The 113,270-nt window shown below is 65.1% G+C and carries 96 protein-coding genes and 6 pseudogenes (1 of these 102 running past the window's edge); 58 read left to right on the forward strand and 44 right to left on the reverse strand.

Going from position 1 to position 113,270, the window contains the following annotated elements:
• Positions 1 to 656: 656 nt before the first annotated feature.
• Complete coding sequence (locus tag AB3X98_RS34070) at positions 657 to 1,841, reverse strand: acyltransferase family protein (RefSeq protein WP_368604744.1); 1,185 nt, start codon at positions 1,839 to 1,841, stop codon at positions 657 to 659.
• 199 nt (positions 1,842 to 2,040) lie between these two features.
• Here AB3X98_RS34070 and AB3X98_RS34075 point away from each other — a divergent pair, with 199 nt between their 5' ends.
• The 4 genes from AB3X98_RS34075 (at position 2,041) to AB3X98_RS34090 (ending at position 7,153) form a co-directional block, all read left to right on the forward strand.
• A complete protein-coding gene (locus tag AB3X98_RS34075) occupies positions 2,041 to 2,184 on the forward strand; it encodes a hypothetical protein (protein ID WP_165979327.1) in 144 nt (47 codons plus the stop codon).
• Between the two features lie 267 nt (positions 2,185 to 2,451).
• Complete coding sequence (gene galU, locus AB3X98_RS34080) at positions 2,452 to 3,342, forward strand: UTP--glucose-1-phosphate uridylyltransferase GalU (RefSeq protein WP_069266176.1); 891 nt, start codon at positions 2,452 to 2,454, stop codon at positions 3,340 to 3,342.
• A gap of 363 nt (positions 3,343 to 3,705) precedes the next feature.
• Positions 3,706 to 5,343: a protease pro-enzyme activation domain-containing protein gene (locus tag AB3X98_RS34085; protein ID WP_069266036.1), complete on the forward strand. Its 1,638-nt coding sequence runs from the start codon at positions 3,706 to 3,708 to the stop codon at positions 5,341 to 5,343.
• Between the two features lie 136 nt (positions 5,344 to 5,479).
• A complete protein-coding gene (locus tag AB3X98_RS34090; protein WP_368604745.1) occupies positions 5,480 to 7,153 on the forward strand; it encodes a S10 family peptidase in 1,674 nt (557 codons plus the stop codon).
• 37 nt (positions 7,154 to 7,190) lie between these two features.
• Here the strand turns inward: AB3X98_RS34090 and AB3X98_RS34095 are convergent, their stop codons facing one another.
• Positions 7,191 to 7,715, reverse strand: a complete 525-nt coding sequence (locus tag AB3X98_RS34095; RefSeq protein WP_069266034.1) for a nucleoside 2-deoxyribosyltransferase — start codon at positions 7,713 to 7,715, stop codon at positions 7,191 to 7,193.
• A 283-nt stretch (positions 7,716 to 7,998) separates the two neighbouring features.
• Between AB3X98_RS34095 and AB3X98_RS34100 the strand changes: the two genes are divergently transcribed.
• From AB3X98_RS34100 to recD, 8 genes are all read left to right on the forward strand, one after another.
• Positions 7,999 to 8,907 (forward strand): glutamate/aspartate ABC transporter substrate-binding protein, encoded by a 909-nt coding sequence (locus AB3X98_RS34100; protein ID WP_368604746.1) that lies wholly within the window; start codon positions 7,999 to 8,001, stop codon positions 8,905 to 8,907.
• Between the two features lie 164 nt (positions 8,908 to 9,071).
• Positions 9,072 to 10,313, forward strand: coding sequence for an NAD(P)/FAD-dependent oxidoreductase (locus AB3X98_RS34105; RefSeq protein WP_368604747.1), 1,242 nt, complete (start codon positions 9,072 to 9,074; stop codon positions 10,311 to 10,313).
• A 370-nt stretch (positions 10,314 to 10,683) separates the two neighbouring features.
• Positions 10,684 to 11,565, forward strand: coding sequence for a sn-glycerol-3-phosphate ABC transporter permease UgpA (gene ugpA, locus AB3X98_RS34110; protein ID WP_368604748.1), 882 nt, complete (start codon positions 10,684 to 10,686; stop codon positions 11,563 to 11,565).
• Positions 11,565 to 12,410: a sn-glycerol-3-phosphate ABC transporter permease UgpE gene (gene ugpE, locus AB3X98_RS34115; protein ID WP_069266032.1), complete on the forward strand. Its 846-nt coding sequence runs from the start codon at positions 11,565 to 11,567 to the stop codon at positions 12,408 to 12,410. Before ugpA ends, ugpE begins: the two co-directional genes overlap by 1 nt.
• Positions 12,411 to 12,435: 25 nt before the next feature.
• Positions 12,436 to 13,512, forward strand: coding sequence for a sn-glycerol-3-phosphate import ATP-binding protein UgpC (locus AB3X98_RS34120; protein ID WP_342950187.1), 1,077 nt, complete (start codon positions 12,436 to 12,438; stop codon positions 13,510 to 13,512).
• Between the two features lie 264 nt (positions 13,513 to 13,776).
• A complete protein-coding gene (recC, locus tag AB3X98_RS34125; RefSeq protein WP_368604749.1) occupies positions 13,777 to 17,361 on the forward strand; it encodes an exodeoxyribonuclease V subunit gamma in 3,585 nt (1,194 codons plus the stop codon).
• Positions 17,358 to 21,194, forward strand: coding sequence for an exodeoxyribonuclease V subunit beta (recB, locus tag AB3X98_RS34130; RefSeq protein ID WP_368604750.1), 3,837 nt, complete (start codon positions 17,358 to 17,360; stop codon positions 21,192 to 21,194). The genes recC and recB overlap by 4 nt, the downstream gene beginning before the upstream one ends.
• Entirely contained in the window at positions 21,191 to 23,401 is a 2,211-nt protein-coding gene (gene recD / locus AB3X98_RS34135; protein ID WP_368604751.1) for an exodeoxyribonuclease V subunit alpha, read from the forward strand. Before recB ends, recD begins: the two co-directional genes overlap by 4 nt.
• Before the next feature lie 77 nt (positions 23,402 to 23,478).
• Here the strand turns inward: recD and AB3X98_RS34140 are convergent, their stop codons facing one another.
• The 4 genes from AB3X98_RS34140 to AB3X98_RS34155 form a co-directional block, all read right to left on the reverse strand.
• Complete coding sequence (locus tag AB3X98_RS34140; protein ID WP_069266029.1) at positions 23,479 to 23,904, reverse strand: organic hydroperoxide resistance protein; 426 nt, start codon at positions 23,902 to 23,904, stop codon at positions 23,479 to 23,481.
• A 279-nt stretch (positions 23,905 to 24,183) separates the two neighbouring features.
• Positions 24,184 to 24,750, reverse strand: coding sequence for a TetR/AcrR family transcriptional regulator (locus AB3X98_RS34145; RefSeq protein WP_069266028.1), 567 nt, complete (start codon positions 24,748 to 24,750; stop codon positions 24,184 to 24,186).
• 101 nt (positions 24,751 to 24,851) lie between these two features.
• The gene (locus tag AB3X98_RS34150; RefSeq protein ID WP_069266027.1) at positions 24,852 to 25,487 is read right to left on the reverse strand and encodes a LysE family translocator; all 636 of its coding nucleotides are present in this window, start codon (positions 25,485 to 25,487) and stop codon (positions 24,852 to 24,854) included.
• Positions 25,488 to 25,599: 112 nt separating this feature from the next.
• Entirely contained in the window at positions 25,600 to 26,322 is a 723-nt protein-coding gene (locus tag AB3X98_RS34155) for a CerR family C-terminal domain-containing protein (protein WP_368604752.1), read from the reverse strand.
• Positions 26,323 to 26,417: 95 nt separating this feature from the next.
• Between AB3X98_RS34155 and AB3X98_RS34160 the strand changes: the two genes are divergently transcribed.
• Genes AB3X98_RS34160 through AB3X98_RS34170 form a run of 3 tightly spaced genes read left to right on the forward strand, consistent with a single transcriptional unit; the run spans position 26,418 to position 30,661 of the window.
• Positions 26,418 to 27,554 (forward strand): HlyD family secretion protein, encoded by a 1,137-nt coding sequence (locus tag AB3X98_RS34160; protein ID WP_368604753.1) that lies wholly within the window; start codon positions 26,418 to 26,420, stop codon positions 27,552 to 27,554.
• Positions 27,490 to 29,136: an MDR family MFS transporter gene (locus AB3X98_RS34165; RefSeq protein WP_368604754.1), complete on the forward strand. Its 1,647-nt coding sequence runs from the start codon at positions 27,490 to 27,492 to the stop codon at positions 29,134 to 29,136. Before AB3X98_RS34160 ends, AB3X98_RS34165 begins: the two co-directional genes overlap by 65 nt.
• A gap of 16 nt (positions 29,137 to 29,152) precedes the next feature.
• Positions 29,153 to 30,661: an efflux transporter outer membrane subunit gene (locus AB3X98_RS34170; RefSeq protein WP_368604755.1), complete on the forward strand. Its 1,509-nt coding sequence runs from the start codon at positions 29,153 to 29,155 to the stop codon at positions 30,659 to 30,661.
• Here AB3X98_RS34170 and AB3X98_RS34175 read toward each other — a convergent pair.
• Positions 30,658 to 30,813 (reverse strand): annotated as a pseudogene (locus tag AB3X98_RS34175) (DNA-binding transcriptional regulator KdgR); the annotation flags it as partial. The gene AB3X98_RS34170 and the pseudogene AB3X98_RS34175 overlap by 4 nt on opposite strands.
• Between AB3X98_RS34175 and AB3X98_RS34180 the strand changes: the two are divergent.
• Positions 30,814 to 30,987: pseudogene (locus AB3X98_RS34180) on the forward strand (2-keto-3-deoxygluconate permease); the annotation flags it as partial.
• 3 nt (positions 30,988 to 30,990) lie between these two features.
• Here AB3X98_RS34180 and AB3X98_RS34185 read toward each other — a convergent pair.
• Both AB3X98_RS34185 and AB3X98_RS34190 read right to left on the reverse strand, forming a co-directional pair.
• Complete coding sequence (locus AB3X98_RS34185) at positions 30,991 to 31,536, reverse strand: cytochrome b (protein ID WP_069266022.1); 546 nt, start codon at positions 31,534 to 31,536, stop codon at positions 30,991 to 30,993.
• The gene (locus tag AB3X98_RS34190) at positions 31,533 to 32,591 is read right to left on the reverse strand and encodes a catalase family peroxidase (protein ID WP_368604756.1); all 1,059 of its coding nucleotides are present in this window, start codon (positions 32,589 to 32,591) and stop codon (positions 31,533 to 31,535) included. Before AB3X98_RS34190 ends, AB3X98_RS34185 begins: the two co-directional genes overlap by 4 nt.
• 223 nt (positions 32,592 to 32,814) lie before the next feature.
• Here AB3X98_RS34190 and AB3X98_RS34195 point away from each other — a divergent pair, with 223 nt between their 5' ends.
• Positions 32,815 to 33,213 (forward strand): GFA family protein, encoded by a 399-nt coding sequence (locus AB3X98_RS34195; RefSeq protein WP_069266020.1) that lies wholly within the window; start codon positions 32,815 to 32,817, stop codon positions 33,211 to 33,213.
• A gap of 33 nt (positions 33,214 to 33,246) precedes the next feature.
• Here the strand turns inward: AB3X98_RS34195 and AB3X98_RS34200 are convergent, their stop codons facing one another.
• From AB3X98_RS34200 to AB3X98_RS34215, 4 genes are all read right to left on the reverse strand, one after another.
• Complete coding sequence (locus tag AB3X98_RS34200; protein WP_069266019.1) at positions 33,247 to 34,689, reverse strand: NAD-dependent succinate-semialdehyde dehydrogenase; 1,443 nt, start codon at positions 34,687 to 34,689, stop codon at positions 33,247 to 33,249.
• A 273-nt stretch (positions 34,690 to 34,962) separates the two neighbouring features.
• Positions 34,963 to 37,092 carry a phosphocholine-specific phospholipase C gene (locus tag AB3X98_RS34205; protein WP_368604757.1) on the reverse strand — a complete coding sequence of 710 codons (2,130 nt, stop codon included), beginning with the start codon at positions 37,090 to 37,092 and terminating at the stop codon, positions 34,963 to 34,965.
• A gap of 78 nt (positions 37,093 to 37,170) precedes the next feature.
• On the reverse strand, positions 37,171 to 37,629 hold the full coding sequence (locus AB3X98_RS34210) for a hypothetical protein (protein WP_368604758.1): 459 nt from the start codon (positions 37,627 to 37,629) through the stop codon (positions 37,171 to 37,173).
• A 157-nt stretch (positions 37,630 to 37,786) separates the two neighbouring features.
• Positions 37,787 to 38,134 carry a DUF1330 domain-containing protein gene (locus tag AB3X98_RS34215; RefSeq protein WP_368604759.1) on the reverse strand — a complete coding sequence of 116 codons (348 nt, stop codon included), beginning with the start codon at positions 38,132 to 38,134 and terminating at the stop codon, positions 37,787 to 37,789.
• Positions 38,135 to 38,446: 312 nt separating this feature from the next.
• On the opposite strand from AB3X98_RS34215, the gene AB3X98_RS34220 reads away from it, so the two are divergent.
• The 4 genes from AB3X98_RS34220 to AB3X98_RS34235 all read left to right on the forward strand — a co-directional run bounded on the left by AB3X98_RS34220 (position 38,447) and on the right by AB3X98_RS34235 (position 40,135).
• Positions 38,447 to 38,929 (forward strand): type VI secretion system tube protein TssD, encoded by a 483-nt coding sequence (locus tag AB3X98_RS34220; protein WP_133180138.1) that lies wholly within the window; start codon positions 38,447 to 38,449, stop codon positions 38,927 to 38,929.
• A gap of 19 nt (positions 38,930 to 38,948) precedes the next feature.
• Entirely contained in the window at positions 38,949 to 39,467 is a 519-nt protein-coding gene (locus tag AB3X98_RS34225; RefSeq protein WP_342950174.1) for a DUF2778 domain-containing protein, read from the forward strand.
• Positions 39,448 to 39,729 (forward strand): hypothetical protein, encoded by a 282-nt coding sequence (locus tag AB3X98_RS34230; protein WP_368604760.1) that lies wholly within the window; start codon positions 39,448 to 39,450, stop codon positions 39,727 to 39,729. Before AB3X98_RS34225 ends, AB3X98_RS34230 begins: the two co-directional genes overlap by 20 nt.
• Before the next feature lie 187 nt (positions 39,730 to 39,916).
• Positions 39,917 to 40,135 carry a hypothetical protein gene (locus tag AB3X98_RS34235; protein ID WP_028206128.1) on the forward strand — a complete coding sequence of 73 codons (219 nt, stop codon included), beginning with the start codon at positions 39,917 to 39,919 and terminating at the stop codon, positions 40,133 to 40,135.
• A 43-nt stretch (positions 40,136 to 40,178) separates the two neighbouring features.
• Here the strand turns inward: AB3X98_RS34235 and AB3X98_RS34240 are convergent, their stop codons facing one another.
• On the reverse strand, positions 40,179 to 42,308 hold the full coding sequence (locus AB3X98_RS34240; protein WP_368604761.1) for a tetratricopeptide repeat protein: 2,130 nt from the start codon (positions 42,306 to 42,308) through the stop codon (positions 40,179 to 40,181).
• A 332-nt stretch (positions 42,309 to 42,640) separates the two neighbouring features.
• Positions 42,641 to 43,705, reverse strand: coding sequence for an alcohol dehydrogenase (locus tag AB3X98_RS34245; RefSeq protein WP_368604833.1), 1,065 nt, complete (start codon positions 43,703 to 43,705; stop codon positions 42,641 to 42,643).
• A 205-nt stretch (positions 43,706 to 43,910) separates the two neighbouring features.
• Here AB3X98_RS34245 and AB3X98_RS34250 point away from each other — a divergent pair, with 205 nt between their 5' ends.
• On the forward strand, positions 43,911 to 44,327 hold the full coding sequence (locus AB3X98_RS34250; protein WP_368604762.1) for a MarR family winged helix-turn-helix transcriptional regulator: 417 nt from the start codon (positions 43,911 to 43,913) through the stop codon (positions 44,325 to 44,327).
• Between the two features lie 81 nt (positions 44,328 to 44,408).
• Positions 44,409 to 44,558, forward strand: a complete 150-nt coding sequence (locus AB3X98_RS34255) for a hypothetical protein (RefSeq protein WP_176732918.1) — start codon at positions 44,409 to 44,411, stop codon at positions 44,556 to 44,558.
• Positions 44,559 to 44,609: 51 nt separating this feature from the next.
• On the opposite strand, the gene zwf is transcribed toward AB3X98_RS34255, so the two are convergent.
• Together zwf and AB3X98_RS34265 are read right to left on the reverse strand one after the other, a co-directional pair.
• Positions 44,610 to 46,085, reverse strand: coding sequence for a glucose-6-phosphate dehydrogenase (gene zwf / locus AB3X98_RS34260; RefSeq protein ID WP_069266013.1), 1,476 nt, complete (start codon positions 46,083 to 46,085; stop codon positions 44,610 to 44,612).
• Between the two features lie 228 nt (positions 46,086 to 46,313).
• Positions 46,314 to 47,639, reverse strand: a complete 1,326-nt coding sequence (locus AB3X98_RS34265; protein ID WP_342950170.1) for an Nramp family divalent metal transporter — start codon at positions 47,637 to 47,639, stop codon at positions 46,314 to 46,316.
• Positions 47,640 to 47,876: 237 nt separating this feature from the next.
• On the opposite strand from AB3X98_RS34265, the gene AB3X98_RS34270 reads away from it, so the two are divergent.
• The 3 genes from AB3X98_RS34270 (at position 47,877) to AB3X98_RS34280 (ending at position 51,183) form a co-directional block, all read left to right on the forward strand.
• Entirely contained in the window at positions 47,877 to 48,863 is a 987-nt protein-coding gene (locus tag AB3X98_RS34270) for a beta-propeller fold lactonase family protein (RefSeq protein ID WP_069266011.1), read from the forward strand.
• 13 nt (positions 48,864 to 48,876) lie between these two features.
• On the forward strand, positions 48,877 to 49,884 hold the full coding sequence (locus AB3X98_RS34275; RefSeq protein WP_342950168.1) for a sterol desaturase family protein: 1,008 nt from the start codon (positions 48,877 to 48,879) through the stop codon (positions 49,882 to 49,884).
• Positions 49,885 to 50,061: 177 nt separating this feature from the next.
• A complete protein-coding gene (locus tag AB3X98_RS34280; RefSeq protein ID WP_368604763.1) occupies positions 50,062 to 51,183 on the forward strand; it encodes a 3-deoxy-7-phosphoheptulonate synthase in 1,122 nt (373 codons plus the stop codon).
• 5 nt (positions 51,184 to 51,188) lie between these two features.
• Here AB3X98_RS34280 and AB3X98_RS34285 read toward each other — a convergent pair whose 3' ends face one another.
• The 6 genes from AB3X98_RS34285 to dbpA all read right to left on the reverse strand — a co-directional run bounded on the left by AB3X98_RS34285 (position 51,189) and on the right by dbpA (position 58,138).
• Positions 51,189 to 51,836 carry a DUF2894 domain-containing protein gene (locus AB3X98_RS34285; RefSeq protein WP_368604764.1) on the reverse strand — a complete coding sequence of 216 codons (648 nt, stop codon included), beginning with the start codon at positions 51,834 to 51,836 and terminating at the stop codon, positions 51,189 to 51,191.
• A complete protein-coding gene (locus AB3X98_RS34290) occupies positions 51,826 to 52,473 on the reverse strand; it encodes an OmpA family protein (protein ID WP_069266008.1) in 648 nt (215 codons plus the stop codon). The genes AB3X98_RS34285 and AB3X98_RS34290 overlap by 11 nt, the downstream gene beginning before the upstream one ends.
• A complete protein-coding gene (locus tag AB3X98_RS34295; RefSeq protein ID WP_368604765.1) occupies positions 52,470 to 55,088 on the reverse strand; it encodes a DUF802 domain-containing protein in 2,619 nt (872 codons plus the stop codon). Before AB3X98_RS34295 ends, AB3X98_RS34290 begins: the two co-directional genes overlap by 4 nt.
• 22 nt (positions 55,089 to 55,110) lie before the next feature.
• Complete coding sequence (locus tag AB3X98_RS34300; RefSeq protein ID WP_368604766.1) at positions 55,111 to 55,821, reverse strand: DUF3348 domain-containing protein; 711 nt, start codon at positions 55,819 to 55,821, stop codon at positions 55,111 to 55,113.
• A gap of 164 nt (positions 55,822 to 55,985) precedes the next feature.
• Positions 55,986 to 56,636: a DsbA family oxidoreductase gene (locus tag AB3X98_RS34305; RefSeq protein ID WP_069266005.1), complete on the reverse strand. Its 651-nt coding sequence runs from the start codon at positions 56,634 to 56,636 to the stop codon at positions 55,986 to 55,988.
• 95 nt (positions 56,637 to 56,731) lie between these two features.
• On the reverse strand, positions 56,732 to 58,138 hold the full coding sequence (gene dbpA, locus AB3X98_RS34310) for an ATP-dependent RNA helicase DbpA (protein WP_069266004.1): 1,407 nt from the start codon (positions 58,136 to 58,138) through the stop codon (positions 56,732 to 56,734).
• Between the two features lie 595 nt (positions 58,139 to 58,733).
• On the opposite strand from dbpA, the gene AB3X98_RS34315 reads away from it, so the two are divergent.
• Positions 58,734 to 59,888: a porin gene (locus AB3X98_RS34315; protein ID WP_069266003.1), complete on the forward strand. Its 1,155-nt coding sequence runs from the start codon at positions 58,734 to 58,736 to the stop codon at positions 59,886 to 59,888.
• 194 nt (positions 59,889 to 60,082) lie between these two features.
• Here AB3X98_RS34315 and AB3X98_RS34320 read toward each other — a convergent pair whose 3' ends face one another.
• From AB3X98_RS34320 to AB3X98_RS34330, 3 genes are all read right to left on the reverse strand, one after another.
• The gene (locus tag AB3X98_RS34320) at positions 60,083 to 61,354 is read right to left on the reverse strand and encodes an MFS transporter (protein WP_368604767.1); all 1,272 of its coding nucleotides are present in this window, start codon (positions 61,352 to 61,354) and stop codon (positions 60,083 to 60,085) included.
• A gap of 61 nt (positions 61,355 to 61,415) precedes the next feature.
• Positions 61,416 to 62,225: a siderophore-interacting protein gene (locus AB3X98_RS34325; RefSeq protein ID WP_368604768.1), complete on the reverse strand. Its 810-nt coding sequence runs from the start codon at positions 62,223 to 62,225 to the stop codon at positions 61,416 to 61,418.
• A 46-nt stretch (positions 62,226 to 62,271) separates the two neighbouring features.
• On the reverse strand, positions 62,272 to 62,916 hold the full coding sequence (locus AB3X98_RS34330) for a helix-turn-helix transcriptional regulator (RefSeq protein WP_368604834.1): 645 nt from the start codon (positions 62,914 to 62,916) through the stop codon (positions 62,272 to 62,274).
• Between the two features lie 259 nt (positions 62,917 to 63,175).
• On the opposite strand from AB3X98_RS34330, the gene AB3X98_RS34335 reads away from it, so the two are divergent.
• Both AB3X98_RS34335 and AB3X98_RS34340 read left to right on the forward strand, forming a co-directional pair.
• Entirely contained in the window at positions 63,176 to 63,490 is a 315-nt protein-coding gene (locus tag AB3X98_RS34335) for a metalloregulator ArsR/SmtB family transcription factor (protein ID WP_368604769.1), read from the forward strand.
• The gene (locus tag AB3X98_RS34340) at positions 63,487 to 63,891 is read left to right on the forward strand and encodes an SRPBCC domain-containing protein (protein WP_368604770.1); all 405 of its coding nucleotides are present in this window, start codon (positions 63,487 to 63,489) and stop codon (positions 63,889 to 63,891) included. The genes AB3X98_RS34335 and AB3X98_RS34340 overlap by 4 nt, the downstream gene beginning before the upstream one ends.
• A 139-nt stretch (positions 63,892 to 64,030) precedes the next feature.
• On the opposite strand, the gene AB3X98_RS34345 is transcribed toward AB3X98_RS34340, so the two are convergent.
• Positions 64,031 to 64,375, reverse strand: a complete 345-nt coding sequence (locus AB3X98_RS34345) for a cupin domain-containing protein (RefSeq protein ID WP_069262400.1) — start codon at positions 64,373 to 64,375, stop codon at positions 64,031 to 64,033.
• Positions 64,376 to 64,740: 365 nt separating this feature from the next.
• Here AB3X98_RS34345 and AB3X98_RS34350 point away from each other — a divergent pair, with 365 nt between their 5' ends.
• From AB3X98_RS34350 to AB3X98_RS34360, 3 genes and pseudogenes are all read left to right on the forward strand, one after another.
• Entirely contained in the window at positions 64,741 to 67,680 is a 2,940-nt protein-coding gene (locus AB3X98_RS34350; RefSeq protein WP_368604771.1) for a GH92 family glycosyl hydrolase, read from the forward strand.
• Between the two features lie 71 nt (positions 67,681 to 67,751).
• Positions 67,752 to 67,886 (forward strand): annotated as a pseudogene (locus AB3X98_RS34355) (RidA family protein); the annotation flags it as partial.
• Between the two features lie 37 nt (positions 67,887 to 67,923).
• Positions 67,924 to 68,061: pseudogene (locus tag AB3X98_RS34360) on the forward strand (GNAT family N-acetyltransferase); the annotation flags it as partial.
• Position 68,062: 1 nt separating this feature from the next.
• Here AB3X98_RS34360 and AB3X98_RS34365 read toward each other — a convergent pair.
• The gene (locus AB3X98_RS34365) at positions 68,063 to 68,350 is read right to left on the reverse strand and encodes a DUF1330 domain-containing protein (RefSeq protein WP_368604772.1); all 288 of its coding nucleotides are present in this window, start codon (positions 68,348 to 68,350) and stop codon (positions 68,063 to 68,065) included.
• A 141-nt stretch (positions 68,351 to 68,491) separates the two neighbouring features.
• The gene (locus AB3X98_RS34370; RefSeq protein ID WP_368604773.1) at positions 68,492 to 69,397 is read right to left on the reverse strand and encodes a LysR family transcriptional regulator; all 906 of its coding nucleotides are present in this window, start codon (positions 69,395 to 69,397) and stop codon (positions 68,492 to 68,494) included.
• 106 nt (positions 69,398 to 69,503) lie between these two features.
• On the opposite strand from AB3X98_RS34370, the gene AB3X98_RS34375 reads away from it, so the two are divergent.
• Genes AB3X98_RS34375 through aroE form a run of 5 tightly spaced genes read left to right on the forward strand, consistent with a single transcriptional unit; the run spans position 69,504 to position 73,358 of the window.
• Positions 69,504 to 70,454, forward strand: coding sequence for a ketopantoate reductase family protein (locus AB3X98_RS34375; RefSeq protein WP_368604774.1), 951 nt, complete (start codon positions 69,504 to 69,506; stop codon positions 70,452 to 70,454).
• The gene (locus AB3X98_RS34380; protein WP_368604775.1) at positions 70,451 to 70,843 is read left to right on the forward strand and encodes a VOC family protein; all 393 of its coding nucleotides are present in this window, start codon (positions 70,451 to 70,453) and stop codon (positions 70,841 to 70,843) included. Before AB3X98_RS34375 ends, AB3X98_RS34380 begins: the two co-directional genes overlap by 4 nt.
• Positions 70,844 to 70,845: 2 nt before the next feature.
• Entirely contained in the window at positions 70,846 to 71,304 is a 459-nt protein-coding gene (locus tag AB3X98_RS34385; RefSeq protein WP_368604776.1) for a MaoC family dehydratase, read from the forward strand.
• The gene (locus AB3X98_RS34390; protein WP_368604777.1) at positions 71,304 to 72,515 is read left to right on the forward strand and encodes a CaiB/BaiF CoA transferase family protein; all 1,212 of its coding nucleotides are present in this window, start codon (positions 71,304 to 71,306) and stop codon (positions 72,513 to 72,515) included. Before AB3X98_RS34385 ends, AB3X98_RS34390 begins: the two co-directional genes overlap by 1 nt.
• Positions 72,516 to 72,521: 6 nt before the next feature.
• Positions 72,522 to 73,358, forward strand: a complete 837-nt coding sequence (aroE, locus tag AB3X98_RS34395) for a shikimate dehydrogenase (RefSeq protein WP_069262029.1) — start codon at positions 72,522 to 72,524, stop codon at positions 73,356 to 73,358.
• 242 nt (positions 73,359 to 73,600) lie between these two features.
• Here the strand turns inward: aroE and AB3X98_RS34400 are convergent, their stop codons facing one another.
• From AB3X98_RS34400 to AB3X98_RS34410, 3 genes are all read right to left on the reverse strand, one after another.
• The gene (locus tag AB3X98_RS34400) at positions 73,601 to 74,422 is read right to left on the reverse strand and encodes a DUF4377 domain-containing protein (RefSeq protein WP_368604778.1); all 822 of its coding nucleotides are present in this window, start codon (positions 74,420 to 74,422) and stop codon (positions 73,601 to 73,603) included.
• A 232-nt stretch (positions 74,423 to 74,654) separates the two neighbouring features.
• Positions 74,655 to 74,882: a hypothetical protein gene (locus AB3X98_RS34405; RefSeq protein ID WP_069262027.1), complete on the reverse strand. Its 228-nt coding sequence runs from the start codon at positions 74,880 to 74,882 to the stop codon at positions 74,655 to 74,657.
• A gap of 237 nt (positions 74,883 to 75,119) precedes the next feature.
• Complete coding sequence (locus tag AB3X98_RS34410; protein ID WP_069262399.1) at positions 75,120 to 75,626, reverse strand: GNAT family N-acetyltransferase; 507 nt, start codon at positions 75,624 to 75,626, stop codon at positions 75,120 to 75,122.
• Between the two features lie 262 nt (positions 75,627 to 75,888).
• Here AB3X98_RS34410 and AB3X98_RS34415 point away from each other — a divergent pair.
• From AB3X98_RS34415 to AB3X98_RS34450, 8 genes and pseudogenes are all read left to right on the forward strand, one after another.
• Positions 75,889 to 76,032 (forward strand): annotated as a pseudogene (locus AB3X98_RS34415) (YdeI/OmpD-associated family protein); the annotation flags it as partial.
• Between the two features lie 29 nt (positions 76,033 to 76,061).
• A complete protein-coding gene (locus tag AB3X98_RS34420) occupies positions 76,062 to 76,514 on the forward strand; it encodes an SgcJ/EcaC family oxidoreductase (protein WP_368604779.1) in 453 nt (150 codons plus the stop codon).
• A gap of 696 nt (positions 76,515 to 77,210) precedes the next feature.
• Entirely contained in the window at positions 77,211 to 77,735 is a 525-nt protein-coding gene (locus tag AB3X98_RS34425; protein WP_368604780.1) for an AAA family ATPase, read from the forward strand.
• A gap of 281 nt (positions 77,736 to 78,016) precedes the next feature.
• Entirely contained in the window at positions 78,017 to 79,105 is a 1,089-nt protein-coding gene (locus AB3X98_RS34430) for an asparaginase (protein ID WP_368604781.1), read from the forward strand.
• 308 nt (positions 79,106 to 79,413) lie between these two features.
• Positions 79,414 to 80,775 (forward strand): MFS transporter, encoded by a 1,362-nt coding sequence (locus tag AB3X98_RS34435; RefSeq protein ID WP_368604835.1) that lies wholly within the window; start codon positions 79,414 to 79,416, stop codon positions 80,773 to 80,775.
• Positions 80,776 to 80,851: 76 nt separating this feature from the next.
• The gene (locus AB3X98_RS34440) at positions 80,852 to 81,853 is read left to right on the forward strand and encodes a LysR family transcriptional regulator (RefSeq protein ID WP_368604782.1); all 1,002 of its coding nucleotides are present in this window, start codon (positions 80,852 to 80,854) and stop codon (positions 81,851 to 81,853) included.
• On the forward strand, positions 81,831 to 83,246 hold the full coding sequence (locus tag AB3X98_RS34445) for an aspartate ammonia-lyase (protein ID WP_368604783.1): 1,416 nt from the start codon (positions 81,831 to 81,833) through the stop codon (positions 83,244 to 83,246). Before AB3X98_RS34440 ends, AB3X98_RS34445 begins: the two co-directional genes overlap by 23 nt.
• Before the next feature lie 190 nt (positions 83,247 to 83,436).
• Positions 83,437 to 84,222 (forward strand): DUF899 domain-containing protein, encoded by a 786-nt coding sequence (locus tag AB3X98_RS34450; protein WP_368604784.1) that lies wholly within the window; start codon positions 83,437 to 83,439, stop codon positions 84,220 to 84,222.
• A gap of 37 nt (positions 84,223 to 84,259) precedes the next feature.
• Here AB3X98_RS34450 and AB3X98_RS34455 read toward each other — a convergent pair whose 3' ends face one another.
• Complete coding sequence (locus AB3X98_RS34455) at positions 84,260 to 87,574, reverse strand: adenylate/guanylate cyclase domain-containing protein (RefSeq protein WP_368604785.1); 3,315 nt, start codon at positions 87,572 to 87,574, stop codon at positions 84,260 to 84,262.
• A 187-nt stretch (positions 87,575 to 87,761) separates the two neighbouring features.
• Between AB3X98_RS34455 and AB3X98_RS34460 the strand changes: the two genes are divergently transcribed.
• Positions 87,762 to 89,990, forward strand: a complete 2,229-nt coding sequence (locus AB3X98_RS34460; protein ID WP_368604786.1) for a SulP family inorganic anion transporter — start codon at positions 87,762 to 87,764, stop codon at positions 89,988 to 89,990.
• Between the two features lie 17 nt (positions 89,991 to 90,007).
• On the opposite strand, the gene AB3X98_RS34465 is transcribed toward AB3X98_RS34460, so the two are convergent.
• Together AB3X98_RS34465 and AB3X98_RS34470 are read right to left on the reverse strand one after the other, a co-directional pair.
• The gene (locus AB3X98_RS34465) at positions 90,008 to 91,369 is read right to left on the reverse strand and encodes an MFS transporter (RefSeq protein ID WP_368604787.1); all 1,362 of its coding nucleotides are present in this window, start codon (positions 91,367 to 91,369) and stop codon (positions 90,008 to 90,010) included.
• Positions 91,370 to 91,853: 484 nt separating this feature from the next.
• Entirely contained in the window at positions 91,854 to 92,396 is a 543-nt protein-coding gene (locus AB3X98_RS34470) for a hypothetical protein (protein ID WP_069262016.1), read from the reverse strand.
• Positions 92,397 to 92,723: 327 nt separating this feature from the next.
• Between AB3X98_RS34470 and AB3X98_RS34475 the strand changes: the two genes are divergently transcribed.
• On the forward strand, positions 92,724 to 93,755 hold the full coding sequence (locus tag AB3X98_RS34475; RefSeq protein WP_368604788.1) for an alpha/beta fold hydrolase: 1,032 nt from the start codon (positions 92,724 to 92,726) through the stop codon (positions 93,753 to 93,755).
• Positions 93,756 to 93,779: 24 nt separating this feature from the next.
• On the opposite strand, the gene AB3X98_RS34480 is transcribed toward AB3X98_RS34475, so the two are convergent.
• Complete coding sequence (locus AB3X98_RS34480; protein ID WP_028203473.1) at positions 93,780 to 93,968, reverse strand: hypothetical protein; 189 nt, start codon at positions 93,966 to 93,968, stop codon at positions 93,780 to 93,782.
• A 249-nt stretch (positions 93,969 to 94,217) separates the two neighbouring features.
• On the opposite strand from AB3X98_RS34480, the gene AB3X98_RS34485 reads away from it, so the two are divergent.
• Positions 94,218 to 94,517, forward strand: coding sequence for a hypothetical protein (locus AB3X98_RS34485; RefSeq protein WP_069262014.1), 300 nt, complete (start codon positions 94,218 to 94,220; stop codon positions 94,515 to 94,517).
• Positions 94,518 to 94,720: 203 nt separating this feature from the next.
• On the forward strand, positions 94,721 to 95,350 hold the full coding sequence (locus tag AB3X98_RS34490) for a glycine zipper 2TM domain-containing protein (RefSeq protein WP_141710563.1): 630 nt from the start codon (positions 94,721 to 94,723) through the stop codon (positions 95,348 to 95,350).
• A 185-nt stretch (positions 95,351 to 95,535) separates the two neighbouring features.
• On the opposite strand, the gene AB3X98_RS34495 is transcribed toward AB3X98_RS34490, so the two are convergent.
• Positions 95,536 to 96,468, reverse strand: a complete 933-nt coding sequence (locus AB3X98_RS34495) for a hypothetical protein (protein WP_368604789.1) — start codon at positions 96,466 to 96,468, stop codon at positions 95,536 to 95,538.
• Positions 96,469 to 96,630: 162 nt separating this feature from the next.
• Between AB3X98_RS34495 and AB3X98_RS34500 the strand changes: the two genes are divergently transcribed.
• Together AB3X98_RS34500 and AB3X98_RS34505 are read left to right on the forward strand one after the other, a co-directional pair.
• The gene (locus tag AB3X98_RS34500) at positions 96,631 to 97,536 is read left to right on the forward strand and encodes a S1C family serine protease (RefSeq protein ID WP_368604836.1); all 906 of its coding nucleotides are present in this window, start codon (positions 96,631 to 96,633) and stop codon (positions 97,534 to 97,536) included.
• A gap of 42 nt (positions 97,537 to 97,578) precedes the next feature.
• The gene (locus AB3X98_RS34505; RefSeq protein ID WP_141710586.1) at positions 97,579 to 98,223 is read left to right on the forward strand and encodes a response regulator transcription factor; all 645 of its coding nucleotides are present in this window, start codon (positions 97,579 to 97,581) and stop codon (positions 98,221 to 98,223) included.
• A 177-nt stretch (positions 98,224 to 98,400) separates the two neighbouring features.
• Here the strand turns inward: AB3X98_RS34505 and AB3X98_RS34510 are convergent, their stop codons facing one another.
• On the reverse strand, positions 98,401 to 98,658 hold the full coding sequence (locus AB3X98_RS34510; RefSeq protein WP_368604790.1) for a hypothetical protein: 258 nt from the start codon (positions 98,656 to 98,658) through the stop codon (positions 98,401 to 98,403).
• On the opposite strand from AB3X98_RS34510, the gene AB3X98_RS34515 reads away from it, so the two are divergent.
• The gene (locus AB3X98_RS34515; protein ID WP_069262009.1) at positions 98,645 to 98,914 is read left to right on the forward strand and encodes a hypothetical protein; all 270 of its coding nucleotides are present in this window, start codon (positions 98,645 to 98,647) and stop codon (positions 98,912 to 98,914) included. The genes AB3X98_RS34510 and AB3X98_RS34515 overlap by 14 nt on opposite strands.
• A 92-nt stretch (positions 98,915 to 99,006) precedes the next feature.
• Positions 99,007 to 99,639: a glutathione transferase gene (gene yfcF / locus AB3X98_RS34520; RefSeq protein ID WP_368604791.1), complete on the forward strand. Its 633-nt coding sequence runs from the start codon at positions 99,007 to 99,009 to the stop codon at positions 99,637 to 99,639.
• A gap of 56 nt (positions 99,640 to 99,695) precedes the next feature.
• Here yfcF and AB3X98_RS34525 read toward each other — a convergent pair whose 3' ends face one another.
• Both AB3X98_RS34525 and AB3X98_RS34530 read right to left on the reverse strand, forming a co-directional pair.
• Positions 99,696 to 100,622 carry a glutaminase gene (locus AB3X98_RS34525; protein WP_368604792.1) on the reverse strand — a complete coding sequence of 309 codons (927 nt, stop codon included), beginning with the start codon at positions 100,620 to 100,622 and terminating at the stop codon, positions 99,696 to 99,698.
• Positions 100,623 to 100,729: 107 nt separating this feature from the next.
• Entirely contained in the window at positions 100,730 to 102,298 is a 1,569-nt protein-coding gene (locus tag AB3X98_RS34530) for a DHA2 family efflux MFS transporter permease subunit (RefSeq protein ID WP_368604793.1), read from the reverse strand.
• Between the two features lie 276 nt (positions 102,299 to 102,574).
• Between AB3X98_RS34530 and AB3X98_RS34535 the strand changes: the two genes are divergently transcribed.
• The 3 genes from AB3X98_RS34535 (at position 102,575) to AB3X98_RS34545 (ending at position 105,653) form a co-directional block, all read left to right on the forward strand.
• The gene (locus AB3X98_RS34535) at positions 102,575 to 103,225 is read left to right on the forward strand and encodes an alpha/beta hydrolase (RefSeq protein ID WP_069262006.1); all 651 of its coding nucleotides are present in this window, start codon (positions 102,575 to 102,577) and stop codon (positions 103,223 to 103,225) included.
• 351 nt (positions 103,226 to 103,576) lie between these two features.
• Positions 103,577 to 104,632: a rod shape-determining protein gene (locus tag AB3X98_RS34540; protein ID WP_069262005.1), complete on the forward strand. Its 1,056-nt coding sequence runs from the start codon at positions 103,577 to 103,579 to the stop codon at positions 104,630 to 104,632.
• Between the two features lie 235 nt (positions 104,633 to 104,867).
• Positions 104,868 to 105,653, forward strand: a complete 786-nt coding sequence (locus AB3X98_RS34545; protein ID WP_368604837.1) for an alpha/beta fold hydrolase — start codon at positions 104,868 to 104,870, stop codon at positions 105,651 to 105,653.
• 98 nt (positions 105,654 to 105,751) lie between these two features.
• Here the strand turns inward: AB3X98_RS34545 and AB3X98_RS34550 are convergent, their stop codons facing one another.
• Positions 105,752 to 106,153 carry a hypothetical protein gene (locus tag AB3X98_RS34550; protein WP_028203504.1) on the reverse strand — a complete coding sequence of 134 codons (402 nt, stop codon included), beginning with the start codon at positions 106,151 to 106,153 and terminating at the stop codon, positions 105,752 to 105,754.
• Positions 106,154 to 106,525: 372 nt separating this feature from the next.
• Here AB3X98_RS34550 and gltA point away from each other — a divergent pair, with 372 nt between their 5' ends.
• Together gltA and AB3X98_RS34560 are read left to right on the forward strand one after the other, a co-directional pair.
• Positions 106,526 to 107,827, forward strand: a complete 1,302-nt coding sequence (gene gltA, locus AB3X98_RS34555) for a citrate synthase (protein ID WP_069262004.1) — start codon at positions 106,526 to 106,528, stop codon at positions 107,825 to 107,827.
• 249 nt (positions 107,828 to 108,076) lie between these two features.
• Positions 108,077 to 110,356 carry a glycogen debranching N-terminal domain-containing protein gene (locus AB3X98_RS34560; RefSeq protein WP_368604794.1) on the forward strand — a complete coding sequence of 760 codons (2,280 nt, stop codon included), beginning with the start codon at positions 108,077 to 108,079 and terminating at the stop codon, positions 110,354 to 110,356.
• A 45-nt stretch (positions 110,357 to 110,401) separates the two neighbouring features.
• On the opposite strand, the pseudogene AB3X98_RS34565 reads toward AB3X98_RS34560, so the two are convergent.
• The 3 genes and pseudogenes from AB3X98_RS34565 to AB3X98_RS34575 form a co-directional block, all read right to left on the reverse strand.
• Positions 110,402 to 111,481: pseudogene (locus tag AB3X98_RS34565) on the reverse strand (asparaginase).
• A gap of 74 nt (positions 111,482 to 111,555) precedes the next feature.
• Positions 111,556 to 112,464, reverse strand: a complete 909-nt coding sequence (lhpI, locus tag AB3X98_RS34570) for a bifunctional Delta(1)-pyrroline-2-carboxylate/Delta(1)-piperideine-2-carboxylate reductase (RefSeq protein ID WP_368604795.1) — start codon at positions 112,462 to 112,464, stop codon at positions 111,556 to 111,558.
• 61 nt (positions 112,465 to 112,525) lie between these two features.
• Positions 112,526 to 113,270, reverse strand: partial view of an NAD(P)/FAD-dependent oxidoreductase gene (locus AB3X98_RS34575; protein WP_368604796.1) — the 3' portion only. 497 nt of this gene lie beyond the right edge of the window; the window shows 745 of its 1,242 coding nt (coding positions 498-1,242); its start codon lies off the right edge, out of view; the stop codon is at positions 112,526 to 112,528.

The raw sequence follows: 113,270 nt of genomic DNA on the forward strand, positions 1-113,270 counted from the left end.
CAACCGCTATGACCTGTTTTTCCTGCATCATCATTTCGGAACCATCAACCTGGACCATCCCGAATGAGCGGATCATGTGTTACCCATGTCCCCGCACACCTGTTACCCATGTCTCCGGTCCATACACGGCGGCAAAGAAAGTAGGCAAAGAAAGCCGCTCAAACCGCCAGCGCCCGCCACAGTTCACATCGCACCACTAATGGTTAATGGCTCCGGAGCGTCTGTCGCCTCGCACCACCCAACTCAGTGACAAGGCAGTCATTCATCCCGCTGCTCGCTACGCGCGCTGCGGTCGGGTCTGCATGGGAAACCGCGGGGGCATTGTCAGGCTTCGCGAGAATGCGCGCGCACCAACTGCTTTGAGTTATGCCCCACGGCGCGCGGAGCGCCGCCGGATGTATGAGCGCCTTGTCACTACCTTTGAAGGTGCGAGGTGACAGACGCTCCGGAGCCATTCACCATTTACGGCGAGATGTGAACTGTGGCAGGCGCTGGCGGTTTGAGCGGCTTTCTTTGCCTACTTTCTTTGCCGCCGCAAAGAAAGTAGGTGCCGCCCCGCACAGGGGCAACGCCTGCATACCGACGCGAAAACAAGGAAAGGCCAAAGTGGCCAAAGCGGCCAAAGTGGCCAAAGCGGCCAAAGTGGCCAAAGAGCATCAAGCGACGAGCCGCTTCCGAAGCCGAGCAGCAGCATGAAGCGCGGGCTTTTCGAAGATCCGATAGAACACCCAGGCAACGGGAATCACGGCTAGCGTGAAGCCGAACGAAGGCCATATCGAAGTCTGCAGCTCCGAGCGGAACAATAGCGAGCCGAGCAATACGAAGAGCGGCAAGTGAATGAGATAGAGCGAGTAGCTGAAATCGCCGATCCTGGAGAACAGCGACTGCAGAAAGCCAGGGGAAGCGGGCGCAGGCCGCGCAAGCGCTTTGACGAGATAGCAGGCGAAAGCGCTGGCCCAAAGCTGAAACGCCCCAAATTGCCCGAAGTGAAACGCCACGCAACCGGCGACAGCAAAGAGCGCCGCAGCAGGATAGGCGAACCGAAAGCCAGAAGACCCGCGCAAACGCACTTCGGCGATCCACGCACCGAGCATCCACGAGAACCAGTACGAAGTGAAAACGATGATGTCATGCCGCTCGAGCGTCAACGCGGAAACGACGTTGATGAGGGCCACGGCAGCGAGCACGACATTCAACCCAAACCGGCGGCGCGCAGCAAAGAGCAGCGGATACAGCAGATAGAACTGCACCTCGAGCGAAAGAGTCCAGAGCGCGCCATTCGAGCCATACGTCTTACCAGCCACGCCTTGCAGCGAGAACAGGTTCACGAAGAAATCACGCACCCCGATCTCATTGATCTTGTGGCTCACAGGAAGCAGCGAGAGGCTGACCGAATCCACAGCCAGCGTGAGCAGCAACGCGGCGAGCAGCACCGGATAGATGCGCACGAAGCGGCGCAACCAGAACTGCCGCGCGTCGAGCCGGAAATCGGGGTTCGAGAAGAGCCGCGCGGCGCCGCTGCGGTGAATGCAATAGCCGCTGATAACGAAAAAAATCGGCACGCCCGCCGATCCCCACGCAATCGGGAACGTCAGCCACGCGGCCAGCGTCCCGGGGCTCGCGAGGCTGGCGTGCAGCTGGTGGAACGCGCCCATGCCGATCCAGGTGACCTGGCGGCAATGGAAATAGGCCACCAGCAAGGCCGCAAAGCCGCGCAGGGCTTCGATCAGATGCTCGCCGGCAAGCTCGCGGGCCGCAGCCACCGGCCGCGCTGCAGGAGCAGCAGCGGCGGGCAGGGCGGATGCAGGCGGCATGGCGGTTTGGAGTACGGGATCGCTCATCGGTGTCGGCCGGTCCTTGGGGAGAGTATCCGCCGATCTTAGGGGCGCGCGCGCGAGGGAAGTAAGCAAAAGATTTTCAAAATGTATTCATACGGAAACGATAAATGGAGAAATAAATGGATTGAAAAACAAAGCGGTTTATTTATCGAATTTGGAATGCTAGTTTGAGCGTGATCGACTATGGTCGCTGGAGAATCCGATGAACCTGCACTTGCTGGCCGGCGTGGCCGTGCTGTTGATACTCGTGGGGGTGTCCGCGTATCGCGAGGCGTTGCGCAACGAGCCCATCCGGCGCGCACGCACGCGCTCCGGCGCATTGCCGCCCGTTGACGAAGCGGAATAGCCTGCGCCCCGAACAAGACGCGTCATTGACAGAAGGCCCGAGCAGGAAATTCATGCCGATCTGCCTGGAATTATCCAGGATGAATGGTAATAATTTCCGGTGTTATGCTGGAATCGCGTAATCCGAATTTATTGGCCTTTTTTTATTCCTTAAAAGGCGCTAAACAATCTTATTCAATACAAGAATCTGCCACGGCAGAACCTCGGGGAAGTCGGCTTGCCTCGCTGCGAGACCGAGACTCAAACGAACGATCTGGGAATGGACATCATGCTGAAAGTAACCAAAGCGGTATTTCCTGTTGCAGGCCTTGGGACGCGCTTCTTGCCCGCCACCAAGGCGAGCCCGAAGGAAATGCTGCCGATCGTCGACAAGCCGCTCATTCAGTACGCGGTGGAAGAGGCGATCGCTGCGGGGATTACCGAAATGATCTTCGTGACCGGCCGCAGCAAGCGCGCGATCGAAGACCATTTCGACAAGTCGTACGAGATCGAATGCGAACTCGAAGCCCGCAACAAGCAAAAGCTGCTCGACGTCGTTCGCAGCATCAAGCCAGCCAATGTGGACTGCTTCTACGTGCGCCAGGCCGAGGCGCTCGGTCTCGGCCACGCCGTGCTGTGCGCGGAAAAGCTCGTGGGCGGCGCGCCGTTCGCCGTGATTCTCGCGGACGACCTGCTCTACAGCCACACGCCGGTCATGAAGCAGCTCGTGAACACGTTCAATCACTATCACAGCTCGGTGGTGGGCGTCGAATCGATCGCGCGTGAAGACAGCGCGTCGTACGGCATCGTCGACGGCCGCGAGTGGGAAGAGGATGTGTTCAAGCTGTCGGGCATCGTCGAAAAGCCGGCGCCGGAAGTCGCGCCGTCGAATCTCGGCGTGGTGGGCCGCTACGTGCTGATGCCCACGATCTTCGAACATCTGCGCGCACTGAAGCCGGGCGCAGGCGGCGAGCTTCAACTCACCGATGGCTTGCAGTCGCTGCTCACCGAAGAACAGGTGCTCGCATACCGCTATATGGGCACGCGTTTCGACTGTGGCAGCAAGCTCGGCTACCTGAAGGCGACGGTGGAGTTCGCGCTGCGCCATCCGGAAGTCAAGGACGAGTTCGAAGCGTATCTGCAAGCGCATCTGCCGGCGGCGCTGCCCGCGGCGGCATAAAACTCCCGCGGCACAACCTCGCTACGGGGTACTTCATGCGCGCGGGCTCGACACCCGCGCGCGTTTCGCCCATCTCGCATTACCTCCCCAACATTCCTCCGCGACCTGGCCTTGCCGCGTCGCCGTGACAACTTTGCAATCGTCACCGGTGTATAACGGTTCTGGCGGGCATGCCGAATGCGTGCAACGCGTCGTTTGCGTTCGTGCCGCGTGGTGGGCCGCTCGTGCGGCGGCCATGCTGCGTGAATATTCCAACGATTTTGTACGGCATTCCGGGCCGGTTTGGCGCGCGGAACTCCCGTCATTCAACGCGTGTCCGAAGACCAGAATCCAGGCACGCGCTTCAAGGAGGAGCAACCGGCCATGACCAGGCACCTACCCGTGGCAGGCAGTGAACATCCCGCGCCCGCCGGCGCGCAGTGCGTCGGCGCTTGCGACCCGGCGGAGCGCTTCAGGGTCGTGCTGATCCTGCGGCGTCAGGCGTCGGCAGAATTTCACGAGCTGGTGGACCGGCTCGCCGCGAACGACCCCGCCGCGCAGCCGGTTTCGCGCGAGGAATACGAGCGGCGCTTTGGCGCGAGCGCCGCCGACATCGAGCGCGTCAAGCAGTTCGCGAGCGCGCATGGACTCAGCGTGGATCAGGCCGACGCCTCGGCGCGCCGCGTCGTGCTCTCGGGCACGGTGCAGCAGTACAACGCCGCCTTCGGCATCGACCTGCAGCGTTTCGAGCATCAGGTCGGCAAAACCACCCATCACTTTCACCAGCCGAGCGGCCCCCTGCATTTGCCGGAAGACATGCATGAGGTCGTCACCGCGGTGGTGGGGCTCGACAATCGTGCGAAGGCGCAGCCGCACTTTCGCATCATGCCGACGAGTCTGACCAACGCGCCGGCAGACGCGCCGGGCGCACCGGGTGCCTCTATCCGCCCGCCAATCCGCGCCGCGCGAGCGGTGACCAGATCGTTCACGCCGTTGCAGCTCGCGGAGCTATACAGCTTTCCCGCGGGCGACGGCGGCGGCCAATGCATTGCCCTGATCGAAATGGGCGGCGGCTATGACACGGCGGACCTTAGCGCCTATTTCAGCGAGCTGGGCGTGAGCGCGCCGCGCGTGGAAGACGTGTCCGTCGATCAGGCGACGAACGCGCCGACCGGCGACCCCAACGGCCCCGACGCCGAAGTCACGCTCGATGTGGAGATCGCCGGTGCGCTGGCACCCGGGGCGCTCATCGCCGTCTATTTCGCGCCGAACAGCGAGGCGGGCTTCGTCGATGCGGTGAGCGCCGCGCTGCACGACAGCCAGCGTAAGCCTTCAGTCATCTCGATCAGCTGGGGCGCGCCGGAGTCGGCGTGGTCGCAGCAAACGCTCGGCGCGCTGAACGACGCGTTGCAAACGGCCGTCGCCCTCGGCGTGACCGTGTGCACGGCTTCGGGCGACAGCGGCTCGTCGGACGGCGTGAGCGACGGCGCCGATCATGTGGACTTCCCCGCGTCGAGCCCTTACGCACTCGGTTGCGGCGGCACGCACATCGCGGCGTCGAACGGACGTATCTCGCAGGAAACCGTGTGGAGCGAAGGTGATAACGGCGCGACCGGCGGCGGCGTGAGCGCGACGTTCGCGTTGCCGGACTGGCAAAAGGGCCTGCGCGTCGTGCGTGGCAGCGGCGGGGCGGGGGCGCTGGTGCGGCGCGGCGTGCCCGACGTCTCAGCCGACGCCGATCCCGCCACGGGTTACGAAGTGCGCGTGGCGGGCGCGGATACGGTGGTGGGCGGCACGAGCGCCGTCGCGCCGCTGTGGGCGGCGCTGATCGCGCGCATCAACGCGGCGCGCGGCACGCCCGTCGGTTTCGCGAACGCGAAGCTCTATGCGCAGCCCGGCGCCTTCAACGACGTGACGAGCGGCAGCAATGGCGACTTCTCGGCGGCGCCGGGCTGGGACGCCTGCACGGGCCTCGGCACGCCGGTGGGCAGCAAGGTGGCAACCGCGCTCGGCTCGGCGTAGGATGAGCGCGGCACGCCGCCGCGACGCGCGCTGAGCACGAGAGGCAAGCGGCTGGCGCGATGCGGGTTGCATGAGAGGTTGCATTCGAAGTTGCATTCACTGTCTCGAACGCGAACACACAGAATGTGGAGACGACATGAACGACGAAGCGCAGTCCACCAAGGGCAACGGCGGCGCTCAAGGGGCCAGCCCCGCGAGCGGCAACGGCAAGCATCGCTCCCAGGCCGATCAGCCTTGCTTCGATCCCACCGCTTACGGCAACGGTCCCGACGACTTCGTCACCGACATGACCGAGAACGCCGCGATCACGCATCACGCGATCCAGATCGGCAAGGAAGTCATCGCCTATACGGCCACGGCGGGTCACCTCGTGACGGTCAATCCGAGCAGTTCGCAGCCCGACGCCAAGATCTTCTACGTGGCGTTCACGAAGGACGGCGTGCAGGCGCAGGACCGTCCCGTCACGTTCTTCTACAACGGCGGGCCGGGCTCCTCTTCCGTGTTCGTGCTGCTCGGCTCGTTCGCGCCCAAGCGCATCAAGACCTCGATGCCGGGCTTCACGCCGCCCGCGCCCTATACGCTCGAAGACAATCCGGACAGCCTGCTCGACAAGAGCGACCTCATCTTCATCAATCCGGTGGGCACGGGCTATTCGGCCGCGATCGCGCCGCATCACAACCGCGACTTCTGGGGCGTGGATCAGGATGCGGATTCGCTCAAGCAGTTCATCAAGCGCTACCTCACGGCGAACGATCGCTGGAATTCGCCGAAGTTTCTCTATGGCGAGTCGTATGGCACGGCGCGCAGTTGCGTGCTGGCCTACCGGCTGCACGAGGACGGCGTGGATCTGAACGGCATCACGCTGCAGTCGTCGATTCTCGATTACACGCAAGCCGGCAATCCGGTGGGCGCGCTGCCCACGGCGGCCGCCGACGCGTGGTACCACAAGCGCCTCGGCGTGACGCCCGCGCCGAAGGACTTGCAGGCGTTCGCCGCGCAAGTCGCGCAATTCGCGCGCACCGATTACCTGCAGGCGCTGTCGAAGTTTCCCGATCCGAACGACAAGAGCATTCCGGCCACGCTCAAGACCTTGTCGCAATACACGGGCATCGACACGCAAACGCTGGAGTCGTGGAATCTCGACATCGCCTCGTACGACAGCCATGGCAATTCGCTTTTTCTGATCTCCCTCCTGAAGGACAAGGGCGTGGCGCTCGGCTCGTACGACGGCCGCGTGACCGCCATCGACACGGGCATTGCCGGCAACATCGACCCCAACTCGGGCGGCAACGATCCCACCATGACGGCGGTGAGCGGCGTCTATACGGCGATGTGGAACAGCTATCTGAACGAGCAGCTCAAGTTCCGCACGAACTCGTCGTTCACGGACCTGAACGACCAGGCATTCAAGAACTGGAACTTCGGCCATATCGACCCGACGGGTGCGCAAAAGGGCGTGGACGCGCAGGGCAATATCGTGCTGTACACGGCCGGCGATCTCGCGGCGGTGATGGCGCTGAATCCGGATTTGCGCGTGCTTTCCGCGAACGGCTACTACGACTTCGTCACGCCGTTCTACCAGACCGTGATCGACCTGCAGAAGATGCCGCTGCTCGACCAGAAGGTGCGCGATAACCTGAGCGCGCGTTTCTATCCATCGGGGCACATGGTGTATCTCGACGCCGGCTCACGCACGGCGCTCAAGGCCGATGTCGCGAAGCTCTATCAAGTCGCCGTGACGGACCGCCCCGCGGTGGCGCGCATTCGCGCGCTCCAGCGCATGAGCACGATGAGCACCATGCATCATTGAATTTTTTGCCGGCGCCGGCGCACGCATTTGCACGCGGTTATGGCGTGCGCCCCTGCGCCATGGCTTCGAGACACGCGCGCGCGTCGCCCTGCACGAGGCGCGCCGCGCACGCGATCATCAGGTTCTTCGCCAGGCCGAAATCTTCCACCAGATAGCCGCGTTCGCACACGCGCCCTTGCGCGTCGGGTACGGAGGGCACGCGTTCGATGAGCGTGCCTTCGTCGGATGAGTAAGCCCAGATTTCCTTGCCCAGCGCGGCCGCATAGCCGATCTCGAAGGCGGTGCCGGAGTCGGGCTCGCCGGGGCCACGAAAGTCGTTGACGTTTGCCATCACGATATCGGCGGCGCGGATCGATTCGACGTTCGCGCGATAGATCCACGCGGCCTGGCGCGGGCCGTCGAGGTCCGCGGGCGCTTGCGCGTCGAGCGGATAGACGCCTTCGAAGCCGAATTCCGCACACGCGGCGACGAGGCGTGCGCCGTGCTCGAGCGCGTCGCGCCGGAAGACGTCGAAGCCGGCGAGATACACGCGCGGGCGGCGGGGCAGCAGGGTCGAATTCATGGCGCGCGGTCCTCCAGTGCAAGGGGGTCGTCGAGACCCCCGGTTCGACGATTCTAGCGCCGGGTCCCGGGCCGGTGAGGTTTCGTCTATCTTCCTGTTGCTTACAGACGATTGACAACATTTGTTGCCTCTCGCTACGATCATCTTCCTGATCGAAGCGCTGCCTTCGCTCGTACCCCTGGTATTTCCCGCATGTTGCGCGATGGTCGATTGTGGCGACAAATGGATGCTTCGACCGCGCAAGATGATGCCCGCAGACGAAGCGAACGACGAGGACCGACCCATGAACCGACTGAAGCGGCTGTCGCCGGCTTGCTGGGCCATCGTGCCGTGCCTCTGTCTGCTGCAGCCCGCGGCCGCGCAGGTCGCGCAGCCTACGCTCGAGAAGATCCGCTCGGCGAATATCATCGCCATTGGTCATCGCGAGACCTCGGTGCCGTTCTCGTACGTGGTCGGCGACCACCAGGTGATCGGCTTTTCGCAGGACATCTGCGACAAGGTCATCGACGCAGTCAAGCTCAGGACGAAGCGCCCGAACTTGCAGGTGCATTTCATTCCCGTCACTTCGCAAAACCGCATTCCGCTCGTGCAGAACGGCACCGTGGACCTCGAATGCGGCGTCACGACGAACCTGAAGGCGCGCCAGGCCCAGGTGAGTTTCTCCGATACGTTCTTCGTCGCGACCACGCGCCTGCTCACGCGCAAGGACTCGCGCATTCACGACTTCGCCGATCTCGCGGGCAAGACGGTGCTCACGAACCAGGGCACGACGTCCGAGCGTATCTTGCGGCGCATGAACATCGACAAGCAGATGAACATGCGCATCATCAGCGCGCGCGATTATGGCGAGGGGCGCGCCACGCTCGAGTCGGGCCGCGCAGTGGCCTACATGATGGACGACGTGCTGCTCGCCGGCACGCGCTCGCTCACGGCGAAGCCTTCCGAATGGGTGATCGTGGGCACGCCGCAATCGTCGGAGGCCTATGCCTTCATGATGCGCAACGGCGACCCTGAGTTCCGGCAACTCGTGAACGACACCATGGCGGGGCTCATGAAGAATGGCGAAATCAATGCGATGTACGCGAAGTGGTTCGAGAAGCCGGTGCCGCCCCAGCGCGTGAATTTCGAGTTTCCGATGAGCGAACAACTGCGCGCGCTCTATGCCGCGCCGAACGACCGCGCCTTCGACTGATTGCCTTGTGCAAGCGCGAACCATGAGATGATCTCGTTCCTGACGCGGCGGACGGCGCGGGCGGCCCATAGGCGCGAGGCTTCCAGCGCGCCTGTGAGTCGCGGCCGCCGCTGCGCGCAATGAATCAATTAACGGGTAGAAAGCGGAAAAAGGCGGGAGCGGACATGCAGGAAGACGGCAGCGCGGTGGTGATCGTTGGGGCAGGGCACGCGGGCGGCAACGCCGCGGCGCTGCTGCGGCAATATGGGTTTGGCGGCCGCGTGGTGCTGGTCGGCGAAGAACCGGTGCCGCCTTATCACCGGCCGCCGCTCAGCAAGGCCTATTTGAAGGGCGAAGCCGACGTCGAGCGCCTGTGGCTCAAACCGCGCGCGTTTTACGACGAGCAGCGCATCGAACTGAAGCTCGGCGCGAGCGCGCAGTCGCTCGACCGCGCGAGCCGCACGCTCACGCTCGCCGACGGCAGCCAGCTGCAATACGACAAACTGATTTTCGCCACCGGCTCGACACCGCGCGCGTTGACGGTGCCGGGCCACGATCTCGCGGGCGTGATCGCGTTGCGCTCGCTCGCCGACGCCGACGTGCTGCGCGAGCGCGTGAAGCCGGGCGAGAAGCTCGTGGTGATCGGCGCCGGTTATATCGGCCTCGAAGCGGCCGCGGCGGCGCGCCAGCTCGGCCACGAGGTCACGGTGCTCGAAGCCGCGCCGCGCGTGCTGGGCCGCGTGACGGGCGAGATCGTTTCCACGTTCTACGCGAACGAGCATCGCGCGCAGGGCGTGGAACTGCGCCTGAACGCGAAGATCGAGGCGCTCGTGGGCGAGGGCGGCAAGCTCACCGGCGTGAAGCTGGCGGACGGCGAGATCGTCCCCGCCACGCTCGCGCTGGTCGGCATCGGCATCCTGCCGAACGAGGCGCTCGCGAAGGCGGCGGGCATCACGTGCGCCAACGGCATTCAGGTGGACGACGACGCGCGCACGAGCGACCCGGACGTCTTCGCGATCGGCGATTGTGCGCACCGGCCGCTTGCTCACTATGGCCGCGCGGGGCGCCTGGAAAGCGTGCACAACGCGGTGGAGCAGGCGAAGCTCGCGGCCTCTGCCATCGTCGGCAAGCCGCGCCCCGCGTGCGACGCGCCGTGGTTCTGGTCCGATCAGTACGACCTCAAGCTGCAGACGGTGGGCCTGCTCGAAGGCCATGACGAGGCCATCGTGCGCGGCGACCCGGCAGCGCGGCGCTTCGCGGTGTACTACCTGAAGGACCGCGTGCTGCTCGCGGTCGACGCCGTCAATTCGATGCCCGATTTCCTGTGCGGCAAGAAACTCGTTGGCAAGGGCGTAAAGCTCGATCTCGACGCGCTGCGCGATCCCGCCACCGACATGGGCAAATTCGCAGCGGCGGCGCTCGCCTGAGCGGCGAGTCGAACGATGAAGTCAAGGGGCGGCGACGTCCCCGCTATTTTCGCGATCGGGAGACGCTGTGCGCCGGATCAACCCTCCGCGCAGCCCGCTCGCCCTATACCTCCCCGCGTCAATCCCGCTCCCGGCGCCCGAGCGCGGCCTCCAGTCCCGTGCTTTCCCCCGCGCTTTGACCCGTGCTTTCCCCCGCGCTTTGACCCGCGCTTTCACCCGCGCTTTGCCCCGCGCTTTGGCCCGTATTGTCACGAGTCTCGGCTAGAATGCGAACGCGGCGCCGCCCACGAAGCGGCTCAATTCGATCAACAAGCCGCTTCAACCGGCGTTCTCGGCCGTCCGAACGCCGCCACTCGAGGAGAGTGACGCAATGGAACAACGCTCCCGTTTTGGGGCGAGCCTGCTGCCGTACCTGCTCGTCGGGCCGCAACTGGCGGTGACCGTGATCTTTTTCCTGTGGCCGGCCGGGGTGGCGCTCCTGCAGTCCACCCAGGCCCAGGACGCCTTCGGCACGTCGTCGGTCTTCGTCGGCTTCGCCAACTTCACGCGGCTCCTGCACGATCCGCTCTATCTGGCCTCGGTCGAGACGACGCTCGTGTTTACGGCGCTCGTCACGTTCGGCGGCCTCGCCATTTCGCTGCTGCTGGCAGCCATGGCGCACCACGTGACGCGCGGCAAGCGCTTTTATCAAACGTTTCTGATCTGGCCGTATGCGGTCGCGCCGGTCATTGCCGCCGTGTTGTGGGGCTTTCTGTTCAACCCGAGCATCGGTCTCGTGACCTTCGCGCTCGCACACTTCGGCGTGACGTGGAATCACGCGCTCAACCCCGGCCAGGCCATGACGCTCGTTGTGATCGCATCGGTCTGGCAGCAGATCAGCTATAACTTTCTGTTCTTCTACGCGGGCCTGCAGTCGATTCCGCAGTCCCTCTTCGAGGCGGCGGCCATCGACGGCGCGGGTCCCGTGCGGCGCTTCTTCGGCATTGCGTTCCCGCTGCTCTCGCCCACGAGCTTCTTTCTGCTCGTGGTGAACGTGGTCTACGCGCTCTTCGACACCTTCCCCGTGATCGACGCGGCAACGGGCGGCGGGCCTGGCCAGGCCACGCGCACGCTCGTCTACAAGATCTTCGACGAAGGTTTCCGGGGCCTCGACATCGGCAGTTCGGGCGCGCAGTCAGTCGTGCTGATGGTGATCGTGACCGCGCTCACGATCTTCCAGTTCCGCTTTATCGAACGACGGGTGCAGTACTGATGGTCGAGAACCGCAAATACTTCAACCTGTTCTGCCACGTCATGCTGCTGCTCGGTGTCGCGGTGGTGGCCTTTCCCGTGTACGTGGCTTTTTGCGCCGCCACGATGAACGAGAAGGAAGTCTTCTCGGTGCCGCTCTCGCTCGTGCCGGGCACCCATCTGTTCGCGAACATGGCCACCGTGTGGAACGTGGGCACGGGCAGCGCGGCGAGCCCGTTCGGCGTGATGCTCATGAACAGCGTCATCACGGCGCTCGTGATTTCGGTGGGCAAGATCGCCATATCGATCATCTCGGCCTATGCGATCGTGTTTTTCCGCTTTCCGTTCCGGCGTCTCGCGTTCTGGCTGATCTTCGTGACGCTCATGCTGCCCGTGGAAGTGCGCATTTTCCCCACGGTGCAGGTCGCGGCCACACTGCATCTCACGAACACTTACGCGGGCCTCACGCTGCCGCTCATCGCTTCGGCCACGGCCACGTTTCTGTTCCGCCAGTTCTTCCTCACGCTGCCCAACGAGCTGATCGAGGCGGCGCGTATCGACGGCGCGGGGCCGCTGCGTTTCTTCTGGGACGTCGTGCTGCCGCTTTCGAAAACGAACATCGCGTCGCTGTTCGTCATTACGTTCATTTACGGCTGGAACCAGTATTTGTGGCCGATTCTCATGTCGAGCACGGCTTCGATGACGACCGCCGTGGTGGGCATCAAGAGCATGATTTCGAGCGGCGACGCAGCGACGCAATGGCATCTCGTGATGTGCGCGACGATGATCGCCATGCTGCCGCCGCTCGTGGTGGTACTGGCCATGCAGCGCTGGTTCGTGCGCGGCCTCGTGGACGTGGAGAAATAAGCATGAAGGCAATTCGGGGGACGGCATGGCGGCATTGAGCATACGGGGCGTCACGAAGTCTTACGATGGCGCGCAACAGGTGTTGCACGGCATCGACGTGCAGGTGGCGGACGGCGAATTCATGGTGCTCGTCGGCCCGTCGGGCTGCGGGAAGTCCACGCTGCTGCGCATGGTCGCGGGGCTGGAAACGATCACGTCGGGCGAGATCGCCATCGGCGAGAAGGTGGTCAATCGCGTGGAGCCCAAGGATCGCGACATCGCCATGGTGTTCCAGAACTACGCGCTCTATCCGCACATGACGGTCGCGCGCAACATGGGCTACAGCCTCAAGCTGCAGGGGCTCGACCGCTCGACGATCGATTCGCGCGTGGCGGCGGCCGCCGAAATCCTCGAACTGGGCAAGCTGCTCGAGCGCAAGCCGCGCGAGCTTTCGGGCGGCCAGCGTCAGCGCGTGGCGATGGGCCGCGCGATCGTGCGCGAGCCTTCGGTGTTTCTGTTCGACGAACCGCTCTCGAACCTCGACGCGAAGCTGCGCGTGCAGATGCGCCTCGAGATCCAGCGTCTGCATGCGCGTTTGCGTACGACGAGCCTGTACGTCACGCACGACCAGATCGAGGCGATGACGCTCGCGCAGCGCGTGATGGTGCTCAACGGCGGGCGCGCGGAGCAGATCGGCACGCCCAGCGAAGTGTACGACCGGCCCGCTTCGATGTTCGTGGCGAGCTTCATCGGCTCGCCGGCCATGAACCTGCTGCGCGGGCGCGTGAGCGACGACGGCCGGCGCTTCGAAGTCGCGGGCAACGGGCCGCATCTGCCGCTCGGCGATGCGCCGGCCTGGCTGCCGAAGGGCGCGGAATGCGTGCTGGGCGTGCGGCCCGAGCATATGCACGCTCGCGGCGCCAATGAGCCAGTCACGCTCGAAGTCGAGACCTGTGAATTGCTCGGCGCGGACAACCTCGCGCACGGCCGCTGGGGCAGCGCGGATGTGGTGGTGCGCCTGCCGCACGAAACGCGGCCCACGCCCGGCGAGCGGCTGGCCGTGCACCTGCCGCCGGCGCGCCTGCACTTCTTCGATCCGGCTACGGGCAAGCGTCTGGGCTAGGCCGCGCCTGCCGGTGCCAACGCCGCGGCCTGCGCGCGAAAGCGGCGCTCGCCACGGCCTCGATTGTCGTAAACTGTCGCATCGCGCGGGCGCAAATGCCGCCCGCGCCATTCGTATCGGCAAGTAACGGCGCGTACCGGCATTTAGCGGTATGTACCGGCACTAAACACGAACAGGCGACATGGCCGCAATTCCTTTTCTCCGCTTCCCCGCCCCATCTGCACAACCCGCGCGTAACCTGTGTCAGGCGCGCCGGAGCCGCGCTTGAGCGCGCGCGAACTGCCCACCGGGCTGATGCTCGTTCACGGCAATCAGCCCGAGCGCATGCGCGACCTGATCGTGAGCTGGATCGGCCAGAACCCGATCGCGCCGCTCGAAAAGGAAATGTTCCTCGTGCAGAGCAACGGCATCGCGCAGTGGCTCAAGCTCGCGTTTGCCGCCGATCCCGAGGAGGGCGGCTGCGGGATCGCGGCGGCGTTCGAAATGTCGCTGCCGTCGCGCTTCCTGTGGCAGGTGTATCGCGCCGTGCTCGGCAACGACGCGGTGCCCGCGGTCTCGCCGTTCGACAAGTCGCGCCTCGTCTGGCGTCTCATGCGCATGCTGCCGGCGCTGCTCGACGAGCCGGGCTACGCGCCACTCAAGCGCTTCATGGCCAACGACGAAGATCAGCGCAAGTGCTTCCAGCTCGCGCAGCGCGTGGCGGATTTGCTCGACCAGTATCAGGTCTATCGCGCGGACTGGCTCGCTGCGTGGGCCGCGAACGAGGACGTGCTGATCGATGCGCGCAACGCGCGCACGCCGCTGCCCGAGGAGGCGCGCTGGCAGGCGGCGCTCTGGCGCGCGCTGCTCGCGGATGTGGGCGCGCAGGCGCAAGACGGCATCGGCCTGCGCGACACGGGGCGTGCCGCCGTGCACGAAGCGTTCATGGCGCGCGCGCAGTCGTGGCAGGCGGGCGACGCCCGGCCGAAAGGCCTGCCGCGCCGGCTGGTGGTGTTCGGCATTTCGAGCCTGGCACGCCAGTCGGTGGAAGTCCTCGCGGCGCTCGCGCGCTGGAGCCAGGTGCTGATGTGCGTGCATAACCCCTGCATGCACTACTGGGCCGACATCGTCGCCGATCAGGATCTGCTGCGCGCGCGCCACGCGCGCCAGCGCCGCCGCGCGGGTGCACCCGACCGGATCGATGAGGCGCAGTTGCATCTGCATTCGCAGCCGTTGCTCGCGGCCTGGGGCAAGCAGGGACGCGACTTCATCGGCCTGCTCGACGAATACGACAGCGACGAAGCGCGCGAGACTTACGCGCCGCATTTCACGCGCATTGGTCAGCGTATCGATCTGTTCGACGGCGAAGACGCGCTCACACTGCTCTCGCAGTTGCAGGACGACATTCGCGATCTGCGTCCGCTTGGCGAGACGCGCGAGCACTGGGAGCCTGTCGATGTGCAGGCGGACGAATCGATTCGCTTTCACGTTGCGCATAGCGCGCAGCGCGAAGTGGAGATCCTGCACGACCGCCTGCTCGCCGCATTTGCGGCAGACCCCACGCTGCGTCCGCGCGACGTAATCGTGATGGTGCCCGACATCGAAGTCTATGCGCCGCATATCCAGGCGGTGTTCGGCCTGCTCGACGGCAACGACCCGCGCAGCATTCCGTTCAGCGTGGCCGACCGCGCACAGCGCACGTTCGACCCGCTCATCGGCGCGCTGGAAATGCTGCTTTCGCTGCCGTACTCGCGCGTGACGGTGAGCGACGTGCTCGACCTGCTCGAAGTGCCGGCCGTGCGCGTGCGCTTTGGCATCGACGCCGAAGACGTGCCCACGCTGCGCAACTGGATCGACGGCGCGAATATCCGCTGGGGCCTGCATGCGGGCCAGCGTGCGAGCCTCGGGCTCCCCCAGGCCGACGAACTCAGCGCACCCAATAGCTGGGCGTTCGGTCTGCGGCGCATGCTGCTGGGCTACGCCGCGGGCGAGCGTGCGGGCGCCTGGCGCGGCATCGAACCGTACAGCGAAATCGGTGGGCTCGACGCCGCGTTGCTGGGCCCGCTCACGCGCCTCGTGGATGCGCTCGATCACGCGTGGCGCACGCTGCGCGAGCCGGCCACGGTGGAAGTGTGGTGCGAGCGTCTGCGTGCGTTGAAGGCGGCGTTTTTCGCGGCGCAGGACGAAGACGCCTACACGCTCGACCGCCTCGACGGCGCGCTCGAAACGTGGCGCGAGGCCTGTGATGAAGCCGCGCTCACGCAGAGCTTGCCGCTCGCCATCGTCGCGGAGAACTGGCTCGCGGCGCTCGAAGGCGGCGGCCTCTCGCAGCGCTTCTTCGCGGGCGCGGTGACCTTCGCCACGCTCATGCCGATGCGGGCGATTCCGTTCCGGCGCGTGTGCCTGCTCGGCATGAACGACGGCGACTATCCGCGCAGCCGCACGCCGCTCGACTTCGACCTCATGCGCCGCGACTATCGCCCCGGCGACCGCTCGCGCCGCGAAGACGACCGCTATTTGTTCCTCGAAGCGCTGCTTTCGGCGCGCGACCATCTGCATGTTTCGTGGATCGGGCGCAGCGTGACCGACAACACGCCGCGTCCGCCTTCGGTGCTGGTCGGACAGTTGCGCGATCATCTCAAGGCCGGCTGGCGGCTCGAAGGCGACGAAAACGACAACGGCGAAGCGCTGCTCGACGCGTTGACCATCGAGCATCGCCTGCAGCCGTTCAGCCCGGACTATTTTCCGCCGCGGCCGGAAGAGGCGACGCTGTACACGTATGCGCACGAGTGGGGCAAGCCCGCCCCGGTGCGGCCCGCGGCTGAAGCGAACGCCGAAGTCCTCGCGCCGACTGAACGCGACGAGCCGCTGTCGATTCGCGAGCTCGGCGAATTCCTGCGCGAGCCGGTTCGCAGCTTCTTCCGGCAGCGTCTGCGCGTGGCCTTCGAAAGCGAGGACGCGGCGAGCGAAAATCACGAGCCCTTCGAGGTGGACGCGTTGCAGGCGTGGCAGCTCCAGGGCGAGTTGATCCGCGCGCAGGTTCTGGCAATGGAACGCGGCGAAGACGATCTCGAACCGGCCGCGCTTGCGCGCCTCGAGCGCATGCATCGCAGCGGCGACCTCGCGACCGGCGGCTTTGGCGAGGTGATCGGCGAAGAACTGCTCGCGCCCATGCCCGAACTGTTCGCCGAATATCGCAAGGCGCTCGCGCGCTGGCCCGAGCCGCTCGAGCATCAATACGAAATCCGTCTCGATGCGACGCGGGAAGGCCGCATCGTCTCGCTCGACGACTGGCTCGACGATTTGCGCGCGGGCCCGGACGGCGCGCTCGGCCGCGTGATTCTGGAGCCGGGCACGCTCGTGAAGGACAGCCGCTATCGCAGCGACCGTCTCGTGCCTTATTGGGTCGCGCATGTGGCCGCGCAGATCGCGGCCGGGCCGGTGACCACGGTGATCGTGAGCAAGGTGGGCGTGGTGGAGTTCGCGCCGCTCGACGCGCAGGTTGCGCGCGACTATCTGGTGGCGCTGCTGGCCGCGTGGGACGACGGTGCGCGCCGGCCCTTGCCGCTCGCGGTGAAGACCGCGTTCGCATGGCTGCGCAAGCTGCCTGATCCATTCGACGGCACGCGCGCGATGGTGCCTGCCGAAGCGTGGGAAGCCGCACGCGCGGCCTACGAGGGCAATGCCCGCACGCCGGGCGAGCGCGAGACGAACGCGTATTTGCGCCGAGCCTTCCCCGATTTCGACGCGCTCGTTGCCCACGACGAGTTCATTACGCTCGCCACGACGCTGCTGCTGCCGGTGAGCCGCGCGCCGCTCGCGTCGTCGCGTGCGAAACGGGCCTCCAGCGAGGCAGGAGGGGCGGCATGAATCCGCTCGGGAACATGGACGCCCAAGTCCTGGAGCCGCTGCGCTTCCCGCTTTACGGCAGCCGCCTGATCGAAGCGAGCGCAGGCACGGGCAAGACCTTCACGATCGCCATGCTGTACGTGCGCCTCGTGCTGGGGCACGGCGCGCTCAACGCAGCAAGCGACGAAGCGGATTTCGATGACGAGGCGCGCACGTCAGGCCGCGCGCTCACGCCGCCCGAAATTCTCGTCGTGACCTTCACCGACGCGGCCACGAAGGAGCTGCGCGAGCGCATTCGCGCGCGCCTCATCGAAGCCGCCGAATGCTTCCGCGTCGAGCCTGAAGACGTGCCCGAGCGTGAGCCGGGAGAAGACCTGTTGCACGATCTGCGCGAGGACTACGCGCCGGAGCAGTGGCCCGCGTGCGCGCGCCGCCTGCAACTGGCGGCCGAATGGATGGACGAAGCCGCGGTCTCGACGATTCACGGCTGGTGCAATCGCATGCTCAGCGAGCACGCGTTCGACAGCGACAGCCTCTTTTCGCAGACGCTCGAAACCGACCAGACGGAATTGCGCGCCGAAGTCGTGCGCGACTACTGGCGCACCTTCATGGCGCCCCTCGACGCGGCGAGCGCCGCCGAAGTGAGGGCATGGTTCGCGAGTCCCGACGAATTGCACGACGCAATACGCGGGCTGCTCGCGCACGCCGATCTTTTGCCCGACGCATGCGACCCCGGCGCGGCACTGGCAGACGCCCGCCGGCGCGCACGCGACGAACTCGAAACGCTGAAGGCGCCGTGGCGCATCTGGATCGACGAAGTCGAGGCGTTGCTCAACGCGGCGCGCGCCGCGAAACAGTTCGACGCCAGAAAGCTCAATTCGAAGCACAGCGAAACATGGATCGGCAAGCTGCGCGACTGGGCCAACGATCCCGAATCCGCGCATCCCGGTTTCGACGACAAGGCGGCCGTGTGGACGCGCCTCACGCCCGCGGGCCTTGCCGAGATCTGGGTGAAGGGCGAGCCGCCCGGGCATGCGGCCTTCGTGGCGATGGAAAGCTTGCGCGAATCGCTGGCTGCGCCGCCCGCGGCGAAGCAAGACCTGCTGTGCCATGCGGCACGCTGGGTGGCGAAGCGCTTCGAGGAAGAAGAGGCGCGCCGCTCGCAAATGGGCTTCGACGATCTGCTCACGCGGCTGCGCGCGGCGCTGCAGCGCGAGAACGGCCCACGTCTCGCGGAAATCATCCGCAAGCAATATCCGGTCGCGCTGATCGACGAGTTTCAGGATACCGACCCGGTTCAGTATCAGATCTTCGATGCGGTCTATCGCATCGCCGAACACGACGCCGAAACGGCCATCGTCCTGATCGGCGACCCGAAGCAGGCGATCTACGCGTTTCGCGGCGCGGACATCTACACCTACCTGCGTGCGCGTCGTGCCTGCGAGGGGCGGCTCTACACGCTCAAGAAGAATTTCCGCTCGACGCGCGCGATGGTCGAGGCGGTGAATCGTTGCTTCGAGGCGGCGGAATCGCGGCCAGAGGGTAGCGGCGCGTTTTTGTTTCGCAGCCCTGATGGACGCGAAAACGCACTGCCGTTCGTGGCTGCCGATGCGCATGGACGCCCCGAGAGGCTGGTTGCCGCCGGCGCGGCGCTGCCCGCGCTCAACGTCTGGTGGATGCCGCCTGCCGCAGATGGCAAGCCGCTCAGCAAGGGCGCGTATCTCGCGGGCATGGCCGGCAGCTGCGCGACCGAGATGGTGCGCCTGCTCAATCTCGGCCAGGAGCAGGCAGCGGGTTTCTCGGGCGAGCGCGGCATGCGGCCGTTGCAGCCCGCGGACATGGCGGTGCTCGTCAACAACCGCAGCGAGGCGCAGGCGATACGCGAAGCGCTGGCCGCGCGTGGCGTGCGCAGCGTCTATCTGTCGGATCGCGACTCGGTGTACCAGACGCCGCAGGCCGAAGAACTGCGCTTCTGGCTCGCGGCCTGTGCCGAGCCCGACGACGGCCGCCTCGTGCGCACGGCGCTCGCCACCCCCACGCTCGGGCTCGCGTGGGCAGAACTCGACCGGCTCGGGCACGACGAGATCGCGTGGGAGTCGCGCGTGCTGCAGTTCCGCGAGTACCGCGAATGCTGGCGCAGGAAGGGCGTGCTGCCGATGTTGCGCCGCTTGTTCAACGACTTTCACGTGCCGCAGCGCCTGCTTGGCGAAACCGCTGGTGCCGGGCTCAATGGCGAGCGCGCGCTCACGAACCTGCTGCATCTCGCCGAACTGCTGCAACAGGCGAGCACGCAGCTCGATGGCGAGCACGCGCTGATCCGCTATCTCGACGAGCAGCGCGAAGACGAAAGCGCGGGCGGCGGAGGCGACGCGCGCCAGTTGCGTCTGGAAAGCGATGCGGGACTCGTGCAGGTGGTCACGATCCACAAGTCGAAGGGCCTGGAATATCCGCTCGTGTTTTTGCCGTTCGCGTGCGCGCACCGCGCCGTCAAACCCGACGACGTGCCGTTCAAGTGGCACGACGACGAAGGCGAATTGCGCGTCACGCTCGAGGCCGACGCGCGCGTGCTGCGTCAGGCCGATCGCGAGCGCCTCGGCGAGGACCTGCGCAAGCTCTACGTCGCGCTGACGCGCGCGCGTTACGCCACGTGGGTCGGCTATGGGCCGGTGCAGGGCGTCGAGGCGAGCGCGTTCGGGTATCTGCTTGGCGGCGGCGCGGCCATTCCTGCTCAGGAAACCGAAGCATGGCTCGACATGTTGCGCGGCCAGTGCACGGACATTGCCGTCGCGCCCGTTCCCGTAGCGCGCCGCGATCTGCTCGCGCTGCGCGACACCGGCGCCGTGCGCGGTAAGGCGCGCACGCTCGCGCATCGCGAGCGCGAACGCTGGTGGATCGCGAGCTATTCGAGCCTGAAGACGCTCGAAACGTCGATCGGTTCGGGCGTGCCCGTCGAAGCGGACGATGCGCGCGGCGCGCCCGACACGCGCAGCGAGGACGTGTTCCTCGAACTGCTCGACGCGAGCGTGCCGCCTGAAGACGACGATGCATTCGCAAGCGCCGGCCAGACGCTCGTCGCACCCGCGCTTGCGCCGATGCACGGGTTCGAACGCGGCGCGGACGCGGGCACGTTTCTGCACGAACTGATGGAATGGGCCGCCAACGAAGGCTTCGCCGAAATCGCGCAGGACGAAGCGCGCGTGCGCGACATGGTCGCGCGGCGCTGCAGCGTGCGCGGCTGGTCGCAGTGGATCGAGACGCTCACGGCGTGGATGCTCGAACTCGTGCGCACGCCGCTGCGTCTGCCGGACATCGACGGCGAGAGCGTGGCGCCCGTGGCGCTCGCGGCGTTCGAACCCGGCGCGTATATGGCCGAACTGGAGTTCTGGGTCACGGCGCATGCCGTCGATACGCTCGCAATCGACGCGCTCGTCACCGAATTCACGCTGGACGGCGAAGCGCGCCCCGCGCTCGACGCCGCGACGCTCAACGGCATGCTCAAGGGCTTCGTGGATCTCGTGTTCGAACACGAAGGCCGCTATTACGTGGCCGACTACAAGTCAAACTGGCTCGGCCCCGACGATGCGTCCTACACGCCCGCGAAAATGCGCGCGCAGATCCTGCATTCGCGATACGAACTGCAATACGTGCTCTATCTGTTCGCGCTGCATCGGCTGCTCAAGTCGCGCCTGCCCGATTACGACTACGACCGCCACGTGGGCGGCGCCGTGTATCTGTTCCTGCGCGGCGGCCGCGCCCCGGGACAGGGGCTGCATTGCGAACGGCCGCCACGCGAGCTGATCGAACGACTCGACGCGCTCTTCGCGCGTCGCAACACGCTGGAGGATGTGGCATGACGAGGCGCCGCACGAAAGGGCAGGACGGCTTCACCGGCGATCTGTTCGAGCATCTGGAGATGCCGGACGCCGCGCCGGAACCGAGGCCCGGCGCCGCGCGCGAAACGGCCGGGCAAATGCTCGGCGTGCTCGACAATTGGGTCGAGCGCGGCTGGCTCCGCACGCTCGATGCCGCCTTCGCACGCTTTTTGTGGACGGAAGCGCCGCACAGTCCGCCGTTGCTGCTGCTGGCGGCCGCGCTTGCGAGCCATCAGCTTGGGCGTGGTCATGTGTGTCTCGACCTGAAGGCCACGCTGGAAGATCCGGCGTTCGCGTTGTCCCTTCCTCCAGATGGGCCGCAAATGCTGGCTGCAGTGCCGGCGCAGCCGCCTGCCGAAGTGCTCGCCGGCGTGACACTCGCGCAATGGCGCGCGGCGCTCGCGTTGCCCGATCTCGTGAGCGAGGAGACACCGATTGCCGACGTGGCACAAGGCAATGCGCCGCTCGTGCTGGCGGGCACACGGCTTTATTTGCGGCGCTACTGGCAATACGAGCAGGACGTGCGCGAGGGCATCGAGCGCCGGCTCACACGCGCGGCACAGCTCGAAGCCGCGTTGCCGCTCGACATCGCACGCGCGGCGCTCGATGCGCTGTTTGCGCCACGCGCCGGTCAAGTTGCGCGCGCCGCCGACTGGCAGAAGCTCGCCTGCGCGCTCGCCGCGCGCAGCGCGTTCAGCATCGTCACGGGCGGGCCGGGCACGGGCAAGACGACGACGGTGGTGAGATTGTTGGCACTCCTGCAGACACTCGCGCTCGGCCGTGCAGGGCAGGGAGCGCATGCCGCGCGGCCCTTGCGCATTCGGCTTGCCGCGCCCACCGGCAAGGCCGCGGCGCGTTTGAACGAATCGATTGCAGGCGCGGTCGAGCGGCTGCCGTTCGATGCGCTGCAGGCGCATGTCGACGCCGTGGCGCTGCGCAACGCGATTCCAACCGTCGTGACGACGCTGCATCGCGTGCTCGGCACGCGGCCCGGCAGCCGGCGCTTCAGGCACGACGCCGCGAATCCGCTGCCCGTGGACGTGCTCGTGATCGACGAGGCCTCGATGGTCGACCTCGAAATGATGGCCGCCGTGCTCGACGCGCTGCCGCCCTCCGCGCGGCTCATCCTGCTTGGCGACAAGGACCAGCTCGCTTCGGTCGAGGCCGGGGCGGTGCTGGGCGAGTTGTGCGACCGCGCGCGCGAAGGGCACTACACGCAGGCGTCGCGGGCGTGGCTCGAAGCGGCCACGGGCGAGCGCATCGACGCGGCCATGCTCGACGCGCACGGCCTGCCGCTCGACCAGGCCATCGCGATGCTGCGCGAGAGCCATCGTTTCGCATCGGAGAGCGGCATCGGCGCGCTGGCCGAACTCGTCAATCTGGGCGATGCAGTGGGAGTCGCGAAGATCTGGTCGCGCGGTTACGAGGATCTGGCACGCCTCGTGTGTCCCGCAGACGATGATGGCCCGTTGCGCTCGCTGATCGTCGATGGCCGCGTGGGCAAACACAGCGCCGCCCACACGCAGCGCCAGGGCTACCGCCACTACCTCGAAACGATGCGCACGACCCGGCCCGAGCCCGGCGCGACGCCCGAGGCGCTTGCCGGCTGGGCCGCTGGCGTGCTCAAGGCGCACGGCGCGTTTCAGCTGCTGTGCGCGCTGCGGCGCGGTCCGTGGGGCGTCGAAGGCCTGAACCGGCGCGTCGCGCGTCTGCTGCACGAAGAAGGGCTCATCGATCCGCACGGCGACTGGTACGCGGGCCGGCCCGTGCTCGTCATGCACAACGACTACGAGCTTGGGCTCATGAACGGCGATATCGGCATCGCGCTGGAGCTGCCCGTTGCGGCGGGGGAGCCGCCCGTGTTGCGCGTGGCCTTCCCGGCCGGCGACGGCTCGGGCGGCGTGAAGTGGGTCTCGCCGAGCCGGTTACAGGGCGTGGAGACGGTGTTCGCGCTCACCGTCCACAAATCGCAGGGCTCGGAGTTCACCCACGCCGCGCTCGTGCTGCCCGACACATACAGCCCCATTCTCACGCGCGAACTCGTCTACACCGGCATTACGCGTGCGCGCTCGTTTCTCACGCTCGCGGTGCCCGAGGGCCGCTCCGTGCTCGATCGCGCCGTGCTCGCCAAAGTGCACCGCGCCAGCGGCCTCATGGCGGGACTCGCGCGCGACGCTCAGGCTGCGTGAACCTGCGTGAGCGGCCGGCACATAGGCCGAGGGCCGCTTTTGGCGGCCCTCGGCGCGTGCTGCATGCGGCTCGCGGCTTAGACGATCGTGAGCGTCACGTCGATGTTGCCGCGCGTGGCGTTCGAGTACGGGCACACGATATGGGCCTTGTCGACGAGCGCCTGGGCGGCCGCGCGATCCATGCCGGGCAGCGAAATCTTCAGTTCGACTTCGATGCCGAAGCCATTCGGAATCTGGCCGATGCCGACATTGCCGGTGATCGAGACATCGGCGGGCAGGGCAATCTTGTCGCGCGCCGAGACGAACTTCATTGCGCCGATGAAGCATGCGCTGTAGCCCGCGGCGAACAGCTGCTCGGGGTTCGTGCCGTCGCCGCCCGCGCCGCCGAGTTCGCGCGGCGTAGTGAGCTTGAGGTCCAGGTTGCTGGCGGGAATGACGGCACGGCCGTCGCGGCCGCCGGTGACGTTGGCTTCGGCGCGGTAGAGAACTTTTTCGATCGACATGACAGGCTCCTTTGAGCAAAGACGGTTCGTTGAAGGTACGGCGGAGTACGGCATTCAATTTACTGATGCAAGGCGACAGCCATGTGCACCAGGGTCCAGCAGAAGAGCGGCGCTTGCGAATTTCCGGTCGTCAGTTTTTGTATTCTATCTATTGCCAGATAGATTTCCGGCCGTCGAAACACGTTCATGATGCTCCTCTTTCTAGCTATCTATCAGAAGATAGAATTCGCGGCCCGATAAAAGGGCGCTGAGCCGCCCCGTGTTTCAGGCCAGAGTACGTTACTGAGCCACGCGCCACATGGCTTCGACATCTTCGAGGCGCGACTTCGTATGGAACAACCGGCTCGCCAGGACGCTGCCCTGCAAGGCCGCGAACAACGTACGGGCCGAGCTTTCCGGCTTGCCCCGCACGACCAGCGTGCCTTCTTTCGCGCCTTGAGCCAGCACCTCGGCCAGCCAGCTTTCGTTGGCGCGGAAGAACGCCTGCACCGCGTGACGCACAGTTTCCGGCAGCGATTCGATGTCGGCGGCCAGCATGCCGCACAGACAGATCTGGTTGCCGTCGCCCAGCGTCTTGCCGAAGAGCCGCGTGTACGTAGCGAGCTTTTCGCGCGCCGGCAGCGCCGCGTCGATCGACTGCAATCCCGCCATGACTTCGCCGCTGTACTGGCTCACCGCTTCGAGCACCAGGTCGTCTTTCGACGGGAAGTAATAGTGGATGCTCGACGTTTTCACGCCCACCAGCTCTGACAGGTCGCGGTAGCTGAACCCGTTGTAGCCGCGCAGCATCATGAGGGTGATGGCGTGGTCGAGAACCTGCTCCCGCACTGTCAGCTTCGTGTTCATGGGCTCCAATTTATCTACTGGAAGATAGATTGTCAAGCGCCTCCCGAAATAAATTCCAGTGGGCCGGGCGCGACCTTGTGGCCGCGTCCGGCGGGGCGGCGTCAGATCCCGCGATGCCCGGCGCTGAAAATGAGGCGCAGGCCCAAGGCCCCGATCGCGCCGGCCGCAACGCGGTCGATCCAGCTCTTGGCGCGCAGATAGAGATCGCGCGGACGCTGGCTCGAAAAGCACAGCGCGACGACCGTGTACCAGCCGGTTTCGATCGCGAAGACGAGCGGTGGCAACGCGAAGTAGCACCACAGCGGCGGGTTATGCGGCAGCAGCGCGACGAAGATGCCGCCGTAGGCAATGGCCGTTTTCGGGTTGCTGAGCTGGGTGGTGAGGCCGCTCCAGTACGACTTGCCGGGGCGCTCGCCGGGTGCGGCCGTCCTGCTCACCGTGACGGGCGAGCCCGCGCCGCGCCAGATGCGCGAAGCGATATAGAGCAGATAGGCGCCGCCTGCGATCTTGAGCGCGGCGTACAGCCAGGCCACGGTGGCAAGCAGGGTGTAGAGCCCGGCGAGTGCGATGCCCGCGAAGCAGATCGCACCCGTGCCCATGCCGAGCGCGGTGGCGACGCCGTCGCGGCGCGAGAGACCGATCGAGTTGCGCGCGACGAGCACGAAGCTCGGCCCGGGGCTCATGGCCCCGATCAGGACAGCGAGGAGAATGCTGGCAACGGCGGCGAGGGGAGACATGCTGGCGGCTCCATGCGGGTGGGAAATTCGAACGCTAACACGCGCGCAGATGCGCCGCGGGGATTCCTCACTGGCGCCGGGGGATCGTGCCGGCCGCCCGAATAGTGCTTAGTTATCTTGAGCGATTGGGCTTGTCGCGCTCGCGATTCCAGTGGCGCAGCAGCACGCGCGTTTGTTCCGCGATGCTGTCTTTCAGAAAATCGGCCTTCGCCCTGTCGATGTCGTCCCAGCCGAGCATCGAGAGCGTGGAGCGGCGGGCGATGAAGAAAAGCAGAAACTGCCCATACAGGCTGAACATGCGCACCACGGTGAGCGGATCGTGGGCCGGCATGCCGGTAATGCGTTCGAGCAGTTCCACGTTGATGGTGTTCAGCGGCGAGCGCACGCGCTCACGCAGGATTTCCGAGCCGATCTCCGGTTCGCCGCCGCCCTGTTCGCGCGCGAAGAAGAGACGCTGGTCCGGCCCGTGCTGCTTGACGAAGGAACGGTCGGCCACGGCCGACTGGATGTCGATGAAGGCGTCGATCAGCGCTTCGACGTCCGCGTTGTGCTCGAGCGCTTCGCGTGCACGCAGCACGGCCGGCGCGAACGATTGCCACGATTCGTCGGCGATCGACTCCGCGCAGGCGCGATAGAGGCCTTCCTTGTTCTCGAAGTAATACTGCAGCGCCGGCGCGTTCACGCCCGCGCGCGCGGCGATGTCGCGCGTGGAGGCGCCGTCGAAGCCGTGCTGCCCGAACAGGCTGATGGCCGCCTCGATGATCTTGCGACGTGTCTCGTCGCCACGCGCATAGCCTCCGTCGGGCGAGCGTCGCAGTTTCTTACCTTCGCTCATGCATTTCCTTTCGTATCCCTGCGAAATATAACACTTGACACAATTTTTCCAGGTGGAATAATTTTGCCGACTGGAATAAATTGAGAATCAACAACATGTCTACGACTGCAGGCGCGCCCGGACGCGACGTGCCGGACGCCACCGCTGCACCTGCGCGCAGCGGCGCGAAACGAACCCTTCTGATCCTGCTGGGACTGGCGGCGCTCATCGCCGCTGCGGTGTGGCTGGGCCACTGGTGGGTCGTCGGGCGCTTCATCGAATCCACTGACGACGCCTATCTGCAGGCCGACAGCGTGACGATCGCCCCGAAGGTGAGCGGCTATGTGACGGACGTCTACGTGGCCGACAACCAGGCCGTGAAAATGGGCGACCCGCTCGTGAAGCTCGACGCGCGCCAGTATCAGGTGGCGCTCGACCAGGCGCAGGCCACCGTCGATGCGCGCACAGCGGACATCGAGCATGCGCAGGCGCAGATCGAGCAGCAGCGGGCGAACGTCGCTCAGGCACAGGCGCAGCAGGAAGTCGCCCAGGTGAGCCTGCGCCACGCGAACGACGAAGTGGCGCGCTACGCGCCGCTCGCGGCCACGGGGGCAGAAACGACCGAACGGCTTGCCGAACTGAAGAGCGAACGCGACAAGGCGCAGGCCACGCTCGCCGCCGACGCAGCCGCCGTCACGTCCGCACGCTCGCAGATCTCGGCGCTGAACGCGCAGCTCTCGCAGGCGCGCGCGCAGCTCGAGGCGGCGCGTGCGAACGCCGCGCAGTCGCAACTCGACCTCGACAATACCGTGGTGAAGAGCGCACTGGCGGGCCGCGTGGGCGACCGGACCGTCCGTGTGGGCCAGTACGTGCAGCCGGGCACGCGCATGCTGACCGTCGTGCCGGTGCAACGCACCTACCTCACGGCGAACTTCAAGGAAACGCAGATCGGCCGCATGCGCGCGGGCCAGCCCGTGGAGCTGCATGTCGACGCGCTGCCTGGCCACACGCTGCACGGCGTGGTGGACAGCTTCTCGCCGGGTACCGGCGCGCAGTTCGCGCTCTTGCCGCCCGAGAACGCCACCGGCAACTTCACGAAGATCGTGCAGCGCGTGCCGGTGCGCATCCGCCTCGATACCGGGCCCGAAACGCGCAGCGTGCTGCTGCCGGGCATGTCGGTGACCGTCGATGTCGACACGCGCTCCGCGCGTGAGGACGACCGCCGTATCGACCAAGAGAACCACCGTGGCTAATACGGCTCGCGCAGCGGTGCCGCATCCGCACGGCGAGCGCGCGAGCGCGGCCGACTGGATCGCCGTCGCGGCGGGTGCGCTGGGCGCATTGATGGCCACGCTCGACATTTCCATCACGAACTCGGCGCTGCCGCAGATCCAGGGGCAGATTGGCGCGACCGGCACCGAGGGTACGTGGATCTCCACGGGCTATCTGATGTCCGAGATCGTGATGATTCCGCTCGCCGCGTGGCTCACGCGGGTGTTCGGACTGCGAAATTTCCTGCTCGCGAACTCGGCGCTCTTCATCGCCTTTTCGATGATGTGCGGCTGGTCGACTACGCTCGGCATGATGATCGCCGGGCGTATCGGCCAAGGCTTCACGGGCGGCGCGATGATTCCGACCGGGCAGACCATCATCCGCACGCGCCTGCCGCTTTCGCAACTGCCCGTGGGCATGACGGTGTTCGGCCTGATCGTGCTGCTCGGCCCGCTGCTCGGGCCCGTGGTGGGCGGCTGGCTGGCGGAGAACATCAGCTGGAGCTGGTGCTTCTTCATCAATTTGCCGGTGTGTCTCGCACTCATCACGCTGCTTATCGTCGGCCTCGAGCCCGACCGGCCGCACTGGGAAGCCTTTCTCAAGGCGGACTGGCTCGGCATTGCCGGACTGGCAGTGGGCCTGAGTTCGCTGACCGTCGTGCTCGAGGAAGGCCAGCGCGAACGCTGGTTCGAGTCGAGCTTCATCGTCACGCTCACGTGGGTCTCGCTCGCGGGCATGGTGCTCATCGCGCTTTCGCAGTTCACCGCGAAAAAGCCGATTCTGCGTCTGTCGCTCATGCGCAATCCGCGCTATGCGAGCGTCATCATCATCGTGTTTGCAGTCGGCGCCGGGCTTTACGGTATTTCGTATCTGCTGCCGCAGTTTCTGAGCCTCGTCGCCGGCTACAACGCGCAGCAGTCCGGCGCGATCATGCTGCTTTCGGGGCTGCCCGCTTTCCTCGTGATGCCGATTCTGCCGCGCTTGCTAGCCAAGGTGGACTTTCGCATCCTGGTGGTGTCCGGGCTGCTGCTCTTCACGTTGAGTTGCATGCTCGACATTTCGCTCACGGCGCAGAGCGTCGGTCACGATTTCGTCTGGTCGCAGCTCGTACGCGGCGTCGCGCAAATGCTCGCGATGATGCCGCTGAACCAGGCGTCGATGGCGGCGGTGTCGCGCGAAGATTCCGGCGACGCGGCCGGCCTCTACAACATGGCGCGCAATCTGGGCGGCTCGGTGGGTCTTGCGATCATCGGCACGCTCATCGACCGGCGCGAGACGTTCTATACCGCCGTGCTGCGCGAATCGCTCAGCGCCAATTCGGTCATCGGCCAGGAGCGCGTGGCCGCGAGCGCGGCCAACTGGTTCACGCAGACGGGCGACATGGCGCATTCGCAAATGCAGGCGCTCGGCCAGATCGCGGCGCAGATCACGCAGCAATCGATGGTCATCACGTACTCCGAAACATTCTGGGTGCTCGGCATCGCGCTGGCGGCGTGCGTGCCGCTCGCGCTCCTGCTCAAGAAGCCGCAGCCTGGCGCACAAACGCCGTCTGGCGGCCACTGAAGATTATCACTGACTCATGACGGCAACCCGTTACTCCCGAATCTCCTACGCCGCGCTGAGCGCGTTCGCGGCCGCCTGCTCGCTGGCCGCCTGCACCGTCGGCCCCGACTATCACGGCGCACCGGCCGTCGCGCCGGAAGCGGCGAACGCCGCTTCGTTCCTGCGCACGCCCGCGCAAGGCGTGACGCCCGCGCGTGCACCGAGCCAATGGTGGCTTGCGCTGAACGACCCGCAACTGAACACGCTGATCGAAGCGGCGCTTGCCCACAATCCCGATGTGCGCGCGGCGCAGGCGCGTCTGCGCGCCTCGCGCGCGCAGCTGCAGCAGCAACGCGCCGCCGAATTGCCGAAGGTCGGCGCGAGCGCGGCGGCGATCCGCATGCGTGAGCCCAACCTGGGCGCCTTGACGTCGTCGAGCAGCAGCTCGGGTCAGGGCGGCTCTTCGGGCGGCGGCCCGATCACGTTCTACACGGCGGGGTTCGATGCCTCGTGGGAAATCGACCTGTTCGGCGGCACGCGCCGCGCAGTGGAAGCAGCGAGCGACGAGGCCGATGCCGTGGACGCCGATCTTGCGGATACCCAGGTATCGCTCGCGGCCGAAGTCGCGCAGGCCTATATCGACCTGCGCGACGAGCAGCAGCGCCTGACCATCGCGCAGCGCACGGCGCAACTGCAGCAGGAGATGCTCACGCTCACCGAGCAGCGCCGCGCGGGCGGTACGGCGGCCGAGGTGGACGTGGAGCGGCTCACCACCCAGGTGGAGAACACGCGCTCCACGATTACGCCGCTCGCGGCGCAAGTGGAAATATCGCTGGATCAACTGGCCGTGCTCACCGGCAAGGCGCCCGGCGCGCTGGATGCGGAACTGGCGACGGCGCAGCCGCTGCCCACGCTGCCCGCCAGCGTGCCCGTGAGCGATCCCACCACGATGCTCGCGCAGCGTCCCGATATTCGCGCGGCGGAGCGCCGCCTCGCCTCGAGCAACGCGCAGATCGGCGAGCACGTGGCGGATTTTCTGCCCAAGCTCACGCTGTTCGGCGACCTCGGCTTTACGGCCGCGGAGCCGGGGCACCTGTTCCGCAAGAGCAATTTCAGCTGGGTTGGGGCGCCGTATCTGCAGTGGAACGTGTTCGACTTCGGGCGCACGCTGGGCGCGGTGCACGGCGCGCAAGCTTCGCGCGACGAAGCCGAAGCGCATTACGAGAAGGCCGTCCTCGCGGCGTTGCAGGACGCCAACGCGTCGCTCTCGCGCTATGGCTATCAGCGCGAGCATCTGGTGACTTTGCAGAAGGTGCAGGTTTCTGCCGAGCGTTCGGCGACGCTCATGCGCCAGCGCTACCGCGCGGGGGCGTCGAGCCTCGTCGACCTGCTCGACACGCAGCGCACGGAATTCGCCGCGCAGCAGAACGTGGTGTCGGGCCAGGCCGATTTGCTCAAGGACTTCGTGTCGCTGCAGAAGAGCCTCGGTCTCGGCTGGCAGACCACTGCGGCAGCCACGGTCGCGACAGCCGCCCCTCCGGGCTAACCGGGTTCGGCAGGCGCATGCTCGTGCACGGCCGGCTCACGATAGCCGAGCCGCGCCGAGATCGCCGCGCCCGCGCGCTCGAGCAGGGCGAGGTCGTGCGCTTTCGTATCCGCGCCGCAGCGCATGGTCGGAAACGAGATCGAGAGGCCGGCGTTGCGGGCGGCAACGGTGCGGCGGGCCTCGCGGCATCGTCAACGGCGGGCGCGGCGGTGGCGAATCCGGCCATCATCGGCGAGATGATTCCGCGTTTCGAACCGCTCGTGCCGGCGGCGACGGCGATGGTCGCCACCGCCTGCCTCGTGACCGCGATCCTCGTGCCGATGCTCGCGTCAGCTGCGTGCCTCGCCGCGTGCCATGCTGGCGAGTACGCCGTCACGGCGAATGAGCGCGTGAAAGAGCGCGGCGCCCAGATGCAGCAGCACAGTCGCGTAGAGCGCCATCGCAAGCCATGTATGCGCGGCGCGCAGCCATGCATAGAGCGTGACGTTATGCGGCACGATGGGCGGCAGGTGCACGCCGCCGAACATCACGATGGGATAGCCGCCCGCGGATAGCATCGACCAGCCGATCAGCGGCATGGCGATCATCAGCGCATAGAGGACGAGATGCGAGGCGTGCGCGCCGAGGCGCTGCCAGACGGGCAGATCGGCCGGCAGGGGCGGTACGCCGCGCGTGAGCCGCACGGCCAGGCGCAGCAGCACGAGCGCGAGCAGCGCGATGCCCAGCGGCCGGTGGAGCGCGATCAAGGTGTCATGCAGCCTCGAGACGGTCGAGACCATCCCTACGCCGACGAACAGCATCGTAACGATCAGGACTGCCATCGACCAGTGAAGCAGGCGCTGGAGTGCGCTGAAGTGTTGGCCCGGTTGTTTCATGGCTGCGCGTCTCCATGCGTTTGCGTGAGGTTGGCCTCTTCACGCGTGCGTCGATTGAACGAAACGGCATACGCTGCCGAACGGGCGGCGAGCAAGGGGTCGTCCGAAGGCTTCAGGCCGTTGGGCAGGATGGTCGGATCGTAGTTCACGTCGCGGCACATGCCGTTGGCTTGCGGCTCGGCGCGCTGCAAGACCAGCGTGCCGGCGTCGATCTGCTGGCGGTCCGCGGGCCATGTTAGCGTGGCGTCGTTCGTGGGGTCGCCCGGTGCGGCGACCGTGAGCACCAGATGCCAGCGTAGCGGTCCTCCGGCGAAACGCGTGGAGAAGTCGCCGGCGAGGAAGTTCGGATCGGCTTTTTCTGCCGCGGTTTGCGGTGCATAAGCCACTTCGGGCACGGTCTGCCAGCGCACGGCGTGCTGGTTGCCCGCGGCATCGGTCGCGATGAACGCGTTGACGCTGTAGAACGCCGTATTCGCGAAACTGGAGGAGGGCGGGTGCGCCTTGAGCCACTGGCGGAACGGCAGCGTTTCCGGGTTCGCCTGGAAGAAGGCGTCGAGCTTCGCGGGATCGGGCTTGCCCGTCGCCGGGTCCGGCTTCGAGGCGACTAGCTGGCTATAGAACTGCTTCGGGGTGCGAACGACGAAGATGGGCACGGAATTCATGCCGGTGCGCCACTGCTCGCCGTCCTGCAGCTGGAACAGTAACGCCATGCTGCGCACGGGCGTGCTCGCGTCCGGCGCGCCGGGGTTGCTGCCGGGAATGGCGAAGCGTCCGATCACGGGTGTGCGTCCTGGCGCGAACACCGCTGCTCGCGAGACCTGCGCGCCGTTGCCGTTGCTTTCGAACCAGCCTTCCACGCAAAGCCCCTTGGCGTGGTTGCGCCGATAGCCCGTGTGGATGCCGTAGTTCGACTCGAACGTATTGATGATATGTGGCGCGGTGATGCGCTTCGGCGTGAGCCAGCCGGCCGTCCATGCAAATGCCGCGCCAGCGCAACCCACCACCACCGCAATGGCCGCGAGCCGGCACGGCACGCAGATCGAGGCGCGGTTCACGGGCGGGCTCCGGTGCGCATGCGCCGCAACGCATGCGAAAGCGAAATGTGTGCGAATGTATGCATGATGGATCCAGTCGATGGCCCGAGGGTCGTTACTGGCGTCAACAACACGTCGCCGCGGTTTATTCCATGCGCGACGCGAATTCGTGCAACCATGCCCGGGCGGTCGTGGTTACCGTGCCGAAAGCGTTGAGCAGGCGTGGTGTGCGAAGGAGAGAGCGATGCTGACTGGCGGCTGTTCATGCGGCAAGGTCCGCTACCAGATTTCGGCTGCGCCGGTCGGCAGCACGGTATGCCATTGCGCGGATTGCCGGCGTGCAACAGGTGCGCCGTTCGTCGGCTGGCTCAGCGTGCCGTGGAGTGCGTTCCGGCTCGTTGCGGGCGCAACGAAAACGCATGCGTCGAGTCCGGGTGTCGAGCGCGCGTTCTGCGCCGATTGTGGCACGCCGCTCACGTACCGGCACGCGGCGTTCGTGGGCGAGATCGACATCGCGACCGGCACGCTCGATCGTCCCGACGACGCGCCGCCCGACAATCACAGCTGGACCTCGCAAAAGCTGGCCTGGGTGCAGCTCGCGGACGGCTTGCCGCAATATCCGCGTGCGCTTCCCGGACCGTAAGCGGAAAGCGCGCGCGTCTTTAGCGTGCAGCGATCAACGATGCTCGGTCACGAACTTCGTGACGAGATAGGCTTCCATCGCTTCGCTCCCGCCTTCAGAGCCGTAACCCGAATCCTTCACGCCGCCGAACGGCGTTTCCGGCAGGGCGAGGCCGTGGTGGTTGATCGACAGCATGCCGGTTTCCACGTCGTCGGAGAGAGCGGCCGAAGTCGCGCTCGAACGCGTGTAGGCATACGCGGCGAGGCCATACGGCAGCCGGTTCGCTTCGACGATCGCATCCTTGTAGCTCGAGAAACGCGAGATCGGCGCGATCGGGCCGAACGGCTCTTCGTTCATGATGCGCGCGGAAAGCGGCACGTCGGTGAGCACGGTCGGCGCGAAGAAGTAGCCTTCGCGGCCCACGCGTTCGCCGCCCGTCAGCACCTTCGCGCCCTGTTCGCGCGCGTCGGCGACGAGGCGCTCCATGGCGGCGAGGCGGCGGTCGTTCGCGAGCGGGCCCATTTGCACGCCGTCTTCGAGACCGTTGCCCACCTTGATCGCGCGCGTCGTCGCGACGAAATGCTCGACGAACTCGTCGTACGCGGCGTCCTCCACCATGAAGCGCGTGGGCGAGATGCACACCTGGCCCGCGTTGCGGAACTTGGCGCTCGCGAGCAGCTTGGCGGCGCGCGGCACGTCGGCGTCGGCGAACACGATGGCGGGGGCGTGGCCGCCCAGCTCCATCGTGGCGCGCTTCATATGCTCGCCGGCCTTCGAGGCGAGCAGCTTGCCCACCGGCGTCGAGCCCGTGAACGAGATCTTGCGGATCGCCGGATGCGCGATCAGGTACGACGACACTTCCGCGGGCACGCCGAACACGAGGTTCAGCACGCCTGCGGGCAGGCCCGCGTCGGTGAACACCTTCACGAGTTCGGCGCAGCTGGCCGGCGTTTCTTCCGGTCCCTTGAGCACGACGGTACAGCCCGAGGCGAGCGCGGCCGACACCTTGCGCACGGCCTGATTGAGCGGGAAGTTCCAGGGCGTGAACGCGGCGACCGGACCCACCGGCTCGCGCGTGACGATCTGGCGAACGGCGTCAGTACGCGAGGGAATCACGCGGCCATAGGTGCGGCGGCCTTCTTCGGCGAACCAGTCGATCGTGTCGCCGCCTGCGAGCGTTTCGAGCTTCGCTTCGCCAAACGGCTTGCCCTGCTCGCGCGTCATGATCGCGGCGATGTCGTCTGCGCGATCGCGCAGCAATTGCGCGGCGCGGCGCATGAGCTTGCTGCGCTCGAGCGGCGAGACCTTGCGCCATTCGCGGAAGGCGCGCTCGGCCGCGCTGGCCGCATCCGAAAGATCCTGTTCGCTTGCGAGGCTCAGGCGGCCGATTTCCGCTTCGGTCGCGGGGTCGATCACGGCAATCGTCTTCGCGCCGGCGCGCCATGCGCCGTCGATGTAGATCTGGGTGTCGGGATAGGGCTTCACGCTGGAACTCATGATGGGACGATCCTTGTCAACGGTTCAACGACAGGCGCCCGCCTGCGCGCACGGCATTGCGCGCGGCGGGCGCCGGAAAATGCGGAGCGCCCATTGTGCCACTGCTTCGCCGAGGCTGCAGGGCGTGCCATTGTGAAGGGTGCGTTGGCCCCTTTTACCCACACTTTGAGACGGAGTGCATCCGCTGCGCGAGGGCAAAAAAAACGGCGCCTGAAGGCGCCGCAACCAGAGAAACAGAAAAGCAATCGTCAGACCTTCGTTCTGTGCTGGGCTTCAGCTCAGCTTCGTGACCGGCGCAACGGCCGCCGGATCGCTGATGCTCGGCCGGCCGTTCTCGATGTGTCCGGCGAAGCGCCAGGCAAACGTCGCGTCGTCGCGGCTCGTGACCGTGAGGTCGTACCAGTGATGGCTCGAGGCAAGAACCCAGACTTCGTCGATTTGCGCGCCGGCCGGCACGACGACGTTGCGCTCGTGCGCGCCATAGGCGTTGTCGGTCACGTTCAGGTGCGCGACGCTGCTGCCCGCGTTCGAGAACCTGAGGAAGAGGTTGCCGTTGGCCACGTCGTAGTGCGCCGTCACGGCAGGCGCCGGTGCGCGGCCCGACTTGCCCGGACCCGATTGCGCGGCCGTACCCGCAAAGCGGCGCAAGAAGCCGTTCGGGCCATGCACCTCGAACGCATAGACGCCGTTCGTCACGGTGAGGTCCCACGTGTCGTCGAGCGACTTGCCCGCTTCGACCGTATAGCGCCACGGGCCGTCACTGCGGTTCGTGCCGTACACGTAGAAGTGCGCGCCCTGGCGGCCCTTGTTCGCGAACGTGATCGACAGCGTGTTGTTCTGCGCTTCGGCCTTCCCGTTCACATGAAGCTCGTAGGGCAGCGCACGCGCGTAGCGCACGCCGGGCTCCTGCGCGTCGATCGGCAGCGGCGTGGCCGGCACCGTGGGCGCCGAGTTGGCCGAGCACTGCTTGTCGGCGAGCGCCATGTAGTTGCTCGTGTCGGGCAGCGCGGGCATCGTGGCGTCGGGCGTGCGGAAGTCGAAGCACGTGGCGAGGTCGCCGCACACCGCGCGGCGCCACGCCGTGATGTTGGGCTCCTGCACACCGAAACGCGCCTCGATGAAGCGGATCACCGACGTGTGGTCGAATACCTGCGAGCAGACGAAGCCGCCCTTGGTCCACGGCGAGACGACCGTCATCGGCACGCGCGGTCCGAGACCATAGGGCAGGCCGTCGGCAGTGTACTTGCCGCCGCGCAGCGGGTTGACCACGTTGTGGATCTCGCCGTCCACGCTCACCGTCGACTTGCCCTGCGCGGACGTCGTGGGCGGCTGCGGCGGCACGATGTGATCGAAGAAGCCGTCGTTCTCGTCATACATGATGAAGAGCACGGTCTTGCTCCACACATCGGGATTCGAAGTCAGCGCTTCGATGATCTGCGAAGTGTATTCGGCGCCATAGGCCGGGGTGTACTTCGGATGCTCCGAAAAGGCCGCGGGGGGCAGCAGCCATGAGACTTGCGGCAAATTGTTCTGGAGTACGTCGTTTTTCAGGTCGGCGATGGTGCGCACCGTTTGCGCGCGCTGGTAAAGCGCCGAGCCGGGTTGCGCGTTGATGAAGTTCGCGAAATTCTGCAGGATGTTCGTGCCGTAGTTGCCGTTCAGCGGGTCGCTGCCGTTCGTGCCCTGCTGGTAGATCTGCCAGGAGATGCCGGCGGCCTGCAGGCGCTCGGGGTAGGTCGTCCACGAAAGCAATTGGTACGTGGGCGGCACGTCGCCGTCCACGAAGTCGTTGTTGTCGAGTAGCGGGCCGCCCATCGTGCCGGTCGGATCGACCATGCCGGTCATGAGATACGAGCGGTTCGGGTGCGTCGGGCCAGGCAGCGAGCAGAAGTAGTTGTCGCACACCGTGAAGGCGTCGGCCAGCGCGTAGTGGAACGGAATGTCCGCGCGAAGGTAATAACCCATCGTCATGTCGGTCTTGTACTGCGGCCACTGGTTGTACAGACCGTTGTTGATTGCGTACTGCGTCGGGTACCACGAGTGGTCGAGGTCGCCCACGCATTGCGCGCTCGTCTTGAACGTGTCGAGGTGGAACGGCAGCACGGGCTTCGTGGCGTCTTCTTTCGACGGCTGGTACCACACCGGCAGGCCGCCCGGCAGCGCAATGGGCAGGCGGTCGTTATAGCCGCGTACGCCGCGCATATGGCCGAAGTAGTGGTCGAACGAACGGTTCTCCTGCATGAACACGACGATGTGCTCGACATCGCGGATCGTGCCCGTGCGCGAATTGGCCGGAATGGCCAGCGCATTGCGGATCGATTCGGGAAGAACGGTCATCGCTGCGGCGGCGGCGCCCGATTGCGCGACGGTCTGCAGGAAACGGCGACGGCTGTTTGACGTCATTGTTGCTCACCTTTCTGCTTGGGGTTGGAGTGTCGTGCCCGACGGCGTACTCGCACAAGGGCACGCAGGTGCAATGCTTCAATGGCTGGATGTTGCGGGACTGCTGGAATCGTTGCCGTTGCTGGCCTGGGTCTGCGCGCTGTCTCCCGGCGCGTAGCTCAAGACCGGCGTGACCTGGTCGCTGTCGGCGGCGAGGCTGGCCTGTGCGCCTTGCACGGGGTCGCTCGCGTTGTTCGTGGCGGTGGCCGCGTTCGCGCCGTAAGCGGGTATGGCGCTCGGGTTCGCCGAAGTGTCGGTCGAGGCGTTCGCCGACGCATTCGCCGCCGTGTTCGTGTCGGTCGGCAGCGGCGATATGCGCGCACTATTCGCCAATGGCGATTGCGTTGCGGCGCTCTGACTTTCCGATGGATCAGCCGTCGACGAAGCTGCCGACGAGCCGTCGCCCGGGCCGCATGCATCGAGCATGATGGTTGCGAGTACAACGATCGCCGCGGTCGACAGGGTCGTCGACACGCGGTTGGGAAGGCGTATTCTCATGTGCGCATCCGTTCTGTGGGGATGGGTCGCGCACAGTTTCGCCGTCGATGAAGAAAGAATTGTGAAATGCACGAAAACGTTTGCACACGATGAATTTTCTTTGCAAACGTGCCGTGCGATAACCAATCGCTGCCGATCGCCAGTTAACGAAATCCTTTCACTTTGCAGAGCCGGTTTCGTGAGCGGGACGCAGCACGTCGGTCGCGCGATGCGGCATCTCGACTTGATCGATCAGGAACACTTCGCCGCGCGAGTGCTCCGCGCGCAGCGGCAGGATCGCCTGATAGGCGCTCGAGCGATACCACGCGCGCGCGATCTCGCGGTTCGCGAATTCGATCATGATGAGGTCGCCGGAAAACTTGCCCTCGAGCCGCTCCACGCGTCCTCCGTGAATGATGAAGCGGCCGCCGAAAGGGGCGAGCGTGGCGTCGATCTTCTCCAGATATTCGACGATGGCGGGGCAAGGTTCGACGTCGCGCAGATGGGCAATGGCGTAGGCGGTCATGGCAGGTCTCGTGAGCGTGAAAGGGTGGGGCCACGCTTGCGAGAATAGGGCGCGCCGGGCAGGGAATCGATTACCTGGGAGGTAAAGACCGCGGGAGCGGCGGCCCTTCCTCTCGATTAAGCCTCTCTCGAAAGGCTTTTTCTTGACCTGTATCGGGCTAAGGCACTATTTACCCAATTCCCATTGCACCTTCATTGCGCAGGAGAGATCCCTCGGGTAGAAGTGTGGGTTCATCGTTCTAATCGCGCATGGCTGTTCAAATGGCCCCGTTGTGGCGCGAGGCTCATTCGCTTTTCGAGGGAGTATTTCGATATGCCAATTCCTGCTCATTTATGGCTTAAAGATGATGGTGGCGCCGATATCAGGGGCTCGTCGACGGTCGAAAGTCGTGAAGGGAGTATCGAAATCATCAGCTTCAGTCACGGAGTCAACCTTCCCGTGGACAGCATCGCCGGAAAAGTTACCGGTGCGCGCACGCATGCGCCGATGGTGATAGAGAAGGAATTTGATGCCTCGAGCCCTTATCTTTATAAAGCAGTATCAAGAGGGCAAACGCTGAAATCAGCGGAAATAAAGTGGTATCGCATCAATGACGCCGGAAAGGAAGAGGTGTATTTCATCATGCTCCTGGAGGGTGTGAAAATCACTGGTGTCAATCCCGGTATGGTTAATATCAAGCTGGCACAAGCATCGGCGCTGAATCACGTTGAATGTGTTTCCATGATGTACGATCGCATCACGTGGCACTACACGGATGGAAACATAAAACACACCGACGCATGGACTGAGCGCTGATTATTGGGAGAAGCGTCAAATGGCCCTGCAAGGAAAATTCTTCGTGAACAACGCGCCTTTCTCACCTTTGGCGATTTGCGGAGTCGGAACGTTTAGTGCGTTCTCGGGTAACGGTATATATCGCAACCAGGGAGGGTGTACAGCAATTCCGGACAACGGTCCGATCCCTTCCGGTCGATACTGGATAGTGGACCGACCTAAAGGTGGTATCGGGTCGCAGGCCTGGACCTGGACGAAAGACGCGTGGAATACCGTCACTGGTATCCCTTCCCATCATTCGGAGTGGTTCGCGCTCTACCGCGACGACGGAAAGATTGACGATTTCACGTGGGTTAAAGGCGTAGAGCGCGGACACTTCCGCTTGCATCCGGCTGGAGGCCGCGGTATCTCGTTAGGCTGCATCACCTTGCCGAGTTATGCCGATTTCGCGAGGATCCGGCAGGCTCTGTTGCACACGCCTGCCGTCTCGGCTCGTGACTCGGGACTTCGCGCGTATGGAACCATCGAGGTAATAGCATATGGCGACACTTGCCCGTAGGCTCGCTAAAGCGACATTGTTCGTCGGATTGTTTTTGCTTTCCGTTCGCTACGTCCATACGTATCCGCTGCGGATGCCTGAGAGCCAGCTTTCCATGTGGCTATCTGTTTCAAACCGCATGGGTATCCGGGATCCGGACGATCTCTACATTCCAGTGATGCTAATTGCAGAACTCGTCGTTACGGTTTTTCTATATGCGACGATCGTCAAATTCTGGCGCTACTACTGGACAAAGCGCCGGGGCATGACGGCCCGAGGCTAACCGTAATGCCGTCGGAGTGCGATGTTGGTGAGCGGAGCGTCGAGCGCTGTGATCTGCTCAGGTTCGAGCGGCGCTGTCCATGCAAATGCCTATTGTGGCGCGGGTCAATCGCCTGGCATCTCTGAGAGTAAAATACCCACCATCCGCACTCCGGATCGAGACGCTTTCGTTTTCCGCCACCGCCGCCATGAACCCGTCACCCGAGAATAAACCTGCGCGCAAGCAGCCGCCCACGTGGCTGCTGAACACCCTCACTGCGCTCGTGGGCGTGCTTACGCTCGCGCTGGGTATCGGCTGGATCGTCTACAAATGGGTCGTCGATCTGGAGATTCCGTACTTCGCCATTCCGCTCGTCATGTGCGTGCCGGTGATCGCCGCCGTGGCGTTCCGCAACATCTGGGATTGAGGCGCGCGAGCGCCTCCCTCATCCCCCGAAATCCCGCGAATTTTCAAACGCCGAAGCGCTCCGCGCACGCCGCGCGCACGCGCTCCACGACGGCGCTCCACGCCTCGTTCATACGCTGGCGGAACAGGCGCATCGTGCCCGGATACCACGGCGAGTCTTCGCGCTCGTGCATCCAGCGCCAGTCGAGGTCGTACTGCGGCAGCAGCACCCAGCACGGTTTGCCGAGCGACGCCGTCAGATGCGCCGTGGACGTATCCACGCAAATCACGAGATCGAGCTGCGCGATGATCGCCGCGGTATCGACGAAATCGCGCACGTCGGTGCCGAGGTGGAGCAGCGGCAGGCTCGCGGGCGGATTCTGCGCCTCGTCTTCTCCCTGACCTTTTTGCAGGCTCACGAACTGCACGCCCGGCAGGTTCCAGAGCGGGGCGAGCGCGGCCAGCGAGGGCAGCGAGCGGTGCGCGTCGTTGAAATGCTTCGGATTGCCCTTCCAGATGATGCCGATGCGCGGGCCCGGCGCGAGCGTGGCGAGGCGCGCCCCCCAGTGATCGACGAGCGCGGGCTCGGGCGTATAGATGAGCGGCGCGGGGATGGTCTCCAGCGTCGTGCCCAGGCGATGGGGCACGCTGATCGGGCTCACCCAGTAGTCGAACTGGCCGGCTGCCGCTGCGCCGGCTTCATGGCCGAGCACGGCGTCGATGCCGTCCACGCTGCGAAAGAGCCGCTGCAGGGGCGGCTGGCAGGCGAACGCGACGTGCGTCGCGCCCTGTTCCTTGAGCAGGCGCGCGTAGCGCCCGAATTGCAGCATGTCGCCGAGGCCGTCCTCCTGCCATAGCAGCAGCGATTTGCCGGCGAGCGGCTCGCCCTGCCAGCCGGGACACTGGAGCAGACGTTGCGTCGCGTGATGCACGAAGCCGGGCATGGTGTAGCGGCATTCGTAGCGCGAGAAGCCTTCTTCGAAGCGGCCCATGCTGATGAGTAGCGTGGCGAGGCGGAACTTCGCGTCGCCGTATTCCGGGTTCGCGTCGAGCGCGCGGCGGTAGCCGGCCTCGGCTTCGTCGAGCCGGCCGTATTCCTTGTGCAGGCTCGCGATATTGAAGTGCGCCTCGGCGAAATCGGGACGCACGGCGATGGCTTCGTGGAGCACCTCGAGCGCTTCGGCGCGGCGCCCGAGCGCCATCAGCACACAGGCGAGATTGTTATACGCCTCGACGCGGCCCGGCAGGCGGCGCAGCGTCTCGCGATACGCCGCTTCGGCCTCGGGCATCCGTTCGAGCGTATGCAGCGCGACGCCGAGGTTGTACTGCGCTTCGGCGTGATTCGGCGCGAGTGCGAGCGTCTGGCGAAAAGCCGTCTCCGCCTCGGGTACGCGCTCGAGGTCGGTGAGCACGCAACCCAGGTTGTTCAGCGCATCGACGAAATTGGGGCGAATCTGCAGCGCGAGGCGCACTGCGAGTTCCGCTTCGGCGAGCTTGCCGGACGCCTTGAGCAGCGTGGCGAGATTGTTGAGCGCCTCCGGATACTGCGGGTGGATCAGCAGGGCCTGGCGAAAAGCTTCGGCGGCTTCGTCGCCGCGCGCCTTGTCCCGCAGCAGTGTGCCCAGCGCGTTGTATGCCTTCGCATGACGCGCATTCGCAGCGACGGCGCCGCGAAACGCGCTTTCGGCTTCTGCGTGGCGGCCTTGTCCCTGCAGCAGGAGGCCGAGGTTGTAGTGGGCGTCGGCGTGATCTGGGCGGTCCACGAGCACGGCGCGAAAGGCGGCTTCCGCTTCGGCGTGGCGCGCCTGGCGCTGCAGGACGACGCCCAGGTTGCTGCGTGCGTCGGCGTCGGCGGGCGTGAGGCTCAGCAGCCGTTCATAGAGCGCCTGGGCCCGATCGAGGACGCCGAGCGCCGCAAAGAGTGCGGCGAGGCCGCTGTACGCCTGCGCGAAGTCGGGTTTTGCCGCGAGGCAGCGCTGCCACAACGCCTGGGCGCGCGCCGCGTCGCCCGTACCCATGGCGCTCAGGGCCGCGAGATGGAGCGCCGGCGCGAGCGCGGCGTCGTCCATTGCATCGGGTTGGCCGCCGACATGCGGTTCGAGCAACGCGAGTGCGTCGGCGAAGCGGTGCGCTTCGCAATGCGCATTGGCTTCGAGCAGGATGTCGTCGGGGGCGGGCGCGAGGGGCGTCGACATGGTCACAGTGAAAATCGTAAGAGACGGGGCGCGACGCGTGGGCGACACGGACAATGCGGCAGTGTCGAGATTACGACAGCTCGTGCTCAGTCAACGGCGCGAATTGAGCGCATCCGGTGCGCTTATTCGGGCGATAAGCGCACCTGGCCCGCAAAAGCTTGCAGGTGCCTTGCAAAATGGAGCGAGCGCAGGGGTAAGCCGTAAGGGAGCGTTCGGGGCGCTTGCGCGCGCAGAAGGGGGATCGACGCCGTGGGCCGATCTCCCCGGTTGATTCGAATTCCGAACGATTTGCTATCGCGCGCGCCGAACCAGGCCGCGCGCGATGAAATGCATCAGGGCACCAGTATTTGCCGCCCGACCACCTTGCCCTGCACGAGCGCTTCGAACGCCGCGTTGATTTCCGTGAGCGGCCGCGTGGAGACGGGCGAGGGCTGCATCTTGCCTTCGCGCATCAGCGTCACGAGTTCGCGCAACTCGGGCAGCGTGCCCACGTAGCTGCCCTCGATCCTCAGCGGCCGCATCGGGATGACGGGCAGCGAGAGCGTGACGTCGCCGCCCATCAGCCCGACGATCACCACGTGGCCGCCGCGCGCGCAGGAGTCGAGCGCGAGCTTGACGGTGGGCGTCGCGCCGACGAGGTCGAGCACCGCGCGTGCGCCGCCGCCCGTTGCCGCGATAATTTGCTGTACGGCGTCGTCCGCGCGCGCATCGATTGCCGCGAGCGCGCCCGCCGCAAGCGCGGCTTCGCGCTTCGCGGGGTCCACGTCCACGACGATCGCGCCCTGTGCGCCCATCGCCTTGAGCACTTCGAGCGCCATCATGCCGAGGCCGCCCGCGCCGATCACGACCACGGGGCCTTCATGGATGCGCGCGCCGAACTTCTTCACCGCCGAATACGTCGTCACACCCGCACAGGCGAGCGGCGCGGCCTTGACGGGATCGAGGCCGGCGAGATCCACGAGATAGCGCGGATGCGGCACGATCACGTAATCGGCAAAGCCGCCGTCGCGCAGCACGCCAAGCGATTGCGGCTTCGCGCAGATGTTCTCTTCGCCGCGCTCGCAGGCCGCGCATGCGCCGCAGCCGATCCACGGATGCACCACTACCGACGTGCCCGCCGCGAGCGCTTCCGGTGCGCCTTGCGCGTCGGGGCCGAGCGCCGCAACCTCGCCGCAGATTTCATGGCTCGGCGTGAGCGGCAGCTTGATGCCGCGGTCGGCGAGCGAGAGCTTCTTGCCGCCGCCCAGGTCGTAATAGCCCTCCCAGATGTGCAGATCGGAGTGGCACAGGCCCGCGGCCTTCACACGCAGCAATACCTCGGTGCCCTTGGGTTCGGGCACGTCGCGCTCGACCAGTTCGAGCGGCTTGCCGTGATGGATAACGCAGTAACAGCGCATTTGCATCGATGTCTCCGTGAGTGTTGTGTACGGCGGCCATGCCCGGCCAGACGATTGCGGCGTCTTTGCATCATAGCCGATGCCGTCTAAATTCGTCCGATCGTTCTATTTTCTGCTGCTGCGCGCTTTGATTTGTCAGAAGGCCCGGCACATGCGTTCGGAGTAGATCGTTGCATAGCTAACTATATTGGGTTATCCTGTGTGTATGTTCGATCATTGCCTTTACTTCAACACCACGGCGCTCGCGCGGCGCCTCGAGCGCGAATGGGCGCAAGCCTTCGAGTGCTTCGAGCTCACGCCGCCGCAGGGTTTCATGCTGCGCGCCGTGCTGGAGCGTCCCGGTTTGCCGCAGCGCGAACTGGCCGATCTGCTCTCCATCGCGCGCCCCACGGCCACGCGCGTGCTCGACGGCCTGGAGGCGCGCGGCTACGTTGAGCGCCAGCGCACGGATGGCGACGGCCGCGAAGTGGCGATCGTGCCCACGGCCCAGGCCATCGCGATTCGCGAAGCGCTCAATGCGGCGAGCGCGACGGTCGCGAGCCGCCTGAAGCGCACGCTCGGCGGGGGGGCGTTCGTGGATACGGTGTCGCGTCTGCGCACGGCGCGGGCCACGTTGGGCTGATGTCGGGCTGCAAACGTGCGGCACGCGTCATGCGCCGCCACGCTTCATTCAAAAGGGCATTAAAGAGTAGGGAGTGGCATCATGCGGCGCATTGGCGCTTTCTGTATTTCAACCTGGCTTGCGGCCGCGGTTCTTTTTCTCGGCCGCCATTCGGTGCCGTTGATGGCGCTCAGCGGTGTGATCGTATTCGCCGGCTTCGATCTTTTTCGTCCGGATTCGGGCGACCGGTAAAGCCGTGCTGCGAGCGCCCCGCATGATGCGCGGCGCTCGCGGTCCTTCACATTACATCTCTTCGGCCCACGACATGTTCTCGCGCGCGAGCAGCGCCGACGATGCCGCCGGCCCGAACGTGCCCGCCGTGTAAGTGCGCGGGCGGTCGTTCAGCTCCTTCCAGCCGTCGAGAATCGGCTCGACCCACGTCCATGCGGCTTCCAGTTCGTCGCGACGCATGAAGTGCGTGAGGCGGCCGCGAATCACGTCGATCAGCAGGCGCTCGTAGGCTTCTGCGCGGCGCTCGGGGATGGCCTGCTGCAGGTCGAGATTCAGGCTCACAGGCAGCATGTTCATGCCGCTGCCCGGCTCTTTCGCGAGCATCTGCAGCTGGATCGACTCTTCCGGCTGAAGCTGGATCACGAGACGGTTGCCGTAATTGCGCGGGCCGCTCGGGAAGATCGAGAACGGCAGGTCCGCGAATTCGATCACGATTTCCGACTGGCGCTTCTGCATGCGCTTGCCCGTGCGCAGGAAAAACGGCACGTTGGCCCAGCGCCAGTTGTTGATGTGCGCGCGCAGGGCGACGAACGTTTCCGCCTTGCTGTCGGCCGGCACGTTGTCTTCCTGCAGATAACCCTTCACCGGCTGGCCGTCCACGGCGCCTGCCGCGTACTGGCCGCGCACGGTGTCGCGTGCGATATCGGCGAGCGACATGGGGCGCAACGAGCGCAGCACCTTGAGCTTCTCGTCGCGCACGGCGTCCGGGTCGAGCGAGACGGGCGGTTCCATCGCCACGATGCACAGCAGTTGCAGCAGGTGGTTCTGCACCATGTCGCGCAGCGCGCCGGTGTGATCGTAGAAGCCCGCGCGGCTGCCCACGCCCACCGTTTCCGCCACCGTGATCTGCACGCTGCGGATATACGGCGCTTGCCATAGCGGCCCGAAGATCGGGTTGCCGAAGCGCAGCACCATCAGGTTCTGCACCGTTTCCTTGCCCAGATAGTGGTCGATCCGGTAGATCTGCGATTCGGAGAAGTGCCGGCCCACCGACTCGTTGATCTCCTGCGCCGAGGCGAGATCGTGGCCGAGCGGCTTTTCGAGCACCACACGCGAGCTGCCGTCGATCAGGCCGCCCGCCGTGAGGTTGTCGCAAATCGTCGTGAACAGTTCCGGCGAAGTCGAGAGATAGAACACGCGCAGGGCATGCTCGCGCGACGCCGCCTTCAGGTTCGCGTAATTGACGGGGTCGTTCACGTCGATGATCACGTACTGGAACAGGTTCAGATAGCGGTCCCACGCTTGCGCATCGAACGCTTTCGCGTCGATGAACGGACGCGACTGCTCTTCCATGAACTTGCGATAGTCGTCGATCGTCCAGTTCTTGCGGCCCACGGCGATGATGCGCGTTTCCGGCGGCAGGTTGCCGTGCAGGTGCGCCATGTAGAGCGCGGGCAGCAGTTTGCGCGCGGCCAGGTCGCCTCCGCCGCCGAAAATGATCATGTCGACGGGCTGTTCGGGCAAGGCTTGGGCAGGCTGATTCGTCATGGCAGGTCGGAGGTGACGCGCGCTCGGGCAACGTTGTTGAGCACGACCGCTAGCGCGCGGTTACAGAACCCGCACCCGGCGCAAGAGCGGGGTGCGGCGAAAACGCTAATGGTGCATGGTTTCGCGCGAGTTTGCACGCATGGCGCGAACGAGCCGTCGCGCGAGACGCCTGTCGTCGATAAACCGACCGGCCGTTCATGCATCCATCGCCTGGCAGCGAGCCGATCCTTACCCGAGCCCCGGCACCGCCACGCCGAAGGTCGTGAGCACCAGCACGACATTGAGCGAGAGCACCGCGGCCGCGCCCGCCACGGCTGCCGCAGCCGTGAGCGCGCGGTTGCGATGGGACCCCATCACGTCGCCGCGACCCGTGAACCAGACGAGCGCGGCCATCGGGAACGGCAAGGCGAGGCTCAGCACGACCTGGCTCATGACGAGCGCGTCGGTGGCGTTCACGCCCAGCGCCACCACGATGAAACTCGGCACCATCGTCACCGCGCGGCGCAGCCACAGCGGAATGCGAAAGTTCACGAAGCCTTGCATGATCATCTGCCCCGCGAGCGTGCCGACCACCGAGCTCGAAATGCCCGAGGCGATCAGCGAAACGAGGAAGATGCTGGCGGCCGCCGCGCCCAGCAGCGGCGCGAGCGTGCGGTAGGCGGTCTCGATTTCGGCGACATCCGCGTAGCCCTGGTGGAACGCGCCGGAGGCCATCACCACCATCGCCATGTTGATGAGCCCGGCCACCGAAAGCGCGACCACGACCTCGACGTTAGAAAACTTCACGAGGCGCTTGCGCTCGGCGTCGTTGCGCGCAAGCACACGCGCCTGGGTGAGCCCCGAGTGCAGAAAGAGCGCATGCGGCATGACCGTGGCGCCGATGATGCCCACCGCGATCGTCACGGCTTGCGCGTCGGGCAGGCGTGGCGTGGCGAGGTGGCGCAGCAGGGTCTGCCACTCGATCGGCGTAATGAAAAGCTCCAGAACATAGCAAATGCCGATCACGCCCACGAGCGCGCCGATCAGCAATTCGAGCGGCCGGAAGCCCGCGCGCTGGAGAAACAGCAGCGCATAGGTCACGACGGCCGTGACTGCCATGCCCGCGAGCAGCGGCAGACGAAAGAGCAGCGCAAGGCCGATCGCGCCGCCGAGGAATTCGGCGAGATCGGTGGCCATGGCCGCGATCTCGCTCACGCCCCACATGAGCCACACGAGCGGCGCGGGCAGGCTGTCGCGGCACAGCTCGGCGAGATTGCGTCCCGTGGCGATGCCGAGCTTCGCGGAAAGCCCCTGAAACAGCATGGCGATGACGTTGGCGAGCAGCACGACCCAGAGTAGCGCGTAGCCGTAGCGCGCACCGGCCTGGATGTTGGTCGCGATATTGCCGGGGTCGATATACGCCACCGAGATGACCACGGCCGGACCCGCAAGCGGCAGCAGAAGGGCGACGCCGCGGCGGCGTCCTTCGAGCGCTTCGCGTACCGCGGCGGCCGTGTTGCGTGTGAGGCCGTCGGGGGCGCGCTGCACCTCGTCATCGCGGGCGCGATGATCCATGCAACTTCTCGCGCGGGCCGGGGTCAGAAGCCGCAGCCCATCGCTCTGTGGCACGCATCGAGCATGTGTGAATACGTTGAAAGTGCGTCATCGGAATCGGGCCCTCACGCGTTAAGCAGGCAATCCGCACGCTTGCCTTGGCGCTATCTCAGCACAAACCGGCGCGCCGCGCCTTCGCTGCTCTCTTTCCCTTACGAAATGCCTGAATTCCCGATCTTTTCGTTTACACCGGTCCGTATGAAGAAACCGTTCGCGACTGCGCTGCTGATAAGCGGCCTCGCATGGGGCGCGCTCGCCCACGCCGACGACAAGGTCATCGTGCTCGACTCGGGCGAGGCGAAGCTCTCGCTCATCGACCAGGCAAGCCGCACCGTGGTCGGCACCGAGCCCACGGGCAAGGAACCGCACCACCTGATGATCACACCCGACGGCAAGTCGCTCATCGTCGCCGATTCGGTGTCGAACGACCTGCTGTTCCTCGATCCGCATACGGGTCAGGTGCAAAGCCGCCTGGAAGGAATCGAAGACCCGTACCAGCTCGGCTTTTCGCCCGACCGTAAATGGTTCGTGACCGCGGGCCTGCGACTCGACCGCGTGGACGTCTATCACTACGACGGCAAGAACCTCACGATCGCCAAGCGCATTCCGCTCGGGAAAACGCCGAGCCACATCACGTTCGCCTCCGACAACAAAACGGCATTCGTTACGCTGCAGGACACGGGCGAAGTGGCCGCCATCGACCTGCCGACGCAAACGGTGCTCTGGAAGCTGCAGGTGGGCAACACGCCCGCGGGTCTGTGGATGACGCCGGGCGACAAGTACCTGCTCGTGGGCATGACGGGTGAGGACAACGTGGCCGTCGTGGACTGGCACAACCGCACGGTCGTGAAAAAGATCCAGACCGGCCGCGGCGCGCATAACTTCCGCAATCTGGACGATGGCAAACATATTGCCGTGTCGAATCGCGTCGAGAGCACGATCAGCATTCTCGACTACACGACGCTCACGAAAGTCGCCGACATCACGGGCCTGCGCCCCGGTCCCGACGACATGGAACTTTCGGCGGACAAGCGTTACCTATGGGTGACGTTCCGTTTCGCGAAGCACGTGGGCATCATCGACCTGAACACGCGCAAGCTGATCGACACGATCGCGGTGGGCCGCTCGCCGCACGGCATCTACTTCGCGAACAGCGCGCCGGTGTACGCGCCGAACCCGGACTGACTGAGGAGTCTCGATGCTCGATACGCTGATTTCGCAGGCCGACAACCTCGTTTCGTGGCTGCAGACGCTCGTCTACGTGGACGTGGTGCAGCCGGTCTTCTACAAGGTCGGCCTGATGGGCTACGACGAGGACACCTATGACGCGCTCTACTGGGTGATCGTCGGCGTGCTGCAGATCTGCGCCTCGTATGTGCTGCTGCGCCCGCTCGAAGCGCTGCGGCCCGCGGAAGACTGGGGCGATCGCCGGGCGCTGCGCGCCGACGTCTGGTACACGTGGATCGCGAAACTCGGCATTCTGAACATCGCGTTCTTCTTTCTGCTCACGCCCGTGTTCAATCACTGGCAGAGCCTGATGGCGATCCACAACATACCGAACATCGAAGTAGATAGCCTCTGGCCCGGCGTGACCGACAAGCCGATCGTGTCGTTCCTCATCTATCTCGTCGTGCTCGATTTCGCGGGCTACTGGTATCACCGGTGGCAGCACCGCTTCGGCGTGTGGTGGGAACTGCACGCCGTGCATCACAGCCAGCAGCAGATGTCGCTGTGGTGCGACGATCGCAATCACTTCCTCGACGATATCGTGCAGGCCGCGTTCTTTGCGGGCATCTCGCTCCTTATCGGCGTGCCGCCCGCGCAGTTCGTCGTGCTCGTGGCCGTGAGCAACTTCATGCAGAGCGTGCAGCACGTGAACGCGCGAATCGACTTCGGCTGGCTGCTCGAGCGCATCGTCGTGAGCCCGGCGTTTCATCGCCGCCATCATGCGATCGGCTATGGCCACGAGGGCACGCGCTACGGCTGCAACTTCGGCGTGCTGTTTCCGTGGTGGGACGTGATGTTCCGCACGGCGTCGTGGAACAAGCAGCATGAGCCGACCGGCATTCGCGACCAGTTGCCCGCGCCGTACGGCCGGGGCGCGAACTATGGCGAAGGGCTGCTCGCGCAGCAGTGGTTCGCGCTCGTGCGCATCGCGCGGCGCCTCGCGGGCAAGGGGTATCCGATGGGGGACGCGGCGCGCTGAGCGTTGCGGTGTTCGTTGGGGTTCCTCGTGCGAGGCGGTCTTCGGGCCGCCTCGTTTCGTTTCAGGACGACGTGTCATGCTGTTTCGGGATGCCGGCGGCGCGCCGGATGCGATAATCGCGCATTCGTCCACCACACATGCATGATGCGCGCGTCAAAAGCGCAGTCGGAGAACATCTTGAGCCGTATCGACAATCCGCAGCACGACCAGGAAGTCGGCGTGGCCGACGCCACCCAGGACACGACCCGCATCGACGACACGCGCATCGGCGCCGTGCGCCCGCTCATCTCGCCCGCGCTGCTGCTCGACGAGCTGCCGGTGCCTCAGGAGACGCAAACGCTCGTCGAAACGAGCCGCCGCGAGATCGCGGAAGTGCTCGCGCAGCGCGACGACCGGCTCGTGGTGGTGGTGGGCCCGTGCTCGATCCACGACCACGACCAGGCGATCGAATACGCGAAGCTGCTCAAGGCGAAGGCCGATACGCTCGAGGACGACCTGCTGATCGTCATGCGCGTGTACTTCGAGAAGCCGCGCACCACGGTGGGCTGGAAGGGCTATATCAACGACCCGCGTCTGGACGGCAGCTTCCGCATCAACGAGGGCCTGCGCGCCGCGCGCCAGTTGCTGCTCGACATCAACGCGCTCGGTCTGCCCACGGCCACGGAATTCCTCGATCTGCTGAGCCCGCAATTCATTGCCGACCTCGTGGCGTGGGGCGCGATCGGCGCGCGCACGACCGAAAGCCAGAGCCACCGGCAGCTCGCCTCGGGCCTCTCGTGCCCGATCGGCTTCAAGAACGGCACCGACGGCGGTGTGCAGGTCGCCGCCGACGCCATCGTCGCGGCGCGCGCGAGCCACGCGTTCATGGGCATGACGAAGATGGGCATGGCCGCAATCTTCGAAACGCGCGGCAACGACGACTGCCACGTGATCCTGCGCGGCGGCAAGAGCGGGCCGAACTACGACGCGGCTTCCGTGGCGGCGTGCTGCGCGGCGCTCGCGAAGGCGGGGCTGCGCGAGCAGGTCATGATCGACTGCTCGCACGCGAACTCGAACAAGGCGCATCAGCGCCAGATCGATGTGGCGCGCGATATCGGCGAGCAACTGGCGGGCGGCGACAAGCGCATTGTCGGCGTGATGATCGAGAGCCATCTCGAAGAGGGGCGCCAGGACCAGAAGCCGGGCGTTCCGCTCAAGCACGGCGTGTCGATCACCGACGCGTGCATCAGCTGGGCGCAGACGGCGCCGGTGCTCGATGGGCTGGCGCAGGCGGTGCGGGAGCGGCGCAAGGCGGCCTGAGGGCGCTAACGCCCCTTGCGCGAGCCTTTCTTCGCAGACGTTGTTCGCGGCGCCTCCTTGACCGGCGCCGCCACTCCCACACTCGCATTCAGCTGCTCGAGCCACGAAAGCGCATCGGCATAGGCGAGAAATTGCTGCAGATAGCCCGGCGACACTTCTCGCATCAGCGAGAGCGCGCGATGCACGAGGCTGCTCGAATTGAGCGGCCCTGCGTTTCTGGGCACCTGGTCCAGCGACTGCCGCAACTGCTTTTCGGAGCGCACGCGCAACCACGTTTGCCGGAAGTATTCGACCAGTTCCGGGTCCGGCTCGTGCCGCACGCGCGTCGCCGGTTGAGCGGGTTCCGCGCGCACTAGCGAATCGACGAGGCGGCCCAGCTCGCTTCTCGGCGTATCGCCGTCGAACTGGTGCGTGATTTTCGATGTCTCGCGTGCGAGGTCGTCTGAAAAGGCTTTAAGTAGTTGTGCGAGTCGCGCGTCGAGGAGCCGGCGCGCTTCACCCGCGTGTGCGGCGGCGCGGCGTTCCAGCGCCTCGATGAAGTGAAAGCGCACCGGGTCGAGCTGATCCGCCCCGCGGGCGCGCCAGGCGTCGAGCAGCGCGCGGGCGGCCGGCGCAGCGGTTCGTTCGACCTCCAGGCCCGCATCATTGAGCATGCTTGCCCTCGCCGACGGTCGGCCTCGGCACCGGCGCAATCTCCACGCGGCGGTTCTTCGCGCGGCCGGCTTCATCCGTGTTGGCGCTCACCGGCTGCTCGGAGCCGAACGCAGCCGCGAACACCGACGACGCGGGAACGCCCGCGTCGATGAACGAGCGCGTGACCGTCAGCGCGCGTTCGGCCGAAAGCTCCCAGTTGTCGGCGAAGCGGCGGTTGCCTGCGTGCACCTGCTGGTCGTCGGCGAATCCGCTCACCATCAGGATTTCGTCGCGGCTCTTCAGATACGCCGTGAGCGGCCCGGCGAGGCTCTTGAGCAGATCGTGGCCTTGCGGCGTCAACTGGTCCGAGTTCAGCGCGAACAGCACGCTGCCGCTAATGCCGATGCGTCCGTTCACGAGCGTCACGCGCCCCGCCGCGAGCGGGCCCGCGAGCGCCTCTTCGAGCGTCTTGCGGCGCTCGGTTTCGGCCTTGCGCTGTTTCACCTCGTTCGCGAGCCGGCTCGACAGTTCGAGCTGCATGCCGACCACACCGACGAGGATCAGCAGGAACGCGCCCAGCAGCACCGACATCAGGTCGGCGAACGCGGGCCAGACCGGCGCAGCGGGGGCCGCGCCGCCGTCGATTTCGTCGTTCATGCCGCGTCCGCTCCGGCTGCGGCGCGCTGGCTCGCGAGCTGCTGCAGGTTCTCGACGATCTGCTTCTGCGACAGCATGCTCAGGTCGATGACCTCACGCGCTTGCGCCACATAGTAGGCGAGCTGGTCGTCGCTGCGCGCGAGCGATTTGTCGAGCGCCGCCTCGATGCGCTCCAGATGCGCCACGAGCTTGTCGTTCGATTCGCCGAACACGCTCACGGCCGCGCCGAACGCATCGCCGAGGCTCGCCACTTCCACGGCGCTGCCGCTGACCTGCGCGGCGATCGCGCCGAGCTTGCCGCTCCCGGCTTCGACGCTCGCGCTGAACTGGCCACCCACGCGCTCGAGCAGATCCGACGACGTGGAGACGAGCGCGTCGATCGCCGAGCGCTGCTCGGTGGAGGCGCGGTTCACGGCGTCGAGCAGCGTTTCGAGCGTGGCGAGCAGGCGGTTGCGTTCGTCGAGCATCGCGGTGTCGCGGACCATGCTGTCCGACAGTTTCTGGCGTAGCTCGGCGATGACTTCGGCTGCCGCCTGCGGCGCGGCCGATGCGGCCTGCACGAGGCTGCCGATTTCGGCGATCGTGCTGGCGTTATGGGCCTGCGATTGCGTGGTGATGTCGCTGGCGGCCTGGGCGAGCGTTGCGCAGATTTCCTGCTGACGCTGCGCGGTGGCCGCGCTCGTGGCTTCCCATTGCGTGCGCAATGCAGCCGACATTGCGGCAAGCGACGCGCTCCATGCTTCGAGGCGTTGCTCGTCGCGCGAGGAGATTTCCGCGTGCAGATTCGCTGCGGCCTTCGGCGCGTCGGCGGCGGCATCGACGAGACGATCGATCTCGGCAATCGTCTTGCTCGCCTGCTGCTGCGATTGCGTAGCGATTTCGTTCGCGGTCTGTGCGAGCGTGGCGCAGATTTCCTGCTGACGTTGCGCGGTGGCGGCGCTCGTCGCTTCCCACTCCGTGCGCAAGGTGGCGGCCATCGTCGCGAGCGATGCGGTCCATGTTGCGATGCGCTGATCGTCGCGCGCGGAAATTTCCGCGTGCAGGTTTGCTGCGGCCTTCGGCGCTTGCGAGGCGGCATCGACCAAACGATCGATTTCGGCGATCGTCTTGCTGGCGTGCTGCTGCGCTTGCGCGGCGATGTCGTTCGCGGTTTGCGCGAGCGTCGCGCAGATTTCCTGCTGACGCTGCGCCGAAACCGCGCTGGTCGCTTCCCACTCCGTGCGCAACGTGGCGGCCATCGCCGCGAGCGCTTCGGCCCAGCTTGCGAGCCGCGCTTCGTCGCGCGCGCCGAGCTTCGTCTGCAGGTCCGCATGGGATGCATCGACCGCGCGCAGCAGCGACGCCGAATGCTGCTCGAACGCCGCCGCTGCCGTCGCGAGCGCCTGCTGGTTGCCTGCGGCGAGCTTCTCGCCGGCGCGTTCTTGCTGTTCGAGCGCCGCCTGCCATGCCTGCGACATCGTTCCGGACGCACTTTCGAAGCGCGTCGACACGCCATCGAGCAGGCCCGAGGCGCGTTGCTCGAAGCTTGCGTTGAAGCGCTCCAGCGCGCCGCCCAGGTCGGCGGCAAGCGCCTCGTTGGTCTGGCGGTGCTGCGCGAGCGCGCGGTTCCAGATCTCGGCCACGTTCGCCGTCGACGCCTCGAAGCCGCGCGCGAGCCCGTCGAGCTGTTGCTGCACGGCCTGCGTGAGCGCGCCCTGCATCGACGCCGATTCGCGCGCGAGGCCCGCCATGGTCGCTTCGACGACGGGCTGCAGCGCCGCGCCCGCGGCGCGTGCGCTCTCGGCGGCGCTCGACTTGAGCGACTGGCCCACGGAAGCGGCGAGGCGGCTCCAGGCGGCTTCGGCGTTGGCGGCGAAGGCTTGTTGGGTCGCGATCTGCTGTTCGTGCTGCGCGGCGCCCTGGCGTTCGATCAGCGTCATCAGCGCGCCGAGCTTGTCGACCAGCGCTGGCATGGCGTCGGCCTGGCGCTGCAGCAGCTTGAACGAGGCTTCGCGCTGATGGGCCGGCGAGAAGGCGCGCAGCGTCGTCGCGATCTTCACGTCGAGCTGTTGCGCGGCTTCGATGCGGTCACGCCGGCAAAGCGCGGAGAGCAGGCCGAGCATGGCGGAGGTGGCCACACCGGCGATCGAGGTGCCGAACGCGAAGCCGAGGCCGTTCACCGGCGCGGCCAGCGAGGCGCGGATGGCGTCGAGGTCGGTGGCGCTTTCCAGCGCCGCGCCCGTGCCCTTGAGCGTGACGACCATGCCGAGCAGCGTGCCGAGCATGCCGAGCAGCACGAGCAGGCCCGTGAGGTAGGGCGCGAGCGCCGGGCCCGGCAGGGCCACGCGCTCGCCTTCGATGCGCGCGCGCACGGCGTTGCGCAGGCCCGGATGCAGCGTGTCGAGCCAGCCCGCGAGGCGCGCGGGCGGCGTGTTCAGTTGCGCGATGGCCTGGGCGAGCGTGGTCGTGGCCTGGTGGAAGCGATAAAGCTCCCAGGCGCCCGTGACATAGCACGCGCCGATCAACAGCGTGACGGCGCTCGCAAGCGGGTTCGTGACCGCGTAGCCGGCGCCGATCCAGCACACGGCGGCGAGACCGACGACGAAGACAACAGGTTCAATGCGAAAACGGGACATAGCTCGGGACATAGCGTTTGGGTTAGCTGGTGCGAAGGGCGGCAAGCAGCCCCTCCACCGGTTGAAACCGAATCTCAAGTTCGGCGAGCAACACGCTCTGCATATCTTTGCGAAAGCCGGCGAGCCAGGCGTGAGGCGCGCCGCTTTCTCCGGCGGATTCCAACGCGGCCGCTGCGCGCTGCCGCTCGAAATGCGCGCCGAGCAGCGCGGGCACGCCGGCAAGCAGGCTGCGCTCGCGCGCGCCGAGTGCCTGTTCCATCACGGCGTCCACCGTCGCGAGGCGCGCGAGCGCAGGCGCACGGGCGGCCAGCGTGGCGCGCAGACGGGCGCGCAGCGTGGCGATGTCAGTCTCCATCGCCTGCTGCAGGGCGAGGTAGCGCTGGCGGAAATCCGCGAAATCGGCTTCCACATCGGCAGGCTGGCTGGCGGCCTGCGTGCGTCGTCCGTCGCGCCGCGCAGGCGCGCCTTCGCCCACGATGGCCTTTCTCAGCGTCGCGCGCACGCGCTCGCTCTGGCTTTGTTCGGCGCTGGCGCCTATGCGCGTGGCTGGCTCGCCGCCCGGCGTCTGGACGCTCAGCGCCGTCGAAAGCGCGATCGCGTCCGTCCAGCCGAGCCACTGGCTCAGTTGGTCCGAGATCGATTGCCGGGATTCGGGCACTTCGGCGTCGCCGAAGCGGGCAAGTAAGCGAACGAGCGTCGGGCCGCTCAACGCGAGGCGCTGCGGGGCTAGCACTTTTCCACCTGGGCAAAAAACCCGCTAGTTTACACGCCCGCGAGGGGGCGGCCGGCATCGGCCGTCTGCCGGGCGTCTGAATGTGATGGCGCAGCGGGCCGTGAAAGCGCGGCGCCCGCGGGCGCGAGGCCGCGCCACACGGGGGCTTCAGGCGCCTGAGCGGTTCAGGCCTTGGCGCTCTCGGCCAGGATCTGCTGGATCGCCTGCTCGAAGGTTTCGACGGGCTGGCCGCCGCTGACCAGATACTGCTGGTTGAAGACGATCGCCGGCACGGACTGGACACCGGCCGCCTGGTATTCGTGCTCTTCTGCATGCACCTCGTCGGCATACTGGCCGCTTTCCAGGACTGCACGCGCTTTATCTGCATCGAGCCCCACGGACTGCGCCGCCGCGACGAGCACCGCGTGGTCGCTCGTGTCCTTGCCCTCGCCGTGATACGCGCGCAGCAGCGCGAGCTTGAGCGGCAGCTGCTTGCCTTCGATGCCGGCCCAGTGCAGCAGACGATGCGCGTCGAAGGTGTTGTAGATGCGCTCGCGCGGCCCGAACGTGAAGCCGACGCTCGCGCCGCGCTCGCGGATCATGTCCTGCGTCTCGGCGATCTGCTCGGGCGTTCGGCCGTACTTCTTGCCGAGATACTCGAGCACGGATTCGCCGCCCGGGCCCATCTGCGGATTCAGTTCGAAGGGGTGCACGACGATCTGTGCATCGACGGTGTCGCGCAGCCGTTCGAGCGCGAGGTTCAGCGAAGAGAGGCCGATTGCGCACCACGGGCACGCGATGTCGGAGACGAAATCGATTCTGAGCGGTTGTTTCATGGCTTTCCTGATCCGGTTGAACGCCGGGCAACTGAGGCGCGGTGCAGCGGGGGTGCGCAAGCAGCGTGCGCACCCGGCGCGGATGATTCGTCAGTTCATTCGTCCATCATACGGGCTTTGACCTTCTTGCCCTTGACCTTGCCCGCGTTGAGCTTGCGCAGCGCGTCGCGCGCGATGCTGCGCTCCACGGCCACGTAGGTCGAAAAGTCTGTCACGTTGATCTTGCCGATCTGCGAGCCGCTGAAGCCGGCTTCGCCGGTGAGCGCGCCCAGCACGTCGCCGGGGCGGATCTTCTCCTTGCGGCCGCCAAGGATCTGCAGCGTTTCCATCGGCGGCAACAGCGGCTCGTTGCTGGCGGGCTTCAGTTCTGCGAGCGGGCTCCACTCGACTTCGCGCTTGAGCGCCTGCTCGATGCCGCCCACGCGGCCCATCTCGTCCATGCTCGCGAGGCTGAGCGCCCAGCCGTCCTGGTCGGCGCGGCCCGTGCGGCCGATACGGTGCACGTACACCTCCGGGTCGGGCGTGACGTCCACGTTGATCACGGCTTCCAGCTGCGCGATGTCGAGGCCGCGCGCGGCCACGTCGGTTGCCACGAGCACCGAGCAGCTGCGATTGGCGAACTGGATCAGCACCTGGTCGCGCTCGCGCTGGTCGAGCTCGCCATGCAGCGCGAGCGCGTGAAAGCCCTGCGCGCGCAGCACGTCGAGCAGGTCGCGGCATTGCTGCTTGGTGTTGCAGAACGCGAGCGTGCTCACGGGGCGGTAGTGGTTGAGCAGCATGCCCACGGCGTGCAGACGCTCGTCTTCCGTGACTTCATAGAAGCGCTGGCGGATCTTGCTGTCGTCGTGATGCTCTTCGAGCTTGACTTCCTTCGGGTTCCGAAGGAATTGCTGGCTCAGCTTCGTAATGCCTTCGGGGTAGGTCGCCGAGAAGAGCAGCGTCTGGCGCTCCTTGGGGCATTGGCGCGCCACGGTGGCGATGTCGTCGAAAAAGCCCATGTCGAGCATGCGGTCGGCTTCGTCGAGCACGAGCGTATTGAGCGCGCCGAGCGCGAGGTTGCCGCGCTCCAGATGATCCATGATGCGGCCCGGCGTGCCCACGACGATATGCGCGCCGTGTTCGAGGCTCGCCGCCTGCGGGCGCATGGGCGTGCCGCCGCACAGCGTCAGCACCTTGATGTTCTCTTCCGCGCGTGCGAGACGGCGGATTTCCTGCGTGACCTGGTCGGCCAGTTCGCGCGTGGGGCAGAGGATCATGGCCTGCACATCCTGACGTCGCGGGTCGAGGCGCGAGAGCAGCGCGAGCGAGAACGCCGCCGTTTTGCCGCTGCCGGTCTTGGCCTGGGCGATCAGGTCGTGGCCTGCGAAGGCGATGGGCAGGCTCGCGGCCTGGATCGGCGTCATGTCGACGTAGCCGAGGCGCGTGAGGTTCTCGAGTGTGGCGGGTGCGAGCGGCAGCTCGCTGAAGGGCTGGGCTTGCGTAGGAGTGGCTTTGTTTGTCATGACGGGGTCTCGCGCCGGACGGGTGAGGGCGACGCGGCCGTTCGGTAGAAGTGGCGTCGATGCGGGTGGTGCGCTCGCGGTGCGCGCGCGTTCCGGGATTTTAACGGATGCGCGCGCTCGCGCCCGCGCGCGTGCCGCGTGAGGGGCGCCCACGAGCGCCTCAAAGGACGCCGAAAATCATCGGTTTGATAATCGCGATTTCGCGCAATAATAATCGCTGTATATAGCAATAATGCACGCGCGCGATAAGACTATGATCGTGCTCATAAAGTTTCATCGGCCGCGAAGATTTTAATCTCGCGAAATCGCCTGCAATTAATTCACTTTCCGCAATAATCGAATTTCCGCGCTGAAGCGGGCGTCGCGTCCTTGCCACACGGCCTATCCCGGCCGATCTGCGCATTACTCCGTATTTCCCATTCGCCACAATGACTTACGGATTATTATTCCGATATTTCCAGATTTAGCAAATAACTGTTACAGCGTTTGCCAAGACGATTTAAAGCCTTTGACACGTAGACTTCGCCCGGGATTGCCGGTGTGGCTCCAATACCCGGAGCCGCGTCAGCGCGGTCTGAATGTCATAAGGAAAGTCATGAAGAATACTTTGATTATCGCGGGCGTCCTCGGCGCATTCGCAGCCTCCGCTCACGCACAAAGCAGCGTTACTCTCTACGGCGCACTGGATGCGGGTATCGTCTACGCGAACAATGCAGGCGGCCACGCCGCATGGAACCAGGGTAGCGGCACCGTCGGCGACACGTACTTCGGCCTGAAGGGCAGCGAAGACCTGGGCGGCGGTCTGCATGCGATCTTCACGTTGGAAAACGGCTTCAACCTGAACAACGGCAAGGACACCGAGAGCGGCACGATGTTCAACCGCCAGGCGTTCGTCGGTTTGCAGAGCGACCGCTTCGGTACGCTGACGCTCGGCCGCCAGTATGACTCGATGGTCGACTACCTGGCACCGCTCTCGGCAACCGGCAGCGGCTACGGCAACAACCTCGCGGCTCACCCGTTCGACAACGACAACCTCGACCACTCGTTCTCGATCAAGAACTCGGTCAAGTACCAGAGTGTCAACTACCAGGGCTTCAAGTTCGGCGGCTTGTATGGCTTCAGCAACGACGCCGGCCAGTTCGCGAACAACCGCGCATGGAGCGCAGGCGCATCGTACGGCAACGGCCCGCTGAACTTCTCGGCTGCCTACCTGCAGATCAACAACACGCGCACCGGTAACACGAACGGCGCGAGCTCGGCATCGAACGGCAACAACTTCAACCTGTCGGCTCAAACCCAACGCACGTTCGGCGCAGGCGCGAACTACAACTACGGCCCGGCAACGGTTGGCTTCGTGTGGACGCACACGCAGTACCAGAACCTGATCGCCGGCGGTCAGGGCGGCACGACGTTCTCGATCCCCACGGGCACGAACCTGCACCTCGACAACTTCGAGTTGAACGGCGCCTATGCACTCACGCCGGCTCTCGCCCTGAACGCGTCGTACACGTTCACGGACGGCAAGGTCACGGGTTCGAACGGTTCGGGCGATCCGAAGTGGCACACCGTTTCGCTGACGGCTGACTACTCGCTGTCGAAGCGCACCGACGTCTACGCCGGCGCCGTGTATCAGCACGCTTCGGGCGAACTCGGCGACGCTGGCGCGAACGTTGCGATGATCAACACGCTGTCGCCGTCGACCTCGCAGAACCAGGTCGCCGCAACGGTGGGTCTGCGTCACCGCTTCTAAGCATCGTTGGCTCGCTCCCTCGCGGAGTGACGCAGCGCGGGCACCCGATCGGCCGGTCGGGTCCCGCGCTGCACACGGGCAAGCTACCCAAGGCCCGCGGTTTCATCCGCTTTCTACCTGAAGCACGACCGGTTCGCGGTGCGTGACGCGCTCATGAGGCGCATCACGGCTGCGAACCGGTTTTCTTTTGTGGCTCAGGATTTCGCAGCCGCAGCCGCCGGTGCTGCGCTCACAGTTGCGGCGACGTCATTCGACACGTCTTCCGACGCCCCACGCACCCGCGAAACCCACAACACCGCCACGCACGTGAGCGCTGCGGCGATCCAGCCGTTCTGCCCGAAGCCGATGATCGCGCCGTGCGCGCCATTCGTGAGCCACTGGCCGCCCAGCCACGCGCCGATGCCGGTGCCGAGCGCCTGCACGGCGCTGTTGGCGCTCAGGAAGGCGCCGCGCCGCGCGGGCTCGGGAATCGTCGTGAGCAAGGCCTGCATCGGCACCATGCGGCCCGACATCGAGATCATGAACAGGGCGAAGAACGCCACGAGTGCGAGGAAAGGCAGCGTGGGCAGATGCGTGACGAACAGCACAGGCACGAGCGAAACGAGCGCCATCACGCGGAACACGCGGCGCTTGCCGTAGCGGTCCGCGAGACGGCCCACCGCGCGCGAGGTCACGAACGTCGCCGCGCCGCCCGCCATATAGAGCCACGAAAGCTGCTGCGGCGCGATGCCGTGATTGCCGACGAGCATCGGCGCGATGAACGGGATCACGAGCATATGGCCGGCCATCATCGTGAAGGTCAGTGCAAAGGCCTTCAGGTGACGCGGCAGCGTGAGCAGTCGCCAGAGGTTCGGCAGCACTTGCGCGAGCGGCGTGCGCTGGCCGAGGTGCTCGGTGAGCGAGGGCACGACGCGCGAGCCCGCGAGCCAGATCGCCACCGAGAGCACGACGAGCAGCATGAACGGCGCGCTCCAGCCGTAATGCGCGCCGAGCAGCACGCCGGCCGGCACGCCCGCGATCGCGGCGATGGAGAACGCCGTCATGATGATGCCCGTGGCCGCGCCGCGCCGCGCGGCGGGAATCACGTCGCTCACGATCGCCATCACGATCGAGCCGAGCACGCCGCCGGTGAGACCCGCGAACGCACGCGCGGCGAGCAGAAGATGAAAGTTCGTGGCGAACGCGCAGGCGAGATTGGAAAGCGCGAAAAGCGCGTAAGTCGCTTGCAGCAGGCGGCGGCGATCGAAGCGGTCGATATACGTCGCAGCAAGGAGTCCTGATAGACCCGAACAGAGCGAATACGCGGAAACGGCCGTCGCGAACGCCGCGGGCGTGATCGCGAACGCGCGCATGATCTGCGGTCCGAGCGGCATCATCACCATGAAATCCATGATGACGGTGAACTGCGTGAGCGCCAGCAGCCAGAGCAGGGTGCGTTCGCGCAGCGATGTGAGAGAAGTGGTCATGTATTGGCTTCGAGCCTGAACGTAAAAAGGCGCGGCAGTATTGCCGCGCCAGCGAGATCGATCAGTCGTCGATCGTTTCGTGGGCCCCCTGCGCGCCGCGGCGCCAGTAGGCGCAAGCGCGAATGCGCTTTTTGTCGACGCCGCGCTCGTTGCACAGATGCGCGCGCACTGCGCGGATCGCCGAGGCTTCGCCGGCAGCCCAGACGTAGCCCTCGCCCGGCGGCAGCCACACTTCGGACACGCCGTCCACGAGCGGGTGCTCCGACTCGCTTTCGTCGCGATAGCACCACGTGGCGTAAAGATCGGCTTCGGTGGGCAGCTCGATGCGGGCCGCGCGATTCGCCACTTCGACGACCACCGCTACACGCGCGCCGGCCGGCAGCTCCGTTAGGCGCCGCTGAATGGCGGGCAGCGCCGTTTCGTCGCCGATCAGCAGATGCCAGTCGAAGCCCGTGGGAATCACCATGGAGCCGCGCGGGCCGCCCACGCCGAGATACTGCCCGGGCTGCGCCTGTGCCGCCCATGCCGTTGCCGGGCCGGCTTCGTGCAGCGCGAATTCCAGATCGAGTTCGTTGGTTTGCGTATCGAAGCGGCGCGGCGTGTAATCGCGCGCGGCAGGGCGCTCGACGCCTTCGGGGAACACGATGCCGTCAGGGCCAAAAGTTGGCAGTACTGGCTTTTCTTCACCGGCGGCGGGAAAGAATACCTTGATGTGATCGTCGAACGACGCCGAGACGAAGTCGCTCAGATCACCCGTGAGCGTCACGCGGACGAGCGAGGGCGAGAGCGCCGTGACGCGCGCCACGCGCAACAGTCGGAACTTCAGCGGGTGACGCACACGGACGACTTCGAGGTGGGACGGGTTCTGCATGTATGGCTCCGATGATGTTGGGGTGGCGCGGCGTGGAAGCGGGTTGTCAAATGTCGCTGTTGTCGCTGCCGGTTTCGATTTCCTGGGTGGCGCGCGCAAGAATCGCTGCGATGCGGCGCTGTTCATCCGGCGCGGCATCGGTGCGGCGCAGCAGCGCGCGCTTGAGCGCGCGGCGCGCCTCGATCAACTCGCGCACCCAGGCGCTGCCTTCGGCCGGATCTTCGCCGGCCATGGCGCGGCGCATGACTTCCATCTTGCGGCCGAAGTGCGTGAGCTTCGCGAGGATCAGGTCCGCGCGTTCGCGGTTGGCCTCGAGGTACGTGCGGCCTTCGGGCGAAAGCTCGTAGCGCTTGCGGTTGCCTTCGAGCGTCACGCTTACATAGCCCAGTTCCTCGAGGTACGTGAGGGCTGGATAGACCATGCCGGGGCTCGGGCTGTAGAAGCCGTTCGAACGTGCGTCGAGCGCCTTGATGAGTTCGTAGCCGTGGCTCGGGCGCTCGGCGAGCAGCACGAGCAGCATGAGTTGTAGGTCTTCGGACGTGAACTTGCGGCCACGACCAAAACCGTCGCCGTCGCCGAAACCGCCGAAGCCGCGGCCGAAACCGTCGCCGAAGCGGTCGCCAAAGTCGCCGGGACCTTCGCCGCCGCGATGGCGGCCCATTGCGTGGCGTAGCGCGTGAAGCGCCTGCATGGCTGGGTGGCGGCCGCCGAAGAAGTCGCGCGGATCGCGCGCGGGGTGGCCGTGACGGCCAGTTTGACCAAAGTGCGAATGGTGGCGCATAGGGCCTCCTTGTCTGGAGAGTGTCTTAAAACATGTCTTAAGATATATATCGTAAGAGTGTTTGTCAAAGACAATATTTGGGGTGTGAGTGCGCGATAGGGCTGCGGCGAAGCGGAAGGGCACTCTCGGGCAATTGACGTGTCGGATAATTCCGACGTATTGTGTGCCTATGACTACGACCGATGTCTTTGGGGCGATTGCGAACCCGACACGCAGACGCATCCTCGAAATGCTGCGTGGGGGGCCGCGTGCAGCCGGGGAGATTGCGTCCGCGTTCGCCGTGAACCGCCCTGCGGTTTCCGAGCACCTGCAGGTCTTGCGTCTCGCGGGCCTGGTCACGGAACGGGCGAGCGGACGCCAGCGCCTTTATGGATTGAACGCGGGCAGGCTGAGGGAACTCGCAGAGTGGCTGCATCCGTTCGAGCAGTATTGGGAGCAGCGCCTCGATGCACTCACTGAAATACTCGGCAAGGACACGCAATGACAGAACCCGGACTCATCCAGCTCGCTCGCTTCATTCCGCACTCGCCGGCCAAGGTCTGGACTGCACTGACCGACCCTGCGATTCACGCCAGATGGTGGGCTGCTGGCGATGTGCGCGCGGTTGTCGGGCATCGCTTCATGCTGGATATGGGACCGTGGGGCCTGCAGCCCTGCGAGGTCGTCGCCGTCGAGCATGAACGGCTGTTGTACTATTCGTTCGCACCCGGCACGCTGAACACGACGATCACCTGGCGGCTCGAACCCGAAGGAAGCGGTACCCGCCTGTCACTCAAGCACAAGGGCTTCGACCTCGATTCGCCACTCGGCAAGGCAGCTTTCCAGGGCATGGGCAAAGGATGGCCGGAGGTGATTCAGCGGCTTCAGGACGTTCTGGGCGTATGAGGCGCGATGGCGCGGGCGTTTGCCGCTAGTGCAGCGCCTATTATTGCCGCTGCGTATTACCTGGTAGTCCTACCAGCGACTTCGATTTGCCGGACAGGCCTGAGGCTTCGATTGCCCCGCCGTTCGAACGGCAATGAAGTCACCCTTCCCGGGGTGCGTCACAGCGGATCGTCTTGGCATTGGCCCTTTCCACCGTCAAGTTGATCGAGCGTGCACCGCCCGGGCGCGTGCGGTGGCGCACGCCTGCGGGGATGGTCAGCAACTGACCCGCGCGCAACTCCGTTGTCCCTTCTTCAAAGTCAATGAGCAATACGCCCTCGATTCCGATGAACGTCTCATCGGAGTCGGGATGAAAATGCCAGAAGTACGGCACCTCCATCACGCTGACGTGAATGTCGTGATCGTTGACCGTCGTGACGACCTCATTGCGATAACCGTCGCGTAGGGCAGTCGTCATGGCCAGAAAGTCAGTAGGTTCAATCATGCGCTCGCTCCTGCCTTTGGGGTTGATGAGAACGCCACGCATCGAGTGTTCCTGCCACCGTTCGAGCACTTTTAGCAAAAATGCGCGGTTGCGTGAAACTATGACACGCCTGAACTCAGTCGTCGTCGCATGTGAACATGCTCCTGCATGTTGGACCGATTATGCGCAGCGACTAACACGTGAAGTTGCGTCATGAATTCACTTGTTTAGTAATTTCTGATAAACAAAAAACGCCAACAGATAATCAATTGACGCGATTCAAATGTCTCGTATAGCATGACTTCCAGCCAGATACCACATGCCACATGGATAAACAGGATAACTAAACAAAACCAGATACGCGTAGTGATACTCAGGAGACAGCCATGATAGATTTACGCCGTCTTGCGGCCGCCACGATCATCATTGGTTCTTTGGCGGGTTGTGGAGGAGATAGTCCAGGCCAGTCCGGCTCCGCCGCTGTCGCGGCTGACCAGCTTAAGGCAGCAGCTCAGGTTAGTTCCAGTACCGGCTCCAGCAGTGCGAACGCGGCTGTCGCTGCCGCCGAGCAAATTCCCGTTTCCGATCATGGCACCATGCAATTGACGCGGTATGTCAACCCGCTGATCGGCACGTTGGCCAGCAACTCTCCCAACCCCGTGCCAGCAGGGCAGGCTGGCAGTGTCGTACCCGCGGCGGGCCTGCCGAACGGCATGGTGCAGTGGGCACCCGATACGAATACCACCTCGGCTCCCTCGAACAGTGCGGAGCCCGGTTCGCCGGCCGGTTACTACTACGACATCGGCTCGATCCAGAGTTTCAGTCTCACACATATGAGCGGTGCCGGTTGTTCGGGAAATGACGGCGAATTCCCCGTCATGCCGACGCTCGATACCACCAGGCCGCTCGCGCAGACGTTTAGCCATACCAACGAGAAGTCGGTAGCGGGCGCCTATGCGGTACTGCTCGATAACCAGGTGAAGGTCGAGTTGACTGCAACCCTGCGTACCGGCTTTGGACGCTTCACGTATCCTGACAATCAGCCTTCGACGCTCGTGCTCAACACGACGTATACAAACACGCAGACGAGCGTGGCCGGTTCGGTCGCGCAGGTCGACGCGAGAACCATTTCGGGCAGTACCACGGGAGGCCACTTTTGCGGTAATTCAACGAATGTTCCGGTGTACTTCTATGCGGAGTTCAGTCAGCCATTTGTAAAGACATCATCCTTTAACAATGGCGTTGCCGTGATGAATTTCGGAAAAGGCGCCACAGTATTGATGAAAATCGGCATTTCATATGTGAGCGTCGCAAACGCCAAAAATAATCTCCAGGCAGAAAATCCTTCATGGGATTTTGATGGCGTCAAGAAGGTTGCCGATGCGATATGGAATCAGCGCCTCAACACCATTCAGGTGAGCAGTAGCGATACCACGGCGTTGACGAAGTTCTACACGGCCTTCTATCACGCATCATGGGCACCGAGCGTATTCAGCGATGTGAATGGCCAATATATCGGCTTCGACCAGAAGGTCCATCAGGTCAGCGCTGGCCATGCTGCGCAGTACACCAGCTTTTCGGGTTGGGACATCTACCGTTCGCTGATACCGCTCAAAGCCACGCTGTTTCCTGAGGAAACGAGCGATATGGCGCAGTCGCTCGTCAACGATGCGGATCAGTGCGGGGCAATTCCACATTGGGTGAATGACAACGTCGAAGACGGCGTGATGCCGGGCGACGCCGGCTCGATTATCGTGGCGGGCGCGTATGCCTTCGGTGCGCGCAAGTTCGATACGGCGGGCGCCTTGAGGCATATGATCCAGATGGCCAACATTCCCGGCACCGCCTGCAACGGCGTGACGACCAACGGCGGGCGCGCCAGCTATCTACAGTTCGGCTACATCACGAACGGTGAATGGGGGCAGGCTTCGTCCACGCTGGAGTACGGCAGCAGCGATTTCGCGATCTCACAGTTTGCCGGAGCACTGGGCAACACGGCGATCCAGAAAATGCTGCGTAGCCGCTCGGGCTACTGGCAGAACCTGCTCAACACTTCCCTGACGCCGCCTCTTATTGCCGGACGCAACTCCGACGGCACGTGGATTCCGGAGAACCAGGGCAGCACCGACAACTACGTGGAGGGCAACGCTGAGCAGTACACATGGATGGTGCCGTTCAACCCGACTGGCTTGTTCGCGCAATTGGGCGGAAATACGCCGGTGGTGTCGCGGCTGAACACGTTCTTTACCGTGCTGAATGCGGGGACGACGCTGCCCAACTTCTATATGGGCAACGAGCCGACCTTCGAGGTGCCCTGGTTGTATAACTGGGCGGGTTCGCCATCGGGCACGCAGAATGTCGTCCAGCAGATCATGGCGAGCGCCTTTGGCACGGGGCCGAACGGTTTGCCCGGCAATGACGACCTGGGCGCCGTGTCGGGCTGGTATGTGTGGGGCGCGCTGGGCCTTTATCCGGAGATCCCGGGCGTCGGGGGCTTTGCGATCGGCAGCCCGCAATTCTCCTCGATCTTCGTTCATCTCGGCAACGGCAAGACGTTGCGCATCAATGCACCCGGCGCGCCCAGCGCGAATTATGTGCAGGGGCTCACCGTCAATGGCAGCGCTCACAATCGTTCCTGGCTGGACGTTGACGCACTCGCCAATGGCGCGACGCTGAACTTTGCGATGGGTTCGTCACCTTCGCAGTGGGGCGCGAACCCGGCCGATGCGCCTCCGTCCTACGGGGTGCCGGTCGCGCGCAACGTGGCGGATGCTTTCAACAACCACGGCATCAGCGCCGACGGCAGCACCGACACCGACGGCCTCGGGTCGGATTTCGACGGCTCTCTGTTCAGCTACTCGTCGACTGCATTGGCAGCGGCCGGCGCGGCGCCGGGCAAGCCGTTCGTTGTCGGCGGAGCAAGCTTCGTTCTGTCGAATGGACCGCTCGATAACGCGGTGGCGGTTGGACAGACGATTGCGATGCCGCCCGGCACGACCGGTCACTCGCTGGTTCTGCTGGGCTCGGCCAACAACGGCCCAGGCTCGGGAGCCGCGCTCGTGACCTATACCGATGGGACGACCACGCCGTTCACGCTCGCCTTTGACGACTGGACTCTCAATGGAGGCAGCGCGGCTCCGGTGGCCCCGATCGCGTTGACCACCGGGTATCGCAATGGCGGCAACGGTTCGACCGACGGCGTCAAGACTTATCTGTTTGCGCAGTCGGTGCCGCTGACACCCGGCAAGCTGGTGGCGAGCGTGACATTGCCAAGGCAGTCCAGCGAAGGCAAGTTGCATGTGTTCGGTATCGCGGCAGCGCCTTGAATACGTTGGGCGCCGCGCAGGCGGCGCCCAACGTGAATCTTCCAGATGTCTGGTCGCCGTTCGGTGCGTTACAGGTGCGCAAGGTTCTCGAGAATATTCGCGACGTGCTGGCGGCGATGGGTGGGCAAATGACTGACGTGATTTCGCTCGTTTACTACGCGACGGCTATTGACGCTTTCGTGGCAGGCGCAGCGAAGAATTCATTTCGAATGTCTCCAGCCCGCGGAGACCGCAATGTGGCGGCTCGTGCAACGCTATACAGGGCGAGGTCCTTTCGCCAGACGCACGCACGAGACGGGCAACGACATCGGAATCCGCGAACGAGGGCAGCTCATCGCGATGGCAGGCGAGCGCATGCACATCGATGGTTACGTCGAGATTGTCACATGCCTTCGACAAGAACGGCGCGATAGCGCGCGCCCTTGAAGCGGTGCTGCGCGGCTTCCTGATACGCCGGGCTGTCGTACCACGCACGCGCAGCTTCAGTCGACGGAAACTCTACTATCACGACACCCTCGGGCGCTTCGCCCTCGAGAACCTGCTGTGGTCCGTAGGCAGCGAGAATCTTGACCGGATGACCTTTGAAGGTCGCACCCACCTTGCTTTGGTAGATATCGAGCTCACTCTGATCCTGCGTGCTTTCCTTCGTGAAGACAATATAGGTCGCCATCGTGTCGCTCCTCAGGTTGTGTGAAGGTCCGCACGATGATGCCATGAAATCGTATCGGGCCTCGATACGCCGTGTCGGCACAGATGTCGTCCCATCACGGGTCGAGAGAGCTGCCGGATCGACGGCGCCTTAGTGTCATTTTCACGGCGACACTCCAAACAGCTGAAGGACCACGCCACGCAGCCAGCGATTCCCGGCCTCGTGATGATACCGGGCATGCCAATGTTGCCGGACGGCGAAACCATCCACGGGAATCGGGCACGAATGGACTGCCAGATCGTTGGCCTGCGCCAGGGTTTCGCCAATGTGGCGAGGCAGCGTGGCAATCAGATCGGTTGTCTGGACGATCGTGCCGAGCCCCAGGAACCCGGGCAGCTGCAGCACGACGTCACGCTCGATCCGCTCGCGCGCCAGCGCCTGTTCGAGCAATTGAGCACCCGTGCCCGATTCGATCGCGACGTGTCCCTCCGAGCGGTACTGCTTCAAACCGAGCCGCGCGCGAACGCGCGGATGGTGCCGATTCGTCAGACACACCCAATTCTGTTGATAAAGCTGTTGCTGGTAGATGCCGCCGCTTAGCCAGGGCACATAGCCGATAGCCAGATCGGCTTCGCCCGACTCCAGCGCCCGTTCCGTGTTGCCGTCGATTCCCGCTGCCTCGAGCCGGATGCCGGGCGCCTGGGCGCGTACGTGCGCGAGCAGTCTCGGCAGCAGCGTGATGTGGCTCGCGTCCGTCATGCAGATGCGAAAGCGCCGCTGCGCGGTCGCCGGATCGAACGTGATCTCCCACGCGGCGAAGCGCCTGAGCGATTCGAGAATCTCGCGGCAAGGCCCGATCAGCGCATCGGCCTGCGGGGTCGGCGCCATGCCGCCGGGGGTGCGGATGAAAAGCGGGTCCTGCAGATATTCACGCAGCCGCCCGAGCCAGATGCTGATGGTGGGTTGGCTTTGACCCAGTTGCTCGGCAACGCGCGTGACGCTGCGCGCGTCATACAGAAGGTCGAACAGCTGTAGCAGCTTCAGATCAGGCAAATCGGTCGGCATCATGGCGTAGCGAGCATTATTGTCTGGCGCAATGATGTCATTGTAGTCATTGCATTGTCGATATGAGCGGCGACTCCTATCGTGTGCCTATACCTCAAGGAGAAACCCTGTGAAGATTGCAATTCTCGGCGCCGGTGCACTAGGTTGCGCGATCGGCGCCGCGCTCACGGAAGGTGGCCACGAAACCTGGCTGCTGGACCGTTCGCCCGTCCATGTCGAAACGATGCTCCGCGACGGTCTGCAGGTCGACGACGACAAAGGCACGCGGCGCATCGCAGTGCGCGCCGCGACCCAGGCGAGCGAAATCGGCGCAGCCGACGTGGTGATCGTGCTGGTCAAGTCCTTCCACACCGACGCGGCGATGCGCGGCGCACTCGCGCTGATCGGGCCCGAAACGCTCGTGCTGTCGCTGCAAAACGGCCTCGGGCATGAAGACGTGCTCGCCGATATCGTGGGCCGCGAGCGCGTGCTGGCGGGCAAGACGTATGTGGGCGGCGTGTTGCGCGGTCCGGGGCGTATCCAGTCGGGTGTCACCGGCAAGGCGACGTATATCGGCGAACTGGATGGCCAACTCACGCGCCGTGCGAAGACGATCGCCGAGGCCTTCAACGCAGCGGGGCTGCTGACCATCGTCAGTGACAACATCATGGGCACGATGTGGGACAAACTGCTCGTCAACGTCGCTACGGGCGCGATTACCGGCATTACGCGCCTCACTTACGGCCAGCTCTATGACGAGCCGCTGCTGAAAGCGACGGCCCTCGCGGCCGTATCCGAGGCAATCGCGGCGGCACAGGCGGCCGGCATCAGGCTCTCGATGACGGACCCCGAGCAGGCCTGGACACTCGCGGCCGCAGGTCTGTCTCCTGCGTTCAAGACGTCGATGCTGCAAAGCCTCGAAAAAGCCTCGGTCACCGAGATCGATTTCATCAACGGTTCGGTGGTGCGCTGGGGACAACGGCTCGGCGTGCCGACGCCCGTCAACGCGACGCTGGTGGCCTGCATCAAGGGCATCGAGCGCGCGATGGCCGATGAAGCGCGCAAGGAGGCGACGGCATGAGCGGCTCGAAGGCTTACCTGGAGCATGTCGCGATCTGGGTGAACGACATCCGTTGGCATATCCGCTTCTTCGAAGACGTGCTCGGCATGACCATGCGCGAAGTCGACGGCACCGTCGACGCGCCGCGCCAGTATTGGACGCTCGGCGGTCTTCAGTTCATTCATGCGCCGCAACACGATGGCCCCGAAGGGCGCCTCGCGCATCTGGGCGTCATGTGCGAAGACCTCGAAGCCGCTTTGGCAGCGGCCCATGCCTTTGGCGTCAGCGAATTGCCGCAAGGGCGCAACTGGCTGCGTCTGCCCGGCGGCCTCGCCGTCGAACTGATTCAAGCCAAACCCGCGTCCTGTGTTGCGCAGGCGCTGATCATCAACCCGCGCGCGGAGGCGTAAGCATGACGATCATCGAGAAGTACTGGGACGACGCCCGCGAAGGCGACGAGTGCGTGAGCCCGAGCTACACCGTGACGAAGGAACGCATCCTCGCCTACGCCGACCTCACGGGCGACCATACGCCCGTGCATGTGAACGAGGCATACGCCAAAGCGAGCCACTTCGGCTGCCTGGTCGCGCATGGGCTTTTCGGTCTGTCGATTGCCGACGGCCTCAAGACACAGAGCGACTATCGCTTTCTGCCCGGTATGTCGCTCGGGTGGACGTGGGATTTTCTGCTGCCAATCAAGGTCGACGATGTGTTGCACGTGAAATTTCGCGTCGGCGCCATGCGGCCGAGCAACAGCCGCCCTGGCTGGGGCATCGCCGTGCTGCCCTCCGAACTGATCAATCAGGATAACCAGGTGGTTCAGCGCGGCGAACATCGTCTGATGGTGCTGCGTCGGCCGGGAGCGTACTGATGCAGGGCCGTCCTCTCGAAGGCATTCGCGTGGTCGACTACAGCCACTTCCTCGCCGGTCCCTACGTAGGCCGCTGTCTCGCTGCGCTCGGCGCCGAAGTCATCAAGGTCGAGCGTCCGGGCAGCGGTGACCCAGGACGCCAGCACGCGACCGTGCTGGACGGCCAGCAAAGCGGCTATTTCCTGCAACTGAACATGGGCAAGCGCGGCGTCAGCGTCAACATGAAAGATGCGCGCGGCAAGGAGTTCATGCGCCGCTTGTGCGATTCGGCGGATGTGTTCGTCGAGAACTACCGTCCCGGCGCGCTGGAAAAGCTCGGACTGGGCTATGCAGAGTTATCCGCACGCAATCCGCGCCTCGTCTATTGCTCGATCTCGGCATACGGCCATACGGGCCCCGACGCGCATCGCGCCGGATTCGGGCTGATCGCGGAGGCGAAGAGCGGCATCATGCAGATGGTGGGCACGCCGGGCGAGCCGCCGCCGTTGCTGCGCATTTCGCTCGGCGACATGTACACGGGCATTCACGCGGTGGCGGCGATCAACGCGGCGCTGCTCGGACGCGCGAAGAGCGGCCGCGGCCAGTACATCGACATGGCGCTCTACGACACGCTCGTCTCGATGCACGAATACGCGGTGCAGTGCTACACGCTTCGAGGCGTGCTGCCGGAGCAGACGGGGCACGACATGCCGACCTCGACGCTCTATGGCGTTTTTCGCGCCGCGGACGGCGACCTCGTGATCGCGGCACAGGTGGACGACGCGTGGAAGCGCCTCGCCGCGCTGATCGAAACGCACGGCGGGCCCGCTGGATTCGGCAGCGATATGCGCTTCTACGATAGCGTCGGCCGCAACACGCACCGGCAGGCGATTCTGTCTGTCGTGCAGCCGTGGGTCGCCGCGCGGCCCGTCGCGCAGGTGCTCGAACTGCTGGATGGCATCGATGTGCCTTGCGCAAAGGTGCAGCGCATCGACGAGGTGCTCGACGATCCGCAGATCCAGGCGCGCGGCATGGTGGTCGAGCAGCATCACCCGCGCTATGGAACGCTGCGTTTGCCCAACCTGCCTTTCCGCTTTTCTGATTGCGACACGACCATTCGCGACGTCGCGCCGGATCTCGGGCAGCACAACACGGAGGTCGCGCAATCGCTCGGCTTTTCCGCTGCCGAGATCGACGCGATGCAGTGCGAAGGCGTTCTCTACGCGAAGTGAGACACCATGACTGACCCGTATGCAGTAATCGGCCACCCGATCGGACACACGAAATCACCCTTGATTCACCGCCTGTTTGCCGAAGCGACGCAACAGGCGATGTCCTACGTCGCAATCGAAGGTCCGCTCGACCCTGACGATGGCTTCGCGAGGGCCGTGCGCCAGTTCGCTGCGGATGGCGGCAAGGGCATGAACGTCACCGCACCGTTCAAGCTCAAGGCCTTCGCGCTCGCCGACGCGCGCAGCGAGCGCGCGACACTGGCGGGTGCCGCCAATGCGCTCAAGTTCGAGAGCGGCCGGATCGTTGCCGAGAATTTCGACGGCATTGGCTTGTTGCGCGATATCGAAGTCAATCTTGGCGTCCCGCTTGCCGGCAAACGCGTGCTGATGCTCGGCGCGGGCGGCGCAGCGCGCGGCGCGCTGCTGCCGTTTCTCGCCGCGGGGCCCGCCGAACTGGTCGTCGCCAACCGCGATGTGTCGAAAGGCTGCGCGCTGGTCGCCCAGGTCGGCTCGCGCGGTACGGGCTTACGCGCGTGCGGCTATAGTGATCTCGCGACGCGAGGCCGCTTCGACCTTGTGGTCAACGCGACGTCCGCAAGCTTGACGGGCGACCTGCCACCCGTCCCTCCGGGCGTGTTCAGCCCGGAGGGCACTGCCTACGAACTTGCATACGGAAAGCGGCTCACGCCGTTCCTGCGGCTCGCGCGCAACGCCGGCGTACACGGCGTCGCCGACGGCGTGGGCATGCTGGTCGAACAGGCGGCCGAAGCCTTTGCATGGTGGCGCGGCGTGCGGCCGTTGACGGCCGCGGTCATCGACCGCCTCACCGTGCCGCTCGACTGAGTGCCCTGTAATCCGCCGGATTCGCAACACCTGGGGGAAGAGAATCCAGCGGGGACAGCTCGGTGCCGTTGGGGAGGATGCCCCTGGCGATCACGCGTTGCAGCACCCGGGAGCGGTAGGGCTCGTCACCATCGTCGAACTTGCCTGCGCGGTTGTGGTGGATTGCGCAGGACTAGCCCGACTGATCCGGGTGGGATGCCGGTGGTGAAAGGCCGAGTGCTGAAACTGACGGGTCGGGAAAGCTAGTTCTCCACCTTTTCCGATTCAACCACTATGTCCAGCACGTACGCAATCGCTGGTCCGTCGGCGGGCGGGTTCTTGATGGTATAGCGCTTGACGCGCAGTACATCGCGCATTCCAGGCGTATGGGTATAGCCCTCGATATCCTGATACAGCGGTTGCCATGCGCCAGGTGTTCCGGTTGGCAAACCGTGCTCGTCGAAGTGGCGCTCACGCACCAGCAGACATTGCTTGTCCGGAATGAGCGGATGGTGGCACTGCACCGAATGCGCGGCCACTTCGAGGAAGGTCGTTTCACCCGCGCCGCCGAAACGGGTCTGAGCAGTGGGCACGCCGATAAATGTCAGCGTGTCGCCGCTATCCGTAACCAGTTGCATGCGGGGGGTATCGCCACGGGCCAGCAGGCTCACGTCGAGGCTGCCATGCAGGCGCCTGGCAATGGCGTCGTCGAGGGCGGCGCGAGCGGCGTCAGGGCAAGCCATCATGGTGCTCACCATCTGGCCAATCTGCAGCCGTCCTTTCTTGACACTGTAACTGGCGCCCATATTGTTGCAGCTATTGACTACGTTTAGCCGGTCGGCGCTGAAGTCCAGTTGCACGGGCTTTTCTGCACTGGCAAACAACGCATCAATGCGCATGCCTTTGCTGTCAAACGCGTCGCTGAGTTGCCAGTGATACTGACTGAGGATCCCAGGTTCGATCGCCGGTACCGCGCTCGCGCCGGCAGCAGTCGACGCGCTCGTTGAAGGCGCCGGGCTTTGCGCGTCGGGTATTTGCGAGCATGCGGCAAGGGCGAGGAGCAGAAATAGCAGGTTGCATTTCACGGCGGTACCTCAGCTGGTTCGGTGGATGTTTCAGGCAGCTTGTCGCGTTGAAAAAGCTAGCGACGTAGTCCGATTGCCAATGGGGAGACCAGAAGAGCTAGTGAATGATACAACCACGGGGCGTGGCGCATTGGATCGGGCGTGGTTGGCCACGCCCGGGCGAACGCGGCGACGGTCAGTGCATGACGGGCGCGTTTCGTGGCTGTTGACGGTGGCGCGAACGTCGGCCCGATCAACTCAACGATGCCAGCAAGATCGACAGCTTGCGGATATGCGCCTTGAACGCTTCGGTCATCTCGCGGTGATGGCCGTCACTCAGATGCGGCGCTTCGGCTAGCTCGACCTGGCGGTGGAACTCTTCGGAAACTTTGCGCCGCTCGTCGGGCGGGAGTACGCGGATGAGGGACACCATCAGTAGTTCCTGCGCATGGATGATACCGAGCACGGATTGTTCGTTCATGTCGACCTCCGTCTGAACGCGGCGATGCTAGCGGCTGAATACCAGGGCAAAGCGGGCAGGTGACGTCAGCACCGGGCCGGCGCGCTGTCTTCGATGCATCTTTTTGCCCTTCCATACTAGCGCAAGGATCGAGTCATCTGCACGCCGGCTGACCCGATGAGCCGCGAATCCGGCAAGGGCGTTTCCATCCCCGGTTTTGCCTGTCTGAACCCTCTCGGTGAGATATCGCACCGACAGTCAGCCACCGCTATTCCATTCCATTTTCTGCACGCTGATGCCGGGCTGATTGGCTAGCGCTTCTCGTTCGGGCAAGAACCGGAAACCATGTCGGCGATAGAGACCTACAGCGCGGGCGTTGTCTGGCGAGACTCTCAACACGACTCTTCGCTGTCCGCGTTCAATCGCGCGCGCCTGGATTGCGTTGACCAGGCGACTTGCAATTCCCAAACCCCGGCACTTCGAATGAACCCACATGGCAATCAGGTTGTATTCGCGCGTGCGGCTTATCGCATCGCCGATAAGACCGACTGCTTGCCCTTGCACCATGGCTACCAGATATTGCGGCTGCGTCTGACCTGAAGCGCATTCGCGCCATTGCTGCTCGCTATACGCAGCCGCGGTGGCGTAATTCAGACCGAACGCCGTTGGGCTGTCAAGCAGCGCGGCAAGGAGGACCGTCTTCAAGATTTGCCAGTCTTCTTCCGAGGTCGGGCGAATTAGAACGGGGCTCGACTTTGTGGCCATCAGGATGCTCGGGAGTGGGAGCCCGCGCGGCGCGAAAGTATGAAGCCATGCCGGCTCAACACTGCTGATGATTGTCTGCGGTTTACTCACGTCCGGCCCCGTTTCTCGCGCGAGCCGTACTGGCTGCTGGCTGACGCTTGAGTGCGTCGACATGACCCTGAAAGAAGAAGGGGCCGTGCCCTTCGGTTTGCTGCACCGTCGTTATAACGGCAGGCTCGCCCGGAAGTTGATGGTGACCGGGCAAGCAGGCGTCATCGTCGCCCGCAACCGCTACGCTATCCTGTTTCGGATGCAGAATGCCAAAAAGCCCGCAACACCGGTGCGCAAGATCGAGGAGTTCATCGGCATGCTGAATCGCGGCGAATCCATTTATCCTCAGACCGGGAAGTTCGACAGCCTCGGATAATGCCGCGCTCCCGACCTGGATGGCGATCGATGCTGACCGACGCCCTGATGGTCGTCGTAATCGAACTGTTTTGGCAATGGAGGTTCCAAATGGGATCCGATGAACGCGCTATTCGTGAGATGCACACAACCTGGATTGATGCAGTCAACGCGGGCGATCTTGTCCGCTTGCTCACCTTGATGGCGGACGATGTCGTGTTTTTGAATCCGGGTCGAGCGCCCATCGGTCGGGAGCGATTCCACGTCGGCTTCTCGGCCGCCCACCAACAATCTCGGATCCGCTGCATCAGCGAGTTGGAAGAGGTCGTGATCGTCGGCGAAGTCGCCTACACACTGTGCCGGGACTCGTTATCTGTGACACCGCGCGCCGGCGGAGAAGCAACGGAGCTGGCCGGTCATCGGATGACCCTGTACCGCAAACAGCCCGATGGCCGCTGGCTTCTGGCCCGCGACGCCAACACGCTGTCCCCGGTGGCACGCTGAGGTCGCAGGAATCGTCTCACTCGATCTGGCAATTCCGTCGAGCATGCAGTGCAACGGTCGCTGAGCGACTCTGTGCCGCCGCTCATTCGTCGGGCGATGGCCAAAGATTGGCAAAGCCAGTAAGTCCAACCGGAATCAGGGCATCGGCTTAAGGCGACCAGGCGTACTATCATGATCGGGAGATGTATTCATCAGCGCAGGAGCACATCATGACGTCGAATCCATCCAGTGAGCCGACCGGCACCCCCCTCAACCCCGCGCCAACCTCCGCCGGCACAACGCGGCAGCCCGATCCAAAGGGCCTGAAAAATCCGGCCCCGGACGACCTTCCTGACGCCGACGCGGCAGAGCCCGAGCCTCACGAGCATCTCCCGTCCAGAAGCGACGACAACTGATTCAACACCTCAGGTACCGACACTTCGAAAGCGGGCCGGGAGCGATGGCACTGTCCCGACAGACTCCGGCCCCTCGCTTGCTCGGCCTCTCAACGACCGCTCGCAAGGTATTACCTCCGCGTCACGGATAGTCCTGACTCTGTCTGCAAATTGTCGGGGCCCACGGCCGCGGGTGTGCCGCACGACGACCGTCACGCCTGAGCTGCGGCGGGCAGCGGAGATCCGCCAGGAGCGGACACTGGAAGTCGCGACAGAAATCCTGCGACAATCAGCCAATATTCGAATATTGAGAGCGTCGAAAATGCTGATTGCCTTCGGGGGACTACCGGGCACCGGAAAAACAACCATAGCGCAAACACTTGCTCGCAAACTGGCCGCGGTCTATCTGCGCATCGATACGTTGGAACAGGCATTCATCGAGGCCGCGGGCGCAGCGGCGGATATCGGACCTGCCGGATATCTGGCCGGATATGGAGTTGCGAAAGATAATTTGCGCCTTGGTTTGACCGTCGTCGCCGACTCGGTCAACGCGTTGCATATGACGCGCAGCGCCTGGCGAAGTGTCGCGCTCGAAGCCGGTGTTCAAATCTTCGAGATTGAGTTGGTTTGTTCTGATACGACGGCGCACCGTTTGAGGGTCGAGGGACGGCGAGCCGATATTCCGGGCCACAAGCTGCCGACGTGGAAGAGCGTGCTTGAACGCCAATATGAAGCATGGGAATCTGAGCATCTCGTTGTCGACACAGCTAACGTTTCTGTCGAGCAGGCCGTCGACGCCATCATCCACCGCCTTTCGATGTCATCTCCAGAGGGGCGATTGCTTTAGCGTTCGAGAAAATACATTTCTCCTGGACATCAGGGGATCGCACGAGGGCTTCAAAGACCGCTTGGGCGCAACGCAGCTGTTTTTTGTGCGTCGAGACTACGCATGCGCGAGCAGCGCGGGGAATGCGCACACCTTCATCTTCCGTGCACCGCACTATCAGTTTCCTTAATGATAGCCCGTGCCTGATTTGATTTCCTGAATGTGTCACTACACTCGTCTTCAGCGATACGCCAATCTCGATGGCGATCCAGAGTTTCACTCTTCCAATCTGGAGACATCCCGTGAAACACAACCGCGCTCATATGAGCAACGACTTAGGCCGGCTTCTAGCCGGGCTTGCACTCTGCCTGTTCTCAGTGGCCCCGGCCATGGCGCAATCCACATCCCCCGATAAACTGCCCCACGTAGCGGTGCTGGCAACCGGCGGCACGATCGCAGGTACCGCGGGCAGCGAGACGCAGACGACGGGCTACAAGCCCGGCGTCCTGACGGCCGATGCGCTTCTCAAATCAGTCCCGTCACTGGGCAAGATTTCACAGGTGTCCGGCGAACAGATTTCGAATGTCGGGAGTGAGAACATCACCAACGATATCCTCCTGAAACTGGCGAAGCGCGTGAATCAGCTTCTCGCTCAGCCGGACATCGCAGGTGTCGTGGTGACTCACGGCACCGATACCCTCGAGGAAACGGCCTATTTTCTCGATCTCGTCGTCAAGAGCGACAAGCCCGTGGTAGTCACCGGATCGATGCGTCCGTCGACGGCCATCAGCGCCGATGGTCCGAGCAACCTCCTGCAGGCAGTCACGGTTGCGGCCTCGCCGGAGGCGCGTGGCCACGGCGTCATGATCGTGCTGAACGACCGGATCGGCTCGGCTCGCTACACCACGAAGACCAACGGCACGACACCGGATACGTTCAAGGGAAACGACGCCGGCTACCTGGGCACGCTGGTGGACGAGGTTCCTCACTTCGAAACGTCCGTGCTGAAACGCAATACCACTGCAACGCCATTTGACGTGTCGAAGCTCGATTCTCTGCCGGAAGTCGATATTGTCTACGGCTATCAGAATGACGGCGGCTACATCTACGACGCCGCAGTCGCGCACGGAGCAAAGGGCATCGTCGTCGCAGGCGTTGGAGCAGGCAGCGAATCGCTTCTCACTCTTCCGTCCATCAAGAAGGCGATCGCCCAGGGGGTGATTGTGGTCCGCTCTTCCCGCACAGGGGGCGGCTTCATACCGGAAGATCCGGCCTATGTGGGTCTTCTCGGTGACGATCTGAACCCCCAAAAGGCCCGCATTCTGCTGATGCTCGCGCTGACGACGACCAAAGATCCGGCGAGTATCCAGGCAATGCTCCACGAGTTTTGAATCGCTTTTGCCGGCTCAGGGCCGGTGAAGATGATTCGTTCAGGCGCGACGGTGCTGCCAAAGCACACCGCCGCGCCGCATGTCGTTCCGTGAGGCCCGAAGCCGGCCCCGGTTCGAGCCTCGACCGGTTGGCGTACGTTGAACTGCTCCACTTCAACCTCCGCGTGACATAGTATTAGAGTTGCTGATACTGACACCGGATATGCTGTTTTCTTGAATCCGAGTCCCTACACTGGTTTCAGAAGGCGCAGGCAGGCGCCTCGCTGACAACCAGAGTCCAGGAGACGAAAGTGAGCAAGCCGATATTGATGGAGGACGTTCCGCTGCGCGGTTTCCACTTGCGCGTGGCGTTCAGCGGCACAGGCGGACAGTTCAGCGACGGTTTCGTGCTGGGCATCATCGGCATCGCGGTGAGCATGGCGGCGGGAGCTCTGCACCTGAACGCGCTCTGGATGGGCGCACTCGGTGCGGCGTCCCTTGCCGGCTTGTTTTTTGGCAGCATGTTTGCCGGGCCCGTGGCGGACAGATATGGCCGGCGCACCATTTTCGCCTTCGACATGCTGCTGTTTGCGGCGATTTCTGCAGCGCAATTCTTTGTGACGTCGCCGACCCAGCTGCTGGTGTTGCGCGTGCTGCTTGGTTTCATTCTCGGCGCCGACTACGTCGTAAGCAAATCGCTCGTCACGGAGTTTTCCCCACGCCGCTATCGCGGCCGTCTCCTGAGTGTGCTCGCAGCAGCCTGGGCAGCGGGTTACGTCTGCGCGTATCTCGCGGGCTTTGCCATTCGCGATATCGGCCCCGACGCCTGGCGGATCATGCTGGCCGCGAGTGGACTGCCGGCACTGCTCATTCTCCCGTTCCGGCTCGGCGTACCCGAGTCGCCCATGTGGCTGATGAAGCGCGGCCGGAAGGACGAGGCACTGAAGATCATCCGTGCAAAGTTCGGTCCGGACACTATTCTGCCCGCACCGACAGCCGCGCCCGAGCAACGTCGTGGTGCGTGGTCGGAACTGTTCTCGGCCCGTTGGAGAAAGAACACCCTGGTCGGCTGCGTTTTCTACACGTGCCAGGTCATTCCATACTTTGCGCTCGGTACCTTTTCGCCGAAGGTACTGCAAGCCTTGCAGGTCAAGGACGGCTTTGTCGGCGGACTCGTTTATAACGTGCTGCTGTTCGCCGGAGCAATCTTTGGATTGCTAATCGTCGACAGACTCTCGCGCCGCGCGTTTCTCATTGGTAGCTTCTATCTCGCAGCGATCGGACTGGCGGTGCTCGCCTACGCCGGATTCGGTCCGCTCGGCACAATCCTCGCATTTGGCATTTTCGCCTGTATTCTCTCGGCCGCCGCGAACCTCGAATTCGTCTATCCGCCAGAGCTTTTCCCGACCCACCTGCGCGCGTCAGGCGTCGGGCTGGCCGTTGCCTCCAGCCGGTTCGGTTCCGCGATCAGTACGTTTCTCCTGCCCGTGGCCGTGCAACAGGTTGGCATTCACGCAGCGCTCGGCGTGTGCGTGGCCGTATTGGTGTTCGGCGGCGTGTTCTGTCATTTGTTCGCACCGGAAACCGGCAAAGAGAGTCTTTCGGATATGGGTTCTGGTCAGGGCAGCAACGAGCCGGCGGTGGACGGCGCACCGAACGTGAGCCTGCATACAGCGGGACATCGCCACTGAAGGCCTGGCGTGTGACGCTCCCACGTTGGCGCACTCGTGGCAACGTCTGCTGACAGTAACTATGGGAGAGTCCATCGTGTCGCTCAACAAGCCGATCGATATGTATGCGGTGCAGGTCTTCGTCGCAGTGGCGGAGGAGGGCAGCATGTCCGGGGCGGCCGCACGCATGGGCGTCTCCCAATCGGGTGTCTCGCAGATCGTCCGCCAGCTGGAGGACGAACTGGGGGTCGTGCTGGTCAATCGCACGACCCGTCCGCTCGCGTTGACGCCATACGGCATCGCATTGAGGAACCGCGGAGCGGTACTCAGCGAGGAGATCGCCAATCTGAAGGCCCAGGTCGTCGAAGCGGGGCGCGGCATCAAGCCTGATCTTCGCATCGGATTTGTCGACTCGTTCGCGGCTACCTGCGGCTCGGCTCTTACGAAGCGGCTGCTGGAGAAGGTATCGCAACTGTCGATCCGTACGGGATTGAGCCCGCAGCAAGGCGAGGCGCTGCTGCGGCGCGACCTGGATCTCATCGTCACGAGCGACGCGTTGATCGACGCCAATGACGTAGTGCGCTTCCGGCTCCTCTCCGAGAAGTACTTTGTCATCACGCCGCGGGATTTCCGCAAGTCGGTCCGCACCGTGGAGGACATCCGGGCCCTGGCGGACGCATTGCCCATCGTGCGCTTTAACCGCAAATCGCAGGTCGGCATGCAGATCGAGCGCTATCTGCGTCGAATTGAAGTGCGTACGCCGACGAGGCTCGAGCTCGACAACGCCGACGCGCTGACATCGATGGTGGCCGAAGGCATCGGCTGGGCCGTGACCTCGCCGATGTGTCTGCTTCAGGGTGCGGCTTACGCGGATGGCGTGACTCGCCACGTTGTCGACAGCCTGGGCCTCGAACGGTCGCTGTATCTGGTAGCGCGGCGCGACGAATACAGCGCGTTTTTCGAAGATGCATGCGACACGGCGTCCGAAGTAATCAAAACATCGTTCCTCCCGCGAGTGAAAAAGGCTCTCGGTCAGGAAATTGAACAGCTGATTGATATTGGAAACAGGAACTCAAATGAACAGTCAAGCCAAAGCTGAAACGCGTACCGAACGCGATTACGTTGGTGAAGTCGAAATTCCGGTCGAGAAATTGTATGGCGTCAACTCGGTGAGGGGCGTCGACAATCTGACGGTTTCTCCTCTCAGCATTGCTCACTACCCGGCGTTCGCGGTGGCTTTCGCGCAGTGCAAATGGGCGGCCGCGCTCGCGAACCGGGACACCGATGTCATCACGCCGGAACAATGCGACGCAATCAGCCGTGCGTGTCAGGAAATCATCGAAGGCAAGTTTCGTGACTCACTGATCGTCGATCTGCTCGAGGGCTCGGGTGGAACGTCGACGAACATGAACTTCAACGAGGTGATCGCCAATCGGGCGCAGCAGCTTTTGGGTCACGCGCCGGGCTCATACGACGTGATCCATCCCAACGATCATGTCAACCGCTCGCAGTCCACGAACGACGTGTATCCCGCTGCGCTGAAGATTGCGACCTACGCAATGCTCGGACCGCTCATTGCGGAAGTGGAAAAACTGGCTGCGCAGTTCGATCAGAAGGCTATCGAGTTTGCCGACGTCCTTCACCTCGGCCGTACCTGTCTGCAGGATGCGCAGCCGATGCGTCTCGGTCAGCTTTTCGGCGGTTACGCGTCGCTCACACGACGTCTCGCGGAAGAACTGATGGCGGTTCGCGACAAGCTGCGTACGCTGCCGCTCGGTGGTACGGCTATCGGTACGGGATTTGGTGCACCGGCCGGGTATCGAACTGCGGTCTACCGGCACCTCGCGGATATCGCAGGCGTCGACTATGTCGCGCCGGCAAACTCGTTCGACGCGATGCAGAACATGGACGTGTTCTCGCGCGTTTCGGGTGAGCTTCGCACCTGTGCGGCGTCCATTGCGAAAATTGCATCGGACCTGACGGTGCTCTCCTCCGGTCCCGTGGGCGGAATTGGGGAGTTGCGCTTGCCGGAGGCGCAGGCCGGCTCGTCGATCATGCCGGGCAAGGTGAATCCTGTGCTGCCGATGGCGATGATCCAGTTGAGCTTTGCCGTTATCGGCAATGATGTCGCAGTGGCTCAGGCGGTTCAGTATGGAGAACTGGAAATCAATCACTTCGAGCCCGTAGTGGCCTCCCGTGTGTTCGACAGCATCATGCTGCTGACCGACGGCATCGAGAGATTCACGCAGAAGTGTATCGCCGGCATCACCGCCGACAGTGCATGCAATGAGCGACACCTGATGGACTCGATGGCTGTGGCCACAGCGCTCGTGCCGAAGCTTGGATATGCTCGTGTCAGCAAGCTGGCGCGACAGTCGGTTGCGCAAGGTCGGCCACTCGTGCAGATTCTCGACGAATCCGGGCTGCTTTCGCGCGACGATACCCTGTCGCTGATCGATACGGCCTCGTACCCGGTATTCGAGCCGAGGTAATCGACCCTGGATTGAGGCAACCTGGACCCGGCCCGGCGACCGCACTCAGCACGCCCTCGAAATACCGCCACACTTGTTACTCCCAACCTCCGATTCCCGGTAGCAAACTACTCACGTCACCCAATGAGCGACGCGTAGCGGACGCAATCGCGCCGCAGGAATTTGCCCTATTCAGGAGGTCGCAAAAGCCATGAGTTCATCAGCCGAAAACGGAAGGAAAGGCGGCCAGCCCGCCATGGCCACTCCACCGGTCGTCTCATCGCAAGCGTGGGAAGCAGCGCGCCAGCAGTTGTTAGTAAAGGAAAAGGCGCTGACCCGGGCTCGAGACGCCCTGGCCGCCGAGCGCCGGCGAATGCCCTGGATGGCGGTGGAGAAGGCCTACGCATTCGAAGGTCCCGCGGGCAAGCTCAGTCTGCTGGATCTGTTCGACGGCCGGCGTCAACTGATCGTCTACCGCGCTTTCTTCGAACCGGGCGTGTTCGGGTGGCCCGAGCATGCCTGCCGGGGCTGCTCGATGGTGGCGGATCAGGTCGCCCACGTCGCTCACCTGAACGCCCGCGACACGACGCTCGTCTTCGTCTCGCGTGCGCCTCAGGCCGACATCGCGCGACTGAAGGCGCACATGGGCTGGCAGATGCCATGGTTCACCATTACGGATAGCTTCGACGCCGACTTCGGTGTCGACGAGTGGCACGGCACGAACGTGTTCTACCGCGATGGCGAGCGCGTATTGCGTACGTACTTCATCAACAATCGCGGCGATGAACAGATGGGGGGCACCTGGAACTACCTCGACATGACGCCGCTGGGTCGCCAGGAGCTCTGGGAGGACTCGCCCGAGGGCTATCCCCAGACCCCAACCTACAAGTGGTGGAACTGGCACGACAGCTACACCGCAGACGCGCCGCCCGACAAGAAGTGGGTCGAGGTATCGGATGCAGGCGAGGCTGCGTTCCGCAAAGAGCACAAGGAATGAACGCCCTGGGCGAAGCGTGTTCGGCCGGATGCATGCCTCAAGCAGCAAGCGCTGCATCGACGGCAGCCAGGTATTGCTGGAAGCCGGTCTGCAGCAGCACGGTGCGCACGCGCGCGAGCTCGCCTCGCGCGCCATCGTCGGCGGGTGCCTGCAGGACGCGCGCTAGCGCGCGTGCGCGTGCCGCGAACAGCTCGGCCCAGGGCAGCGGTTCGTGCCGCGTGTAGTCCTCCAATGCGCTCGCGTAGCGCAGCACGCCGGCCGGATCGCGGGCCGCCAGCATCGCCTCGATCGCGTCGCGGTAGAACCAGAGATGGTTGTGGCCGACCGTGCCGAGGCGCAGCAGGTCCGCGCCTTCTGCGAGCAGGCGCGTGCGCTCGTCATGCTCGTCGACCGCGCGGGCGAGGGCGCTCAGATTCTTCGGCGCGGAGAATTGCGTGCCGACCTCGCGCGAGATCGCAAGCGCCTCGCGCAGCGCATCGACGGCTTCGCCGCGGCGTCCATCGGCGAGCCAGACACGTCCCTGCATTTCCAGGTTCTGCGCTTCGAACCGGCGCGCGCCCAATTGCCGGATCACGCGCTTTTCCTGCTCCAGATGGACCTGCGTAGCCGGCATATCGCCTAGCTCGTAGCAGGCGAACACGCCGAGCGTCTCGCCCAGCAATTGCGCGCGCGGCTGCCCGATCAACGCGGCGGCGCGCACGGCGGCAACGGCGTCTTCGCGCGCCTGCCGCGGCTCGTTCAGGTAGATGCGGCTGAAGCCCTGCATCGACAGATTGGCGACTTCGATCCGGCCGCACCCGTGCTCGCGGCTCAACGCCACGCAATCGCTGAAATGGCGGAACGCGGTCCGCATCCGCCCTTGCGCGTAGGCGGCATCGGCGAGGCCGCCGAGCGCGCGGGCCTCGGCCTCCGGCAGGCCGAGGCGCCGCGCATAGTCGAGCCCGCGCTCGTGTTCGGTGCTGCAGGCATCGATCTTGCCGAGCGGAAAGTAGATGTTGCCGCGCAGATAGTGAAGGCTCGCGAGTTCGGCCACCCGGTCATCGCGCTCCGCGATCCGCTGCGCAGCCTCGATCAGGTCCAGCGCTTCGTCGAGGCCTTCGCTCACACGCAGGCCTTCGGCGAGTCCTAGCTGGCAGCGGCACAGACTGGCGTCGTCGGGGGCGGCTGCGAGCGCCGCGCGCCAGGTCGCGATCGATCCCGCGATGTCGCCGAGGTCGCGCTGCAGTTCGCCCTTGCAGCAGCTCAGGCTGTGGCGGTCCGTCTCGCTCTGGGCAATCTCGAGGCCCCGCTCGGCGAGGCGCAGCGCGGCCTCGAGCAGGTGCGCCGTGCGCTGCGCGAGCGCGGCGGCCAGGTAGGCTTGCGGCGCGCGTTCGTCCTCGGCGCGGTCGAGATGCTGGGCGTGCAGCGTGGGGTCGCCGTGCGCGAACCAGTCGGCCGCGCAGCGGTGCAACTCGCGCCGGCGCGCACGCAGCAGCGTCGAATAGGCGCTCTCCTGGATCAGCGCGTGGGCGAACAGAAACTCTTCGCCCTCCGGCAGCACGAGCGCATTGGCGAGCAGGCCGTCGCAGACGTAGCCGGGGTCGTCGATGAGCCGTCGCAACAACGCGATGCCGAACCGCTGCCCGATCACGGCAGCCGCCTGGAACGCCAGACGGTCGCGCGGCGCGAGCCGGTCCATCCGCGCGAGCACGAGGCTGCGGATCGAACCTGGCACGGCGTTGCCGCTGCCTTCCTCGGCGTTGCGCAAGAGCTGCTCGAGGAACAGCGGGTTGCCGCCCGCGCGCTCGATGCAGGCGAGCGCGACCCGTTGCGTCGCGTCGATGAAGTTGCCTGCGAGGCTCAGTGCTTCGTCCTGGCGCAGGGGCCCGAGGTCGATCGTCGCGAACGGGATGTCGCGGCAGCGCGCGCGCCACGCCGCATCGATCGGGTCGCCTTCCACGCGCGAGGTCGTCACGAGCAGGCCCGGGCCGTTCGCGATGCCCGAGGCGAAGGCCGAGAGATAGTCGAGCATTTCGGGCTCGGCCCAATGGAGGTCTTCTACGACGATCAGCGTGGCGGCCCGCCTGCAGGCGTCGCCGGTCAGTCTCGCGGCGAGCGCCTGCTTGCCGCGCTTGCGCGCGCCGTGGTCCATGGCGTCGTAGACGGTTCGCCATTCGTCCGCGAGCGGCAGGTCGAGAAGGTCGTGGAGGAACGCATGCTGCCCGGCCTCGAGGCTGCCTTCAGCGGCGAACCGCGCGGCGGCGGCGCGCCGCGCGTCGCTCGATGCGCCGGCCGGCAGACCGAACAGACTGCCGGCGATCGTGTGCACGGGATCCTGCCCCTTGCCCACGCCGAAATCGAGCACGAGGCCCCGATGGATCTCGAAGCCCTGCGACTGCGCATGGCGGCGCATCTCGTCGACGAGACGCGTCTTGCCGATGCCCGCTTCGCCGCGCACATGGACGATGTGGCCGGCCCGCCTCGCGACGCACGCGCGGACGATACCGTGAAACTGCTCGAGCTCGGCCTCGCGTCCGACGAAAAGGCTCTGACCCGTCTTCGCCGATTCGCTCGCCGGGTCGCTCGAAATCGCGCGCAGCCGCCATGCGCGCACCGGCGTGTCGATGCCCTTGAAGCACTGCTCGCCGAGCGCGTCGCAGACGGCGGCGTCGCCAAGCGCGCGCGCCACGTCATCGGAGAGCCAGGTCTCGCCGGCCGCCGCTGCGACCTGCAGGCGCGCGGCCAGGTTCACCGGACTGCCGGTGACGGTGTAGTCGCGCGCGTCGACGCAGCCGAGCGCGCCGGCGACGACTTCGCCGCTCGCGATGCCGATATGGGCCTGCAACGTGCGTGCCGCCTCCAGGCTCAATGGCGTCAGCGCCTCATGGATCTCGAGCGCCGCGCGCGCGGCGCGCAGCGTGTCCGTCTCGTGCGCGCGCGGCGCGCCGAACAGCGCCATCACCGCGTCGCCGATATGCCTGTCCGTCGTGCCGCCCCAGGCGAGCACGATGCCGTCGACGAGCGCCGTGAAGCGGCCGATCAGCGCGCGCACCTCCTCGGGATCGAGCGTACGCGAAAGCGCGGTGAAGCCGCAGAGATCGGCAAACAGGACGGTGACCTGCCGGCGTTCGTCCGCGGGGATCTCCAGCGCGTGGGGGGCGACCGCCGTTTGCGCCACGGGCAAAGCCGCGGCTGGCGGCTTCGGCGCGGCGGCAGCGAGGATGCGCTTGCGGTGGCCGAGCGACTGCACGCCGAGTTCCCGCAGATCCGCGTCGGTCAGCTGCGCGAGCAGCGAGAGATCGATATCGTTAGCCGCGAACGCTTGCGCGTACTGCTCGAGTCCCAGGGCGTGCAGCCATTGCTCAATATCCATGTTCGCCGCCTGGATGCGGTGCCGGTTGCCTGATGCGAACCGCCCCGAGCCCGTCGGGGGATCGTGCCGGTGAATTTCCAGTGTAGGCGCGCGCAACGGGCTGCGTACGGCGTTTGACAGGCTTTCCGGCGCGGACGGATACTGGATCGCTCCCCATCGCGCCTCGCGCATTCCACCGGGAATTCACGTGAAGCCGGGCAAGACCGTTACTGTCGCCGACGTCCCGCCGCGCTCGCGCATCGCGGCGCTGCCCGGCGATCTGGCGGCCGGCGCGGTATCGGCGCTCGTCATGCTGTGCTACGCGATGAGCCTCGGCACGCTGATCTTCAGCGCCGATCTCGCCCGCTACGCCATGCTCGGCGTGCCCACCGCGCTCGTCAGCTGTGTCGTCACCGCGCTCGTGATCGCCTTGACGAGTTCGATGCGCCTGAACATCGGCGGCCCCGACAGCAACGCGGCGGCGTTTCTTGCGGGCGTGGCGGCAGGCGTCGCGAGCAGCGTGCGCGCGGACGGCGGTTCGCCGCAAACGCTGCTGCTCACCGTGCTGATCGCCATCGCGCTCTGTTCGCTCGTGACCGGCGTCGTGCTCTACGCAATCGGGTCGTCGAAACGCAGCCGCTCGCTGCAGTTCCTGCCTTACCCGGTCCTCGGCGGTTTCCTCGCCGGCACGGGCTATCTGCTGCTCGCCGGCGCGTTTCGCGTCATGACGGGCGAGTCGCTGCAATGGCGCACGCTCGCGTTGCTGACGCATCTCCACTGGCTCGCATGGTTGCCCGCGCTCGTCGTCGGCGTGCTGGCGACGATCCTGATGCGCAGCTGGAAGCACGTTGCCGCGCTGCCGCTCACGCTGGCCTTCGGCATCGTGCTCTTCTACGTTTTGCTGCGTGCCGCGGGCCTGTCGATCGACGACGCGCGCGCCATGGGCCTGCTGCTGCCGCGCGCGGCGCTGCGGCTCACCGGGCTACCGGAGCTGCACCTGCGCGCGCAGCTCGGGCAGGGCGGCATCGACTGGACGGCGATCGCCGCACACCTTCCGGAGAGCATCGTGGTCACCTCGGTTTCGGCCGTCACGATCCTGATGAATTCGACGGCGATCGGCGCGGCGACGGGCGAGGAAGTCGACCTCAATCGCGAGCTGCGGGCCGCGGGCCTCGCCAATCTCGCGAGCGGTCTGTTGGGAGGCATGGTCGGTTATCAGTCGTTCAATCGCTCGATGCTCAACGCGCGCGTGGGCGCGACGAGCCGGCTGGCGGGCGTGTTCGCCTCGCTCGCATGCCTCGTCGTGCTGGCCGCGTCGCCCGGTTTTGTCGCGCTCTTTCCCGTGCCGGTGCTCGTCGGCCTCCAGCTTTTCATGGGGCTGCGCCTCATCGTGCAGTGGGTGGTCGGCGCCTGGGCGAAGCTCGCCTGGTACGAGTATCTGCTCGTGCCCGTCATTCTCTGCACGATCGCGGGCTGGGGCGTGCTCATCGGCGTGGGCGCGGGCGTGATTGCCGCGTGCGTGATGTTCACGCTGCTCTACGGCCGCGTGAGCTGCATTCGCATGGCGTTCGACCTGCGCACCCGGACCTCGAATGTCGAGCGCAACATCGAGGAGACCGAAGCGTTGCGCGGGCTCGGCGCGCAGGTGTGCGGCATGTGCCTGCAAGGGTTTCTCTTTTTCGGCACGGCCAATTCGATCCTCCAGCGCATACGGGAGCGCCTCGCCGCGCGCACTCCGGTGCGGGTTCGATTCGTTGTACTTGATTTCGCGGCGACCCAGGGCATCGACGCGTCGGTGTCGATCAGCTTCGTCAAGCTGCGGCAGCTCTGCGCGGCGACGGACGCGGACCTGATCCTGACCGCGCTGCCGTCGCGCTCGCGCGATCTGCTGACGAAAACCGGCACGCTCAATCTGCGTATTCGCGAATTCGACACGCTCGATGCGGGCCTGGAATGGGTCGAAGACCAGCTGCTCGCGTCGAGCGCGCTCGCGCCGAAACCCGGTGACGACCTCAATTCACTGCTCGCGCCGCATTTCACGGCGAGCGCGCTGAACACGCTCTCCACGCGGCTCGAAGTGCAGGATCTGCAGGCGGGCCAGGCGCTGTTTCTTCGCGGGGACCCGGGCGACGCGCTGTACCTCATCGAGCGCGGGCGGCTCGCCGTTTCGCTGCCGCTCGGATGCGGGCGGTCGGTGCGGGTGCGCGCCTGCCTGCCGGGCACGGTCATCGGGGAAATGGCCGTATACACGCAGCAACCGCGCAGCGCGGACGTGTACGCCGAGGCGCCGACGCGGGTGCGCAGGCTGTCGCTGGCGGCGCTCGTCGCGCTCGAGCGGGACGACCCCGTGGCCGCCCAGCAGTTTCATCGCTTTCTGGTGAAGGTCATTGCGTCGCGCCTTGCCTTGGCCACGGAGGCCCTGCGTGCGGCCTACTGAGCAGCGGAGGGGTCACGTCAGACCGAATTGTGCGGTGCGTCTTGCAGACCTTGCGCCGCAACGCGTTCCGTCACACCTTCATGCGGGGGATCGTCGAGCGAAATCCGCGACGTTTCCGGCAAGGACAACCCGCCAACCAGTGCCAGCAGCGAGACGGCGATGAGGTAGTAAGCGGGCGAGATGCTGTTACCCGTCGACTCGATCAGCCAGGTGGCGACAAGCGGCGCCGTGCCGCCAAAGATCGTGTAGGCCAGGTTGTAGGTGATCGCCGAAGCGGTGTAACGGGTGCGGGTCGGAAAGATTTCGGAGAGCAGTGCCGCCGTGACCACACCCGACAGGACCGCGCCGAGCGCAAGCATGCATGCGCCAGCAATCGCGGAACGAAAATCCCCTGAGCCTCCCAGTGAAAAAGAGGGGTACACCGCCGCGATCAGGATGGCGCATGCCGTGAAGACCGTTTTTCGTCTTCCCACGGCATCGGAGTAGAGGCCGGCGAGCGGGCAGATGGCCGCGGCGAAGACGAGTGCGAAGACCGTGACCAATAACGCGTTGGCCCGGCTCAGATGACCGACGACCTGCAGATACGTCGCGAAATAGGTCGTGAACGTATAGAAGGAGAGCGCAGTCACGGACACGAAGGCACCCAGGCGCACGATCGCGCCTGCCTGGGTCTTTAGCGTTTCGCGCAGCGGGGCATGAGCGAGGTCGTGATCGTGCTCGACTGCGGCAAACGATGGCGTTTCACCGAGGCGCGTGCGCAGATACAGTCCAACCAGACCGATAGGCGCCGCGGCGATGAACGGGATTCTCCAGCCCCAATTGCTCATCGCCTCTGGCGACAGCACGGCGTCCAGTCCCGACGCCACGACTGCGGCGCTCGCGAACGACAGGAACGTGGAGACCGGAAGAAAGCTCCCGTATCGCGCGCGCTGGTGCTTAGGCGCATGTTCCATCAGATACGCGCAGGCGCCGGCGTATTCGCCGCCGGCGGAAAAACCTTGCACGCAGCGCACGATTGCGAGCAGCAAGGGGGCGAGCATGCCGACCGATGCGTAGGTCGGCAGGAAGCCGATGACCGTTGTTGCCCCTGCCATGATCAAGATGGTCAGGGCGAGCGTTTTCTTGCGGCCCACCCGGTCTCCCACCACGCCGAAGAAGACCCCGCCGAGCGGTCTGAATGCAAAGGCGACGGCGAACACCGCGAAGGTCTTCATCAACGCGATCGCCGGGTCGCCATTCGGAAAGAACTGGCGAGTCAGCAGGGTCGCCAGAAATCCATAAACGGCAAAGTCGAACCATTCGACGAAATTGCCAACCGCAGCGGCAACGATCACCTTGCGAAGCGTCTTTGGGTCCACTTTGGGCTGATACGCTTTCATGATCTGGCCGTCCCTTGTGCGTTGAATAAGACGTGCGTATCACCCCGAATGGTGAAGCCATGGGAGGCGAGCGGTTTTAACGCTGAAGTCGCACGGTAATGATTTGCACAGTTAATGCGACCAGAAATGTCGCTCCTAGAACGAAGCCGACAGGGTGACGCGCTGGAAGCGACATCGGACTGGTGCTGTCGCGGGAGGGCAAGACAACGTCGTTTTTCGAATGGTTTGGTTCTTCGGCGGCGGAAAAGTCAGATTTCATTCACCAACCGGTCTCGCCATTGTCGCCGCATCAGTTCGGCGTGAATCTCACTTATCGCGAACTGGACGGGTACTCCGCGCGCCTTGAAAGGCGATCCTGTCGCCGAAGCGCGCGACGGCCTGTTCCAGCAGGGCTGCCATCGAGGGGTAGTCGTCGAGGTCGACGTCGGCCGCAACGCCAGCAGGATATTGCGAAAGCCAGGGCAAGTTTGACATTGGGATATGGCTATTCGACGGGAGCCGGCTGAACGTTGATTTCCAGCGGTTCGCCAGGCATTTGCGACGCGGGCGCGGCGTCTTCTTCCGGCGTCGGCTGGGCGGTCTGAACGGCGGGCGGCGGGACGCCCTTGCCAACAACGGGCGCGTCTGAAACCGGCACGGGCGCTCGGGGCTCCGCGCTATGGGCCGCGGTCATGCCCGTGCCGACGTTCGAGCCCGTGCTGTTGGCGCCCTTGAGAAGACCGTGCGAATCGAACAGAAACACGGCCGCCGACGAGTGTGTGTCGGCGCCGGCGACCAGCGAGCCGATGAAGGGGATATAGCTTTCCGGGTGCGGACGCGACGTCACGTAGGTGTAGACGAGCAGCGTCGAGCCGTCGTCCAACGCGGTCTCGACCGACGCCGGGCCGAGCGCGACGATCACGTCCTGCAGCGTCGTCACACCGTGCCTGAAGTTCGCCATCTGTTCGGGCCTGACCTCGACGCCGGCCGTCACGCAGCCGGCGAGTAGTGCGCCGCACAGCAGCCCAGTGACCACTTCGCGCTTCATGTCGCCTCCCCCCTGAAAGGAATTCTAGGACGAAGAAGACTGGCCGGTTGACGTAAAGAGCGTCTGCGTTTCGCCGCCGTACGGCCCCCGGAGGTCGTCGACATGACCGGTGCGCTAATCGACGCCTGCACGTCGATTTCGTGCGGTGCGTCGACATGGACACGCCGGTTACCTGAGCGTCATTGCGTGGGGGGAGGGCCGCACGGCACGCGTCGATCCTTGATATCCGGCTCACGCTCAAAACGACTGATGTGGTTGAAGCATTGCGGTACTGCATTCACAATGACCGCCAGGCGCTTTCCCACCGCGTGAGACGAGGTCGACTCCATGATGAACGGGTTCCAGGAGAAGTTCGCGTACGTCAACGGCATCCGCATGCACTACGTCGAAAGAGGCACGGGCCCGCTCGTGCTGCTTTGCCACGGCTGGCCGGAGTCCTGGTACGTGTGGCGCTGGCAGATCGATGCGCTGGCGGCTGCGGGCTATCGCGCGGTTGCGCCGGACCACCGCGGATATGGGCTCACCGACGCCCCGGAAGCGATCGAGGCTTACGACATTCTGAACCTGGTCGGCGACCTGGTTGGCCTCGTCAAGGCGCTCGGTGAAGAGCAGGCGATTCTGATCGGACATGACTGGGGCGCCGCTGTCGCTGCTTACGCAGCGTTGCTGCGCCCCGACCTGTTTCCCGTTCTCGGCCTGCTGAGCGTGCCTTACATGCCTCGACGTCCGGTGCGCCCATCGGTGCGCTTTGCGCAGATCACGCAGGAGTGTCACTTCTATCAGGACTATTTTCAGTTGCCGGGACGCATCGAGCGTGAACTGGAAGAAGATGTCCGTCGCTCGATGCTCGGCATTCTCTACTCGGCGTCGGGAGACCCGGTTGTGAAAGGACAGTCGGCCAATTTCGCGATCTTTCCCAAATCGACTCGACTCGTGGACAACCTCACGTTGCCCGACGAGCTTCCGCCATGGTTGACCGAAACGGATCTGCAATATTTCGTCGCTCAGTTCGAGCGCAGCGGGTTTCGCGGGCCAATCAACTGGTATCGGAATATCGACCGGAACTGGGCGCTCACCAGCTTTCTCGACGGCGCCCGGATCATGCAACCGACGCTCTTTCTCGCGGGAGAGCTGGACGGCGTCGTGAAAATGGCCGCGAAGGACTACGACGCGTTGGAGAGCAACGTTCCCAACCTATGGAAGAAGCATCTCATCGCGAAGGCGGGTCACTGGGTGCAACAAGAGCGTCCGGACGAGGTGAACGAATTCATCCTGAACTTCCTCGCCGGATCGGTTCACGCGCTGGCCGGCGGCGCAGCCGAAAGCCAGCCGAAAGCACCGGCTGGCAAGTTCCGGTAAGGCGAGGCGGAGCCGCCTTGCGCGTCAGTGTGTGGCAACGCTGACGGCGACGATTTCGTATCCGGGGTCGGCGTGCTCGGACGCCGCCTTTTCGGCTTCCTCGTATGAGACGAAGGACTTGGCCCCGCCAATCTCCGGCGCCATGCCGATATCGCCGTCCTCTGCGCAGCAGAGGTACTGCTCGCCAGTCTTTACCACGTAGACAGTCGTCATGATTCCCTCCATGGTTCGCGGGGGAACTTCCAGTCTAGCAGGTCGAAACCGCGCCCGAAGCCGGGTCGATTGCCTTTACGCTATCGGCTGGAACCTTCGATTCTATTCGCTTCACGGTGGACGGCAACCCTTCCGTTGTTTCGAACCCAACATCGGCCGTCGTCGCCAGCAGATTTGTTCCGGATGTGCAACGATAGACGTGCAACTCGCAGCTGTCTATTGAGCTGGACAATCCAACGGGGAGGGTAGATGAGAGAGAACGCCGAGACGCTATTCGTCGCTTCCGAAGACATTGCAACCGCGTTGAACCTGCTGGAGAGCATAGAGGTCGAGGTCGGCTTCGACAGCGACGATCCGGAGAGTATCGAGCAGGCGATTCTCGCCGTCGAGGAGGCGATCGATACTCGCCTGAAGGGCCATCGCGGCGACGCACGGGTCGAATCCGCGATCCTTCGCGTCAAGTTCGACTTCCGCTGCGCGATCATCGAACAGGCCGCGTCCGAAGATGCGGGTGCCGACACCATCGGCAGCGTCCAAACCCTGCATTGAAACTTTCGGGGAGTCGGGCGCCAGCTTGATTCCAACGGATGAATGGCACCGCGCTCGGCGCGCCGCCATTCATCCGGCAACGAACTTTACACGTTGTTACCCGCGCGCAGCGGACGTCCGGGCGGGCTTTGCTTATACTGCCGCGCAATCGCCACTCCTCCTCATGCTTGTCGTGCCCGCAGCGGCGGCAATGCGAACCCACCGTGACGTCCATGCTCTCTACCAAGTCCGCCCTCACCGCCGCGCTTGTCGCTGCAGCCAGTCTTTCGTTGTCCGCATGCGTTGCTCCGGGCTACTCGCAGTACGGTGCGCAGCAAGGCTACCAGGGCCAATATGCAGCGCCGGCGGCGTCTGCGTACGGCCAGCCCGCTTATGCACAGCCGGGCACCGTGCAGCAACCCGCCTACGCACCGCCGCCTGCGCCGCAACAGCCGTATGACTCGCAAAGCAACGGTCAGTACGGTGCGCAGTACAACCCGCAATACGGCAACCAATACGGTACGCAGTACGGCACGATCTCGAGCATCCGGCCGTTGAGCAACGCCACGGGTGCTTCGGGCATCGCCGGAACCGTGGTCGGCGCGCTGGTTGGCGGCGTGCTCGGCAATCAGGTCGGCGGTGGCCACGGCCGCGACGCGGCGACCGTCATCGGCGCGCTCGGGGGAGCCTATGCAGGCAACCGGATCGGCCAGCAGATGGGCCAGCCCGCAGGATTCCAGATCGACGTGCAGTTGAGCGACGGCTCGACCCGCGCGTTCAACGTGCCGACACCCGGCGACCTGCGCCCAGGCGATCGCGTACAGGTCAACGGCAGCCAGCTCGCGCGCTACTGATTCCGGCGGCTGTTTCATCCGACGTCACTGAGGCGTTTGCCGCCACGCAAGATCGACGAAGCGACGCAGCAAAACGCGGCGCTCGTGGAGCAGGCGTCGGCGGCCTTCGTCCAACGGGCGAGCGCAGCGGGAGTGTTGAAAACCTGCGCCGTAACGCCCGTGCGCCGCACGGGCTCATACGCGCACTACTGCGCGATCTGCTGACGCTGATATTCGTTGTGCTTCATTTGCATGTAGTCGGCGCGGCTGACCTCGTGCAATTGGCGCGGATACTGCTCGGTGGCATCGAACCACTTGGTGAGGCGTTTGTCGAGGCGGCCATTGGGCGGGCTGGAAAGCGCATCGAGATACGCTTCGATGGCGAGGTAATAGCGCATGGTGTTGCGTTCGACCAGACCGCGTACGCCGCCGATGTATCGCGTTTCGTTCGTCGACGGATCGCGGGTCGTGGAAAAGCCGACTTTGTCGCTGCCTATCGTTGCCAGATAGGCTTTCATGGCAAGCCGGCCGGCCGTGCCGTAACCGTAGGCGTAAGTCAGATGAATAAAGGTCCGATCGTCGCCCACGGGTATGGCCTCCACCACGATCCGGTAGTCTTTCGTACTCAGCGGACCCGTGGCGGCGGAAAGCTCCACGCGAAAATAATCAGGGCTGCTCACTGCCTGGTTCCAGGCGAATTGCACGCGGTAGGATGAGGTAAGCGATTCCTCGGTTTTCTTGCCGATATTCACCGCGAGCACCGTACCGCTCGCGCTGGTCGAGGCATGGCAGTACTTGATGTTCAAGTGCAGGATCAGCACATCGCACCAGTTGGCCGGCCCTTGAGTCGGATGGTTGAGCGTGTCGCTGACCGTCGCGAAAGGGAAGTTGACCACACCGTAAATGTCCCCTTTGAGTGCCGAAGGCAACTCCTGCGATTCGAGGTATAGCGGGCGCTGGAACTGGTTTTGCGCGAGTTGCTGCGTGAGACTCTGGTACTTTTCGCGCAGGCTCGTCGCCCTGACGTCCGCTTGCGCGAAAGCGCCCTGGCCCAGCAAACAGAGCGCCGCGGTCATCGCGGCCATCCACCACAGGCGCGTGCACCGGACGCCCGATGTGAATCTGGCAAGCGTACTCATGGCCTTCCTCCCACGTTGACTCCGTGTGATCTGCATCGCTACGACTACCCATTTGGGTGGTGCGCGCCGCCCGTCGTTCTGTCATTGTGAACCCACGAATGGTGAACCCACACTGGCAGGAGACGTGAAATGGAAACGACATCTTCGGGCGCAAATCCTTTGATGGCTCTCTCGGACGGTCTGGCCGACATTGTCGCGCGAGTCGGGCAGAGCGTCGTGGCAATCCATGGCCGGCATCGCATGCCGTCGAGTGGCGTAATCTGGCGCCATGGCGTCGTCGTGACGGCTGCCCACACGATCCGGCGCGAGGAGGGGATCGAAATCACCTTGAGCGACGGTCGTACGGTTGCCGCGGTCCTCGCAGGCCAGGATCCGGGCACGGACCTCGCCGTGCTGAAGCTGGACGGCGTGGACCTGGGCCCGGTCGAGTCCGGCGATGCCGGCTCACTGAAGCCGGGTCATCTGGCGCTCGCCGTCGCGCGTGCCGACGAACTCGGCGTCAGCGCGGATTTTGGCGTGATCGGCAGCACGGGTGGTGCCTGGCGCACGTGGCGAGGCGGCCAGCTCGACGCATTCGTGCGGCTGGACGGCGGTCTGCGCCCGGGGTTCTCGGGCGCGGCGCTCGCCGATATGCGCGGTCAGGTCGTGGGCATCTGCACGTCGGGACTGATGCGCGGCGCCGGCATGGTGATTCCCGCGATGACGGTGGAGCGTGTCGCCGACGAACTGCTGGCCAAGGGACGCGTCTCGCGGGGCTACCTTGGCGTCGGCACACAGCAGGTCAGCCTGCCGAACGCATGGGCGGAGAAAATGAACCTGTCGTTCAATAGCGGATTGCTGATCAGCTCGCTTGCGCCGGGCGGTCCTGCGGAACAGGCAGGCGTGCTCATCGGCGATGTGCTGATCGAACTGGACGGCCAACCTTGCCGCGACATCGGCGACCTGCACGCCGCGCTGGGCTCGACGGGCATCGGGCAGCCGTTGCCAGTCACGTTGATCCGGGGCGGCGAGCGCCACGCGTGCATGGTCACCGTGGGCGAACGGCCCCAGCGGCATGCATGCAGGTGAGGTCCGGGACACGGCGATATGTCGGATGGCACGATGGAACCCATGGGGCCGGTGCGGGTCGCGGTAATCGCGGCATCGCCGGAGGTGCGCGCGAGCCTCGAGGCGATCGTCGATGCGCAGCCGCCGCTCGCGTTCCTGGGTAGCGCCGCCGACGCCGAAGCGCTTGCCGCTTACCTCGCCGGTTCGGTGCCGGACGTCGTCGTGGCCGACATCGAGCCTCTGGCGAGCGACGCGCTCAGGACGCTGTTCGAACCTGGCCGCGTGCCGCCGGCGCGAGTCCTGTTGCTCGACGACCCGGACAGCGACGGCCTCCTCGACGACCTGCCTGCGGATGCGACGGCAATCCTGTCGCGCGACGTGACGCCCGCCGAGATCGTCGCGGCCATCGAAGCGGCGGCCGCCGGCCTGTGCGTGCTGTCGCCCGACATCCTCGCAAGGCTGCTCGCTGGACGAAAACCGTTGCGCCAGTCGGCAACCGGCGGACCGTTCGAAGCCTTGTCGCTACGGGAGATCGAAGTGCTGGCGATGCTCGCCGACGGACTCGGCAACAAGGAGATCGCCCGGCAACTCGACATCTCGGACAACACGGTGAAATCGCACCTCTCGTCCATCTTCGGCAAACTCGGCGCGACCAATCGCACCGAGGCGGTGATGCTCGGCATGCGGCACGGATACATCATGGTGTAAGCAGGCCACGACCGCCCCGCGATAAAAGCGGCACGGACAGCGCTCAAGAAACCGTCAAGCTTGCCGATATCACGCGGATAGGGCGTTATTCGGCAGCGCTGCGCAGCCCCTGACTTACGGCGAGAAAGATTCCATGCAGATTCAACCCATTACCGCGACGACGACCACGACGACTGCCTACGGCGGCGGCACGCAGGCTTCGACGGGCGGCGCAGGCAACGGCGCTTCCTCGGGCGCGGCATCGTCGAACTCGAATGACAGCAGCACGACGAGTTCGTCGACGAGCACACCCAGCAGCGGCACCACGTCGACGTCGACGTCGACTTCGACGCAGAGCACTTCGGCGTCTTCGAAGTCGGGCGGCGGCGGTGGAGGCGCAGCGGCATCCTCCAGCAGTTCGTCTTCGAGCGAAGTCGACGAATTGAACGCGCTCATCGCGTCGCTTCAGGCGCAACTCGCACAGGTGTCGTCGCAGACATCCAGCGCCGCGGCGCAAGGCTCGAACTCGGGCGAGGTCAGCCAGATCAAGGCGCAGATCCAGAATGCGCAGAGCGCGTTGAGCTCGGCGTCGCAATCGGACGCGAGCCAGGTCAGCCAGATCGCGTCGCAACTGGCGAGCGTGCAGACTTCGCTGGCGCAGCTGATGGTCGCGAGCGGCAAGACCACGGGGCTGGTCTCGGCGACGGCTTAAGCGGGGCAGGCTGAGTCGACCAGCCTGCCGGTGGCCGAGCGCAACGGCGGCTGGGCTTGCTACTATCGTCGGCGCCAACAACGGAGCCGACTGTGACCAACCCCGCTCTCCACCTCTACGCCGACGCACAGTACGCCAGTCCCTACGCGATGTCCGTCTTCGTCGCGCTGCACGAAAAGGTGCTCGCGTTCGAGCTTTCGACCGTCGATCTCGCGAAGAGTGAAAACCAGCAGCCGGAATTCGCGGCGAAGTCGCTCACGCGGCGCGTGCCGACCCTGATCCACGACGGCTTCGCGCTCTCGGAGTCCTCGGCGATCACGGAGTATCTCGAAGAAACCTTCCCCGGCGTGGCGCTTTATCCGGCAGACCGGCAACAGCGTGCCCGCGCGCGCCAGGTTCAGGCGTGGCTGCGCAGCGATCTCATGCCGATCCGCCAGGAGCGCTCGACCGAGGTTGTGTTTTACGGCCCGACCACGGCGCCCCTTTCCGGCGCGGCCCAGCTCGCGGCGGAGAAGCTCTTCGCGATGGCCGAAGCGCTGCTCGCACGAGGCGAAAAGCATCTTTTCGGCGAGTGGTCGATCGCCGACGTGGACCTCGCGTTGATGCTGAACCGTCTGGTGCTGAACGGCGATCCGGTGCCGCATCGGCTGGCGCAATACGCCCTGGCTCAGTGGCAGAGGCCCTCCGTGCAGCGCTGGCTCACGTTCGAGCGGCCGCCGCTCTAAGGCTGTGTCGTCACGCAGGGCTTGCGGATGCTGACCGGATGACGTTCACCCCAGCCTCAGAAAATCGAGCGCCCGGTGCGCGTCGTCAACCACTCCAGCGCCAGCGAGCCGACCAGCGAATTCCCCGTCGCGTCGAGGCCCGGCGACCACACGCACACCGCGAATTCGCCGGGCAGCACCGCGATGATCCCGCCGCCCACACCGCTCTTCGCGGGCAAGCCGACGCGGTACACGAAATCGCCGGCCGCGTCGTAGGTGCCGCAGGTCAGCATCAGCGCGGAAAGGCGCTTGGCCGAACTCGCGTCGAGCACGGGTTCGCCGCTCGCGGGCGAGACGCCGCCGTTGGCCAGAAAGAGTGCTGCGCGCGCCAGTTCCACGCAGCTCATCGAGATCGCGCACTGGCGGCAATACGCGTCGATCACGGTATCGGCGGGCATCTCCAGGTTGCCGAAGCTTGCGATGAAATGCGCCATCGCGCGATTGCGTTCGGCGTGCGCGAGTTCCGACTGCGCGACGCGCAGGTCGTAGCCGATGCCGGGCTCGCGCGAGAGGCGCCGCATGAAATCGACGAGCGCGGTTTCCGCCTGCACGAAGCGGCGGCACAGCACGTCGGTCACGACGAGCGCGCCCGCGTTGATGAACGGGTTGCGCGGCTTGCCCGCCTCGAATTCGAGCTGCACGAGCGAGTTGAATGCTGTGCCCGAAGGCTCGCGGCCCACGCGCTGCCAGAGCACGTCGCCGAGCAGCTGGAACGCGAGCGTGCAGGCGAACAGCTTCGAAATGCTCTGGATGGAAAAGCGCACATCGGCGTCGCCGGTGCGGTACACCTGGCCGTCCACCGTGACGATAGCCATGCCGAAGTGATCGGCGCGCACCGTGGCGAGTTCGGGAATGTAGTCGGCAACGCGGCCCGTGCCGATATACGGCTGCAGGTCGCGATGGATGGCGTCGAGGATGGGCGTGTAGTCGAACGTGTGATTCATGGAGGGAGCCAGGCAATCGCGGCAGAGCGCCCGCCGCGGTCCCGCGATTGTAGCGGCTCGCGCTTACCGCCACGGCTTCATTGCGCGCCCTGACTCGACCTTTCGGGTCAATGCGCCCCTGCTGCGCCGCCGCCTGCGCCGCCCTTCGTCGACTTCGTGATCCAGATGAGCGGAATGATCACGAGAAAGATGATCGCCGAGATATAGAAAATGTCGTTCAGGCCCATCATGGCGGCCTGCGTGGTGAGCTGGAAGTCGAACAGCGCGCGTGCGGAGGGCTCGCTCATATTCAGCACCTTCTGGGTCTGGTCCATCGCCTGCACGAAAGTCGGGTTGTTGACCGAGGCTTGTTCCGTGAGTCGCGCGTGATGCAGGATCGTGCGGTTGTTCCAGGCGTTGGTCGCGATCGAGGTGCCCACTGCGCCGCAGAACACGCGCACGAAGTTCGAGAGGCCAGCCGCCGCCGGCACGCGGCTCGGCGGCTGGCCCGCGAGAATGATCGCGGTGAGCGGCACGAAGAAGAGCGCCATGGGGATGCCTTGCAGCAGCGTGGGCAGCACGAGATGGAAGGTATCGATTTCGATCACGTACTGCGAACGCATGTAGAACACCCCCGCGAACATCACGAACGCGATCGTCGCGATGATGCGCGCGTCGGAGCGCGGCAACAGGCGCCCCACGACCGGAGACAGGATCACCGCGAACACGCCGAGCGGCGCGGTCACGAGGCCTGCGTCCACGGAGCGATAATTGAGGTACTCCTGCATCCATTGCGGCAGCAGCACCAGATTGCCGAAGAACACCGCGTACGCCACTGAAATCGCAATCGTGCCGCCGAGGAAATTACGTTGTCCGAACAAACGCAAATCGACGATCGGGTGCTCCTCGGTCAGCTCCCACACGAGGAAAAACGCAAAACTGATGAGCGCGAGGATGCCGAGCGTCACGATCACCGGCGAATTGAACCAGTCGAGGTCCTTGCCCTTGTCGAGCATGATCTGCAGCGAAGCAACCCAGGTGATGAGCAGACCGAGGCCCACGACGTCGATAGGCGGCTTGCGCGTGGGTGACTCGCGGTTGCGATAGATCGTCCACGTGACGAAGCCCGCGAAGAGGCCCACCGGGATGTTGATGTAAAAGATCCACGACCAGTTGTAGCTATCGGTGATCCAGCCGCCGAGCGCCGGTCCCGCGATCGGGCCGACGGTCGTGGTCATCGCCCAGAAGGCGAGCGCGGTGGACGATTTGTCTTTCGGCCAGGATCCGAGCAGCACGGCCTGGGAAAGCGGAATGAGCGGGCCGGCCACGGCGCCTTGCAGCACGCGCGCGACGAGCAGAAACGGCAGGGTCGGCGCGATGCCGCACAGCCACGACGCCAGCACGAACGAGAGGATCGAGGTGACGAACAGGCGCACCTGGCCGAAACGCTGCGTGAGCCAGCCGGTCAGCGGAATGGAAACGGCGTTGGCCGCCGCGAACACGGTGATGACCCATGTGCCTTCGTCGACGGAAACGCCCATGTCGCCGGAGATGGTCGGAATGGCGACGTTGGCGATCGACGTGTCGAGCACGTTCATGAAGGTCGCGAGCGAGACCGCGATAGTGCCGAGGACCAGACTGCCTCCCTGGAGCGGCGGCGGCGCGGGCGGCGCCGATGATGCGGCGGGCTGATTCAAGCGTGTTCTCCGCGTATTCGGTTTGCGGCACAGGATACCTGTAATCGCCTTTTGTCATCGCCAGCCGCGGAGCATCCCCATGCGGCGCAGGGTCATGGGGCTTGCGAATGGCTTTCGCGCGCGATCGGGTTGCCGTTGCGGCTTTATGTAACGCCGGGAAATGGAGTCTTTCGTACACGCGTAGCGCGGCGAGCGTATCCTTGCGCCTGCCGCGCGCCGCGCAAAATGCGTGCGCTGGACACACAATACGATCGTCAGTACAGGGGAGGTCCGACCATGAGCTGGGAAGCATTCGAAGGGGGCTGGCGTCTGGCGCCGGCCGATGGCGCCGCGCACGCGCTCGTCGTGCTGCTGCACGGGGTAGGCAGCAACGCACAGGACCTCACGCCGCTCGCCGACGTGTGGCGCGACGCGCTGCCGGGCGTCGCGTTCTCGTCGCTCGACGGCAGCGAGCCGTTCGACGGCGGCTTCGGCGGACGCCAGTGGTTCAGCCTGCGCGACATCAGCGAGACCAATCGCGAGGCGCGCGTCGTTGCCGCCTCCCAGGTGTTCGAGCGGCGGCTCGCCGCCGAACTCGCCCATTGGGGGCTCGGTCACGACGCGCTCGCGCTGGTGGGCTTCTCGCAAGGCTCGATCATGTCGCTGTACCACGTGGCCACACAGGCGGCGGGCGCGGCGGCCGTGGTCGCGTATGCGGGCCGGCTCGTTACGCCCGTGGTCGCCAAAAGCCGCACGGTGCTCACGCTCGTGCACGGCGAGGACGACGAAGTGATTCCGGCGAGCGAACTGGAGCGCGCCGCCGCCGCGTTCAGCGACGCGGGCTTCGCGGTCACCGCTTTCGCGCTGCCGGGCGTCGGCCACACGATCACGCCGCAGGGCGTCATGCTTGGGCGCGACGCCCTGGTGCGCGCGCTCGCGCGCGGCTAATCGCGAGACCGATCCGGTCGCTGGCGGGGACGAGGTCGGTCCCCGTTAATCAGCAGGTATCGGCCGGCATCGGCGGGCTAAATCGGTACAAATTGGCAGTGGCATAAGCCCGTAGTGTCGTATTTCGGCCATATTTTCCGCATAACCTAGGCAGTTGTTTTTGGACCGGCTAAAGTTCGCGCCGGTCGCGGCCGTTAATACGGGGAGTCGCCGCGACCTTATGGGCCGCGTAGGCCCGTTCCGCCCGGCGCGCGGCTGGTTCGCGCTGCCTGGACGAGGCCGCCATCGGGAATGCCATCCGGCGGCGCGTCGTCTGCCGGGTCGCCAAAAAGAACCGAACTTCAGACCAATATGGCCCGAGCCAAGCCGCAATCCATTTTTTCCAAAAGGCTGTTCCGCCAGGACGTGGCGCTCGATCTCGGTACGGCCAACACGCTCATCTACACCGCCGACAAGGGCATCGTGCTGAATCAGCCCTCCGTGGTCTGCTTCGAACGGCGCGCGGGGGCGAGCGAGACGACGGTGGCCGCGGTGGGCCGCGAGGCGAAGGATCTGCTTGGCCGCGCCCCGGCCAATATGGAGACGGTGAGGCCGCTCTCGCACGGCGTGATCGCCAACTTCTCTGCTGCCGAACACATGATGCGCCGCTTCGTGGCGATGGCGCAGCCGCGCCGTCTGCTCGGCCGCCGTGCGGCATTCACGGTTTGCGTGCCGGCGGGCGCGACGCGCGTCGAGCGCCGCGCGATTCGCGAGGCGGCCTTCGCGGCAGGCGCGGCGAGCGTGAACCTGATCGGCGAGTCGCTGGCTTCGGCGCTCGGTGCTGGTTTGCCGGTGCACGCGGCGACGGGCTCGATGGTCGTCGATATCGGCGGCGGCACGACGGAAGTGGGCATCGTCGCGCTAGGCGGCGTGGCGTGCAGCGGCTCGGTGCGCGTGGGCGGCGACCAGTTCGACCGCGCCATCGTCGATCATGTGCGCACGCTTTATGGCGTCGTGCTGGGCGACCAGACCGCGGAACACGTGAAAAAGACGATTGGCTGCGCGCTCTACGGCGAACCCATCGAACGCATACGCGCGACCGGACGCAGCATGGAAGACGGTCTGCCGCGCACGGTCGAGATCACGAGCCACGACGTGGTGGACGCGCTAGCCGCGCCCTTGCGCGTGGTGATCAACACGGTGCGGCAGGTGCTGGAGACGGCGCCCGCCGAACTCGTCACCGATATCGCCGATAGCGGCATCGTGCTCACGGGCGGCGGTTCGCTGCTCGGCAGGCTCGACCAGTGCCTAGCCGCCGAACTTGGCGTGACGGTGCGCGTGGCCGACGAGCCGCTCACCTGCGCGGTGCGCGGCGCGGGCGCGGCGGCCTCGCTCATGAGCGAGCACGCTTTCGAAATGGTCGAATAACGGCCCAAGCCGGCGCACGAGGCAAGGCCGCCTCGGGAGGGCGCCGGCGTGCGGGGTGTTCGCGCCGCGGCCGTGGGACAATACGCCACTTTGCCGGCGTGCGCCGCGATGGACCCCTATAGGCCGTAGTCCGTCGCAATGCGCCGCTGTCCCGTTGTTTCCATATCGTTCAGCCGTGAATCCAGCCGCCTTTCCAGCCCCCGGTACGTTCATCGAACTGCCCGGCGGCCTGCCCATGCCCTATGTCGAACGAGGCGCGGGCGAACTTCTTCTCTTCGTGCACGGCTCGCTTTGTGACTACCGCTACTGGCAGCCACAGCTGGCCGGCCTCGCGCAGCAGTATCGCTGTGTCTCGGTGAGTCTCACGCACTACTGGCCCGCCGCGGAGGCGGCACGCGGCCTGCCGTTCAGCTGGCGGCAGCATGCGGATGAGCTTGCGGCGTTCGTCGATGCCCTGGGCGCCGGCCCGGCGCATGTGATCGGGCATTCGCGCGGCGGCCTCGTGTCGTTCCAGTTCGCGCGGCGCCATCCGCAGCACGTGCGCACGCTCACGCTCGCCGATCCTGGCGGGCCGGTCCAGCAGCCGGGCCAGACGCTCGCCACGCTGCCCGAGAACGTCAATGCGCTGCGCGCCCGCGCCGTGGCGCTGATCGAGTCGGGCCAGGTGGACGCGGGGCTGGAGTTGTTCGTCGATTCGGTGAGCCGGCCCGGCTTCTGGGCGAAGAGCACACATGGGTTTCGCCGCATGGCCACCGACAACGCACACACGCTTGGGCCGCAGTTTCAGGATCCGCTGCCTGCGTACTCGCGCGAGCAAGCCGCCGAGGTGCAATGCCCCGTGCTGCTGATCGACGGCGAGCTGAGCCCGGAAGTGTTTCATCGGGCCGTGGCCGCGCTCGACGCCTGGCTGCCCGATGCGCGCCGCGCGAGTGTGGCGGGCGCATCGCATGGAATGAATCTGGCGCGGCCCGCGGCGTTCAACGAGTTGATCGACCGCTTCGTGAGCGGCCACGGGCGCTGACGCGCGCTGATTCACGCGATGCGAAAAAGGGGCGGCCACGCGATGCGGCCGCCCCTTTTCGTTGCTGCGAGAAATACCGTAGTCCGAAGGACTCTCGCCTAGTCGCGACCGTGCGCGTGGGCGTCGAGCTTGTGCTCGGCCGCCTCGCCGACGAGGCCCGCGTAGTAGAGGTGCACGCCGATCGCGAGCGAATCGTTGCGGATTTCGTGGAAGGCCTTCCATGCCTTCACCGGATCCTTGAACACGAGATAGTGCGCTTCCTGCGAAACGAGGCGGGCGACCTGGTGCAGGCCGTGGCCGTTGAGCGCGTCCACGAGGTGATCGAGGCTGCGGTGCGTGCGCGCGTCGGTGCGCGGATACAGCATGTGCAGCACGGCCACGCGTTCGCTGGCGAGCGCGGCCGACAGTGCGACCACGATGTCCTGGTGATTGAGTGCCGTGACAACGGCGCCCTCTGCTTGTTCGTCTTCTGCGAACAGGGTGTCGACCGAGATGTTCATCTGTTGCTTCCTTACGTTTTGCTTTAAGCGCGTGTGGCGGTGAAAACGGCCGCCCGTGAGATCCGGCTGGATTACAAAATGCAAGTAATGGAAAACCCTTGCATGTCAAGCAGTATCGCAAAGATGGGGTGCGACATGTTGCGCTGCAAGAGCAAAATATTGTTGCAGGAATCGGCGTTAAGGAAGCCGCAAGCTTCGCAGTGTTGCGGCGTTGAAGAGGGATTGTTGCTGGCTGCGCTATCAATCGATGCTGCACCGCGCCGTAGAATGCGGCAAGCGGTCGCAGCGATGCCGGCCATTCCGGCGGCTGCGTCCTGTTGCGCGAAGTTATGCGCGAAGTATTGCGATGTGACAGCAATTCAAGGACACACAATGATCGACTCGAAGACACACGCCACGCTCACGATCCCCGGCCACGCTGAAGGCGTGCAGTTGCCGGTCTACAAGGGCACCCAGGGCCCGGACGTGATCGACATCCGCAAGCTGTACGGCCAGACCGGCATGTTCACGTATGACCCGGGCTTCATGTCCACGGCGTCGTGCAACTCGGCGATCACCTATATCGACGGCGACAAGGGCGAGCTGCTCTACCGCGGCTACCCGATCGACAACCTCGCGCAAAACGCCGACTTCCTCGAAAGCTGCTACCTCCTGCTCAAGGGCGAGCTGCCCACGCAGCAGCAGAAGGACGAATTCGTGGCCTCGGTGACGAACCACACGATGGTTCACGAGCAGATGCACTTCTTTTTCCGGGGGTTCCGCCGTGACGCACATCCGATGGCGATTCTGGTGGCGGCGGTCGGCGCGCTGTCCGCGTTCTATCACGACTCGCTCGACATCAACAACGCGGAGCATCGTGAGGTGTCGGCGATCCGTATGATCGCGAAGCTGCCGACGCTCGTCGCCATGGCGTACAAGTACTCGATCGGCCAGCCGTTCGTGTATCCGCAGAACGACCTGTCGTACAGCGCGAACTTCATGCGCATGATGTTCTCCGCGCCGAGCGAGGAGTACAAGGTCAACGATGTGCTCGTGCGCGCGCTCGACCGCATTCTCATCCTTCACGCCGACCACGAGCAGAACGCTTCGACGTCTACTGTGCGTCTGGCCGGTTCGTCGGGTGCGAATCCGTTCGCGTGTATCGCCGCGGGCATCGCTTGCCTGTGGGGCCCGGCGCACGGCGGTGCGAACGAAGCCGCGCTGAATATGCTCGAAGAAATCGGCTCGGTCGATAACATCCCGAAGTTCATCGAGCAGGTGAAGGACAAGAACTCGGGCGTGAAGCTGATGGGCTTCGGCCACCGCGTGTACAAGAACTACGACCCGCGTGCGAAGCTCATGCGCGAAACGTGCTACGAAGTGCTGAACGAACTGGGCCTGCACGACGATCCTTTGTTCAAGCTCGCCATGCAGCTCGAAAAGATCGCGCTGGAAGACGAATATTTCGTGTCGCGCAAGCTGTACCCGAACGTCGACTTCTACTCGGGCATCGTGCAGCGCGCGCTGGGCATCCCGACCTCGATGTTCACCTGCATCTTCGCGATGGCGCGCACGGTGGGCTGGATCGCGCAGTGGAACGAAATGATCGCCGACCCAGAGCAGAAAATCGGCCGTCCGCGCCAACTCTTCATCGGCGAAACGCCGCGCGTCGCGAAGCCGATTTCGCAACGCTGATCCTCACGGCGCGCGCCGCTTCCGGCGCGCGAGCGCATTGCCTACACGGGCGCCCGCACGTTACGTCGTGCCGGCGCCCGCAATTTTTTCCGCGCACGTTCCTTGCTCCGCCCTGCGATTTGCCACTCATTTCGCGCGTATCTTTCGGCCGTTCTTTGCGCATTCGCCCAACGCGTGCGCCGAAGCCACTACAATCAACCGCAAGCGAACCGTACCGTAACCCTTTGCATGGCACCCAGGAGGCACGCAATGCAGGATCCTGAAACACTCGGCGGCGTCACGCGCTCAAGCGGCGTGGATCATCCCGACCAGGACACGCGGGAAACCGACAGCGCGTTCATCGCGCCCGAAACGCCGGAAGTCGCAAGCGCCGACCAGCATGTGCTGAAGTCGGGCGGCACCTTCATCGTCAACGATCCGCTCGGCGACATCACCGGCATCGACGACGGCCTGTTCGTCAACGACACGCGCGTGCTCTCGTCGCTGCGCCTCACTTTCGGCGGACGCGTGCCCTCACTGCTCTCGGGCAGCGTGAGCAGCGACAACGCCGTGTTCACGGCCCACCTGACCAATCGTCCGCTGCCGCCGCTCGGCGGCAGTACCACGCCCGAAGGCGTGATTCACGTGCAGCGCGAGCGCGTGCTCTCCGGCACGATGATGACCGAGGCCATCGAGCTCACGAACTACGGCACGGAAGACGCCGTGGTGCCGCTTTCCATCTCGTTCGCGAGCGACTTCCGCGACATGTTCGAAGTACGCGGCCTGAAGCGCGAAAAACGCGGCACGCTCATGCCGCCGCGAGTCGAAGACGGCGAAGTCCGGCTCGAATACATCGGCCTCGACAAGGTTGCGCGGCGCGTGCGTATCGAGTTCTCGCCCACGCCGAACAAACTCCTCGCCGATCGCGCCGACTTCACGGTCGATCTGCCCGCGCAGGCCTGCGTCTCGATCTATCTCACGGTGGCGATCGAAGTCGAGGCCATGCCCGGCGCCGCGCCCGGCACACAGAGCGCGGGCATCTTCCAGCCGCCGCATTGCCTCGCGGACTCGCAGGAGCAGCGCGTGGGCCGCGCCGCTCAGCGCGCCGCGCTGGTGGATTCGCATATCGTGATGCGCGAACGCCGCCGAGCGGCGGCGCACTTGCGTTCGAGCAATCCGCTCTTCAATGCGTGGATCAACCGCTCGATCGCCGACCTCGGTCTGCTCACCACCGACCTGCCGACCGGCCCGTATCCGTATGCGGGCATTCCATGGTTTTCCACGCCGTTCGGCCGCGACGCGGTCATCACCTCGCTGCAGACGCTGTGGCTCACGCCCGCGCTCGCGCAGGGCGTGCTGCGTTTTCTCGCGGAACATCAGGCGCGCGAGGATTCGGCGTTCCGCGACGCGGCGGTCGGCAAGATCATGCACGAAATGCGCAAGAGCGAGATGGCCGCCACAGGCGAAGTGCCGTTTGCGCTCTACTACGGCGGGGTGGACACCACGCCGCTCTTCGTCGTGCTGGCGGGCGCTTATGTCGAACGCACGGGCGACGTTTCGCTGATCGACGAGTTATGGCCGGCGCTCGAGCGTGCGGCGGCCTGGGTCGCAGGTGTATGCGACCGCAATAGACTCGGTCTGCTCGACTACCGGCGCGAATCGGAGGGCGGGCTCGCGAACCAGGGCTGGAAGGACAGCCACGACTCTGTATTCCACGCGGACGGCCGTTTCCCCGATGGCCCGATTGCGCTCGTCGAAGTGCAGGCATATGCGAGCGCTGCGTTCGAAACGATGTCGCGCTTCGCCACGCATCGCGGCCAGATCGAAGACGCAGCGCGCTACGCCGCACGCGCCGCCAAAATCCGCCTCTGCGTAGAGGAGAAGTTCTGGATGCCGGAGTCGGACTTCTACGGCATTGCGCTCGATGGCCACGGCGATCTGTGCCGCGTGCTCGCGTCGAACGCCGGACATCTGCTCGCCTTCGGGCTGCCCGAGGAGGAGCGCGGCCGCGCCGTGGCGGAAGTGCTCGAATCGGCGCTGTTTCACACGGGCTGGGGCGTGCGTACGCTCGCGGCGGGCCAGGCGCGTTTCAATCCCATGGCGTACCACAATGGCTCGGTCTGGCCGCACGACAACGCGCTGTGCGCACGCGGTCTCGCGCGCTATGGCCGCAAGGCGGCAGCAGTGCGCCTCTTGCAGGCGCTGTTCGAGGCTGCGGTGACCTTCGACATGCGTCTGCCCGAACTGTTCTGCGGGTTCCCGCGCCGGCGCGGCGAGCCGCCCACCGCGTATCCGGTGGCCTGCCTGCCGCAAGCCTGGGCCGCGGGCTCGCCGTTCATGATGCTCGAAGCGTGTCTTGGCGTGACGATCGACGCGGCGCGCAACGAGGTGCGTGTCGAGCAGCCCATGCTGCCCGAAGGCATCGACTGGCTGGAAGTGGACGATCTGCGTGTGGGCAAGAATACGGTGACGCTCATGTTCCGCCGTGTGGACGGCAAGGTGGTGGCATCGGCCGATCGCAGCGACGTGAAAGTCGTGGCGTTGCTGTGAGTCTTGGCGCGGGCTTGCAAAGCCCGCGCCCTCATTTTGTGCTGGCTACGAAGCGACGCGCTCGAGTGAGAACTGCGGCGCGACGCAACCCGTCTCGACGCCCATCGTGTTGACGATGCGCGGGGCTTCGAATTTGCTTAGTTGTGCCAGCTGTTGCGGCGTGCCGATGCCCAGTTGTCTGAGCACTTCCACGACGGTGGCATGGAGCGCGGTCAAATCGCCGTCCTCGATCTTCACCGCGATACCCAATGCCGGGCCGCCCGTATGCGTTGCGGTCGCCGCGCTTGCGCGCACGCCAATCGCATAACTGCCCGCCGCGCCGAGTTTGCCGACGAGCGCGCCTTCGAACGCGCTCATGAGCGTCGTGCAGAAGCGGCCTTCGCCCGCCACGAGTTCCGGATACGACGTCATGGCGCGATAGATGTGGGCGAGCGCCTGCGAGCGCGCATCGGCCGCGGCCGAGCCTGGCAAGGCCGCGTGGTCCTGCGCATCGGCGAGCTTCACGAACAGGCGGGCGAGCCGGTCGAGCGGGAAGGCGGGCGTGGGCAGATTGCAGCCGTCGATGCCCCACTCGACGCCCGTCTCAGGAAGATCGCAAACCTCGGCCACGACCCGCCTCACGTGTTGCTGCAAGGGGTGTGAAGGCAGATGGTAATCGGCCAGCGCCGCGCCGATGGCGCGGGCGCCGGCCAGCATGCCCGCGTGCTTGCCCGAGCAATTGCTGCACACCGCGCCCGGCGTGAAGTCGCGTTTGATCCACGCCTTTTAGACGGCGTCCGAGATCGGCACATGGCCGCCGCAGCGCAAATCCGATTCCGTGGCGGACACCTTGGCGAGCATCGCGCGCGTCCGCTCGATATGGCGGTCCTCGCTGCTATGCGAGGCGCACATGAGCGCGAGATCGGCGTCGTCGAAGCCAAAGCGCTCGAGCGCGCCGGTTTCGACCACGGCGAGCGCCTGCGCGGGCTTGGCCGCCGAGCGCACGAGCGTCATGCGATGCGGGTCGCCGAGCGCGTAGAGCAGGCGGCCCTGGGCGTCGACCACGGCAATGTGGGCGATATGCGTGGTTTCGATGACATCGCCGCGCAGGACTTTCACGGCGGGTTGGGGAGCGCTCGTCGTCATGGTGCCGTTTGCCTTGGGTCTCGGATGGGATCGTGCTGCGCGGTCGATGTGCGATTCTAATCCGCGCGTGCGGGTCAGCGCATTTGCCGGGCCACGCGGCACGCGGCGAGATCCCAGGCGCCGCTGCCGACGGTCTTCAGCAGCACCGGACCGCCGTCATGTGCCGCGCCGTCCGTTACAGCGGAGCCGATCGTGCGCACGTTCGCCCAGTCGACGCCTGCCTGCAGCAGGTCACCGGCTTCTTCGCGCGCTGCTGCGAAATCGTCGACGAACACGCAGCTCGCACGCACCGTGTCCTGGGCGATTTCGGCCGCGTCCGGCGTGAAGGCGCCCACGCCGATCACGAGCCGGTCCTTGCGTGCCGCTTCGTCGTACACGGGCGTCTTGCTCGTTGTCGCGGCGATGACGACGTCGACTTCTTTCGGAGCCGCACCGTGCGCGGGCGTCACGTCCACGCCAGCCTGCGCGAAGTGGGCGCGGAATGCCTGTTCGGACGCTTCGGTCCGGCCTTTCACGTAGAGCGTCGCCGACGGATACAGCTGGCCGATCGCCTGGGCATGAAATCGCGCCTGCTGTCCGGTGCCGATGACCAGGAATGCACGCGGCGCGCCGGGGTGAAAGAGGCGCACGCCCAGCATGGAGAGCGCCGCGGTGCGGCGCCCGGTGACGGTCGGGCCGTCGAGGATGAACTCCGGCTGACCCGTCGCGCCGTTGCACACCGTCACCGCGCCGAAGATGGTCGGCATGCCGAGCGCCGTGTTGGCCGGGCACACGCTCACGAGCTTGTGGATGGCAATGTCGTCGGCGCTGGCGGGCATCGAAAGCATGACGCCGTTGCCCTTGAGCGGCACGCCCGTGCGCACGGGCGCGTGAATGCGGCCCGCGTCGTGATCCTGCGCGGCCGTGGCGAGGGCGTCGAGCAGCACGCCGAAGTCGAGCAGTCGCGCCGTGGCGGTTGCGTCGTAAATCGCGATGGGCTCCATCGAATCTTCTCTCCTGATGAATGATGCGTGTGTGGGGCGGCGTGCGTTCCTGCCGCCGGCCTCAAAAGCGGTCGATGCGAAACGGCGCGAGATCGACGGCGGGCGTCTCGCGCGCCATCAATTGTGCGACGAGTTCGCCGCTGAGCGGCCCGAGCGTGAGGCCCAGATGCTGATGGCCGGTCGCGACGAACACGTTCCGCGCGCCGCGCATCTCGCCGATCATCGGCAGATAGTCGGGCAGCGTGGGGCGCTCGCCGTACCAGCGGCTTGCGACCTGCACCGCGGGCGCGCCGGGAAAGAGCGTCTGGAATTGCGTGGCGAGCAGATCGGCGCGGCGCCAGTCGGGTGCGCCGCGCGCGCCGAGTTCGACGGTGCCGGCAAGCCGGATGCCTTGCGCCATCGGGTTACAGGTGAAGCCGCGCTCGACGAAGCTCACGGGCACGCGCAGCGTGTCTTGCGAGGGCGCGCCGAGCTGGACGTGATAGCCGCGCTCGTTGGTCAGCGCAATCCTGGCGCCCAGTTGCTGTGCAAGTTCGGCGCTGCGCGAGCCGGCTGCGATCAGCACCTTGGCGGCTGGGTGCGTCGCGCCGTTCAGCGTGACGCCGATACGGCCGTCGGGGAGGGCGCGCAAGGCGTCGACGGCAGCGCTCGTGAATTTCGCGCCCGCTGCGAGCGCCGCCTCGAAAATGCGCTCGACGACCTGCTGCGGATTCGTGACCGAGGCCATGCCGGGAAAGTAGCGCGCATGGTTGATATGCGGCGTGAGCGACGGTAGATAGTCGCGCCGTACCTGCTCCGCTGTGAGA

The sequence above is a fragment of the Paraburkholderia sp. BR14312 genome, assembly GCF_040948675.1.
GTDB lineage: Bacteria > Pseudomonadota > Gammaproteobacteria > Burkholderiales > Burkholderiaceae > Paraburkholderia > Paraburkholderia nodosa_A.

What these genes read in the sequence shown, in the direction of transcription:
- AB3X98_RS34070 (WP_368604744.1), bottom strand. Translation starts at nt 1,841, where the DNA reads ATGAGCGATCCCGTACTCCAAACCGCCATGCCGCCTGCATCCGCCCTG.
- AB3X98_RS34075 (WP_165979327.1), top strand. Translation starts at nt 2,041, where the DNA reads ATGAACCTGCACTTGCTGGCCGGCGTGGCCGTGCTGTTGATACTCGTG.
- galU (WP_069266176.1), top strand. Translation starts at nt 2,452, where the DNA reads ATGCTGAAAGTAACCAAAGCGGTATTTCCTGTTGCAGGCCTTGGGACG.
- AB3X98_RS34085 (WP_069266036.1), top strand. Translation starts at nt 3,706, where the DNA reads ATGACCAGGCACCTACCCGTGGCAGGCAGTGAACATCCCGCGCCCGCC.
- AB3X98_RS34090 (WP_368604745.1), top strand. Translation starts at nt 5,480, where the DNA reads ATGAACGACGAAGCGCAGTCCACCAAGGGCAACGGCGGCGCTCAAGGG.
- AB3X98_RS34095 (WP_069266034.1), bottom strand. Translation starts at nt 7,715, where the DNA reads ATGAATTCGACCCTGCTGCCCCGCCGCCCGCGCGTGTATCTCGCCGGC.
- AB3X98_RS34100 (WP_368604746.1), top strand. Translation starts at nt 7,999, where the DNA reads ATGAACCGACTGAAGCGGCTGTCGCCGGCTTGCTGGGCCATCGTGCCG.
- AB3X98_RS34105 (WP_368604747.1), top strand. Translation starts at nt 9,072, where the DNA reads ATGCAGGAAGACGGCAGCGCGGTGGTGATCGTTGGGGCAGGGCACGCG.
- ugpA (WP_368604748.1), top strand. Translation starts at nt 10,684, where the DNA reads ATGGAACAACGCTCCCGTTTTGGGGCGAGCCTGCTGCCGTACCTGCTC.
- ugpE (WP_069266032.1), top strand. Translation starts at nt 11,565, where the DNA reads ATGGTCGAGAACCGCAAATACTTCAACCTGTTCTGCCACGTCATGCTG.
- AB3X98_RS34120 (WP_342950187.1), top strand. Translation starts at nt 12,436, where the DNA reads ATGGCGGCATTGAGCATACGGGGCGTCACGAAGTCTTACGATGGCGCG.
- recB (WP_368604750.1), top strand. Translation starts at nt 17,358, where the DNA reads ATGAATCCGCTCGGGAACATGGACGCCCAAGTCCTGGAGCCGCTGCGC.
- recD (WP_368604751.1), top strand. Translation starts at nt 21,191, where the DNA reads ATGACGAGGCGCCGCACGAAAGGGCAGGACGGCTTCACCGGCGATCTG.
- AB3X98_RS34140 (WP_069266029.1), bottom strand. Translation starts at nt 23,904, where the DNA reads ATGTCGATCGAAAAAGTTCTCTACCGCGCCGAAGCCAACGTCACCGGC.
- AB3X98_RS34145 (WP_069266028.1), bottom strand. Translation starts at nt 24,750, where the DNA reads ATGAACACGAAGCTGACAGTGCGGGAGCAGGTTCTCGACCACGCCATC.
- AB3X98_RS34150 (WP_069266027.1), bottom strand. Translation starts at nt 25,487, where the DNA reads ATGTCTCCCCTCGCCGCCGTTGCCAGCATTCTCCTCGCTGTCCTGATC.
- AB3X98_RS34155 (WP_368604752.1), bottom strand. Translation starts at nt 26,322, where the DNA reads ATGAGCGAAGGTAAGAAACTGCGACGCTCGCCCGACGGAGGCTATGCG.
- AB3X98_RS34160 (WP_368604753.1), top strand. Translation starts at nt 26,418, where the DNA reads ATGTCTACGACTGCAGGCGCGCCCGGACGCGACGTGCCGGACGCCACC.
- AB3X98_RS34165 (WP_368604754.1), top strand. Translation starts at nt 27,490, where the DNA reads ATGTCGACACGCGCTCCGCGCGTGAGGACGACCGCCGTATCGACCAAG.
- AB3X98_RS34170 (WP_368604755.1), top strand. Translation starts at nt 29,153, where the DNA reads ATGACGGCAACCCGTTACTCCCGAATCTCCTACGCCGCGCTGAGCGCG.
- AB3X98_RS34185 (WP_069266022.1), bottom strand. Translation starts at nt 31,536, where the DNA reads ATGAAACAACCGGGCCAACACTTCAGCGCACTCCAGCGCCTGCTTCAC.
- AB3X98_RS34195 (WP_069266020.1), top strand. Translation starts at nt 32,815, where the DNA reads ATGCTGACTGGCGGCTGTTCATGCGGCAAGGTCCGCTACCAGATTTCG.
- AB3X98_RS34200 (WP_069266019.1), bottom strand. Translation starts at nt 34,689, where the DNA reads ATGAGTTCCAGCGTGAAGCCCTATCCCGACACCCAGATCTACATCGAC.
- AB3X98_RS34205 (WP_368604757.1), bottom strand. Translation starts at nt 37,092, where the DNA reads ATGACGTCAAACAGCCGTCGCCGTTTCCTGCAGACCGTCGCGCAATCG.
- AB3X98_RS34210 (WP_368604758.1), bottom strand. Translation starts at nt 37,629, where the DNA reads ATGAGAATACGCCTTCCCAACCGCGTGTCGACGACCCTGTCGACCGCG.
- AB3X98_RS34215 (WP_368604759.1), bottom strand. Translation starts at nt 38,134, where the DNA reads ATGACCGCCTACGCCATTGCCCATCTGCGCGACGTCGAACCTTGCCCC.
- AB3X98_RS34220 (WP_133180138.1), top strand. Translation starts at nt 38,447, where the DNA reads ATGCCAATTCCTGCTCATTTATGGCTTAAAGATGATGGTGGCGCCGAT.
- AB3X98_RS34225 (WP_342950174.1), top strand. Translation starts at nt 38,949, where the DNA reads ATGGCCCTGCAAGGAAAATTCTTCGTGAACAACGCGCCTTTCTCACCT.
- AB3X98_RS34230 (WP_368604760.1), top strand. Translation starts at nt 39,448, where the DNA reads ATGGCGACACTTGCCCGTAGGCTCGCTAAAGCGACATTGTTCGTCGGA.
- AB3X98_RS34235 (WP_028206128.1), top strand. Translation starts at nt 39,917, where the DNA reads ATGAACCCGTCACCCGAGAATAAACCTGCGCGCAAGCAGCCGCCCACG.
- AB3X98_RS34240 (WP_368604761.1), bottom strand. Translation starts at nt 42,308, where the DNA reads ATGTCGACGCCCCTCGCGCCCGCCCCCGACGACATCCTGCTCGAAGCC.
- AB3X98_RS34245 (WP_368604833.1), bottom strand. Translation starts at nt 43,705, where the DNA reads ATGCGCTGTTACTGCGTTATCCATCACGGCAAGCCGCTCGAACTGGTC.
- AB3X98_RS34250 (WP_368604762.1), top strand. Translation starts at nt 43,911, where the DNA reads ATGTTCGATCATTGCCTTTACTTCAACACCACGGCGCTCGCGCGGCGC.
- AB3X98_RS34255 (WP_176732918.1), top strand. Translation starts at nt 44,409, where the DNA reads ATGCGGCGCATTGGCGCTTTCTGTATTTCAACCTGGCTTGCGGCCGCG.
- zwf (WP_069266013.1), bottom strand. Translation starts at nt 46,085, where the DNA reads ATGACGAATCAGCCTGCCCAAGCCTTGCCCGAACAGCCCGTCGACATG.
- AB3X98_RS34265 (WP_342950170.1), bottom strand. Translation starts at nt 47,639, where the DNA reads ATGGATCATCGCGCCCGCGATGACGAGGTGCAGCGCGCCCCCGACGGC.
- AB3X98_RS34270 (WP_069266011.1), top strand. Translation starts at nt 47,877, where the DNA reads ATGAAGAAACCGTTCGCGACTGCGCTGCTGATAAGCGGCCTCGCATGG.
- AB3X98_RS34275 (WP_342950168.1), top strand. Translation starts at nt 48,877, where the DNA reads ATGCTCGATACGCTGATTTCGCAGGCCGACAACCTCGTTTCGTGGCTG.
- AB3X98_RS34285 (WP_368604764.1), bottom strand. Translation starts at nt 51,836, where the DNA reads ATGCTCAATGATGCGGGCCTGGAGGTCGAACGAACCGCTGCGCCGGCC.
- AB3X98_RS34290 (WP_069266008.1), bottom strand. Translation starts at nt 52,473, where the DNA reads ATGAACGACGAAATCGACGGCGGCGCGGCCCCCGCTGCGCCGGTCTGG.
- AB3X98_RS34295 (WP_368604765.1), bottom strand. Translation starts at nt 55,088, where the DNA reads ATGTCCCGTTTTCGCATTGAACCTGTTGTCTTCGTCGTCGGTCTCGCC.
- AB3X98_RS34305 (WP_069266005.1), bottom strand. Translation starts at nt 56,636, where the DNA reads ATGAAACAACCGCTCAGAATCGATTTCGTCTCCGACATCGCGTGCCCG.
- dbpA (WP_069266004.1), bottom strand. Translation starts at nt 58,138, where the DNA reads ATGACAAACAAAGCCACTCCTACGCAAGCCCAGCCCTTCAGCGAGCTG.
- AB3X98_RS34315 (WP_069266003.1), top strand. Translation starts at nt 58,734, where the DNA reads ATGAAGAATACTTTGATTATCGCGGGCGTCCTCGGCGCATTCGCAGCC.
- AB3X98_RS34320 (WP_368604767.1), bottom strand. Translation starts at nt 61,354, where the DNA reads ATGACCACTTCTCTCACATCGCTGCGCGAACGCACCCTGCTCTGGCTG.
- AB3X98_RS34325 (WP_368604768.1), bottom strand. Translation starts at nt 62,225, where the DNA reads ATGCAGAACCCGTCCCACCTCGAAGTCGTCCGTGTGCGTCACCCGCTG.
- AB3X98_RS34330 (WP_368604834.1), bottom strand. Translation starts at nt 62,916, where the DNA reads ATGCAGGCGCTTCACGCGCTACGCCACGCAATGGGCCGCCATCGCGGC.
- AB3X98_RS34335 (WP_368604769.1), top strand. Translation starts at nt 63,176, where the DNA reads ATGACTACGACCGATGTCTTTGGGGCGATTGCGAACCCGACACGCAGA.
- AB3X98_RS34340 (WP_368604770.1), top strand. Translation starts at nt 63,487, where the DNA reads ATGACAGAACCCGGACTCATCCAGCTCGCTCGCTTCATTCCGCACTCG.
- AB3X98_RS34345 (WP_069262400.1), bottom strand. Translation starts at nt 64,375, where the DNA reads ATGATTGAACCTACTGACTTTCTGGCCATGACGACTGCCCTACGCGAC.
- AB3X98_RS34350 (WP_368604771.1), top strand. Translation starts at nt 64,741, where the DNA reads ATGATAGATTTACGCCGTCTTGCGGCCGCCACGATCATCATTGGTTCT.
- AB3X98_RS34365 (WP_368604772.1), bottom strand. Translation starts at nt 68,350, where the DNA reads ATGGCGACCTATATTGTCTTCACGAAGGAAAGCACGCAGGATCAGAGT.
- AB3X98_RS34370 (WP_368604773.1), bottom strand. Translation starts at nt 69,397, where the DNA reads ATGATGCCGACCGATTTGCCTGATCTGAAGCTGCTACAGCTGTTCGAC.
- AB3X98_RS34380 (WP_368604775.1), top strand. Translation starts at nt 70,451, where the DNA reads ATGAGCGGCTCGAAGGCTTACCTGGAGCATGTCGCGATCTGGGTGAAC.
- AB3X98_RS34385 (WP_368604776.1), top strand. Translation starts at nt 70,846, where the DNA reads ATGACGATCATCGAGAAGTACTGGGACGACGCCCGCGAAGGCGACGAG.
- AB3X98_RS34390 (WP_368604777.1), top strand. Translation starts at nt 71,304, where the DNA reads ATGCAGGGCCGTCCTCTCGAAGGCATTCGCGTGGTCGACTACAGCCAC.
- aroE (WP_069262029.1), top strand. Translation starts at nt 72,522, where the DNA reads ATGACTGACCCGTATGCAGTAATCGGCCACCCGATCGGACACACGAAA.
- AB3X98_RS34405 (WP_069262027.1), bottom strand. Translation starts at nt 74,882, where the DNA reads ATGAACGAACAATCCGTGCTCGGTATCATCCATGCGCAGGAACTACTG.
- AB3X98_RS34410 (WP_069262399.1), bottom strand. Translation starts at nt 75,626, where the DNA reads ATGGCCACAAAGTCGAGCCCCGTTCTAATTCGCCCGACCTCGGAAGAA.
- AB3X98_RS34420 (WP_368604779.1), top strand. Translation starts at nt 76,062, where the DNA reads ATGCTGACCGACGCCCTGATGGTCGTCGTAATCGAACTGTTTTGGCAA.
- AB3X98_RS34425 (WP_368604780.1), top strand. Translation starts at nt 77,211, where the DNA reads ATGCTGATTGCCTTCGGGGGACTACCGGGCACCGGAAAAACAACCATA.
- AB3X98_RS34435 (WP_368604835.1), top strand. Translation starts at nt 79,414, where the DNA reads ATGGAGGACGTTCCGCTGCGCGGTTTCCACTTGCGCGTGGCGTTCAGC.
- AB3X98_RS34445 (WP_368604783.1), top strand. Translation starts at nt 81,831, where the DNA reads ATGAACAGTCAAGCCAAAGCTGAAACGCGTACCGAACGCGATTACGTT.
- AB3X98_RS34450 (WP_368604784.1), top strand. Translation starts at nt 83,437, where the DNA reads ATGAGTTCATCAGCCGAAAACGGAAGGAAAGGCGGCCAGCCCGCCATG.
- AB3X98_RS34455 (WP_368604785.1), bottom strand. Translation starts at nt 87,574, where the DNA reads ATGGATATTGAGCAATGGCTGCACGCCCTGGGACTCGAGCAGTACGCG.
- AB3X98_RS34465 (WP_368604787.1), bottom strand. Translation starts at nt 91,369, where the DNA reads ATGAAAGCGTATCAGCCCAAAGTGGACCCAAAGACGCTTCGCAAGGTG.
- AB3X98_RS34470 (WP_069262016.1), bottom strand. Translation starts at nt 92,396, where the DNA reads ATGAAGCGCGAAGTGGTCACTGGGCTGCTGTGCGGCGCACTACTCGCC.
- AB3X98_RS34475 (WP_368604788.1), top strand. Translation starts at nt 92,724, where the DNA reads ATGATGAACGGGTTCCAGGAGAAGTTCGCGTACGTCAACGGCATCCGC.
- AB3X98_RS34480 (WP_028203473.1), bottom strand. Translation starts at nt 93,968, where the DNA reads ATGACGACTGTCTACGTGGTAAAGACTGGCGAGCAGTACCTCTGCTGC.
- AB3X98_RS34485 (WP_069262014.1), top strand. Translation starts at nt 94,218, where the DNA reads ATGAGAGAGAACGCCGAGACGCTATTCGTCGCTTCCGAAGACATTGCA.
- AB3X98_RS34495 (WP_368604789.1), bottom strand. Translation starts at nt 96,468, where the DNA reads ATGAGTACGCTTGCCAGATTCACATCGGGCGTCCGGTGCACGCGCCTG.
- AB3X98_RS34500 (WP_368604836.1), top strand. Translation starts at nt 96,631, where the DNA reads ATGGCTCTCTCGGACGGTCTGGCCGACATTGTCGCGCGAGTCGGGCAG.
- AB3X98_RS34505 (WP_141710586.1), top strand. Translation starts at nt 97,579, where the DNA reads ATGGGGCCGGTGCGGGTCGCGGTAATCGCGGCATCGCCGGAGGTGCGC.
- AB3X98_RS34510 (WP_368604790.1), bottom strand. Translation starts at nt 98,658, where the DNA reads ATGAGCGCGTTCAATTCGTCGACTTCGCTCGAAGACGAACTGCTGGAG.
- AB3X98_RS34525 (WP_368604792.1), bottom strand. Translation starts at nt 100,622, where the DNA reads ATGAATCACACGTTCGACTACACGCCCATCCTCGACGCCATCCATCGC.
- AB3X98_RS34535 (WP_069262006.1), top strand. Translation starts at nt 102,575, where the DNA reads ATGAGCTGGGAAGCATTCGAAGGGGGCTGGCGTCTGGCGCCGGCCGAT.
- AB3X98_RS34540 (WP_069262005.1), top strand. Translation starts at nt 103,577, where the DNA reads ATGGCCCGAGCCAAGCCGCAATCCATTTTTTCCAAAAGGCTGTTCCGC.
- AB3X98_RS34545 (WP_368604837.1), top strand. Translation starts at nt 104,868, where the DNA reads ATGCCCTATGTCGAACGAGGCGCGGGCGAACTTCTTCTCTTCGTGCAC.
- AB3X98_RS34550 (WP_028203504.1), bottom strand. Translation starts at nt 106,153, where the DNA reads ATGAACATCTCGGTCGACACCCTGTTCGCAGAAGACGAACAAGCAGAG.
- gltA (WP_069262004.1), top strand. Translation starts at nt 106,526, where the DNA reads ATGATCGACTCGAAGACACACGCCACGCTCACGATCCCCGGCCACGCT.
- AB3X98_RS34560 (WP_368604794.1), top strand. Translation starts at nt 108,077, where the DNA reads ATGCAGGATCCTGAAACACTCGGCGGCGTCACGCGCTCAAGCGGCGTG.
- lhpI (WP_368604795.1), bottom strand. Translation starts at nt 112,464, where the DNA reads ATGGAGCCCATCGCGATTTACGACGCAACCGCCACGGCGCGACTGCTC.